We start from the raw sequence: 111,028 nt of genomic DNA on the forward strand, positions 1-111,028 counted from the left end.
CCTGCGCGACGAACAGTGTGATCCCAAAGTCGTCGAGAGCATCATGGCCGACGAGAAGAGCTGCTGAGGCAAGACGGCCCTCGGCGGAACCTTACGCTGTTCTGATGAAAAACGACCAAAAATACGCAACCCGAATCCATTCAAACCCTTTTATTCACAAGGGCTTGAATGGAGATCGAGATTAGCAGTTCAGAATTCGAGGTCCAGCCGCAACCCACCACCGTGTTGAAGCTGTCAGCGCCAGAGATTAGCAGTTCAGAATTCGAGGTCCAGCCGCAACTTTCACCATCTTTAAGTTTGTACATATTCAGATTAGCAGTTCAGAATTCGCGCTCGTAGCTGGGGCATCAAAAGGCGCTTTGTTCGCGATATCTGAGGGGTGCCCTGCGGCAGCAATGGTGAAGGGGTTTCGCCGCGACCTGTGCCGAACACCTTCATCTAAGCGGAGCCAGCTATTCAGAATTCGAATACGTGTGAACCGCAGCAGCGAGTGGATCTACCTAAAAAATAAAATTGACATCATTTTCATTTTTATGCCAGCCTAACGTTGGATGATTTTTCATTTTGCGGCGAGTCGAGGAAACTTGGGTGAAAGCGATCCATCCTCCCGGCAGTTTCCGGCGACCCTCTCTTTGAGAAATGATCGCCACGTCCTGTAATCGGCTATGGAACAGTAAGAAAATGAACGGATTTTCGGCTCAAGCTGTGGAACGGCGCCACGGTCAGAGTGAATTTTGCGTCTGGCTTGCGGGGGACCGTGCAAGCCTCCGTAAGGGAGAGCGCACGCGCAAGGATTTGATGGTGACATGCGCTGAGCTTCTTGCTTCAGAGCCATTTGATCGCCTTACCGTTTCGGGGCTTTGCAAGGCGGCAGGCGTCGCTCATGGAACGTTTTACGTTTACTTTGATAATCTGAACACGCTTCTGGCAGAGGTGCTTGGCTATTTTGTCGATTATGTTCAAATCCATATGCGGTCGGCTGCACGGCAAGGGGGCGACCCGGTCCGCGCTACCACGGCGGCCTATTACGCGCTGTTCAAAGCAAATGCCGGCTTGATGAAATGTCTGGTCATCGGCATCGACGCCTTTCCTGAGGCGCGCGCGGCGTTCCAGCGTCTGAATAACGAGTGGGCGAAAACCGTTGTCTACTCTGTGAAACGACAAAACCAAGCGGGACATTCTGCGGAAGACGAAATGATGCGTCGGGCCTATGCGCTTGGTGGGATGGTCGATCAGTATCTTACTGGCCTTTTTGTTGCCGAAGACCCGTGGATTGCCTCGATTTCCCAAGATTCCGAGGCTGTGATTTCCACACTTACCGACATCTGGATGAAAGGCATGAAGGAATGAGCTTGCTTCAGGACGGGCACCTGTTGCCACTGGATGATATCGCGCAGCACCGGCAGCAGGCTTGGGAACGGCAAAGCGCTTACGTCGCTGCAAACTCGGCCTTTTACCAAAGGCTTTGGGATGGGCAGACGCCGCCCGCGCGATTGGAGGATATTGCCGAACTGCCGTTTTCGGACAAGGCGGGGCTGCGGCTGTCCCAGCCCGCGTCGCCCCCCTTCGGCGACTATCTGGCGGCGCCGCTTGAAAAGGTCAGCCGCTTGCACCGGACATCGGGAACCACGGGGCAGGCGATGAATCTGGCCATGAGTATGCGGGATTGCGAGATTACCGAAATTGTCGGTGGTCGGGCGCAATCGCTTGCAGGGCTTAAAGCGGGCACGATGGTGGTTCACTGCCTGAATTACCAGATGTGGATGGGCGGGTTGACCGATCACCTGACGCTGGAGCGCACGGGCGCTACGGTGGTGCCGTTTGGCGTCGGGTCGACCGAACTGCTGATCAATACCATACTGGAAACCGGGATCACGGCGATTTCCTGTACGCCATCTTATCCCGCGGTTCTGGAGCGGGTCATTGCCGAGAAATTCCCGCACCTCTCTCCTCGTGATCTTGGGCTTAAGCTGGGGCTGTTCGGCGGCGAACCCGGTATCGACGATCCGGCTTTTCGTAAACGCTTGAGCGATACCTGGGGGATGCAGCCGCGCAACGCGAACTACGGCGTTTCGGACGTGTTCTGTAATTTTGCGTCTGAATGCGCACACGACACTGCGCTGCATTTCGTGGCGCATGATGTTCTGCATGTGGAACTTATCGACCCAGACAGCGGCACCCCAAAAGCGGTTGCCGCCGGGAACGAGGGTGAACTGGTGCTGACCCATCTGAGCCGCGAATGCCAGCCGTTAGTTCGGTTCCGCACCGGAGACATCATCCGGGTCGAGAACACGGACACTTGCGCCTGCGGTTGCGCCGGGTTCCGCTTCCGGGTGATTGGCCGGTCGGACGACATGGTTGTCGTGCGGGGGCTGAACATGTTCCCCACTATGGTGGCCGCTGTGGTGACAAGCTTTGACGAATTATCGGGTGATTACCGGATCGTTCTGGATACGCCACCGCCCTATGATGTGTTGCCGGTGCAGGCTGAACTGGCTGCGGACGGACAGGATGACGGCACGCTGTCCCGCCGGATGGAAGAGCGTTTCAAGCAAAAGCTGGGGGCGACGATCCGCGTGAAAATCGTCCCTCACGGGACATTCCCGCGCACCGAAGGCAAAACGAAACGAGTGATCAGGAGCTATGAATGACGAGCTTTGAATACGAAACCATCCGCTCGGAAATGACGGCCGAAGGCGTCAGGACGATTTCACTGAACCGCCCCCATGCAATGAATGCGATGAACCGCCGCCTGATTGACGAGATATCGGTCGCATTCGACGACGCCAATCGCGATCCAGGCACGCGAGCCATTATCTTAACCGGAGAGGGGCGTGCATTCTGTGCGGGGGATGACCGCCATGAGCATGTTCACCCCGAAACCGAAGAAGAAGCCCGCGCCGTCGTCGACGCGATCCAGCGCGCGACGGTTGCTATCGTTATGGGGGCAAAGCCTGTTGTCGGCGCGATCAATGGCTGGGCTGTTGGCGGCGGTTTCGAATGGGCGATCAACTGCGATTTTCCGATCTGGGCGGAAAGCGCCAAGGGCTTTTTCCCCGAGGTGTCGCTTAACCTGTTCGTGACGGGGGCCGTGACCTCGATCCTGCCCGGCATCGTAGGTCCGGTGAAAGCGCGCGAAATGCTTTTTCTGGGGCAGCGATATTCGGCGGCTGAGCTGAAAGAGATTGGCGTGGCATGGAAAGTGGTGCCGGACGATGGGTTGATGGCCGAAGCCGAAGCCGTGGCATCGCAACTGGCCGCGCTGCCCACGCTTTCCACCAGAGCAATGAAAAGGGTGTTGAATCAGGCGATGGCGGGCGGGCTGCACCAAGCGCTGCACCTTGAAACCGAAGCGACTGTTGCGGGGTTCCTTGATCCAGAGACGACCCGGCTACTGAAGGATTTCTAAGGGCGAAGCAGAAAGACTCGCCCAGAGCCGGGACCGGGGGCAGGTCCAGTTGGCAAAGAGAGCGGGGCGCAGGCAGACACCTTATTCACAACATCAATTCAGGGAGCGCTTGAACCAGCAAGAGCTGGAAGCGGGGCGAATATGTGACTGGTCCGGTCAGCCCCGTGGACACGCGGGCCGCAATGGTCTATCGGGGGCGCAACGAAATCGGGGATATGCTTATGACCTCTGGCAAGAACGGCCTGACCTATGCAGATGCAGGCGTGGATATTGATGCTGGCAACGAACTGGTGAACCGGATCAAACCGGCGGCCAAGCGCACGGCGCGGTCCGGCGTGATGGCCGGGCTGGGTGGTTTTGGCGCGCTGTTTGACCTGAAGGACGCGGGCTACAAAGACCCGATCCTTGTGGCGGCGACGGATGGCGTTGGCACCAAGCTGCGTATTGCCATTGATACCGGCAATGTGGACACGATCGGCATTGATCTGGTGGCCATGTGCGTCAACGATCTGGTGTGCCAGGGCGCAGAGCCGCTGTTTTTCCTGGATTACTTTGCCACTGGCAAGCTGGAACTGGAACAGGCCACGCGCATCATCGAAGGTATCGCCGAAGGCTGCGCACAATCCGGTTGTGCGCTGATTGGCGGTGAAACGGCTGAAATGCCGGGCATGTATCACGATGGCGATTTCGATCTGGCTGGCTTTGCCGTGGGCGCGATGGAACGCGGCGCGGATCTGCCTGCGGGCGTGAAAGAAGGCGACGTGCTGCTGGGGCTGGGATCGAACGGGGTGCATTCCAACGGCTATTCGCTGGTGCGCAAGCTGGTCGAGGTGTCCGGGCTGGGCTGGGGTGCAGAATGTCCCTTTGCCGATGGCACATTGGGCGCGGCGCTGCTGGCACCGACCCGGCTGTATGTGAAACAGGCATTGGCCGCGGTACGGTCCGGGGGCGTTCATGCGTTGGCCCATATCACCGGCGGCGGTTTGACGGAAAACCTGCCGCGCGTCCTGCCCGAGGGCATGGGCGCCACCATCGACCTGACATCGTGGGACTTGCCGCCCGTGTTCAAATGGCTGGCGGCAACTGGTGGCATGGCGCAGGCTGAACTGCTGAAAACCTTTAACTGCGGCATTGGCATGATTCTGGTGGTAGAGGCGGACCGGGCCGATGCGCTGACCGCGCTGCTGTCTGACGCGGGCGAAACCGTCAGCCGTTTGGGGACTGTCGGCGCAGGCGAAGGCGTGGCCTATACCGGGGCAATTCTGTGACGAAACGGGTTGCGATCCTGGTTTCGGGCGGTGGCTCGAACATGGTGAAGCTGGTCGAAAGCATGGTGGGCGACCACCCGGCGCGCGCTGTTCTGGTGGGATCGAACGATCCTGACGCCGGGGGGCTGAAAAAGGCCGCTGAAATGGGGGTTCCCACCTTCGCCGTGGATCATCGCCCCTTCAAGGGCGACCGCGAAGCGTTTCAGGCTGAATTGCTGACCCATCTGAAGGCGGCTGAACCCGATGTGATCTGTCTGGCCGGTTTCATGCGGGTTCTGACCGAAAGTTTCGTGCGCGAATGGGATGGGCGGATGCTGAATATCCATCCGTCGCTGTTGCCCAAATACAAAGGGCTGCACACCCACGCCCGTGCATTAGAAGCAGGCGATGCCGAGGCAGGATGCACCGTGCATCTGGTGACGCCCGCGCTGGATGATGGCCCCATTCTGGGACAGGCACGGGTGCCGGTTCAGCCGGGCGATACGCCCGACACGCTGGCCGCGCGGGTGCTGCAACAGGAACACAAGTTGTATCCGGCGGTGCTGGAACGGTTTGTCCGGGGCGAAACCGCACCGCTATATCTGGGCTAATCCCCAAATTCCGGCCCTGCCTTTCCATTGGCGGGGCTTTGGCGTATATGCAGGCAATCGCCCTGAACGCCGCAAAGAAACATTCTGGTCAAGAACGAAAACCGCCGTATGAAGACACTGACCTCGACGGAAGAACTGGCAGCATTTTGCGCCGAAGCCCGTACCCATGATTACGTTACGCTGGACACTGAATTCCTGCGCGAACGGACCTACTATTCCAAACTGTGCCTGATCCAGATGGCGATGCCCGGCGATACGGATGACAATGCCGTATTGGTGGACCCGTTGATGGAAGGCATGTCGCTGGAACCGCTATACGAGCTGTTTCGGGACACGTCTGTGGTAAAGGTGTTCCATGCCGCCCGGCAGGATTTGGAAATTTTCTTTATCGACGCTAGGGTTTTCCCGGAACCGTTGTTCGATACGCAGGTGGCCGCGATGGTCTGCGGTTTTGGCGAACAGGTGGGTTATGAAACCTTGGTGCGCAAAATCGCCAAGGCGTCGCTGGATAAAAGCCACCGCTTTACCGATTGGTCGCGCCGCCCGCTGACGGATGCGCAGCGCACCTATGCGCTGGCGGATGTGACGCATCTGCGCAAGATTTACGAATTTCTGGCCGCGCAGTTGAAAAAGAACAAGCGCGAAAAATGGGTGCAAGAGGAACTGCAAGTTCTGACCAATCCCGAAACCTATATCGTGCGCCCCGAAGAGGCATGGCAGCGCGTGAAAACCCGCACCACCAGCGGCAAGTTTCTGGCCGTGGTGCGGGAACTGGCGCGGTTCCGCGAAGATTACGCGCAGTCCCGCAACATTCCGCGCAACCGGGTGTTCAAAGACGATGCGCTGGTCGAACTGGCCTCGACCAAACCGGCGACGCTGAACGATCTGGGGCGGTCGCGGCTGCTGCTGCGCGAAGCCCGTAAGGGTGATATTGCCGATGGTATTCTGGCGGCCGTGTCTGCCGGGATCGAGTGCAAACCCGCCGATTTCCCCAAGATCGACAGCGAACGGGATAAGTTGCAAGTGAACCCGGCGCTGGCCGATCTGTTGCGGGTGCTGCTGAAAGCCAAGACCGAGGACGAAGGCGTTGCATCGAAACTGATCGCGCCCGCGTCTGATCTGGATGCGATTGCGGCAGGGATGCGGGATGTTCCGGCACTCAGCGGCTGGCGGCGCGAAGTGTTCGGTGAAGACGCGCTGCGCCTGTGCAAGGGTGAAATCGCGTTGGCGGCCAAAGGCAAAAATGTGCGGATTGTGGAGCTGTAAAAGCGTACACACCAATCGCAGGGAAGGGGGCGCATATGCGCCCCTTTTTAGTTAGCGGCGGCGTGAACTCATCGTGTTTTGGGCGGCCTGTACCTGAATTGTGCGGACCCCATCCAGCTCATTATCGGTCAGAAAGGTGGCGGCGGTGACGGTGCGGGTCCATTCAGACCCCTGCGCCAGCTTTTTGCCCGGTTGAACAGCCTTTAGGTCAAAGGTCAGCACGCCATTGACGGGCTGCTTGTTGTTGGTGGGGATCAGACGCACCTCGTATGGGCGCTGGAACTGTGCGATGCCGCTGACACGGACCAGCGCCCCGCCGGGGGTGCGTTCGATGTGCAGGGTTTTGACCTGCGACATCAACTGACCGGCATAAGGAAGCTGTTCGCGGCGCAGGATGCTGCCCCGTCGCTGGGGAATCAGCGGGTTGGTGTTTTCTGCTGTCGCAACCGGGGTTGATTTAGCCCGGCCAAACCAGTTCATCGGGTTCAGGCGCGAGTTGCCGCAGCCCGTCAGCACGAGCGTGGAAATCAGAAGGGCCGAAAGAGGTATCCGCATAGCATCCGCCTTTGTCGCTGTCTTTCACGGGTTATCTTATCTGCGCGGGCTTGAAAAGACGCAAGGCGGGGCTGGACCTTTGGGCAGTCGCCGCCTAGGTGGAAAGCAGCAGAAAAGGGAACGGATATGGCCACCGAAGCGTTCGAAGCGATTGTCGAAGATTTTGATTTTCTGGAGGATTGGGAAGATCGGTATCGGTATGTGATCGAACAGGGCAAAGCGATGGAGCCACTGGACGAGGCGCTGAAAGTCCCCGCGACAAAGGTGGATGGCTGCGCCAGTCAGGTGTGGCTGCATCCGAAAATTGACGGCGGCGTGTTTTCCTTTGACGGCGATAGCGATGCGCTGATCGTGCGTGGGCTGATTGCGGTCTTGCGGGCGCTGTATAACGGCTTGCCTGTCGGGGCTGTCACCGGGGTGGATGCCCATGCGGAACTGGAACGGCTGGGGTTGCACGAGCATTTGTCCTCGCAGCGGTCTAACGGCGTGCGGGCGATGATTGAGCGCATCCGGCTGGTGGCTGCTGCGGCTGTATGATCCGGTAAATTGAGTGGCTGCCCCACGCATGGGGTGCTTCGGCCTGCGCCGAAGCGGTGTGGGGGCGCTGCCCCCATCGCCTGCGGCGATCCCCCGGAGTATTTTGAGCAAGATGAAAGGGGCGGTCAGGCCTGTTTGGCCAATGCCGTCGCCAGATCGCCATAGCCCGTGAAACGGCGTTCAAAGCTGAGGCCCAACCGGGCGGCGCACTCCTGCGCTTTGGTGGTCAGGGCGGGGTCGTCGGTTTGGGCCTGATAGACCAGTTTGGTGTAATGGCCGAAATAGGCGGGCAGCAATTCGGGATGCCGGTCCAGCCCCAGCGGTTTCCAGACAAAGGCATCGAATTGCCGGGTCAGGAAATCCGTCAGGTAAAAGGCGGTGATTTCGTCGCCATGTTCGGCGAAAGCGGCATTGCCTTCGTAGAAGGAATAGCAATGTGGCCCGGCAATCATTTCGACGCCGTGGCGGGTGCAAACCTGTTCCAGCATCCCGCCGGTGCCGCAATCGGCATAGACCACGAATAGCCGGTCGTGGGTGGCCTGATGCTCAAGGATGGTTTGTTCGACCGCCGCGGCGATTTTTTCGGGGTGATTGTGCAGGATGGCGGGCAGGCAGGTCAGGTCCATGTGGGACCAGCCATTCAGGCGGATCAGCGCCAGAATTTCCCGCGCCAATGCCCCGCAGGCAATCAACAGCACCCGGCCTGTTTCGTGGGCCGGGGCCAGTCCGTTGCGTGTCAGGCTGTCATCGCTGGGCAGGGTCATTGCGAAAAGTGGCCCGCGCCGTAACGCGGGCCAGATCAGCCTTAGGCTGACATTTGGTTGTGCTTGCGGGCGATGAAGCTTTTCGCGGTCTCCACCGCAACAGCCGCATCCCGGCAATAGGCATCAGCGCCGATGGCTTTGCCGAATTCTTCGTTCAGGGGCGCGCCGCCCACCAGCACGATATATTCGTCGCGCAGGCCGCGTTCTGCCAGCGTGTCGATCACCGTTTTCATATAGGGCATGGTGGTGGTCAGCAGGGCGGACATGCCCAGAATGTCAGGCTGTTCGCTTTCCAGTGCGCCCAGATAGGCATCGACATCGTTGTTGATGCCCAGATCGACCACTTCAAACCCTGCGCCTTCCATCATCATGGCAACCAGATTTTTGCCGATGTCGTGGATGTCGCCTTTGACGGTGCCGATCACCATTTTGCCCATGCGCGGTGCGCCGGTTTCGGCCAGCAGCGGTTTCAGGATGGCCATGCCGCCCTTCATCGCGTTGGCGGCCAGCAGGACTTCGGGGACGAACAGAATGCCATCACGGAAATCTGCGCCAACCACGGTCATGCCGCCAACCAAGGCCTCGGTCAGGATGCGGTAGGGTTCCCAGCCACGCTCCAGAAGGATGTTTACACCTTCTTCGATTTCTTCTTTCAGTCCGTCGTAGAGGTCGTCGAACATCTGTTCGACGAGTTCTTCGTCATTCAGTTCGGACAGGATGATGTCGTCTTGATCTTCCGACATATGCGCGATTCCTTGATGGGGGCGGGGATTCCGCCAAGGGCCAGTATTTTTCCAGATTTCCGTCTTTTCCGGATATTACACTAGGCGGATTGCGACAGGACTGGTTTCGGTTCCGACTTATATGAAGGAATGTTGCAAAGGTGCATTGAAAAATCTTCACCAAGATTGTGACTTTGCTTGCGGATGTTCCTGTTTTGTTCATAATCCGGGGATGGATGACACAGAATACCATCAGATTGATGCCGAGCGGCGCAAGGCGCGCGGGGCGCTGACCAACCGGACCGGGCGGTTCGAGGGGCAGGCGCGGGTGCGGGTGTCTGATGGGTGGGAGATCGAAGAGGATCTGCCGCCCCTGCGCACAGAGGTGCGGGAAGAACGGGCGCGCAGCATGATCACCTATAACAGGTCGCCCGATCTGCCATTCGACCGATCCATCAATCCGTATCGTGGGTGCGAACATGGCTGCATCTATTGTTTTGCACGGCCCAGTCACGCCTATCTGGGGCTGTCGCCGGGGCTGGATTTTGAAACGCGGCTGGTGGCGCGGCCCAATGCGCCAGCGGTGTTGGCGGCGGAATTGCGTAAACCGTCCTATCGGGTGGCACCGCTGGCGATTGGCACGAATACCGATCCCTATCAGCCGTTGGAACGGGATCGGGGGATCATGCGGGCCTGTCTGAAGGTGTTGCACGAATTTCGGCATCCGGTGGCGATTGTGACGAAGGGCACGCTGATCGAGCGTGATCTGGATATTCTGGCGGATATGGCAGCGATGGGGCTGGTGCGGGTTGGGGTGTCGGTGACGACGCTGGATTCCGGCTTGTCGCGGGCGATGGAACCGCGTGTGCCGGTGCCTGCGCGGCGGTTGGCCGTGATCCGGGCGCTGACCGGGGCAGGGGTGCCGGTGCGGATCATGACCTCGCCCATCGTGCCGATGCTGAACGATCACGAGATCGAGGCGTTGCTGGAAGCCGGAAAAGCGGCGGGGGCCGATGCGGCAAGCTGGATCATGCTGCGTTTGCCGCTGGAGGTGTCGCCGCTGTTCCGTGAATGGCTGGAGGAGGCGTTTCCGCTGCGGGCCGCGCGGATTATGGCGCGGGTGCGCGAAATGCACGGCGGGGCGGATTATTCCGCCCGTTGGGGGCATCGGATGCGGGGCGAAGGCGAATATGCCCGGATGATCAGCGCCCGGTTCGCGGCAGCGGCGCGGCGACTGGGACTGGACGCGCCCCAGCCGCCATTGCGCTGTGATCTGTTCCGGGTGCCAGCGCGTCCGGGGGATCAGCTTTCGCTGTTTTAAAGCATTCCGCCAAAACCCTGAACACAGATTTTGGCGAAGCGCAGCGCGATAAATGAGTGTGACGCTTTAATCAGCCGCGACGACGGCGAGAGGTGCGGCGGCCTGCGCCTGCGTCTTCGCCGGTGCCATCAGAGGCCGAGGAGAAGCCACCCAGCTTAGCGGTGATGTCCTCCAGCGAGGGGCGGGGGCCACGCGGGCGTTCTGTCAGCGCCTTGTGCATGGCTTCCAGATGTTCGGGCATGGTGCCGCAGCAGCCGCCGATGATGGTGGCACCGGAATCGCGGGCCAGAACCGCGTATTCGGCCATCAGTTCCGGCGTGCCGTCATAATGGATATGCCCGTCGTGATATTTGGGGATACCGGCGTTGCCCTTGGCGATGATGGGCCGCTCGGTGCCGTGGGCGGCAAAACCCAGCACGGTGCGCAGCAGATCCGACGCCCCGACGCCGCAATTCGCGCCAAAGGCGATGGGCGGGTTTGGCAGCTTTTCGACCATATCCACCATTGCGGCGCTGGTGACGCCCATCATGGTGCGCCCGGCGGTGTCAAAGCTCATGGTGCCGCACCACGGCATATCGGCCAGTGCAAAGGCTTCGGCGGCGGCTTTGTATTCTTCGGGGGCGGAAATGGTTTCCAGCCACAGCACGTCTGCGCCGCCTTCTTTCAGCCCTTCGGCCTGTTCATGGAAAATCTCCACGGCGGCGGCGTGGGTCAGCGGACCCATCGGGGCAAAGATTTCGCCGGTCGGACCAACCGAGCCAGCCACAACCACGGTGCGCCCGGACGCATCCGCCACTTCGCGGCCCAGTTCGGCGCTGATCCGCGACAATTCGCGCGCCCGTTTTTCCGCACCATGCAGCTTCAGCCGGGCCGCGTTGCCACCGAACGAGTTGGTCAGGAAAATATCCGAACCTGCATCCACCGCGAATTTGTACAATTTCTTGATACGGTCGGGGTGTTCTTCGTTCCACATTTCGGGGGCGTCGCCCGAGCTAAGCCCCATGTTGAACAGATTGGTTCCCGTTGCGCCATCGGCCATCAGCCAGTCACGGGTTTCCAAAAGGCGGGAAAGTGCATTGGTCATCGTCGGGTCCTTACAGATCGGCGTTTCGCGCGCTACCTGTCACGTTTGGGAAAAAAGGGCAAATTCATTCTTGTTGGGAAAAATAGATGGAATTTGCCAAATCCCAAAGCAAAACGCGGCCCCGAGGGGCCGCGCTTGCGGTAATGTCTTCATCCCGAAGGATTATTCCGACATCAATTGTTCCTGAGCCACTGCCAGCAGCTCGGCGCGTTTGGCGCGGATGGTGTCGGCGTCTGCCTTGCCTTCCAGATCGGCGGCGACTTTGCGCACCACATCTTCGTGACCGGCTTCTTCGAAATCGGCGATGATGACGGTTTTGGCATATTCGGCAGCTTCATCGCCGGATTTGCCCAGAAGTTCAGCAGCCCACAGGCCCAGCATCTTGTTGCAGCGGGCTTCGGCCTTGAACTTCATTTCCTCGTCATGGGCAAATTTGTTTTCGAATGCGTTTTCGCGGTCGTCAAAGGTGGTCATTCCAGTGTCCTCGGCTGACGTTGGTGTTGGGACTGATATGCCTGTATGAGGCGTTCGGCGCAAGGGGCAAGGGGCGATCCGGTCCAGCCTCTCTTGCGACAACCCCTTCCATAGACTAAGAGGGCGCAAAACCGGGACTCATTCCCGGCCACAGCGACGGAGTAACCATGGCACGGCGCAAGAAAATTTACGAAGGCAAAGCCAAGACCCTGTATGAAGGTCCCGAACCCGGAACCATTGTGCAGTATTTCAAGGATGACGCCACCGCGTTCAACGCCCAGAAAAAAGACGTGATCGAAGGCAAGGGGGTTTTGAACAACCTGCTGTCTGAATATTTCATGCTGGGCCTGAACAATATCGGCGTTCCCACCCATTTCCTGCGTCGTCTGAATATGCGGGAACAACTGGTGCGCTCGTGCGAGATTATCCCGCTAGAGGTGATCGTGCGCAACTTTGCCGCCGGGTCGATGGCCAGCCGTCTGGGAATCGAAGAAGGCACCCAACTGCCGCGCCCGATCGTCGAATATTGCTACAAGGACGACAAGCTGGGTGATCCGCTTGTCACCGAAGAACATATCGCCGCATTTGGCTGGGCCAGTCAGCAGGACATGGATGACATCCTGAGCCTTGCACTGCGCGTCAACGATTTCCTGTCGGGGGTCATGTATGGCGTGGGCATCAAGCTGATTGATTTCAAAATCGAAATCGGCCGCGTGTATGAAGGCGATTATCAGCGGTTGGTGGTGGCCGATGAAATCAGCCCCGATAGCTGCCGCCTGTGGGATCTGGAAACTGGTCAGAAGCTGGACAAGGACGTGTTCCGCCGCGATCTGGGCAGCCTGACCGATGCCTATACCGAAGTGGCCCGCCGTTTGGGTGTTCTGCCCAAAGGCACCGCACCTGCCAAACCGACCCTGATCAACTGATCGACCCAGAGTAAGGAAAGACACGATGAAAGCTCGCGTTCATGTCATGCTGAAGAACGGCGTTCTGGACCCGCAAGGCGAGGCCGTGCGTCACGCGCTGGGGTCGCTGGGGTTTGACGGGGTAAACGGTGTGCGTCAGGGCAAGGTGATCGAACTGGATCTGGCCGATGGCACCACCGAAGATACCGTCAAAGAGATGTGCGAGAAGCTGTTGGCGAATACCGTCATCGAAAGCTACTCGATCGAACTGAACTGATCCCGGACAGGAGCCAGAGCCATGAAAGCCGCCGTTGTCGTATTCCCCGGATCGAATTGTGACCGCGATCTTGCTGTCGCCTTTGAACGCGCCGGTGCCAAAGTCAGCATGATCTGGCACAAGGATACCGATCTGCCGGGCGATGTGGATATCGTTGGCATTCCCGGCGGGTTTTCCTTTGGCGATTATCTGCGCTGCGGGGCGATTGCCGCCAATTCGCCGATCTGCCGGTCTGTGGTGAAACACGCTGAACGCGGTGGTTATGTGCTGGGCGTTTGTAACGGGTTTCAGGTGTTGACGGAAACCGGGCTGCTGCCCGGCGCGCTGATGCGCAACGCCAACCTGAAATTTATTTGCAAACCCGTTGGGTTGGAAGTGGCGACCGCCGACAGCGCCTTTACCGCTGGCTATGAAAAGGGGCAGGTGCTGTCGATTCCGGTGGCGCATCACGATGGCAATTACAATGCCGACTCTGAATTGCTGGCCCGTCTGAACGGCGAAGACCGCGTGGCGTTTCGGTATACGGACAACCCGAACGGGTCGGTCGATTCGATTGCGGGTGTGTTGTCGGACAATCGGCGCGTGCTGGGCATGATGCCGCACCCGGAGCGGGCCGTTGACGAACGGCATGGTGGCACCGATGGGGTGGCAATGTTCCGCGCGTTGATGGACCAACTGGTTACAGCGTGACTTGAGGCGGCCACGTCCCCGGCGTAATCTGGGGCATGGCTGTGAAACCACGATCCCTTGTGAAATCCAACCGCGCCAGCACGATTAGCTGGCGCGTGCGTGTCGCGCTGCTGGTGCTGAGCGTGCTGGCCGTGGTCACGGTGGTTGTGACCAACAACCTGCTGACGGATCGGTTTACCCAAAATACCCGTAACCGGGCTGAATTGCGGTTGGCGCTGTATGGCGGCAACTTGCTGTCTGAACTGCGCCGTAACGCCATCGTGCCGCAATTGCTGGCGCGGGATGCGGCGCTGATCGGGGCGCTGAATTCGGGCGATTATTCGCAATCCACGCAGCGGTTGATTTCCTTTGTCGATGAAATCGGCGCGGCGTCGCTGATGCTGTTGGACAAGGATGGGCGGGCCGTGGCGGCAACGGATCGCAACCGGCTGGGGTCGCAGCATCGGCAAGACCCTTATTTTCTGAATGCGGTGCGGGCCTCGGACACGGTGTTTACCGTGCTGCGGCGCGAAAGCGGCGGATACAGCTTTACCTATTCGCGCCGTGTCGAAAGCCAGGGCGCGGTGATGGGCGTGATTCTGGTTGAGGTTGATTTACAGAAGTTTGAACGCGCTTGGGCCGGGATTTCCGATGCGGTTCTGGTGACGGACAGTTCCGGCACGATCATTCTGGCAACCGAACCACGCTGGCGCGGCCAATCGGAGGCCGAGGCATTGCGATCTGATCCTGCCGACAACGCCATTCAGCGGGCCATTCAGGCCACAAGCGATTGGGCGGCTTTCCCCGCCGATGCCTATGTGCAGGGCGAAGCTGTGATGCGGATGGAAACCCGTATCCCGTTCCGGGGCTGGCGGATCACCAGTTTCACCACCTATGACAGCGTGCGCGAAAAGGTGAATGGGTTTCTGGCGCTGGAAATCATGGGATTCGCGATCCTGTTGGCGCTGGCCTTCTATTTCCTGTCTCGCAAAACGGCGCTGCGGATGGCGTTGTTTCAACGGGAATCGGCGGAACTTCGCGCGTTGAATGCGCGGCTCCAGCGGGAAATCGCCGAACGGGAACGGGTTCAGGAAACGCTGGCGGTGGCTGAACAGACCCTTGCGCAAAGTCAGAAACTGGCCGCTTTGGGGGAAATGTCGGCAGCGGTCAGCCACGAATTGAATCAGCCGTTAGCGGCGATGAAAACCTATCTGGCGGGGGCGAAGCTGCTGCTGAAACGTAACCGCCCTGACGAGGCGCTGTCGTCCTTTCAGCGGATTGACGACCTGATCGGGCGGATGGGCGCGATCACCCGGCAATTGAAAAGCTATGCCCGGAAAGGCGGCGATAGTTTCACCGAAGTGAACATGAATGACGCGCTTGCCTCGGCCCTGTCGATGATGGAACCGCAGTTAAAAAACAGGCATGTGCGCATCAACCGGGCGCTGCCGGTGCAGCCGGTTCGGGTGATGGGGGATCGGGTTCGGGTGGAACAGGTTATGATCAACCTGCTGCGCAATGCGCTGGACGCAACGCAGGGCGTGGACGACCCGGAAATTGACATCATTTTGGCCGCTGGCGAAACCGCAACGCTGACGGTGCGCGATAACGGGCATGGCATCGACAATCTGGATGCGCTGTTCGAACCTTTTTACACAACCAAGCAACCGGGCGAAGGCGTGGGGCTGGGTTTGGCGATTTCCTCGGGGATCGTCAGCGACCTTGGCGGGCGGCTGACGGCCCGCAATGCCGAAGGCGGGGGGGCTGTTTTTGAAATGCAGCTACCTATCTTAACCAATGACACAGAAATAGAAGCGGCGGAGTAAACTCATGTCGAAGGTGATGAAGATCGCCATTGTGGATGACGAGCAGGATATGCGTCAGTCGATCAGTCAATGGCTGGCGCTGTCGGGCTACGACACCGAAACATTTGCCAGCGCCGAAGATGCGCTGAAAATTCTGGGGGCGGATTATCCGGGGATCGTGATTTCCGATATCAAAATGCCGGGCATGGACGGGATGCAATTCCTGAAAAAGCTGATGGGCAGCGATAGCGCGCTTCCGGTGATCATGATCACCGGGCATGGCGATGTGCCGATGGCGGTCGAGGCTATGCGCGTCGGTGCATATGATTTTCTGGAAAAGCCCTTTAACCCGGATCGGATGACCGAACTGGCGAAGAAGGCCACGAATGCCCGGCGGCTGACGCTGGACAACCGGGCGCTGCGCAAGGAATTGTCCGATGGCGGGCAGTTGATGAATAAGCTGATCGGGTCGTCCCCCATGATGGAGCGCCTGAAAGAGGATATTCTGGATCTGGGGCAGGCCGATGGGCATGTGCTGATTGATGGTGAAACCGGCACGGGTAAGACATTGGTCGCTCATGCGCTTCATGCCGTGGGGGCGCGGGCGGGCAAGAAATTTGTCCTGATCCCCTGTTCCGCGTGGGACGAAGATGCGCTGGCAAAGCGCCTGTTTGGTCCGATGATGCCCGAAGACAGCCAATTGCCTGCGGTCGAAGAAGCCCGTGGCGGGACATTGGTGCTAGAGGATGTCGAGGCGCTTTCGGATGCGCTTCAGGCGCGGTTGCTGAGCGTGATCAACGATCAGGGCAATCCGCCGGAAACCCGGATCGTGGCCATTTGCAATATGCAGGAACAGGATCGCACCATCGAAGACGCCCTGCGCCCGGACCTGTTTTACCGGCTGGCAGCGTTGCGGATCACCTTGCCGCCGCTGCGCCAGCGTGGCGAGGATATTCTGACCCTGTTCACCCGCCTGTCTGAACAGTTTTCCGAAGAATACGGCTGTGACGCGCCAAAGGTTTCCGCGCAGGAAGCCGCGCAATTGTTGCAGGCGCCGTGGCCGGGCAACGTGCGCCAGTTGATCAATGTCGCTGAACGTGCGGTTTTGCAATCGCGGCGGGGCAGCGGCACGATTACGTCCCTTCTGATGGCGGATCATGATGACATGCAGCCGGTGATGACCACCGAAGGTAAACCGCTGAAGGAATATGTCGAAGCGTTCGAGCGGATGTTGATCGACAACACGATGCGCCGTCACAAGGGATCCATCGCATCGGTTATGGATGAACTGTGCCTGCCGCGCCGGACGCTGAACGAAAAAATGGCGAAATACGGTCTGCAACGGTCGGATTACCTGTAAGCCGCTGGCATAGGGCGGAAACGGAAAAGGGCGACCCGATTGGGCCGCCCTTTGTTTTGTCGCAAGGCGGGGATCAGTTGGTGCCCTGTGCCATGCACGAAGCGTAATAAGTGGTCGTGGCGGGCCAGTCCGAGAACATACCCACGATGCCAACCTCTTGGGCCAGTACGTCCAGCGCGGTGAAGTAGACGCTGTCATCGGTGGTTGCGTCCTTGACCGACTGGAAGTACCAGCCGCCGCCAGTGGCCAGCGGCCCGGACCGTTCCAGCGTCCACGAAATCAGGTGCAGCCCTGCGTCTTTCGCGGCTTTGGCGTAATCCGATGCGGCGATCTGGCCGTCTTTGACGGTCAGCAGCATGTTGATCGACGGGGACAGATAGTTCACGCCCTGCGCTTTCAGAGCGGCGAAATCTTCATTCCAGGTTTTAGCGTCCTGTTCGTTGAACCCGTCGTGCCATTCCACCAGATAGACGGCCTGTTTGCCGAACTCCGGCTCTGCCTTGATCCAGTACAGCACGTCGTTCAGGTTAAAGCTTTGGGCGAAAACGTTTTTCGGATCGACGCCTGCGGCTTTGTATTCGTTGATCATCTTCTGGGCGTAATCCTCTTGCGAGAACCCGTCGAAAGGCATGTCAACCGAGGGCGATTTCAGTTCGGGGGTGAATTTCACGCCCAGTTCCTTGAACAGCGCAATCGATTCCGCGTGGGTCATGATCTTGCCTTCGGTGGCATACAGGTCGGTGCGCCAGCGCGGCGTGCCGTTCATGTATCCCGCGACAGTCGTGGCCGATTTGTCCGCTGCGTCCATTTTGCCGGTCAGAGATTTGAACTCGGCCAGCGTGATATCCGAGGTGCGGCATTCAGCCGAAGCTTTCTTGTCGCCTGTGGCCGGGGCAAACCCGGTGGTGCAGTTGGCCGCCAGATCGGTCGCCAGAATGTTGGTGGTGGTATGCAGGTCGTTCTGGGCGTGACGGCAGACCAGTTCTTTGTCCTTGGTGAAGGTCACGTCACATTCCAGAATACCGGCCCCCATGCGGGCTGCTGCGCGGTAGCTTTGTTCGGTGTGTTCGGGGAACATCAGCGCGGCACCGCGGTGGCCGATGGAAAAATCGCTGCGAACGGGTTCCATGTCCGCGCAAGAGGCCAGTTTGGTTTTCAGCGCACCTTCGGGCATCCGGTCAATCAGGAAGGCCGGACGCGGACCAAGTTCGATGCGGTCAGCAAAGGCGGGGGCGGCCAGCGCGGCCAGGGTCAGCGCGCCAAGGGTCAGGCGTTTCATCTGTAGTCTCCATTCGGAATAAAGTGGTGTCAGCGGTGTCGGGGAGAGCGGTAACAGCCGCGCGACGCTTCGATGACGGCTGGGTGAAGCCTGAATGAAAGAAAAAATACATGTTTGACGCAGTTTTGATGGGCTTTGTCGGGCAGTAGGGGGCGCAAAAGTATTTTGCGTATTGTCTTTCGGCCCTTGCACACCTTATGTTGATAAAACGGCGACAGGCAGGTTCTGCCCGCCGCGAGAGTTTCGCTGTCTTGACCGGATGACCGAAAGCAACCGGCCCGATCAGGCAGACCGATTGGCCTTGTATAAGGCATGATAATGGCCCGCGATCCCGTTCCGGGAGGCTGGGCAATGAACGGGCGGATCATGGTTCAGCCATGAAACCGTCGGAGAAGAAACGCGATGAGGCGCGCGAGACACCCAAGTGCAAGAGCAGAGGCCCAAACCGGCCAGCCCTGCCGCGCGTCCGCACTCGCCCCTAACAGACACCTGCCGCAACGCCCCCGCCCACCGGGTCAGGGGGCTTTGCCGCAGTGCAAACGGACACAATGGCAAAGAAAATGCTCATCGACGCCACCCACGCGGAGGAAACCCGCGTCGTGGTGGTTGACGGAAACAAGGTTGAGGAATTCGACTTTGAATCTGAAAACAAACGCCAGCTTGCTGGCAACATTTATCTGGCAAAAGTAACACGGGTCGAACCGTCACTTCAGGCTGCATTCGTGGACTATGGCGGAAATCGTCATGGGTTCTTGGCCTTTTCGGAAATTCATCCCGATTATTACCAGATCCCCGTCGCCGACCGCGAAGCGCTGATGGAGGAAGAACACGCCTATGCCGAGGCCCAAAAGGCCGAGGAAGACGATGAAGGCTCTTCTAAAAAACGGTCGCGCCGGTCCCGGTCCAAGGCCGCGTCCAGCAAAAGCAGCGATGCAGTCGCAACCCGCGAAGTGGGCAGCGAAATCGCTGGCATGGAAACCATCGACCTGAACGAGGAAGAAGCCCCCGAGGGAAGTTCCCCGATGGAACGGGTTGCCGAAACCCCGGTCGAGGAACCGCAGGAAGAGGGCGATCAGCCTGTTTCGGAGGAGAATGCCGCCGAAAGCCCGGTCGAAGACGCTGCCGCCGCAGATCAGGCTGAAAGCGATCAACCGACCGAGGATACCCCGGCAGAGAGCGGGGAAGCCGATACCGCAGAGGTTTCAGACGAAGCCGAAGAAAACCACAGCGACGACGATACCGACGAAAACGGTGACGACGACGAGGATGACAATCCGGTGGAAACCGTCGAGAAAGACGATTCCATCGAGGATGTCTCGCAGGATGATGACCCCGAAGACGTGCGCCCGGTCCGCAAACCGCGCCCGCGCCGCTATAAGATTCAGGAAGTCATCAAGGTGCGCCAGATTCTTCTGGTACAGGTCGTCAAAGAAGAACGCGGCAACAAAGGTGCGGCGCTGACCACCTATCTGTCGCTGGCCGGGCGCTATTGCGTTCTGATGCCGAACACCGCGCGAGGCGGCGGGATTAGCCGCAAGATCACCAACGCGGTTGACCGCAAGAAATTGAAAGACATTGCAACCGAAATCGACGTGCCAAAGGGCGCTGGGCTGATCATTCGGACCGCAGGCGCAAAACGCACGAAATCCGAAATCAAGCGCGATTACGAATATCTGCAACGGCTTTGGGAACAGATCCGAGAACTGACGCTGAAATCCATTGCGCCAGCCAAGATCTACGAAGAAGGCGACCTGATCAAGCGGTCCATCCGCGACCTGTATAACCGCGACATTGACGAGGTGCTGGTCGAAGGCGAACGCGGCTATCGCATCGCCAAGGACTTCATGAAAATGATCATGCCGTCCCACGCCAAGAACGTGAAGCATTACGCGGAATCGATGCCGCTTTATGCGCGCTATCAGGTGGAAAGCTACCTGAACAGCATGTTCAACCCGGTGGTACAGTTGAAATCGGGCGGCTACATCGTGATCGGTGTGACCGAGGCGCTGGTGGCGATTGACGTCAACTCGGGCCGGGCGACCAAGGAAGGCTCGATCGAAGAAACCGCGCTGAAAACCAACCTTGAGGCCGCCGAGGAAGTGGCGCGTCAGTTGCGCTTGCGTGACTTGGCTGGTTTGATCGTGATTGACTTCATCGACATGGACGAGCGCAAGAATAATGCCGCCGTCGAAAAACGGATGAAGGACAAGCTGAAAACTGATCGCGCCCGCATTCAGGTGGGCCGGATCAGCGGGTTTGGCCTGATGGAAATGAGCCGTCAGCGTTTGCGCCCCGGTATGATCGAAGCGACGACACAGCCCTGTCCGCATTGTCACGGCACGGGGCTGATCCGGTCGGATGACAACCTTGCGCTGTCGATCCTGCGCCAGATCGAAGAAGAAGGCACCCGCCGCCGCACCCGTGAAGTGCTGGTGAAATGTCCGGTCGGCATTGCCAACTTCATCATGAACCAGAAACGGGAACATGTGGCGCAGATCGAAGCGCGCTATGGTCTGTCGGTGCGGATCGAAGGCGACCCGATGCTGATCAGCCCGGATTTCTCGATCGAGAAGTTCAAGACAGCGACGCGGGCCGTCCCTGAACAGGTTGCGCCCGTTGTGTCTGTCGATAGCTCTTTGATGGACGAGGTGGATGAAGCGGTCGAGATCGAGGAGGAGGAAACCCCCGAGGTCGAGGCAGAGGAGGACACCAAGCCGAAGAAACGCCGCCGCCGCCGCCGCCGGTCCCGTTCGCGAAGCGGGGATGGTGAAAACGGGGGCGAGGCATCGGATGGTGATGCGGATGACGGTGCCGAGGATGCGGAAGCTGACACTGACGCAGAGGCGGCAACCGATGATGAGGCCGCGCCTGACGAGGTGAAATCGGACGACGAAGCGACCGAGGAAGCCCCGAAAAAACGCAGCCGCCGCCGTCGGTCGCGCTCGAAGTCGAAAGAGGGCGAGGAGCAGACCGAGGTTCCGGCAGAGGATGCGGAAGCTGCCCCCGTTGCAGCCGAGGATACGCCGTCTGACGACGCGACGGATGCGCCAGAGCCGGTGGCCGATGCGGTTGTGGCGGAAGCCGTAACCGAAGAAGCCCCCGCCGAAGTGGCAGAGGCCGCGCCGGTCGCCAGCGAAGCGCCGGTGGAGGAGCCGGTGACTGAGGCCGCGCCTGACGTGGCTGAAGCCGAGGAAACGCCTGTTGCGATCCCAACGGAAGAGGCCGCGGCGCCAGAAGCACCTGTGGAGGAGGGGACTGTAGAAGACCCCCCAGTGGCAGAGGTTGCACCAGCCGAAGACGCCCAAACGCCGGATGCCCCGGTCGCAGAGCATGAACCGGCAGAGGTGGCGGCTGAAACCGTACATTCCGAACCGGAGCCTGTAAGCGCCGAGGCCGCGCCGGAACCGGACCGCCCCAAACGGCGCGGTTGGTGGAACGCCGGTCGCTAAAATTGGAAACGCCGCCCGGAACATCGGGCGGCGTTTTTCGTTGTACCAACGCAGATGTGAATTCCGTCGCAGTGACGGCCCCGGATTTATCGCCTATCAGGGCTGTATGTTCGGAATCGAAATCATTGACGCGGGCCTGTTGCCCGCCGTGCTGGTGGCGCTGATGGCGGGGATTGTTTCCTTCCTCAGCCCCTGTGTCCTGCCTATCGTTCCGCCTTATCTGGCGTATATGAGCGGCGTATCGCTATCGGATCTGAACGCCAGCGGGCGCAGAAAAAGCGCCTTGGCTCCGGCCTTTTTCTTTGTGCTGGGCCTGTCTACGGTGTTTCTGTTTCTGGGGTTTACGGCTTCGGCAATCGGGGCGGTGTTTCTGGCCTATCAGTCATGGTTCAACACGATTGCCGGTATCTTGGTGATGGTGTTCGGGGCGCATTTCGTGGGCGTTTATCGGATAGGATTTCTGGACCGCGAGGCGCGTATTGATGCCGGGGATCGCGGCGGGTCCGCCTTTGGGGCATATGTGCTGGGGTTGGCGTTTGCCTTTGGCTGGACGCCCTGTATCGGCCCGCAACTGGGCGCGATCCTGTCCTTGGCCGCGTCCGAGGCGTCAATTGCCCGTGGTACGATCCTGTTGGCCGTTTACGCTGCGGGGCTGGGGATTCCGTTTCTTCTGGTCGCGGCATTCCTGCCACGCCTGACCGGGGTTATGGGGTGGATGAAACGGCATATGGAACAGATCGAGCGCGTGATGGGCCTGTTGCTGTGGACCATTGGTTTGTTGATGCTGACGGGTGGTTTTTCGTCCTTTTCCTATTGGCTGTTGGAACGGTTCCCGGCTTTGGCGACCTTGGGCTGATCCAGCGGAATGCGCTGCGCGCATGCAGGTCATGCCCTTCGGGCAGGTCAGGGGCGCTGCCCTTGCGATTGAAAATCCTTGATTTTCAATCCGTACCCCGGAGTATTTCGCGCAAGATGAAAGCCCTGATCTGCCTTACTTCGGCCTGAAACCTACGGTATCGTGGCGGGCAAGAGGGCGTTATGAGTGCAGTCGAGCAAATACAACAGGTCCGTAAGCGCCGGGTGTTTTACATTCCCGGTTATGACCCCATTCACCCGCGCCGATACCGCGAATTATACCGCAAGGAAGGCGCCGCACAGGCCGCAATTTCCGGCTATCGGATCGGGTTGAAACCCAAGACCACCAAGGGGCCGTATGGCTGGCATGTCAGTTCGGTGATCAGCGACGCCGAGGTCGAAACCGATATCGAGGTGCTGGTCTGGTCCGACATCGTGCGCGACAGCATGGATCAGGGGATCATCGGCACCTATGGGCAACTGGTGCGGACGGCATGGGTCTATATCGGATCGGGGGCCTTGTGGCGGTTGATGCGACTGCGGCAGGGGCCGGTCATTGCCGCGCTGTATCCGGTGGTATTTCTGTTGGTTCAGTTGATGCTGGCGCTGGCTGCGGCGGTGGCCGTGGGCTGGGGGCTGTCGTGGCTGCATCCTTGGGCCGCAGTGGCGGGGTTGGCGGTTGTCCCGCCGATCCTGAAATGGTTTCGTAAAAAAGACGGCAAGTTTTTTGCCTATTACCTGATGCACGACTATGCGTATTCGGCGCGTTCACGGGGGGCAAACCCGCCCGAGCTGGAGGCGCGAATGGCCGAATTTACCGCTGCCATCCGCGCCGCGCTGGATACGGATGTGGACGAGGTTTTGGTGGTGGGGCACAGTTCCGGGGCGCATTTGGCGGTGTCGATCCTGTCCGATCTGATCCGGGGTGGATTGCCTGCTGCGGGGCCAGAGCTGAACCTGCTGACCTTGGGGCAGGTGGTGCCGATGGTGTCTTTCCTGCCGCGGGCATGGCGGTTGCGGGCCGATCTGGCCTATTTATCGGAGCGCGATGAAATCGCATGGGTGGATGTGACCGCGCCGGGGGATGGCTGTGCCTTTGCCTTGTGCGATCCGGTCAGCGTGTCGGGGGTAGCCGGGCCGGGAAAACGCTGGCCTTTGGTATTTTCGGCGGCGTTTACCCAAAGCTTGCAGCCGGAAACATGGGCCAAACTGAAACGGCGCTATTTCCGCCTGCATTTCCAGTATCTTTGCGCCTTTGACCGGCCCCGCGACTATGACTATTTCCAGATCACCGCCGGGTCGCTGACATTGCGCCGCCGCTATGCGGGGCGGGGCGCGTCCAAATCCCGCATTGATCGGGCAGTATCGAAATATGTATCGGTAAGGCCATGACATGCCCGATCCCGATGCCGCCCAAACCGCCTGCGCGGCCTGACAAGGTTTCGCTGTGGCGTTACATGCAGTTGTTTCGCCGTGATATCCTGTCGGCGCAGCCCGCGCGGCTGTACAGGGCATGGATGGCGGAATTTCGCACGCCGTTTTTCCGGTCTTTCATGTGCAATCAGCCGGAATTGGTGGATTTGGTGCTGCGCGAGCGGCCTGATGAATTCCCCAAATCCGGCCGGGTCCGCGAGGGGCTGACGCCATTGTTGGGCAATTCGGTGTTCATCACCAATGGCGAGGTGTGGAAACGCCAGCGGCGGATTATCGACCCGGCATTTGAAGGTGGCAGATTGCGCGAGGTGTTCCCCGCCATGTGGGAAGCCGGTCGCGCTGCCGTGGCCCGTTTGGAACCGCTGGCGGATGGTCATCCGGTCGAGGTAGAGGCCCAAGCCAGCCACGCGGCGGCGGATGTGATTTTCCGCACCCTGTTTTCCATCCCGATTGAACATCAGGTCGCGGGCCGGGTGTTTCAAGAATTTCGCGAACACCAACGGGCGCAGCCCGTGGTGAATCTGGGTGCGATCCTGCCTCTGCCGCGTTGGTTTCCCCGGTTTCACAGTCGCAAGACCAAACAAACCGCGCGGATTATTCGCGGCTTGATCACGCAGTTAACAGCCGAACGGATGACGCGGATTCAGGATGGAACCGCGCCTGACGATCTGGCGACCAAGATCATGACCACACCAGACCTGCTGACCGGGGAACGGTTTGACACCGATGAAATGGTGGATCAGGTGGCAATCTTTTTCCTGGCGGGGCATGAAACCAGCGCGTCTGCCTTGGCGTGGGCGCTGTATTTGCTGGCGCTATACCCCGATTGGCAGGATCGCGTCGCAGCCGAGGCGCAGGCGCAGATTGACCCGGAAAAGATATATTTTTCGACCGTGTCGAAACTGTCGGTGTCGCGGGATGTGTTTCGTGAAACCCTGCGGTTATATCCGCCCGTGCCAATGATGGTACGCGAGGCCACACAGCGCGAAACCTTTCGCAATCGTCCTGTTCCAAAGGGGAGCCCGATCGTGCTTAGCCCGTGGCATCTGCATCGGCATGAACGGCTGTGGGACAATCCCGATGGGTTCGATCCTGCGCGGTTTAAGACCGAGAATGGTAAAACCGGCCTGCGCAATGCCTTTGTCCCGTTTTCCGCCGGGCAACGGGTTTGCCCAGGGGCGGGGTTCGCCATGATCGAGGGGCCGTTGCTGTTGTCGATGCTGGTGCGGGCCTATCGGTTTGATCTGGTCGCAGAACGCCCGGCGATGCCTGTGGCGCATCTGACGGTGCGCGGGCGTGACGGGATTTGGCTGGCGATCACGAAGCGTTAGCGATCCCGGTAATACCGCAGCACGAACAGGCGTATCGCGGTGGCTAGCCCGGCGTCTAGGTCGCGGGTGGCGTCAATTTCGGCGGCCAATACGTTGATCGGTTTGTCCTGTATTCGGGCAATATCGCGGAAGGCCTGCCAAAATTCATCTTCCAATGACACGCTGGTGCGGTGGCCCCGCAGGGTCAGGGATCGTTTGACGGGGCGGGCGCTCATTCGCGTTTCTTTCCGTCCAGATCGCGGGCAGCTTTGTCTGCGGTGGCGCGGTCCCGTTGTTTTTCGGCTTTGGTGCGTCCGAATTTTACGGCGTTTTCGTCGGCGCGGGCTTTTTTATCAGCCCGCGCCTTTTCTTTGCGAAACCGGTTCAGGTTAACCGGCTGTGACATCAGCCCTTGGGACCGATCATATCTTCGGGGCGCACAACCGCATCAAAGGTGGCTTCGTCCACAAAGCCCAGTGCGATGGCTTCTTCCTTCAGGGTGGTGCCGTTTTTATGCGCGGTTTTGGCAACCTTGGTGGCGTTGTCATAGCCGATGGTGGGGGCCAGTGCCGTGACCAGCATCAGCGATTCCTGCATCAGTTTTTGAATGCGCGGCTTGTTGGCTTCGATTCCCAGCAGCATCCGTTCGGTAAAGCTGTCAGCCACATCGCCCAACAACTGCATGGATTGCAGCAGGTTATAGGCCATCATCGGGTTATAAACGTTTAGTTCAAAATGCCCCTGCGATCCGGCAAAGGTCATTGCGGCATTGTTGCCCATCACATGCGCGGCAACCTGCGTCATGGCCTCGGCCTGGGTGGGGTTCACCTTGCCGGGCATGATCGACGATCCGGGTTCGTTTTCCGGCAGGATCAGTTCGCCCAGACCCGAGCGCGGACCCGACCCAAGGAAACGGATGTCGTTGGCGATTTTGTACATGCTGCCCGCAACCGTCGCCAATGCGCCCGACATGAACACCATCGCGTCATGGGCGGCCAGCGCCTCGAATTTATTCGGGGCGGTGACAAAGGGCAGGCCGGTGATGCCTGCCATATTGGCAGCCACGGTTTCGCCCCAGCCGTTTTGGGTGTTCAGCCCGGTGCCAACGGCAGTGCCGCCTTGGGCCAGTTCGTAAATTCCCGGCAGGGCCATTTCCACGCGGGCGATGCCCTGACGGATCTGGTGCGCATAACCGCTGAATTCCTGCCCCAGCGTCAGCGGGGTGGCATCCTGCGTATGGGTGCGGCCGATCTTGATGATGTCTTTGAATTCTTCGGATTTTTGCTCCAGCCCGGCCAGCAGCTTGCGCAGGCCCGGCAGCAATACGTCGCGGGTGGTCATGGCGGCGGCGATGTGCATGGCGGTGGGGAAGGTATCGTTGGACGATTGCCCCATGTTGCAGTGGTCATTGGGGTGAACCGGATCTTTGGACCCGATCACGCCGCCCAGAATTTCAATCGCGCGGTTGGCGATCACTTCGTTGGCGTTCATGTTCGACTGTGTACCCGAACCCGTCTGCCACACGACCAGCGGGAAGTTGTCGTCGAACTTGCCTTCGATCACTTCGCCCGCAGCCTGAATCACCGCATCGGCGATTTTGGCGTCCAGTTTGCCCGATGCTTTGTTGGCTTGTGCGCAGGCTTTTTTGATCACACCCAGCGCGCGCACGATGGCAACGGGCTGTTTTTCCCAGCCAATCGGGAAATTCATGATCGAACGCTGCGTCTGTGCGCCCCAATACTTGTTGGACGGGACTTCGAGCGGGCCAAAGCTGTCGGTTTCGGTGCGGGTATTGGTCATAGGTCAACCTCCAAAAGGGAATTGCCGCTTACATACCCGAACCAGAGGGAAATTCAATGTTGTATACTGCGGAATACAAAGACGCGGGCGGGCGGTAAATTGGCCCATACCGTGCCGCGTTTTTCCACCGAAACGCCCAGTTCCGCCTGCATGTCCGCCGATATGGGAGCGCCGGGGCTATAGGTGATTTGCACGAATTGCCCGCCGGGGGCCATGACACGCAGGGCGCGGCCCACCACGTCGCGCTGGATTTGCGGGCGGGCCAGAACCGGAACACCGGAAATCACCGCGCCAATGCCGCGCAACCCGATATGTTCGATGTGCTGTGCCGGGCGGTTCAGAACGGTCACGCCGGGAAATTTCTGGCGCAGGGTTTCACAGAAAACCGGGTTCATTTCCATCAGTGTCAGCCGTTCTGGCGCAATACCACGGGCCAGAATCGCCTTGGTGAAACTGCCCGTGCCGGGGCCAATTTCCACAATCGGGCCTTGGACCTGTTCCAGCCCTTCGGTCATACGGCGGGCCACCGCCGCCGAGGAGGGGGCAATCGCCACGACTTGCGTGGGGCGGCGCATCATCTGGCCCAGAAAGACGGAAAAATCACTTGGCATGGCAGGGTCTCTTGCTGAATTGACAGCAAAGCCGTGCCACGCCGATGTTTCACCCCTGTGACGGGGGCGTATGGAAAATGTAACAGCGCCGGGGCTGTTTATTTGCGGAACTTATCCAGACTGACCACCTCGGCATCGTGGTGGGGGTGGTCTGGGGTTGGATCGTCCTCGGGCGGGGTGGGGTCTTCGTCATCCTCGTCTTCGGCATCGGCGGATTCGAAGCGCAGGCCAAATTCCACGGACGGATCGACAAAGGTCTTGATCGCGTCATAGGGAATATACAGCGGTTCGGGCTGATCGCCGAAATTCAGCGTGACGGAAAAACCATCGTCGGTCACGTCAAGGTTTTCATACCAATGCTGCATCACCACGGTCATTTCCGACGGATAACGCTGCTTCAGCCAATCGGCCAATTGCGCCAGTGGGTGCGTTGTGTCGAAGGTGATAAAGAAATGATGGGCGCCGGGCAGGCCGTTTTGTTCCACATCTTCCAGCACTTGCTGGATCAGGCCACGCATGGCCTGATGCATCAGTTTTCCATAATCAATGGAGTGCGACATCGGGGGTTCCTTGAAATTCCGGTTCCAAAGCATAGGGGATTCGGAACAAAACAAAAGAGGACCCGAATAAATTTTCCGATGCTGCGAATTGACGGCATGGGCTTAGCCAATCCTTTGGCCGGACATGCACAGGGCGATGGTATTTTCCGGCAGCAGGTCTAATTGTTCAAAAAAACCAACGAAGTCAAAACTGTTATAGGCTTCGACAATGCGGCCATCCCGACATCGGCAAAACACCATTGCCCCCACCTCGATCGGGGTGCGGGCATCCAGTGTTTCGGCCTGTAGTGTCATGAACCCGGCCACCCAATCGCCTTGTTCCACCAGTTTGTCGATCCGGACCTTCGGGGGGGTGATCATTTCCTGGATCGTGGCGACCAGAAATTTCAGTTCATCAACGCCCAGTTCCATGTCCGGGACGATACCTTTGGCCAGCGTATCGGGGACGAATAATTCGTCGATGGCGGAAATATCGCCCTGTTCCCAAACACGGGAATACCATTCACGCAAAATATCTGTGTTTGCCATAGTGACGGCCCTTTTCACAACGGAATGCAGGGCTGACGTTATGGAAAAAACCTAAACGATTTCTGAACAAATAAGGGAAAGTGCAGGTTTCTGTTGCCAGGTACCTGCGAACCCCGCCTTACGCTGCTAGGCGCAAGGGCTTAAGTTTCGGTTACTCCGACTGCTTACGCAGCCATTGCGACCGGAGCACGATTGTCGTTTGCAATTGTACTTTTCGGACCGATAACGGTGGTACCTCACCGGGACAAAGCTACATCTTTACGCGTTCGTCGATCCTGTTTCGGCCCCATGATCCTCAAACGAAGGATTTTGGTGGAGCCGCCGGGTACCGCCCCCGGGTCCGATCCGTTTATTACATGCGCGTTTATGCCCATAGTCCCGAAGGACACCCGACATATAGTCTGCCTGATTTCGGATTTAAAGGGGCTGTTTACTTGCATCGCACCGGATAGGTCAGTGTGGTGTTGGGGGGCGAAAATCGTTGTTGCGGGGAAAAACAGGTGACGCGACCGGGGCCATTCGCCCAAAACAGGTGGGGGTCGCGGGGGATGGCGTGGGAGCCGTGCATTTCGTGCAGTTCAAAATGCAAATGCACGATCCCAGCCGCTAAAATCCCTGTGTTTCCCATCCCGCCGATCTGTTGCCCGCGTTTGACGACATCGCCTTTTTGTACAGTGCGGTTGTTCAGGTGTTTGTAGACGGTTTGAATCGGAATCCCCTGTGGCCCGGCGGAATGCGTAATGACCACACGATTACCATAGGACGGTTCCCGGTAAGCGGCGATAACGGTGCCGGGGGCGGCGGCCAGAATGGGGGTGTTGCGGGCCTCGTATATATCAATGCCGGGATGTTCGCCGCTGGTTTTACGCCCGTGTTCCGGGGGGAAGGGGCGGAACTGCTGAATGACCGACGGGGCATTGGCGGGAACTGTTACCCGGATCGGCGTTTCAACGCTGTAGTGATAGGGCGCCGATTGCCCATAAGACCCCAACTGACACCCCGCTAAACCCAGCACCAAACCAACCGCCAAGGCCGATCCGACCCCGGTTTGCCTGCCCTGTTGCACGGGCGTTCCTCCCTTTTTTACCTAGGGTAAGCCGGGGCGGGCAGGTTCGTCTATTTATCAAAAGGATATCAGCCAGCGGTGGGGCGGCGTTTGGCGGCGATACCGTGGGCGATGTCCAGCGTATAGGTTTCCAGCTCGGATAGCAGGGATTCAACCTTGGGGGCGTTGCGCTGTTCTAACGCGTCCGCAATTCCGGTATGCAGGGCGACAATCCGTTCGCGGGATCGTTCGCTAAAAGTAATCATGTTCATCAGCGGTTGCATCGCTTCGACCGCACCGGCCAATTGGTACGACAGCACAGGGTTGCCCGCGCCATCCACAAGCGCCCGGTGAAAGGCCACATCGGAATCGCAAAAGCTTTGGTCAGACAGGCCGGGCTGGGTTTGGCGGTGGATTTCCGCCCGCATTGTGGCCAGATGGTCCGCCGTGCGGCGCTGCGCCGATAGCGATGCGCAGGCCCGTTCCATAGCAAAGCGGGCTTCGCAGGCGACATCAAAGCTGACATCGTTCATAGATAACAGCAGGGTCGAGGTAGTGATTTGCTGCCCGTATGCCTCTTGGAATGACAGGCGATTTACAAACGCCCCGCCCGATGCGCCGCGCTGGGTGCGGATCAGCGATTGGGCAGCCAGCCGTTTCAGGGCTTCGCGGACGGTGGGGCGGGATACGGCGAATTGTTCGGACAGTTCGGCCTCGGATGGCAGGCGGGCATCGACAATCAATTCGCCGCTGATAATGGCGTCCCGGATCGCGGTGGCAATCTGGGCGGACAGATCCGCAGGGCTGTTGGGGTCGATTTTCATATGTCAGACATTTCTGCTTGGCGGCGCTGCATTATTTTGTCAGACATTTAGGGGTGGGGACGCAAAGAAAACAAGACCCGAGTCGCCACAAGCCGGGAACGGACCAAAGCGAAACCTGTGCTAAGCTGCGCGTGATAGGGAAAGGAAAGGGATAGTTTCCATGATCTCACCTGACTATTGCGTGATGATGGCCCGGTATAACGCGTGGCAAAACAAACAGATGCAAGCGGCGCTGCAAATATTACCCCCCGACGCGCTGACGCAAGAACGCGGCGCTTTTTTCGGGTCGATCCTGAAAACGGTGAACCACCTGCTTTGGGGGGATCGGATGTGGATGGCCCGCTTTGACAGGGGCGCGAAGCCAAATGGCGGTGTTTCCGACAGCGTGATATGCACGCCCACATTGGCTGTTTGGGGCAGCGAGCGGTTCCGCACCGATGGGCGTATTCTGCGCTGGGCCGAGCAGGTGCGGTCGGTCGATCTGGTGGGGGACTTGCGCTGGTATTCAGGGATCAAACAGGCGGATGTGACGATGCCGATGGGGTTGTGCGTGGCGCATATGTTTAACCACCAGACCCATCATCGCGGACAGGTTCATGCCATGCTGACGGCGGCAGGGGGACAGGGCTGGGTGACGGACCTGTTTTTGATGCCGCAGGACGGGCCGCGGCCGTAAGGAATTGTAATCAGTGCGCTTTTGCGCATGGGAGAGAGGAGAAACACAATGTTCAACGCATTGATCGTAGACAAAGACGACGAGGGTAAAACCCACGCTGCAATCAAGCAGATTGCCGACAGCGACCTGCCGGAAGAGGAAGTAACGGTGGCGGTGGAATATTCCACGGTGAATTACAAGGACGGGCTGTGCCTTGGGTCCGGGGGCGGTTTGGTGCGTAACTATCCGCATGTGCCGGGGATTGATTTTGCCGGAACGGTCGAAAGCTCCTCGGACGCGCGGTACAAGCCGGGCGACAAGGTGGTGCTGACCGGCTGGCGCGTGGGCGAGGCCCATTGGGGCGGCTATGCTCAAAAGGCGCGGGTCAAGGCCGACTGGCTGGTGCCGCTGCCCGATGGGCTGACAACACGGCAGGCGATGGCGGTGGGAACCGCCGGGTTTACCGCAATGCTGTGCGTCATGGCGCTGGAAGATCACGGCCTGGCCGACAAACACGGCCCGGTTCTGGTGACTGGCGCGGCTGGTGGGGTGGGGTCCGTAGCCACCGCCATTCTGGCCCATTTGGGCTACGAGGTGGCGGCAGTGACCGGACGTCCGGAAACGGCAGACTACCTGCGTTCGCTGGGGGCGTCCCAGATCGTGCCGCGCGAAGACCTGACCGAAGTGACACGCAAGCCCTTGGAATCCGAGGTCTGGGCCGGGTGTGTCGATGCAGTTGGCGGGGCGATGCTGGGCCGGGTGCTGAAGCAGATGAAATACGGCTGTTCGGTTGCTGCGGTCGGGTTGGCCGGTGGTGCGGCGATTGAAGGGGCGCTGATCACGCCGTTCATCCTGCGCAGCGTGAACCTGCTGGGGATCGATTCCGTGATGCGCCCCTATGCGGATCGCGTGCGCGCATGGGAACGGATCGCCAAGGATTTGCCGATGGAGAAGCTGGAAGCAATGGTGCAACCGGCCACGCTGTCTGACCTGCCGGGGCTGGGGCGTGACATCCTGAAAGGTCAGGTGAAAGGCCGCGTTGTGGTGGATGTGAACGCCTGATCTGTATGGTATAAACGAACAAAGGGCGCGGTCCTGTCATCGCGCCCTTTGCTATGCGCGGGCTGTGTTTTCAAGGCTCTGGAACTTCGGGGCGGGACAGGCATAGTATGGCGCAACAGTCGCAATTTACCGACGATTCAAACGGAGAACCGGGCGCATGTCCTATGATAACGACAATATTTTTGCCAAAATCCTGCGCGGCGAAATCCCCAGCGAAAAGCTGTATGAAGATGATGAAACCTATGTTTTCATGGATATCATGCCGCGTGCCGATGGGCATTGTCTGGTCATTCCGAAAACCCCGTGCCGCAACATGCTGGATGCCAGCGATGCGCAATTGGCGGCTTGCCTGAAAACCGTGCGCCGGATGGGCCATGCGGTGATGGCGGCCTTTGACGCGGGTGGCGTGACCATTCAACAGTTCAATGAAGCCGTGGGCGGGCAAGAGGTGTTCCACCTGCATTACCATGTTCTGCCGCGCCACGAGGGCGTGAAAATGCGCCCGCCGGGCAAGATGGAAGACATGGCCGTTCTGAAAGAAAACGCCGCGAAAATTCGCGCGGCACTGGCCGGGATGGCATAATCCTGCGCGGAGGCTTGCCTGTCAGCGCGGTATTAAACCTGTGGTTGGGTCCGGGATTTCCCGTGATCTGACCGCAAGTGGCAGCGTTGGAATGTGAGTATTTTTGGCAAGATGAAAGGCGGGCGGTGCGTGTCCCCGTCTGGTCTTGCTGGGGCGGAAACGGAAAAAGCGACATCCGATAGTCGCTTTTTGATATGAATCTGCCGCGAAAGTTTGTGTTTTCCTGACTTTTCACGTTAGCCTGATCACACTCAGGCAACAAAAACGATTGCCTGTGACGCCCAAATGAAGCGCTGGCAATGGAACCCATTCCCCCTGCCAGTGCAATATTCGCAGGAGGGACAAACGTGTTCACTACAATCGTCGTACCCGTCGATCTGGCGCACGAGGACAAGCTGGGCAAAGCCCTGACCGTCAGCGCCGATCTGGCAAAACAATATGGTGCGAAAATCATTTATCTTGGCGTCACCAGCGCCATGCCCGGCAAGCTGGGGCATAATCCGGCGGAATACGCGGAAAAATTACAGGCATTCGCGGCGGCGCAGGCTGCAAAATTCGGGGTCACGGCCGATGCCAAGGCCGAGGTCAGCCATGACCCGACCATTGATCTGGACAAGACGCTGATGAAAGCCGCCGATGCGGTGGGGGCCGATCTGATTGTGATGGCCAGCCATGTGCCGGGACTGGCCGACTATATCTGGCCATCGAACGGCGGCACGGTGGCGTCCCATTCCAAGGCCAGTGTGATGGTGGTGCGTGGCTGATCCTTGGGGCTGCGCGACATGGTTTATAATTTCTAACAGGGAGGCTGTCGTATGAGCGACGAATCTACAAATCAGGGGATACCCGAACCCGAGGGGCATTCCGAAATCATTGATACTGAATATGAAATCGGGCAGGACAATATTGAAACCCAGATCGGCCCGTTTGGGCTGGACATCCACAACCCGGTCTTCCTGATCTCGGGGCTGTCGATCATTGCCTTTGTGTTCTACACGCTGGCCCTGCCGGAACAGGCGGGTAATCTGTTCAGTTGGCTTTTTTCCTTTGTCACCAAAGGGTTTGATTGGTTTTTCATCGGCGCAGGGAATATTTTTGTGCTGTTTTGCCTGCTGCTGATCGTAACCCCGCTGGGTAAGGTCCGGTTGGGCGGGGCGGATGCGACGCCCGATTACAGCTATGTCGGTTGGTTCGCGATGCTGTTTGCAGCCGGGATGGGCATTGGGCTGATGTTCTATGGCGTGTCCGAACCGATGAGCCATTTCAGTTCGTCGATGGGTGGCACTGTCGTGGGCGAAGATGGCGTGCGCACGGATTGGGCGCCTTTGGGCGCCGCCGCGGGCGATCAGCACGAAGCGATCCGGCTGGGCATGGCGGCGACGATCTATCACTGGGGGCTTCACCCGTGGGCGATGTATGCGGTGGTGGCGCTGGCGCTGGCTTTGTTCAGCTATAACAAGGGGCTGCCGCTGACGATCCGATCCGCATTTTACCCGATTTTCGGGGACCGCGTGTGGGGCTGGATCGGGCATGTGATCGACGTTCTGGCCGTTTTCGCAACGCTGTTCGGGCTGGCAACCTCGCTGGGTTTTGGCGCGACGCAGGCCAATGCGGGGCTGAACGAATTGTTCGGCATTCCCGTGGGCGAAACGACCGAAGTGATTTTGATCACCGTCATCACATCCATCGCGCTGATTTCTGTTGTGCGCGGGTTGGATGGCGGCGTCAAGGTCCTGTCCGAGATCAACATGGGGCTGGCGCTTTTGCTGCTGGTTTTCGTGCTGATTGCAGGGCCGACATTGGCAATTCTGACGGGGTTCGCGGATTATCTGCTGGCGTATGTGGAATATCTGCCCGCGCTGTCCGTTCCGTTCGGGCGTGAAGATGTGAATTACAGCCAGGGCTGGACCAGCTTTTACTGGGCGTGGTGGATTTCATGGTCGCCCTTCGTGGGCATGTTCATTGCCCGTGTCAGCCGGGGGCGCTCGGTGCGGGAATTCGTGGTTTGCGTGTTGTTGATCCCCTCGCTGGTTTGTGTGCTGTGGATGAGCGTATTCGGGGGCGTGGCGATTCAGCAGGTTGTGCAGGACGGCTATACCGCCGCGCAGGACGCCCCGCTGGAGCTGAAGCTGTTCAAGATGCTGGACATGCTGCCGATGACCGGGATCACCAGCTTTATCGGGATCGTGCTGGTGATCGTGTTTTTCGTCACCTCCTCGGATTCGGGATCGTTGGTGATTGATACGATCACGGCAGGCGGCAAGGTGGATGCGCCGGTGCCGCAGCGGGTGTTCTGGTGCGTGTTTGAGGGCGCGGTTGCGATTGTGCTGCTGCTGTCGGCAGGGGGGCTGTCATCGCTGCAAAGCATGGTGATTTCGACCGGGCTGCCCTTTACCGTGGTGTTGTTGCTGATGTGCTGGGCGATCTGGCGCGGGCTGATGGCGGAACGGCGATAATGTGGAAAAAGGCCCCGGTTTACGGGGCCTTTTTTGTAGCAGGGGAAAGCGCTTGATTGGCGGGCGCTTTCGGGGTTGAGTGCGGATATGACACTTGATCTTGATTTCGTCCGTTCGCGGTTCCCCGCCTTTGCCGAGCCTTCGCTACAGGGGCAGGCGTTTTTTGAAAATGCAGGCGGGTCGTATACCTGCCAGCCCGTGATTGACCGGCTGACGCGGTTTTATCACAGCCGCAAGGTGCAACCCTATGCGCCTTATGAGGCCAGTCAGGCCGCCGGGGCGGAAATGGACGAGGCGCGCGCCCGTCTGGCCGCGATACTGGGGGTCGAGGGTGACGAGGTCAGCTTTGGCCCATCGACCACGCAGAACACCTATGTTCTGGCGCAGGCGTTCCGGCAATGGATGCAACCCGGCGAGGCGATCATTGTCACCAATCAGGATCACGAGGCAAATACAGGCCCGTGGCGGCGGCTGGCCGAATCCGGGATCGAGGTGCGCGAATGGCAGATCGACCCGGAAACCGGGCATCTGGACCCCGCCGATTTGGCCAATTTGCTGGATGCAAAGGTGCGGCTGGTCTGTTTCCCGCATTGTTCCAATGTGGTGGGCGCGGTGAACCCGGTTGTGGAAATCACCGCAATGGCCCATGCCGCCGGGGCGTTCGTTTGTGTGGATGGCGTCAGCTATGCGCCGCACGGGCTGCCGGATGTGGGGATGCTGGGACCGGATATTTACCTGTTTTCGGCCTATAAAACCTATGGCCCGCATCAGGGAGTTATGGTGATCCGCAGGGCGTTGGGGATGCAACTGCCCAATCAGGGGCACTATTTCAACGCCGATGTTTTGTACAAACGGTTCACGCCTGCGGGGCCGGATCATGCACAGGTGGCCGCCTGTGCCGGGATGGCCGATTATCTGGATGAATTGGCGGATCATCACGGGCTGACCGGCACTGCCGCACAGCGAGCCAGCGGCGTGCATGATCTGATGCGTGCGCATGAGGTGGTGCTGTTGCAGCCCTTGCTGGATTATCTGGGGGCGAAAAATTCGGTGCGTTTGCTGGGGCCAACGCGGGCTGAAATGCGTGCGCCGACGGTGGCGGTGGCACTGGACCGCGCGGTCGAACCCGTGGCGGCGGCGCTGGCCGGGCATGGGATCATGGCGGGGGGCGGTAACTTCTATGCCGTGCGCGCACTCGTGGCGCAGGGGATTGACCCGGTGCAGGGCGTGCTGCGGTTAAGTTTCGTGCATTACACCAGCCCCGAGGAGGTGCAGCGCCTGATGACAGCCTTGGACATGGTTTTGTAGGGCGTTTCCCTGTTGCGAACGGTTGAGAGTGACAATGCCTGAACACGCCCCTGTTTTGCTGTGGCTGCGGCGCGATTTGCGTCTGGCCGATCACCCGGCGCTGCTGGCTGCGGTTGCGCGGGGCGGGCCGGTGATTCCGGTGTTCATTCGGGATGAACAGGTGACAGGGCTGGGCTGTGCGCCGCAATGGCGGCTGGGACTGGCGTTGGACGTGTTCGCGCAGACCTTGGCAGCGTTGGGCAGCCGGTTGATCCTGCGATCTGGCCCGGCAAAGCAAGTGCTGGCGGATCTGATCCGCGACACCGGGGCCAGTGCTGTCTATTGGACCCGCGCCTATGACCCACAGGCGATTGCGCGGGATACGGATGTGAAAACCGTGCTGAAGGCGCAGGGGATCGACGCCCAAAGCCATGCAGGGCATTTGCTGTTTGAACCTTGGGCGGTGAAAACCGGGGCAGGTGGGTTTTACAAGGTTTTTACCCCCTACTGGAAAGCGGCCCGACAATTGGGCGTGTCCCCGGCACAGGCGGCCCCAACGCAATTGCCCGCGCCGGATCAATGGCCCGTATCGGAAACGTTGCAAGACTGGAACCTTGGGGCCGGGATGCGGCGGGGCGGTGTGGTGCTGCGCGGCTATGTGACGCCCGGTGCTGCGGCAGCGCAGGCGCGGCTGGATCGGTTTATCGCGGATGGGATTGATCGCTATCAGGATCGGCGGGATATGCCGGGGGTGGATGGCACCTCGGGGATGTCGGCATATCTGGCCCTGGGGGAAATTTCACCGCGCCAATGCTGGCAGGCCGGACAGCGGGCCATGTTTGGTGGCGCACAGGGGGCTGAAACCTTTCTAAAGGAACTGGTCTGGCGCGAATTTGCCTATCATCTGATGTTCCACACGCCGCATATCGTGGACCGAAACTGGAAACCGGAGTGGGATACGTTCCCGTGGAACACGGATGCCACCCACCCCGATGTGGTGGCGTGGCAGCAGGGGCGCACGGGGGTGCCGTTTGTCGATGCGGCGATGCGGGAAATGTATGTCACCGGGCGGATGCACAACCGGGGGCGGATGATCGTGGCGTCCTATCTGACCAAGCACCTGATGACCCATTGGCGGATCGGGCAACAGTGGTTCGCCGATTGCCTGACGGATTGGGACCCGGCCAGCAATGCGATGGGCTGGCAATGGGCGGCGGGATCGGGGCCGGATGCCGCCCCATATTTCCGGGTGTTCAACCCGGTGACGCAACTGGCGAAATTCGACCCCAAAGGGCTGTACGCGCGGGCCTGGATCGCCGAAGGGCAGGCTAATCCGCCGCAAACGGCGCTGGATTATTTCACCGCTATCCCGAAACGCTGGGGGCTGTCGCCACAAGATCGTTATCCCGCCCCGGTGGTGGAGCTGGCAGCCGGGCGGCAACGTGCGCTAGAGGCGTATCAGGGGCGAAATAGCTGATCTGGGGCGGCTTTTCAGCCGATTGCGGGCGATGGCGCGCGGATTTTTACGAAAAACTTGCCTGACAGACCGATTCTTGTCAGCCTGAACAGGACAACCGCAAAGGGAGATGCGGGATGATCCTGACCGATGTGAAAAATCAAACAGACTTGCCGCGCTATTTTGCCGTGGTGTTCCAACTGGCCAAGGGGATCAAGCGCGGGCGACTGGATTTCGTTCTGCCCGATGGGCGGGTCTTTCGTGCCGAAGGGCCGGACCCCGGCCCGGTGGCGGTGTTGACTATCTTTCACCCCGATACGTTCACCCGCCTGATCCGAGAGGGCGATCTGGGGTTTTGCGATGCCTATCTGGATGGCTGGTGGAGCAGCCCGGATTTGCAGGCTTTTCTGGATTTCCTGCATTCGGACAACCAAGACCTGTACGATGGGTTTCCGGGCATGTTTCTGGTGCGCGCCTATGAACGGTTGCGGCATTGGATGAATTCCAATTCAAAGCGTCAGGCGAAGAAGAATATTTCCTACCATTATGATTTGGGGAACGATTTTTACGCGCTGTGGCTGGACGATACGATGACCTATTCCAGCGCCTTGTTCGACGGCGGGCAGGACAGTCTGGAGGCGGCACAAACCCGCAAATATCAAAGTCTGGTCGATCAGATGGGGGTGCAGCCCGGCGATCATGTGCTGGAAATCGGCTGTGGCTGGGGCGGGTTCGCGGAATATGCCGCCAAAGAACGCGGATTGCGGGTGACAGGGCTAACCATCAGCAAAGAACAGCTAAGCTATGCGCGGGAACGCATTGAAAAGGCGGGGCTTTCCGAACTGGTTGATCTGAAATTACAGGACTACCGGGATGAAACCGGGCAGTATGACGGGATCGCCAGCATCGAAATGTTTGAAGCCGTGGGCGAGAAATACTGGCCGGTCTATTTCAACAAGGTGCGCGATTGCCTGAAACCGGGAAAACAGGCGACGCTACAGATCATCACGATTCAAGAAAAGCGTTTTGAAATATACCGTAAGGGCGTGGACTTCATTCAAAAGTACATCTTTCCCGGTGGGATGCTGCCCTCGCGTTCGGCCCTGCTGGCCGAGATTGAACAGGCCGGATTGCAGTTTGAAACCTCGCTTGAATTTGGCGACAGCTACAGCCAGACCTTGCGGCGCTGGTATGACAGGTTCAACGACCGCTGGGACGAGGTAGAGGCGCTGGGGTTCGATGACAGGTTCCGGCGGATGTGGAATTTCTATCTGACCTCTTGTGCCGGGGCGTTTCACGGGGGAAACTGTGACGTGACGCAAATCACCGTGAAAAGGCCCGCCTGACCCATGATGCCCACCGCTGCCCGGCTGATTGCCGCACTGGTTCTTGCTGCGACGGCGTGGTTCGTGTCGCAGACCATTAAACCGCATTTGCCCGAAGGTACGATGTTCGGCTGGTTCGATTATGTGAACGTGGTGCTGGGCGTTCTGTGTGGCTGGATCGTGATCGGCGGGCGCAGTGGGCGCGGGATGTCTGCCGCAGTGGGCAACGGGCTGACCGGGGTGTTCATGTTGGTGCTGTGGGCCATTTTTGTACAGGCGTGCAATGAAATGCTGGGGCTGGCCCTGCGGCGGCATTATCGCGGCCCGCTAGAGGCGCTGCTGGATATTTTCAATATCGGCGTGGATTATGCGGCGCTGTTACTGAACGCCGATGTGGCGATTCCGTTGTTGATTGGCGGGATCGTGGCCGGTGTCCTGTCTGAAATTGGCGGGCGCATGTGGCGCTAAGCCAAAGCAAAAGTGAAATCATGAGAAATTTGTTTTTTTACGGCACGTTGCGGCACGAAGCTTTGTTGGAAACCGTGCTGGGGGATGCCGGGGTTGCCGCGTTGCGGCCTGCCCAGTTGCCGGGGTATCGGGCCTATTGGGCCGATGGGCATGGCTTTCCGTTTCTGACGCAAGAACCGGGGGGCCAAGCGATTGGTCTGCTGGCCGAAGGGCTAAGCGACGACGCCATCGCGCGGCTGGATTTTTACGAAGGGGGCTTTGGCTACGGGCTGCATCCGGTCACGGTGCAGACGGATCATGGCCCGGTCGCGGCGCAGGTCTGGCTGGTGCCGGACGGCACCTATGACCGGGGTGCGCCGTTCGATCTGGATGATTGGGCGCGGTGCCGGGCGGCGCTGAATGTCCGTGCCGCGGCCGAGGTGATGGGCCTCTATGGAACGCGCAGCGCGGCCGAGGTGGCGCGGATGTACCCGATGATCGAAATGCGGGCGCAGTCTTGGGTCATGGGACGCGCCGAACAGGTGCCGGATGCGCCGGGCGGGATGACCCGCGCCGATGTGGACCTGATCGACAGCCAGACCCCCTATATCGACTATTTCGCGGTGGAATCGCAGCGGTTGCGGTTTCGCAAATTCAGTGGGGATATGGGGCCAGAGGTGCATTATGCCTCTTTCGTGGCGACGGATGCGGCGCTGGTGCTGCCCTATGATCCGGTACGGGATCGGGTGATGTTGGTGGAACAGTTCCGCATGGGGCCGCAGGTGCGCGGGGATCGGGTGCCGTGGCAGTTGGAACCGATTGCCGGGCGCATAGATGCGGATGAAACACCGGAACAAACCGCCCGACGCGAAGCGTTGGAGGAAGCCGGGCTGGAATTGCGCGGGCTGGAACTGATTTCCCGCGCCTACCCGTCGCCGGGATGCAGCAACGAATATTTCCACACCTATCTGGGGCTGGCCGATTTGCCCGAAGATGCCGCCGGGGTGGGCGGATTGCTGGCTGAAAGCGAAGATATTCGCAGCCATATCCTGTCGTTCGACGCAGCGATGGGTATGGCAGACCGGGGGGAAATCCGCGTGGTGCCGTTGCTGATGGCGCTATATTGGCTGGCACGGCATCGTGATCGGCTGCGTGCTGGCGCTTGAGTTCCGGGCCTGCGGGCCATAGAGCTATAGGGAACCGGAAAGGAAGACGAAATGCGCATTGCTCATGATTTGGCCGAGGCCATTGGGAATACCCCGCTTATCCGCCTGAAAAAGGCCAGCGACGCCACGGGATGTACCATTCTGGGCAAGGCTGAATTTATGAACCCCGGCCAGTCGGTCAAAGACCGGGCCGCGCTGTATATCATCCGCGACGCGGTGGCGAAGGGGCAACTGAAACCCGGCGGCACGATTGTCGAAGGCACGGCGGGAAATACCGGCATCGGGTTGGCGCTGGTGGGGGCTTCGATGGGGTTCCGCACGGTAATCGTGATCCCCGAAACCCAGAGCCAGGAAAAGAAGGATATGCTGCGTCTGGCAGGCGCGCAATTGATCGAGGTTCCAGCGGCCCCCTATAAAAATCCGAACAACTATGTTCGTTATTCGGGGCGTTTGGCGGCAGAGCTTGCGAAAACCGAACCTAACGGGGCGATCTGGGCCAACCAGTTCGACAACGTGGCAAACCGGCAGGCCCATGTGGAAACCACCGGCCCGGAAATCTGGGAACAGACCGGCGGTAAGGTGGACGGGTTCATTTGCGCGGTTGGGTCGGGCGGTACATTGGCCGGGGTGGCGGATGCGTTGCAGCCCAAAGGCGTGAAAATCGGTCTGGCCGATCCCGAAGGCGCGGGGCTGTTCAAGATTTACACCGGGCAGGACAACCCCGGCGATTCCATCACCGAAGGGATCGGGCAGGGCCGTATCACCGCCAATTTGGAAGGGTTCACCCCCGATTTCACCTATCGCATTCCCGATGCCGAGGCGCTGCCGGTGGTGTTTGACCTGATGTCTGACGAAGGCCTGTGTCTGGGCGGGTCATCCGCCGTCAACGTGGCGGGCGCGATCCGGATGGCGCAGGACATGGGGCCGGGCCACACGATTGTGACGATGCTGTGCGATTACGGCACGCGCTATCAGTCCAAGCTGTATAACCCCGAATTCCTGACCGCCAAGGGGCTGCCGGTGCCGGGCTGGCTGGTGGCGGATGCGCCTTCGGTGCCGACGGTTTTTGAAGATTGATTGACCTGTAACAGACGGATTTGACCGATGCGGTTTTTCCTGAGCCTTTGGCTGGCCCTTGCTTTGGCATTCATCGCCCCGGCGGGGCTGGTCGGGGCGCAGGTTGCGCCCTTGTCTGCGGATTCCGCGACGCAATCCGCGATTGATTACGATAGCTGGCAGGCCACCGCCACACGGGCCGAAGCGGCGTTGGAGGCCGGGAAAGCCTCGAATGGGGCTTTGGAAACGCTGCGCGAAGAAATCGCTGTCTGGCGTGATAAATTCCTGGCGGCGCAGAATACCAACAAAGCCCGGATTGATACGATACAGTCGCAAATCGCCACCTTGGGACCAGTTCCCGAAGGCGGCGAAGCCGAAGATATTGCCAACCGCCGGGCCGAACTGAACGCGCAACTTGCCCGCCTGCAAGCCCCGGTTCTGGCCGCAGAGGAAGCGCATAGCCGCGCCGCGGGCCTGATTGCCGAGATTGACCGGATCATCCGTGACCGTCAGGCCGAAGCTTTGGTGTCTTTGGGGCCATCGCCGCTGAACCCGGCGAATTGGGCCGTGGGGCTGGAGGAACTGCTGAACAGCTTCGATATGCTGTGGTCCGAAACCAGCCGAAACTGGCAAAACGATGTGCGGCAGGCAGAGTTTCGCCAGAATGCGCCTGTGGCGTTTGGAATTGCGCTGTTGGGGCTGCTTCTGATTCTGCGCGGTCGTAAATGGTTTGATCGGCTGGCCACGCGGGTGCGGCGGATGTCGCCGCGCGGGGTCGAGGTGTGGCATTTCCTGATTTCACTGGGCAAGGTGTTGATCCCGTGGGTCGGTATCCTGTTCGTGGCACAGGCGATCATTGAAACCGGATTTATTGGGTTGCGGGGGTCGACCCTGCTGAATTACCTGCCGATCTGGGGGCTAAGCGTGCTGGTGGTGCGTTGGCTGGCGGATCGGCTATTCCCCGAAGGCAACGGCCCGGCGTTGTTACTGGTTGAACCCTCCCACAGGGCCGAAGCGCGGTATTATGCAACCGGGCTGGCGCTGCTGACGATGCTGGCCACGGTGGCAAACGTTTTGTCCGAAGTCGGGAATTTCTCGCCCGAGGCCGAGGCGGTTATCGGGTTTCCGATCGTCTGTGTTGTGTCGCTGTTGCTGTTCCGTATGGGACAGTTCATTTCCCGGCAGATCGCACTGGCCCAAAGCGGTGACGCCGAAGTGGGGTATCGCCACAGGGTCACGCGGCTGGCGTTCCGCGCAGCGCAACTGGTGGCCGTGGTCGGGCCACTGATGTGGGCGGTGGGCTATCGCAACGCGGCCAGTGCGCTGGTTTATCCCACGGTCATGACGCTGATCCTGCTGGGGTTGGTTGTTGTGCTGCAAAAGCTGGTCAGCGATATTTACCGGCTGGTCACACGGGCCGAGGACGAAGCGCAAGAGGCGCTGATTCCGGTGTTGATCGGGTTCTTGCTGACGCTGGCGACGCTGCCATTGCTGGCGCTGATCTGGGGCGTGCGCGCGGCAGAGCTGCTGGAAATCTGGACCCGATTCCGGGCCGGATTTACCATTGGGGATACCACGATTTCGCCCACGGATTTCATCATGTTCGCCGTGGTGTTTTCGCTGGGCTACATGCTGACGCGGGTGATTCAGGGGGCGTTGCGTTCCTCGATCCTGCCGAAAACAAAGATTGATGCGGGTGGGCAAACGGCGATTGTGTCCGGTCTGGGCTATGTCGGGGTGGTGCTTTCGGCCATCGTGGCCATCACCAGCGCCGGGTTGGATCTGAGTTCGATTGCGATTGTCGCCGGTGCGCTGTCGGTTGGGATCGGGTTTGGCCTGCAAAATATCGTGTCCAACTTTGTGTCTGGTATCATCCTACTGATCGAACGCCCCGTGGCCGAAGGCGACTGGATCGAAGTGGGCGGCAAGATGGGCTATGTGCGGGATATTTCCGTGCGCTCGACCCGGATCGAAACCTTTGACCGGACGGACCTGATCGTGCCGAATGCCGATTTGGTCAGCGGGACGGTGACGAACTATACTCGTGGCAACACAATTGGGCGAGTGATCGTGCCGGTGGGGGTGGCCTATGGGTCGGATACCCGCAAAATCGAAACGGTTCTGCGAGAGATAGCCGAAGCGCATCCGATGATTGTTCTGAACCCACCGCCCAGCGTGATTTTTCAGGGGTTTGGCGCGGATTCGCTGAATTTTGAAATCCGGGCGATTTTGCGGGATGTGAACTGGTCCTTGTCGGTGAAATCCGATCTGAACCACGAAATCGCCCGCCGCTTTGGCGAAGAAGGCATCGAAATTCCGTTTGCGCAGCGCGACATCTGGTTGCGCAACCCCGAGGCGCTGACAGGGGCAGGAAAAGCGACAGCCCCGGTCGTGCCAGCGGAGGAGGCGAGCTTGCGCCGCGATGAAACTGTCAGCCCATTCCGTGATTTAGAAGTGGACGATCCGGCATCCCTCGCCGCAGGGGACGCCCCAGAAGGAGATAGCAAATGACCGAAGCCCTGTTCCGCGAAGATGCCTACTTGAAAGAGGCCACGGCCCATGTGGTCGCGCTGACCGAACAGGGCGGCGTGGTGTTGGATCGCACGGTGTTTTACCCCACGGGCGGCGGACAACCCGGTGACAGCGGCGTGTTGCGGTGGGATGGCACAGAGGCCATGATTGCGACTACGGTCAAAGGCGAAGGCGGCCAGATCGTTCTGGTTCCAGCCGAGGGCGCGGATTTGCCCCAGATCGGGGCCGAGGTGGTGCAGGTTTTGGACTGGGACAAGCGGCACCGGCATATGCGGGTGCATACCGCGCTGCATTTGTTATCGGTGGTGATCCCCTTGCCGGTTAGCGGCGGGGCGATTGGCGCAGAAAAGGGGCGGTTGGATTTCGATATGCCCGAAGCGCCCGAGGATAAGCAGGCGCTGGAGGATGCGTTGAACGACCTGATCGCGCGTGATTTGCCTGTGACTGACGACTGGATCACCGACGAGGAATTACAGGCCAATCCGGGGCTGGTGAAAACCATGTCCGTCATGCCGCCGATGGGGCAGGGCCGGGTGCGGCTGGTGCGGATCGGGCAGGGGGCGGACCAAGTGGATTTGCAGCCCTGTGGCGGAACGCATGTGGCCCGGACAGGTGAAATCGGGCGGGTGACGCTGGGCAAGATCGAAAAGAAGGGTCGCCAGAACCGGCGCGTCAGTCTGTTGTTGGTGGACTGACGCGGACGCGCCGCCGGGTGTGGGGGCTGGATTCGAGTATTTGGAATCAGAAAGAAGCAGGGGGGCGGTGGCCCCCTTTTTGTCGGGCGGCTATTCAGCGGGCTGGTCGGGTTCTTCTTTGGGTTCCGGCAGGCCCTGACGGGACAACAGTATGGCAATGGGGCGCAGGGCGGGGACTTGCGAGCATATGATCAGCATCGCGACCATGATCGGCACCGACAGAAACATGCCAGGAACCCCCCAGACCGCGCCCCAGAAGGCCAGGCTGATGATGATCCCAAAGGAAGACAGCCGCAGGGCGCGCCCCATCAGCGTGGGGTCGATGACGCTGCCGTTCAGAAACTGAATCAGCGTCACCACAACAAAGACCGCCAGTGTAGAGCCGGGATCTGCCGTTTGTACGAATGTCACCAGCGCGACCAAAATCGTAGCGACGATAGAACCGACATTGGGGATATAGTTCAGCACGAAGGTCAGGATGCCCAGTGGCCCGGCCAAATCCAGTTTGAAGATCGTGGCGACGCCAAACACCATCAGCCCGGTCACGGCGCTGACCCCGGTTTTTACCAGCAAGTAATAGTTCACCCGATGGATGATGGTTTGCATGATCCGGCCGACTTTTTGTGCCTGTGCCGTATCCCCGCCAAAGAAATTTTCCAGTTTCGTGTCAAACCAGATGCGTTCCGCAAACAGGAACCCCACAAACAGAATCACCAGAACCGTTGCCGACATCAGGTTCCCGGCCTGTCCTGCGGCGGTGCGCAGGTAGCCTGCGACCTCGATCGAGCTGACGGAATTGTAAACGGCGGTTTGCACGTCATCGCCCAACCAAGCGAACATGGCGGCAATGGCCAATGGGGCGCTTTCCGCATAGGCAACGGTGGTGGCCAGCACGGTGTTGACCTGTGACAGGATGATCGAGGTCAGCGTCAGCAGCGCCGCTGAAATCAGCAGCAGCGCCATCAGGGACGCCAGAAAATTCGGGATACGGATCGGCCCGATGCGAATCCGCGCGATGAAGTTGATCGCGTCGCTGGTCAGGCTGAACAGAACGATAGCGGTGGCCAGTGAAATCAGCAAGAATCGCGCCTGCACCAGCAGAAACAGGACGACGGCAAAGGCGATGATCACCAAGGCCCCGGTTTGGATTCGGTCCAATTCGCTTCTGCGCCCGCTGCCGATGAACTGGCGGGGCTGGGGCGGGCGGCGAAGAGATTTGTTCATTTTACCTGTCATGATCGGGTATCTGGCTGCTGTTTTTATTATGGGTGTTTCACGCTGGGGATACAACGGGCCGAAAGAGGTTGTTTCTATTGCGAAAGGGGGCTTGCATTCCGGTCCTGCCTTTGGCTAGAAGGCACGAACGGACAGTTGGCCGAGTGGTCGAAGGCGCACGCCTGGAAAGTGTGTAGGCGGGGAACCGTCTCGAGGGTTCGAATCCCTCACTGTCCGCCACTTACCAAAGAAAAACCGTTCTCCTAGGTAAGATGGCGCCAATTTTTCCCCTATATTCAAAGGCCTTAGCGGGCACCGCATTTACCTCGCGCGTGCTGTGGGACGCCGTATCCTCTCTCTGTCGGCCGATATTCTCCGCAGCGGGTAACACAAGAATCGCGCTACATTCAGTGTAACACATTGAAAATGATTGGTTATTTCTGATCTTCTGCCTTCTTTCGCTGGCAATAGCGCGATGTCAATTTGGGGCTGGTATCGAACTTATTTTGAGCTCCTTCGTGACCTTTGGAGTGATAAGCGTATGAAATTACTTGCATTTTAATTTGATCTGTTCATTCTGAGGATGGGGCGAGTTGCAAGAGGGACGCGCGCGATGAAAGCTGAGGATAAACCATCCACGTCACCCTTCGATCCTGCGGATTTCCTCGAGAACGGTGATGCGATCCTGGGGTACTTGAGCGACGCCTTGGCCAGCCGTGATCCTGCTCTCATCGATGATGCCTTCGACGTGGCGCACCGTGCGGCAAAGCGGCTGGGTACGGTTACAGCGACTAATTTGCGTCCCTTTGATTATGAAACCTTTTTTGCTGCGTTGGGCGCGGATGCTGAATTGGGGGATGAGTTGAAAAGTGCTGTTGCCAGGTTTCGAGCTCGTACAGTTTCGCGCGTGACCAACGACGCAGACCTGTTCAAAGCGCGAATGTGCCCAGTCTGCGGTGCGCAAATGCTTCGCGATGTTCGCGAAATGACCTTGGAGCACCGAGGGCGGTCTGAAATGATCGGGATGGCCGGGTGGTACTGCGATGAGTGTGGCGAAGGCGTGCATTCCGGTGAAGACATGGCCGTGTCGGATGCGGCGCTTGAACGATTAATGGCCGACCTGGGCCAGGCCTTTTCGGCTGATGAGACAACCTTCAAGGCGCTCGATGCCGGGCAGATTATCGATCGAAATAGGAAATAGGTGCATGCGGGAAAATGGATGCCGCGGTGCTGGAACAATCCTTACAACGGTCTGCGCGCCCTACGGGGAATCTATCTCAGCGGCGGAATTGGCGGAGCGGATCTCTGATCCTCGAAGCCTCGAAAAATACGACGCATGTGTGTTTGCGTTTTTCTCAGAGGTCTCTGAGCGCCTTCAGCGCGAGTTCATAAAGGAAATGGGCGTTGATCCACGAGCTGCGGCCAATGTCGCCGCAGGTTTTGCCAAGTTGGCCGGTTTTGACCTGCCTCTGGCAACATCCCTTCCGGAAACGCGGCACATCCCGAAAGATGAAGCCGATGTTTGAATTCGAGATTGTGATCAGTTTTCCGGGTGGAAAGCCCCACAAGGCCGCGGTCTTGGACGCGTTGTTTCAAGCGGGGCTGGATGACACGATTGTAGGGACCGGCCGGCCGGATGTGATCGCGCTCGGTTTCACACGCAATGGCCCCAACTTGGAGCAAGTCCTTACGGCTGCTGTGGCGCAGATCATGGCCGCCTTCCCATCAGCTTCGGTACAGGTTTTGGACATGGCCGTGCTGGGCGACGTAAAGGGCAAGGCCGAAGTCATCCGTCGAGTTCGCGCATCGGCGGCTCGAAAGGCTACGGCTGGCGACAGTGCTGCTTTCAGTCAGGACTTTCTGTACGGACCTGATGGCCTGCCATGATTGGCAGCCTGCATAGCGGCTGTAAAAGTTTCCACCAGTGGGAATTTGTCTTCGACCAGAAGTTTAATTCTCGCCATCCAGCAGGCCCTTCTGCCGAGCCTCTTCACGTGCGGCGTCTAAGATCTCGATTAATGAGTGCTTGCTAACCCCGCTCGCTTCCGCGCGTTCAAGCATTACGCGAAGTTCATTGATGGCAGTCTCACGCCGTTCCTGGTCGCGTCGGACAAGATCGCGAAAGTATTCGCTAACATTCCCATAACGGCCGGCGCTGACTTGTGCTTCAACCCAGTCATTCATCTGGTCTGGCATCGAGATGGTCAGTCGTGCCATGCAGTCGCCTTCTTTGCCTTTTGTCGGAATATTTCATATTAGATCACAACAAATCCGAACACTCAAGGCGCTGAGCAAGGAGAGAGGCTCTGCCGATGCGCGACTGTTGTGGCGCATGCGGAGAATACCAGCGATAATCTCCGCACAGTATGCGGATATTACCTTCGCGCCATACATCCAGGAGCCGCGCCGAACGGCGCCTGACGGTTCACGTCCACGCGGACGCCCGGTTTCATGGCATATCGTGGTAGCCGAACTCCCAGCGTTGTTCGGCCCACATTGGCGTGAAGGGATCGAGCAACTCACGAAGGGTTTTGTTGGGGTTTCGTCCTTTCAGGATCGCCTCGACAATGTCAGGCGCCAGGGTCGTTAGTCGCATGGTGCGGATCATGTAGGAGGCTGGAATTTTCTCGTGCTCAGCCAGGTCTTTGATCGACGCAAAATGCCCTTCATCAACAAGCCGTTTCCAGCGATGCGCCCGCGCGAGCGATTTTATCAGCGCGTTGTCCAGTTTTGGCGGTGGCGTGGCAAAATCTGGCAGGACCATCTCTTTGCGACCTCCACGCTTTTTGAGCTTGAAGGGAATAGTCAGGGTGATGGTTTCGGTTGTGGTGGTTTTGTCCGTCATGCTGCGTCCTTTCTGGGGAGAGTTCGGGATTTCAGGTCCTGGGCGAGGTGGCACAGGCCGTCGACACGCAGGTGCACCTTCATGTCCGTCTCGGAGACGTCGATGTGATCGATCAGGATTGAGGCAATGCGCGCTTGTTCGGCTGGGAAGAGTTCGCTCCACAGCGGGTCAAGGCTTTTGAGCGCCGCGTGGATATCCTGCTCGCTGCAGGCCCGCTTGTCGTCTGCAGCGTTTCGCCAGGACTCGGCCACGATTTCAGGTTGCCGGAAGACCGCGCGCAGCTGCGCGGTTACATTGGCTTCGATTTCACCGGCGGGGATGCGGCCCACAGGACAGCTGCCAGCACCGTGCTTCAAGATGGTCTGGCTGACATAGTAGCGGTAAAGCCGGTTGCGCTTGCGGGTGTGGGTCGGCGAAAACATCGCGCCGTCAGGTCCGCGTATCAGGCCCGCCAGCAATGCAGGGGTCTGTTTGCGGGTGCCAGCGGCGCGGGTATGCGGATTTTCGCTATTGATCTCGTTGGCCTTTTCCCAGGTTTCCATGTCGATGATAGGTTTGTGCAGGCCGGGATAGGTCTCGTCCTTGTGCACGATCTTGCCGATATAGATCGGGTTACGGAGGATACGATAAAGGTATTTGTTATCCATGGGCTTGCCCCTGGGGGTCGTGAGGCCGCGCTTGGCCGCTTCCTTCGCGACTAGTAAGGCCGACCCCAAGTTAACGAACCGCTCAAAGAGCCACCGCACATCCGCGGCTTGGGCGTTGTTGACCTCAAGCCGGCGGTTGATACAAACGTAGCCATACGGTGGGACGCCGCCCATCCACATGCCTTTCTTCTTCGAAGCTGCGACCTTGTCACGGATGCGTTCGGCGGTCACCTCGCGCTCGAATTGGGCAAAGGACAGCAGGATGTTCAGCGTCAATCGTCCCATCGATGACGTGGTGTTGAACGATTGCGTGACGGAAACGAAGGTTACGTTATTTCGCTCGAAGGCCTCGACCAGTTTGGAAAAGTCCATCAGCGAGCGCGATAGGCGGTCGATTTTGTAGACCACGACCACATCGACCAAGCCGTCCTCGATATCGGCCAGCAGCTGTTTTAACCCGGGCCGCTCCAATGTGCCGCCGGAGATGCCGCCGTCATCATAGTGGTCACGAAGGACGACCCAGCCCTCTGAACGCTGACTGGCGATATAGGCCTCGCAGGCTTCGCGTTGGGCGTGAAGCGAGTTAAACTCTTGCTCGAGCCCTTCCTCGCTGGATTTGCGCGTATAGACCGCGCAGCGCATCTTTCTGGGTGCTGGTTTTGTCATTTGCGCTTCCTGTAATTGTTGAGGCCGAAAAACACCGGGCCGTTCCAGCGAGTGCCAGTGATGGCCCGCGCAATGGCGGAGAGGGATTGATACGGGCGGCCTTGCCATTCGTAGCCATCGGCGGTGACGGTCACGACGTATTCCTCACCTTGCCACTCACGGATCAGGCGGGTGCCTGCGATGGGCTTCAGATCATGGCGAATGCGCCTTTTGGCGGAGTTGTCGCCGTCCCATTTCTCGGCCAATTCCTCGAGCCGCTTGCGGGTCTCTGGTTTTAGGCCGCCATAGGCGAGTTCTTGGATGCGATAGCTCAGACGCGTTTCCAGATAGCGACGGGTAAAGGGCGGTGGCTCTGTGCCCATCAGGTCGCGCCAGATTTCGCGCAATTCAGTGGGTGTCTTAATTCTGAGAGCAGCGACGCGGGCGTAGACGGGATCTTCTTTGGTCATGGGACCTCCTTGTGAGTTGGTTCCACATGAACGCTCCGTCTTGCGCGAAAGTGTAGTGAACTTTCTCTCTTATTTTCAGTGTGTTGCCTGACTTTTCGAGCGCGCATCCGCAAATATCCAACTGCAAGGATCTTGCACAATTCGGCACGCCGCTCGCGTGGCGTCATTTTCGTTGGATGCAAAGCATTGGCCGCAGTCAGCGGCGCAAAGATATCGTCGTACATTTTGGGCTCTCTCAGATTTGTACGCTGAGAGAACCGTCCTCTTCTCACTTATTCAAGCAAAAACAATAGCTTGTCGGCTTATGTCGGTTTGTGGCGCCTTATGTCGGCGGCTTGGCTTAGACCCGGCGACCGTACCAGCGAATCCGCCCAACGATGTTGACCTCGTCGAGAAGGCATTCATAGGGCGAGTAGTTGGGATTGTCTGAAGTGACACGAATGCGTGGTGGCTCACTGGAGGGAATGTGCTCGATCCGTTTGGCCATCAGCCCCATGCCGTCATGCAATACGAAAAGCCCAGGCGGATAAGGCGACTTGCGCCCCATATCGACCAGGATCGTATCGCCATCATTTAGAGTGGGCACCATGCTGTCCCCAGTGACGCGCAGGATCCGCAGGTTCTTCGGATTAGCTTCCAGCTCGTCTTCAATCCAAGACAGACGAAAATGATAGAGTTTACTGGCTTGCTCATCCTCTGCATGCACGATTGTGCCGCCACCAGCTGAGGCTTTCGCCTGAACACCGGAGATGCCAACAAACGTCGTGTCAGGGGAATAGATTTTAGGGGCCTCGCCCTCGACCGTGCCATCGCCGTCGATCAGCCAGTCAACGTCGACCTTCAAGACGTCTGCAACCTTCTGCAACTTGGCACGGCTCGGACGCACAGACTTGCCACGGATGATGTCGTAGATGAAGGAACGGTTGAGGCCCGAGGCCTCGGCCACCGCTGCAGGCGTCATGTCGAGCTGAAACGCGCGAGCCTTCAGTCGCTGTGCGATGTTGGTGACGATCATGGTTATCCCCAGCCAATTTGTGGACTAAGTTGGATATCTATTCTGTTGAAAGTGGACAGTCAAACAGATAAGAACAATATGTGAACAAAGGAGGCTGCCGCCAGTGTTGATTCCACGAGACTATTTCACCCTACAGGAGGTTCTGGCGGACTGGGGCATCTCCGAGTCGGAACTGGGCTACGTCGTGGAGATGGGCCAGCTGACGCTGTCAGTCCGCGTCTATGGCTCTTTCGTCGTTGCTGACCGGAAAGATCGACCTGGTCGATGCAATCCTGACTTCGAAGGCGTGGTGGATCTGGAGCGGCGTGATGCGATGCGGGTGCTGCGCAAGCAGGCCTGTTCTGTCCCGTCCTTTGCTCAAAACGGTGGTATCGTGGCAACGTCGGAGGGCGGTACCGATTGGGTGGTCTATCGCGACGCGCTTCTTGTCCGCGCCTCAGAGCGCGAGCATTTTGAGGCAACGATCATGGCCGCGGGTGCGCCCCATGCCAAGGATTATGATCGTTTTTTGTCGTTTGATCTGAATGGGCAGCACTACTTTTTTACAGACATGCAGGCGCGCGCTTTGAACTATTTGTTCATCTGCGCAATCACGGGTGACCCAGAGCAGCGCGGCACTCAGATTTTGGCGGCGGCGGGTTCGGCTTCTTTGAAGCTCAGCTATTTGTTTTCCAGCCGGAAGGGGTGGCGCGACATCGTACATCCAGTCGCAAAGCGCCGAGGATATTACATGCTCGAACCCGCCTTGGTGGTGACGATGCGCGTCGGCCCCTGATATTAAACCTCATGCTGAACAGGCCCGCTTCATGCGGGCTTTTTTGTGTCTGTCGCTCATCGTGATTCGTTTTGGCCGCCAACCGAGCAGCCCCCTTCGGTCGGTGTTCGGTCGGAGCTTGGTTGGTGAATGGTTGGTGTTGGGTTGGAGCTCCAACCGAAAATTTTCCGGCCATTGATTTTCCAACAAAAAATAAATTCTGTCACCGACCATTCATGCCACGACCTCCAACCCAAGGGTTTGGCAAGTTGCCCTCATCAACTCGATGAGGACCGCCATGGAACAAGACCACACCCTATTGAGCACGAAGCTCTTGTCCCGGCGCTGGAACATTGCGCCGCGCACCCTGGAACGTTGGCGCGCCGAAGGCCGTGGGCCGCAATTCGTCCGAATTGGCCGGCATGTGCGCTATCGCCAAACTGATATCCAGGCCTTTGAGGCCAAGCATATCGAGGCTGCCGGAGCAGCGCCGACCCTGACGCTTGTTGAGTGCGCCGCATGATCGCGCGTCTCTCAACCAGCGCGCCCGCTGTTTCGGAAATCACGCTGATGGCGTGGGTTGACGTCGCCGAGCCTGGCGCGCGCCTCGTCTATCACCGCGGCTTTCTGGTTGTCGACACGACGCCCAATGTCTCGACGCTAGGGAAACCCGCGCTCGAGGATCTGCGGGCCACGGCAAACGCAGCGTACCGGCTTTCCGAGCTCGGCCGCATCCACCTTGTCCAGGAACGCCTTGGTCCGGACCGGTTCGCCTATCTCGCCATCGCCCGCCCGCACAAGGGCACCGTTCCCTCCGCATCAGTGAAGCAGCTGGCGGCAGCTGCCTGACCCATCCCCCGAAAAGGAGCCCCCATGACTTATCCCGAAAACACCCCGAGCGTGGACGACATGCTCAACATGCCCACTGGTGAGTTGGCACAGATGCCGGTCGAGTTGCTGGCTGGCCTTCAAGGCGAGCTTGATCACGCCAGCAAACAACTGAAAGCCGCGACTGCCCGGTTCAGCGCTGCCCTTGAGGTGCGCTACGCCACCCGCGCCGCCGAGGCCCGTCGGGCCTGTGGAAAGGACACCGGCACGGTGCGCCTCGCTGATGGCGATTATACCGTGGTCGCCGATCTGCCCAAACGCGTTGACTGGGACCAGGAGGCGTTGGCGCAGATCGCCCGGAACATAGCTGACAGTGGCGAGGACCCGGCCGAGTTCATCGACACCAAGCTGACGGTCTCGGAGCGCAAGTACGGGGCGCTGCCTGAAGCATGGCGCAAAGGCTTCGAGCCTGCGCGAACCGTCGGCTCTGGCAAGGCCAGCTTCAAGCTCGAGCAGGCCAAAGCCCCCTGAATGCGGCGGCGGGGACGCCCTGACCGAAAGGCTGGGCAGGCTCCCCTTCGGCGCCCGGTCACCCCCCGCCGCCGTTGATTTTTCACCCAACCAAAGGAGCGCGCCATGGCATTGCGCATCATCACCGCCGACGAACGATTGTCGGCATCTGAAAACAAGACGTCGCTGGCGGTATTCGGCCCGCCGGGTGTGGGCAAAACCACGCTGATCAAGACGCTGCCCGCAGACAAGGCGGTGTGCTTCGATCTCGAGGCTGGCATGAAATCCGTTCAGGACTGGCGCGGGCCCAGCATCCCGATCCGCAGTTTCCCTGATTTCCGGGATCTGGTGATCCTGATCGGAGGTCCGGATCCAGCGCAGCACCCAGGCAGCTATTATGGCTCCGAGTACCACGCCCATGTGCAGACGAAATATGCCGAAAGCGGGCTGGAAGCCTTTCTGAAAGACCGCTCGATCATTTTTGTCGACAGCATCACCGATTTGACGCGTCAGGCGATGGCCTATGCCAAACAGCAGCCGGAGGCGTTTTCAGACCGTACGGGCAAACCGGATGTTCGGGGTGCTTACGGGCTTCTGGGCCGCGAGGTGATTCAGGCGCTGAAGCACCTGCAGCATGCGCGTGGCAAGACCGTCATATTCGTTGGCGTCCTGGAAAAAGTCACTGATGAGTACGGGGCGTCGTCTTGGGTGCCGCAAATGGAAGGCACCAAAGCGGGCCGGGAATTGCCCGGCATCGTCGATCAGGTCATCTCCATGCAGCTTTTTGGCAAGGATGTGGAAGAGGCCTGGACGCTTGATGTGACATCCACCGACCGTCGCCTTGTGTGCAAATCCGGCAATCCTTGGGGCCTGCCCGCGAAGGATCGATCGGGCCGTCTCGACATGACTGAACCGCCGGACCTCGCAGCGCTGCTGGCCAAGATTGATGGCCGCGCGGCACTGAACCCTACCACCGCATCCTCCGTCTAAACAGGAAAGGACAACTCCCATGAGTTTTGATTTGAACGACGCCGGACCGCAAATGGCCCCGATGGGCGAGCTGATCCCCGATGGCACCTTTGCCAAGGTGATGATGAAACTCCGCCCCGGTGGTGAAAATGGCGCCAGTGAAATGGATGCGGGGCTCTTGAAGGCCTCGCCGCACAGTGATGCGAAGATGCTCGACTGTGAATTCACCGTGACCGAGGGCCCCTATGCTCGGCGCAAGTTCTGGCAGCATTTCACCGTTGCGGGCGGCAAGCTTGACGAAAAAGGTCAATCGAAGGGCTGGAACATCTCGAAAAGCGCCTTCCGGGCGATGATCGACAGTGCCCTTGGTCTCAAACCTGACGATTTGAGCGAGACGGCTCGTTCCAAACGTGTGATCGCCGGTCTGAAACAGCTTGATGGCATCACATTTGCCGCGCGGATCATGGTCGAGGCCCCGGACAACCCGAACTACCGCGACAGCAACAAGATCGCGAATGTGGTGCTGCCCAATGAGCCGACCTACGCCGCGATCATGCGCGGAGAAACCGTCTCGCCCGAGCCGGTCAATGCGCCGCCGCGCAAATCATCGGCGGCGGTGCCGGCAGCTTGGAACGCACAAGCCCCTGCCGAGACGGGCTGGTCCAACGCGCCACAGCAGGCCCCAGCCGCGCAAGCACAGCCTGGCGCGCCCACATCGGCGGCAACACCTGGGGGTGCTCCGGCCTGGTTGAACAGCTGAGCCCATGACCCCGGATGAATGGCAGGCGCATGTCACGCGCGAAGCGGCAAAGGAGATCGGCAAATGGCTCGAGGCCCGCGGAAGATTGGATCGTCCCATCGCAAGCCTGCGGCTCACGGATCTCGACGCCATGGCCTCGGTGGCCATCAGCCGGTTCGTCGTTCTGGCCTCCGTCAAGATACGGGAGGAACCGGCGGCGCATCCGGAGCTCGAAAACCTGCTGATGGGGTGAGCGGCGTCTCGGAAACCCTTCGGGGGAGGGTTTCAGCCGCGAACGGGCGGGGCCCAGGCGTCTGCGCGCTTTGCGGGCGAGAAGCCCGGGGCTTCGGCTTCTGTCTACGCCTCCAGTGGTCGCAGTTCCCGTTCCACAAATTCTGTTCGCGCCGGTGTCAGGACATCGGCGCGGACCTCGCCAAGAGGAGCTACGGAATGATTGATAAAACAGCACGCGAGGCACAGGCCATCCGCGATGCCCGCAAGGATTTTGCAGAGGCATTGACGGCACTTGGTCTGATGGCCCCGTTTTTTGACCGCACAGCGGCCGAGATCGACCAGCTAATTGAAGCAGCGGTCACCGGCTACATCGAGAGCATGCAGACCCAAGGCGCGCAGCCGGAACGCGATGGCCGCCTGCCTGAAGACCCTATTCCATTTTGAGGTGTTCCCATGATTGATCTGAACCATGGGTCTGGCGCGCAATACGCGACCTCGCGCCCCACGCCCGACATCACCACAGCTCTCAGCGATGCGATAGACATCGGCCTTGGCGCCCGACAGCGCAGCGAGCGACCGCGTCGCTATGTCAGCTCTTCTGGTCTTGGCCGCGCCTGCCAGCGGCAGATTCAGTATGATTATCTGGCCGTGCCAAAAGACGAAGGTCAGGACTTCACGCCCAGAACCCTCCGTATTTTTGAGGCGGGCCATCGCGGCGAGGATATGGTCGCCAGCTGGATGCGCCTTGCGGGGTTTGATCTGCGCACCGAGCGCGACGATGGACGGCAGTTCGGCTTCACGGCTTTGGGCGGACGGTTCAAGGGCCATATTGATGGCTGCATCGTCAGTGGCCCGGTCCAGATGTCCTATCCCGCACTTTGGGAAACCAAGGCGCTCGGGGCCTCGAGTTGGAAGGACACGGTCAAACGCGGGGTTATCGTTTCAAAGCCTGTCTACGCGGCGCAGATCGCGCTCTACCAAGCCTATCTGGACCTGCCGAACCCGGCGCTCTTCACGGCGCTCAATCGCGACACGATGGAAATCTATGCGGAACTGGTGCCATTCGATGCAGCGCTGGCCCAGCAGATGAGCGATCGCGCTGTCGCCGTGGTGCGGGCGTCGGATGCACAGGACTTGCTGCCGCGCGAGGCGGCCGAGCCGACCTCGGTTGTCTGCAAGGGTGGCATGGCTGCGGGCCATTGGCATCCACCCTGTGCCTGGGCTCAGCAGTGCTGGAGGGCGAAGTCATGATCCCTCAGGCTTACGAATTTAAGCGCATCGCATCCCGGTTTCGGCAGGTATCGACTTTCGGCTTTCTCTTTGAAGGCATAGAGACTGCGCCGGTCTATTATTTCGACGATCAGGAAAGCTTCGACAGCGACGAAGTCGGTGCACTGCGCGCGCAAATCATTGCTGGACCGCTCCGGCTGCCGCACCCTTGCGTCGTTTTCGAGGTCAAGGACCGGGCACCGGAGCGCGCCTCACTGTTGGTCTACGCACGTCAGTTTGACGATCGCGTCGAAGCAGCCTTCTTCTTTAAGGACCAGCGCAAGCGAAAATGGACGGATTGCCTGATCCACGCCGTCTTCTCCGAACCCGGGTTGGCCGAAGGATACCCGAACCCAAAGCTGGGCGAGGATGAGATCAGCATTTACGGCGAGGTTGCGACTGGCATCGTCTGGCGGGCCCTGAGCATCCTGTCTCAGGTTGCAGAGGTGAAGCCACGCACCATCATGCCAGCGCTGCGCCGCAAATATTCGAAGGCAGGCGTTCGCGGCTGGACCTGGCAACAAATCACGATCGATCCGGAGCGGCTGCGTGCGAAAAGCGCGCCGCAGGGCGGCACCCATGCCAGCCCGCGATGGCATATCCGCCGTGGGCACTGGCGCCAACTTGCAGACGGCCGCCGTGTCTTTGTTCGCCAATGCCAGGTCGGCGACCCCGCACAGGGAGGCGTGGTCAAGGATTACATCGTAAAGGGAACAGCCGCATGACCAGTTTCACGCCCTCCAATAGTCAGGCGGCTGCCATCCGCGCGATCAAGACCTGGTTTGAAACCCGAACCCATGAGCAGCAGGTGTTCCGGCTTTTTGGCTACGCGGGAAGCGGAAAATCCACAGTGCTGAAGTTTGCACTCGATGAATTGGGCCTTTCGCCACACCGGAGCGCCCGGGACGGCACCTGCGTGCCGGGCGTCGTCACCGCTACGTTCACCGGCAAGGCCGCGCTTGTCTTGAGCCGAAAAGGCACGCCCGCGCGCACCATTCACAGCCTGATTTATTCTGTGTCGGAGGCCACAGAAGAGGAAATCGCAGCGGCAGCGCAGAAAGTGCGCGAGGCAGAAACCAGCGTCAGATCGTTGTCCGGGTTCGATCGGACAGCAGCGGAGGCTGGAATTGAGGCCATGCGGCAGGCGTTGTCCGCGATGAAAAAGCCCCGGTTTGCATTGAATGCGCAAAGCGATGCCGCCGACGCCAGGCTGATCGTGCTCGACGAGGTGTCCATGGTGGGCGAGGAGATGGCGCGGGATTTGATGAGCTTCAAGAAGCCCATCCTTGTGCTGGGTGATCCCGGTCAGCTTCCCCCGATCAAGGGAGACGGGGCGTTTACCAACGTCGCTCCTGATGTGATGTTGACTGAGATCCACCGACAGGCATCCGAGAGCGCCATCATCCGTCTGGCCACCATGGCGCGCGAGGGCCAGCCGATTGGCTTCGGCAGCTATGACGACCATGTCGCCAAGATGCACAAGGCCGATATCACACCCGATCAGGCGCTGCGGGGCGGGCAGCTGATTTGCGGTATGAATGCGACGCGGCTGCAGTTGAACAATGCCATGCGTGGGGCGGCCGGTCTAGCCGGTGGCGTCCTGCCCTCAGGAGCTGCCGAGAAAATCATCTGCCTGAAGAACCAGAATGACCTCGGGTTGATCAATGGCATGTTCCTGACGCTCGAAGACATCGTGGACGAGGGCAGCCTCTACTTCTCGGCTGTGGTGACTGACGAGGATGGCCGCGGGGTGGGGACACCTCACCCCAATGGCAAACCTGGCCGTCTGCGCATCTACAAGGGACATTTTGAGGACCATATCGATTTTGATCGCACGCGCCATGATCGGGATTGGAAAGAGAAAAAGCATCTGATCGAGGCGACCTTTGGCTGGGCGATCACCGCGCACAAGGCGCAAGGCTCGCAGTGGGAGAATGTGATCGTCTGGGACGATGGGCTTGGTCGCAGCGAGCTTGACCGCCGCCGATGGCTCTACACCGCAATCACCCGCGCGGAGCGCGGCCTTGTGCTCCTTGCATGAGGTATGGCCCATGATCGACCTCAACGATGTCTTCGTCCCGGCTGCCCGACATAACCTGACAGCCATCAAGGCGCGGCTCGCGGCCACGGCCCGCGATTGGCTGCCCCCGCTCTTCCCGGAGGCACAGCTGACCCATGACAAACGCGCGATGCGGTGCGCCGACCTCTCCGGGCGGCGTTCTCGCGGTGAGGGCTCGTGTGTCATCCATCTCGATGGGCCCTATGCAGGCTGGGGCTTCGATTTTGCGACCGGCGAACGCGCAGGGCCGATCGACATGATCTATCACGCCACGGGCATGAGCGAAGGTCGCCTCTTTGATGAGGCGGCCCGTCTGGCGCGTATAGAACGTGACTTGCCAGTACGACCGGCTGCGCCAGCGCGCCCTGATCACAGCCTTGAAATTCGCCGCATTCTGGACGGGTGCGAGCCCTTGGCAGGAAGCCTTACTGAGACGTATCTGCAGTCGCGGGGGCTGAGAGATCCGGGCTCGCCGGATCTTCTGTTTCACCCTGACCTCACGGATTACGACAGTCGCCGTGGCTGGCCCGGCATGGTCGCGATCCCGCGCTTGGCAAATGGTGATCCAGTCGGCGGCATCCATCGCACCTTCCTGCTGGACGATGGCAGCGGAAAGGCCCCTGCGGGCAAGAAGATGTTGGGCACGATCGCAGAAGCGGCGGTGCGGCTCTTTCCGCTGCCTGAAGATGGTCATCTGGGTGTGGCCGAGGGGATCGAGACGGCGCTCGCGGCTGCCGCGATCTTTGGAAAACCTGTGTGGGCGGCCTTATCGGCCGATGGCATGGCAAGGTTCAAATGGCCTGAGGGCACACGCCGCGTCACGATCTTTGCCGATGCGGGCGAGGTCGGACGTCAGGCGGCCGCAACATTGTCAGACCGGTTGAACATGGCGGATATCCCAAATGAGGTGATGGCTCCGCTCCATGGCGATGATTTCAACGACGATCTTCTGCGGGGGGCCGTAAAGACGGATTACGGCAGTCAAATAACGACCCCCGAGGGCAAGCTCTTGCGCGATGACAGCGGCGTGACGAAGCCTGCCACAGATCTGGAGCCTGCCGCCGACGCGCTGGCCACCGCAACCGAGGGGCTCACCAATCCGCCCGATCTCGCCGAGTTGGGCACCCTTATGGGGCGCATCGTCAAGGCGCGGCTCGAGCCCATGGAAGAACGCCATGTGCTGTCGCTGATCAAGGCGCGCACCGGGATTGCAATGTCGATCCTAGATAAACAGCTTGGCGTCCTACGCCGACGCTTAAACAGTACAGGCGACCTTATGAAGCCCGCTGCCCGCCCGGCTTGGGCGAACCGGCTGCGCCTTGATCTTTCGGGAACGCCCGAGCGCAACGAGGCCAATGTCATCATAGCGCTGAGCTCTGATCCGGCTTTTGCCGGCACCATCGCCTTCGACGAATTCCGACAGGAGGTGGTCGTGTTGCAGCCAGTGCCTTGGGATGAGCAGAACACGGACTATCCGCGGCCGTGGGAGGACAGCGACGACATCCGGCTGGCCGAATGGTTGCAGCATCGGGAAGTGAATGTTGCGCCCCTCGTTGTTGGCCGCTCGGTCGGCGCAGTCGCCCGCGACTACCGCATTCACCCGGTACGCGCCTATCTCGACCACCTGCAATGGGACGGCACGCGTCGTCTCGAGACCTGGCCCAGCCGTTATCTGGGCGCAGCGCCCACGGAATTGACCCATGCCATGGGCAGCCTGTGGCTGATATCTGCCATTGCGCGTGTCTATCGGCCGGGTGTGAAGGCCGACCACATGCTAATCCTCGAGGGCGAGCAGGGCGCGCGCAAATCGACCGCCCTCAAAATACTGGCAGGCGAGGACTGGTTTACGGACGAGTTGCCCGATCTCGGTTCGAAGGACGCCGCAATCCATATGCAGGGAGTCTGGATCGTCGAAATTGCTGAGCTCGACGCTATCGGCCGGGCGGAGGTCTCGCGGATCAAGGCGTTCCTGACCCGCACCACGGACCGGTTCCGGCCACCCTATGGTCGCCACACGGTCGAGATCAAACGCCAATGCGTCTTTGCCGGCACGGTGAACCCGGACACTTATCTACGCGATGAAACCGGTAACCGCCGCTTTTGGCCAATCCGCTGCGGCGACATCGACATCGATGCCCTTGCGCGGGACCGTGACCAGCTCTGGGCCGAGGCCGTGGCTCGGTTCAAGGATGGAGCCATCTGGTGGATCGAGGACAAGGCAATCCTGCAAGCTGCGCGCGAAGAGCAGGACAAGCGGTATCAGTCAGACGCTTGGGATGGGCTGATCGAGCACTGGCTGACGCACGAGCTTCGCGTTGTGGGGGATAGCTATTCATCCTTCGATCCGCCCCGTCGTGAGAGCGTTCTGCGCCACGAGCCGCTGCGAGATGTGTCCGTAGGTGAGATATTGGAAGAGGCCATAGGAGCTGAACCGGCGCGATGGTCGCGGACGGATCAGATGCGGGTCTCTGGGTATCTCAAGAAGAAAGGCTGGGAGCGCTATCAGCGTCGCGAAGGTGGCGAACGCGAATGGCGATATCGCAGGCCGAACGAATAGCGCCGTCAACAAAACACACCACCATTGTGGGGGGCGTCCAGGCCGGGCGCCCCTTTATTTTGTCACCAACCTGCGCATGTCACCAACCCCGCCGAAGGATGGTGACGGAAAAAATGGTTTAGAAACAATGCTGTCACCAACGTCACCAACCTAACGGCGATCTTCTACTCTTATCCATATATGCGTGTATTTTCCCCTCCCCAACCCATCTTCATATACATACAAAGTATTTGGTTGGTGACGTTGATGACGTTGGTGACAGCGTTGTTTTTGTTGAGATATTCGTGTCACCAACCCCCTGAGAGGTTGGTGACAGGTTGGTGACAGGCAGTGCAGACCTGACCACCGCGATTTTTCTTGTTCCCCAGAGTCTGGCGGGGTATTTTCGCGCTGACCAAAGCCGAAGGCACACTCGAATACGTGAGCCTTCACAATGAACACAAATGAACTGATCTCGCCCCCGACGCTGCCTGAGACTTTTGGCGGCGCAAATACCATCCTTGCTCTTGATCTGGGCACGACAACCGGCTGGGCCATCCACGGCTTCGATGGCCTCATCACCAGCGGCACAGTCAGCTTCAAGCCAAGCCGTTACGATGGCGGCGGCATGCGTTACCTGCGCTTCACCAACTGGCTAACCGAGATCGATCGCCTGTCCGGTCCAATCGAGGCGATCTACTTCGAAGAGGTCCGTCGGCACGTAGGCACTGACGCAGCCCATGTTTATGGAGGTCTGCTGGCGGTTTTGACCAGCTGGGGCGAATTGCGTGGTGTGCCCTACCAAGGCATACCAGTTGGCACGATCAAGAAATTTTTGACGGGCCTGGGTAATGCGAACAAGCAGGCCATGATCGATGCCGCCCGCAAGCACGGCTTCAGCCCCACAGATGACAACGAGGCGGATGCTATCGCGATTCTGCTCTGGGCGATCGAGACGCAGGGAGGGTTGGCCTGATGGGCATGCGCTTCACTCCCAAGGGTTACGGCGGCAATCGCCGTGACCCTGAACAAGTCAAACGCGATGGTTGGCATGAGCAGCACATGCTCGCGGTCTCACTCGACGATCATCGACTGACTTGGCCGGAACGGGAACTGGTTCGCCAGCTGGGTGAGAAGCTTTATGGCAAGCTCCCAGCCGTGAGGGAGGAGCGCCATGGCCGATGAATGGACACGGGCAATGGTGGCTGACCGGCTGGACCTCGCGGCAGACGTCATGCGGTCCATGCCGCGTGTTCGACCACAGGGTTATGTCAGCGCTTGGCCGGAATACGTTTCCACCTTCGCCGACCAAGTCGAGCAAGAACCGCGGATGAAAAAGCCTCTGCCATCACCGCGGATGATCACGCAGGCCGATGAGGCGATGCTGTGGTTGCGGTGGGTGGACAAGGACATCGGCCAGATCCTCTGGGCGCGCGCCAACCGCGACGCCTGGAAGAAAGTCAGCTGGCACCATGGCATCAGCCGATCGGCTGCTAACAGACGTCACGAGTATGGGCTGGCCGTGATCGTCTGGAAGCTCAATGGCAAAGCCGTGCCGCGGAAGCGGTCGATGGAGTACGTCATTGAGCAGACGGTGTGACGCTGGGCGCAGTGCTGGCCTGGCGCAGCGCCTCGAATGGCCCAAACGTCGAAGCGACAGTGGCTGCTTGTTGCAGAGCTTGCGGCATACCTTTACGCGGTATATATTTGCGGTATGATATCGGAGTGCGCCACTATGACAGCTGTTGCCAAAAGAAAGACGTCCCTCACGCTTGATGCAGCTGCGCTGGACAGCGCGAAGGAGCTGGAAATCAACGTATCAGCTGTTGCCGAGGCAGCCCTTGTAAAGGCAATCGCAGAAGCTCGGCAGCAGCGTTGGCTCGAAGAGAATGCCGATTCATTCGCAGCGCAAGCGAGCTGGCACGAGCAGAATGGGCATCCGCTCGCAGAAATAATTGCTGCGCCTGGAGGCTCATCTTGGACCAGCTAACTCGTTACGATGTTGCGGAGTACAACGGTGTTCCCATGGTTGTGGTCGAAAGTGACTTGTTGCCGCCAGACCCTTCTGTCGTCGTGATTCCTCTTTTGTCTGATTATCCGGCTGTTCGGCTACTCAATCCCGAGATCGTTTACTCCGGCCGTAGGTTCGTTCTGGCAACGCGACTAATTGCGGCTGTGCGCCGCGCGAGTTTGCGTAAGACGGGAAACGTTGCCGACCAAGGGGATCAGGTCACCCGGGCGATTGATGTGCTCATGGCGGGCGTCTAGCCTATGTTGCGTCACAGTGAACTTGCTTGACACAACATGGATCCAGTCATGCTCAAAACCTGCATCCTCAAAGTAGGCAGCTCAGCCGTGGTTACGCTGTCAGCGGAAATGCGTGAGGCGCTAGTCGCGTGCGAAGGGGGCGCAGTCTACGTGGTGGGTGGTGATGACGGATGCTGGAAGATCATGCCGCAGAACCCCGAATTGGATGTCGCTCTCGCAGCAGCGTATCTTGTCATGGATGAAAACTATAACATGCTACAGGCGCTTGCGTGAGATGGTTGGTTTGGCAGCTTTGCTGGGCGGGCGCCGCGCTTCAACTCTTGGCTTCATTCTGACGATCGAGGGCGATCCCCTCCAGCGGAGCTGAGCTCAGGAGTTCTTTCAAAGTCTTTGCCTGGACAACTGTTGCCTCTGGCTGCTCTGATGCCGCATCCTGATTGTGGTGGCGCTGATCGTGGGAGCGTCGCGCTTGGCTGGTCGTAAGGGGCTTATCGTTCATCTCGGTTCCTGTCACATGGCTGGTGAACAGTCGCACATACTGCCCTTGATTTGTAGGTCTTCTTGCCGGCTTGGGGTCGCACATCATGGGCGGCGATGTTGACACTGCTTGGCGCAGTGCGTTATAACATCTGTTATAATTTTGATGGGAGCCTACCATGCAGCCTCTGAAACTGACTACTATTGGCAATTCCATCGGTGTCGTGCTGTCAAAAGAGTTGTTGGCGAAGCTCCGTTCTGGCAAAGGCGACATGCTCTACGTCACGGAAACCCCCAATGGGATTGAGCTGAGCCCTTACGACCCCGAGTTTGCGCAACAGATGGAGCTTGCTGAAGAGATCATGCGTGAAGACCGTGATGTCCTGAAAAAGCTTGCCAAATGAATGAACCAATTTGGCTACGGGCAGATGTCTTGATCGCTGCGCATCGGCGACAACTTGCGGAACACGGTGGTCTTGATGGTATGCGTGACGAAGGCGCGTTTTTGTCTGCGCTCGATAAGCCGCGCAATCTATTTGCGTATGGCCAGCCTGAGCCAGACTTATATGCGTTGGCCGCTGCTTATGGGTTCGGTCTCGCGCGCAATCACCCTTTCGCAGACGGAAATAAGCGGACAGCATTGATCGCGATGCGACTTTTTTTGAAGGTCAATGGGGCTGAGTTCAGTGCATCTTCTGAAGAGAAATACCGCATGATTGTCGCGTTAGCTGCGGGTGACCTTTTGGAGAGCGAAGTTGCAGACTGGCTTCGAAACTCGTCCTGATGGGGCTGGTGGGTTTTCGAAGTTGATAATCCCTGTCGCCGATTGAACCCCAGCATACCTGTCAACCCCTTTCGGTCCAGCGGGACATTTTTCAGCGGGACATCGGAAGGCGAGACATCCATCGAGCGAGAGGCTAAATAACGGATATACTCGGTGTCGTGCGCGTGGGAGGCAGGGGCTGTGAATGTCATCATCCGCGACCTCGATCAGACCCGCATCCACTTCGAAGCCGCTGTCGCCCGACTGGGTGAACAGGCAGCGACACGGGCCTTTAATCGCGCGCTGAACAGCGAGGGTAACAAGGTCCGCACCCAGGTGCGCCGTGCCCTTCGCCAACAAACGGGCGCGAAAGCTGCGCTCATCAACCGCGAGACACGCTCGATCCGATCGACGTTCTCAAACCTGACCTACACGATCGAGGCCCGCGGCGACTATCTGGGCCTGTCGCATTTCAACCCACGGCAGTTTGCCTATGGCGTGCGCGCCAAGCCCTGGGGGCGCTGGCAGCAGTTCGACAGTGCCTTCCTCGTGGGCTCGCTTGCCAACAACGCCTTCGTCCGCGAGGGGAGTGCCCGCCTTCCGATACGGAAAATGTTTGGGCCAGCCATCCCAAAGGAGATGGTGCAGGACGCAACACGTGACGCGTTCGAGGCCGCGCAACCCGGTGTGCTGGCCGAGGCGACGCGCCAAATTGAGCAGCTTTTGAACGTGTGACGGCCGAGCGGGACAAAAAGGTGAGTCTTTCCAATGGCAACAAGAAAAGAAAACAGCGGGACATTTATTTGTTGGACCGCGAGTCTTGGCCGCGATAAAACACATGCACGGGCCAAATCAGCGTGCTGACAGGCCACGGCAGAGACAGGCAGGGGACCCCTTGGGTCCCTTCCTAGAGAAAGTTCGATGCGGGGCCGCCGCCTCGCGATATTTGAGCGTTTTTTCTCGTTTCAAAAATCCATTTCGCTTCGTTTCAAAGAGGGTCCGCCTCAATGAAATCAGGGCTTTAGGTCCCGAATTAGCGAAATGCACCCCCTGAAATCCACTTCGTTTCGCGCAGGTTTTGACAGTCGAAACTTCGCCAAACCCCAATAAAACATGGGCGTTTCGCTTGCCGCGAAACGAAATGACCCCCTGCGGTTCGTTTCGTTTCAGCGGGGCGGTGACCCATGTCCGACAGGATCCCGATGACCGCACAATCCAAAATTACCCCGCAGGCTTGGCCCGCGGCGCAGGTCGAGATGTGGCAGGTGGCCGACTTGGTCCCCTACGCCAAAAACGCGCGCCAGCATCCGCCCGAGCAGATCGATCAGATCGCGGCCTCGATGGAGCGCTTCGGCTTCACCATCCCGATGCTGGTGGCCGAGGATGGCACGATCATCGCGGGCCATGGTCGGCTGATGGCCGCCGCCCAGTTGGGACTGGCTGAGGTGCCAGTGATGGTCGCGCGCGGCTGGTCCGAGGAAGATCGGCGGCTCTACACGCTGGCTGACAATCGCCTGGCGGAAATCGCCGAGTGGGACCCGGAGATGCTGCGCATCGAGATCGGGGAGCTGCGCGAGGATTTCGGGATCGAGGACATGTCGCTGATTGGCTTCAGCGCCGAGGACCTAGCGGAAATCCTACCCGACGCGCTGATAGACACGACGGGCGGACTGACCGATCCCGACGATGTGCCGGAAGTGCCCGATGCCCCGGTGACGCGGCCCGGCGATGTCTGGGTTATGGGCAAGCACCGGTTGCTCTGCGGCGACAGCACGGTGGCGACGGATGTGGCCAAGGTCCTCGGCGATGTGAAGGCTGATCTGTGCTTTTGCGATCCACCCTACAACGTAGATTATGCCGGCGGCGTCGGCGCGGAGAAGGCTGGCAAGGGGCGGCGGATCAAGAACGACGCATTGGGCGATGCCTTTGGTCAGTTCCTGTACGACGCCTGCGTGCTGATCAACGCGCATACCGACGGCGCGGTCTACATCTGCATGTCATCCAGCGAATTGCAGACGCTGCAATCGGCGTTCAAATCCGCAGGCGGCCATTGGTCGACCTTCATCATTTGGGCGAAGGACCGGTTCACCCTGGGCCGCGCTGATTACCAGCGGCAATACGAGCCGATCCTCTATGGCTGGCCCGAGGGTGTTAAGCGCCACTGGTGTGGCGATCGGGACCAGGGCGATGTCTGGAACATCGAGCGACCCCACAAGAACGATCTGCATCCGACGATGAAACCGGTGTCCCTGGTCGAACGCGCGATCCGGAACTCCAGCCGCAAGGGCGATTTGGTGTTTGACCCGTTCGGCGGCAGCGGCACGACGCTGATCGCTGCCGAAAAGGCCGGGCGCCATGCGTCCCTGATCGAGCTCGACCCGAAATATGTGGATGTGATCGTGCGCCGCTGGCAGGAGTTCACGGGCGAGACCGCAGTGCTGGAAAGCAGCGGGCGGAGTTTTGACGATCTGCACTCCGGCGAGCCAGTGCCGGTTGACGTTAAAATCGTCGACTGAGGAGTCCACCACGCCCAGCTGAAAACTGGCCACTTGAATTCGTACAATATGTCGTACATATATGAAGCGTTTTCGGGAGAGCCACTATGAACGTCATGACCTATTCGGATGCGCGTGCACAGCTGAAGTCTGTGATGGATCGCGCGATCAACGACAAAGAAGAAGTCATCGTCACGCGGAAGAAGGGCGAGGCGGTTGTTGTCGTGTCTCTGGAAGCCTGGAGCGCGATCAACGAAACGCTTCATTTGTTGTCAAATCCGCGCAATGCATCCCGCTTGCGTTCCGCCATCACCCAGCTTGATGGTGAGGGTGGGCAAGCGCGTGAGTTGCTGGAGTGAAACTGGTTTTTTCTGACGAAGCTTGGGAAGATTATCTGTATTGGGCTGACAATAATCCCAAGGTTCGTGATCGGATCAATGAACTGATCAAACAATGCCAACGCACGCCCTTCAAGGGCGTAGGTAAGCCTGAACCGTTGCGGGGTGACCTCTCTGGTTGGTGGTCTCGTAGGATTTCGCATGAAGATCGGATGGTCTACCGCGTCAGTGGCTCGGGCGATCACCAAAGCTTGGAAATCGCACAGCTGCGCTTTCATTATTGAGCGGTGGATTGCGGAAAGGCAGTGGGCTGGTGCTCACGTTAACCGATAGACCCGCCCGCGCGGGTCTTCCTTCTCGGAGGTGATGGTCAGCCCCAGCTTTTTCTTCAGTGCGCCGGACATGGCGCCTCGCACGGTGTGACCCAACCACTGGGTCGCTTCGGCTAATTCCTCGATGGTGGCGCCTTCGGGCCGCGACAGCATGTCGATCATGATCTGCTGTTTGGTGACACGCGGGCCTTTGGGGGTCGGGGCGTCTTCCTTCGCAAGCGTCTCGGGGTTCGTGGTCTTTGCGGCCTTGGCCATGATCTTCTCCGGCAGTTCGGCGTGGCAGCATGCGACGCCTTCTACTGCCGAAAGCCCGCCACGCAGGCGGGCTGGTTGATCGGTGCCTGCGCTGGTTCAGTGCTGTTCTTCCATGCTGGCGGTGACCGCGAAATGCTGAACCCAGCCCGCGAGGTAAGGCAGCCCGGCGGGAATTCCGTCGCTGCGCTCTGTCGCGCGGCTGATGCGCCAGTCCTGCCATTTGGCAATCGCGGCAGCGATGGCGGCTTGGCAATCCGGCGCACCGCACTGGAGCGCGCCAACCACCTCGTCCGCGAAATGCCTCCCCGAGCGGCTATCGAGAAAGTCGCGAATGCCGATCATCTCTTCCTCGGAGGTGGCGTTGACGGCTTGGGCGATCAGGAGGCTTGCGAGGATCCAGACCTCGCTCGTCCGCCTGTCGCGCTCCGGGCAGGTGGTCAGGGTTCCGAAGAACCCGTAATCGGTGTTGCGGCTGGGAATGACGGTGGCGTTGGTCATTGTTTTGTCCTCGGTTCAGGCCGCTGTCGCCGCTGCCAGCGTGGCGATGTGCTGCCGAAGTATTGTGGCTTCTTCGCGTGCAGCATCGGCCCAGAAGGCGGTGCGGGCATTGCAGGCGGTGGCGAGCCGTTCAGCGTCCTCGCGGGTGAAGCGGTTGACCTTGTGTGCGCTGCCATGGCCGGTGCAGATCGCTCGGTGTTTCTTGCCCTCGGACGTCAAGGTGAAGGTCAGCGGCCCGAAATCGTCGATGACGATCCAGTTGTGCGAGGCGATCGTGGCGCAGCCAGTTGGGGCCAGCAGGCGGTCAATCTCATCTGCGCGGGTGCGAAAGTCGGCGATCAGGGCGGCGGCGGGGTTGGTCATTTTGGGCTCCGTGGGCTGATTTGTGTCTCGTTTTGTGAGGTCAGAGTCGCTCCACTACGCCAGAAAGTGTGGCAAAATCAGTGTTCTATTATTGCTAATCGGTCATTCGGCCGGAGCAGTTGCATCGACCCAGCCACCATCCTGCCATATATAGAGATGTGAGAGCTCGCAGGTCGGTCGTGGCAGGATGCGTGGTGCACGGGGCGGATCGAAACAGTCCAGCGTGTCTGCCCGAACCTGTCGGATTTCCCGCGCGGCGAGGATGTCCTCGGGCGTCCACGCGCTCAGCGCGGGCAACATGTGGGCCGGGTATCCGTCGTAATGAATGTACACGTGAGCCCATTCCTCGGGTCCGATCTGGATCGCGATCTGTGCGCGGGTGCTCATGTTAGGGCCCCTCAGTTCTGCTGGTCGATCATGGCAAGGATGGCGACGGCCATGCCGCCCAGGTATTCGCTGCGGCGAAAGACAATCTCGTCGATGTGGTTGGCATCCGAGATGGCAGGATCGACTGCCAAGTCGGCGGCCATATGCGGCAGGAGTTTGGCGGCGGCGGCGTTGTAGCGTTCGGCGATGGTCATGGGCGAGGTCCTTGGATGCGTCGTTTGCGTGAAGGAATCTTCGCTCTGACGGCTGAGTATATCCACTATAATCGTAGCAATTACATAGCTTTAGAGGGGATCATGGCGCAATCAAAACGCGGCTCGCTGATCGAGGCCGTGACCAACTCGGTGGTGGGCTATGTCCTGGCGGTTGCCACGCAATTCGCCGTGTTTCCGACCCTTGGCCTGCGCGTCGGCGTGGTCGAGAACCTCGGTCTTGGGCTGGTCTTTACAGCCGTATCATTGATCCGTGGTTATGCTCTGCGTCGGCTGTTCAACCGCTGTAGGCTATGACAAGGCGCCAACGGCAGATCGCGCCTTGTCATGTTGCAAAAATGTAACGGGGGGGGTAGAAGCACCTCGTTGCTTTGCGGTGTTGGCGATATTGGGCCGATTGGCCTATTTGGCTCCATATCATCCTGAGACTCATCTCAAATCTTTGATTGGGGCCGCCCTTGGTTCACAACGCCATGTTGCATTTCGAATGGCACGAGTTTGTTTTGGCCGCGCTTGCGTTTGTGATTTGTGCTGCGGTTGTCTTGTTGCGCTCTCGGTTCCCGCGGCTCAGCGGGCGTACGGCGGACTTGCGGGCGGTTCAGTCCATGCACACGCGGCTCACCCCACGTGTTGGGGGCGTTGCGATCTTTGGTGCACTGGGTCTGAGCGTGATCTTTGCACCTGTTTCAATCTCTGGGCCCTATGCCAATTTCGTTCTTGCCACGTCGCTCCTCTTTGTCGTGGGGCTGGCCGAGGACCTTGGGTTTCACATGTCGCCACGTAGGCGCATGCTGGCTGCCATGGGCGCGAGTTTGCTGGCGATCTGGCTCTTGGGCGTTTGGCTTCCACGCGCCGGCATCCCCGGGCTAGACCTGCTGGTAGCGCACTGGGTGGTCGGCGTTCCGCTGACCCTTCTGGTGACGGCAGGGATCGCAAACGGCTTCAACCTGATCGACGGGGTGAATGGCCTCGCGTCTATGACGGCTATTGCTGCAGCCATGGCACTGAGCCAAATCGCGGAGCTGGCAGGATACGCCACGATGGTCCACCTGGCGATGATGGTTGCCGCAGGGATATTCGGGTTCTTTCTCGTGAACTATCCCTTTGGTCTGATCTTCCTCGGCGATGCCGGGGCATACACCATAGGTTTTGTGCTGAGTTGGTTTGGGATTTCCGTTCTGCTCAATTCGCCTGATGTCTCGCCCTGGGCCATTTTGTTAACGATCTATTGGCCCGTGGCTGATACGCTGCTGGCAATCTATCGGAGGTCTCGCAGAAACAAGGACGTTTCGGCCCCGGATCGGTTGCATGTGCATCAAATGGTGATGCGCGCACTGGAAATATGCATACTCGGCCGAAACCGCCGTCAGATTGCAAACCCGCTCACGACACTGGTCTTGTTGCCCTTCGTTGTCGCTCCGCCAATCGCGGGGGTGTTGCTGTGGAACCAAAATCAGAACGCGTTTTTGGCTGTCGTGATCTTCGGGGTGCTGTTCTTTGCGAGTTATGCGGCAGCGCCCGGTCTGATCCGCCGGTTCCGCCGATAATAACGGGAAGATCAACTGTCCTCCCGTATTCAACAGGAGGCAGCTTGATGTCTGAACCTCGTACGCGCGGCCAAACCATCACGGTATCCCAGGCCGCGGCTCTGCTCGGGCGCTCGGACCGCTGGGTCCAGGGGCTGGTCAAATCCGGCTACATGGATCGGGCGCAGCGCGGGGAATACACGCTGGTTGGCGTCATTCGCGGGGCGTTGGCCTATTACGAGGACCAGCTGTCGAAGAACAACAAGGCCGCGGTGGCCAGCCGGGCCACGGAAGCGCGCACGCGCGAGATTGAACTCAGGATCCAGGAACGCAGCCGGGAACTGATCCCGTTGGAGGATGCAAAGGCCGTGGTGGGCGAGATGGCGGCGCTGGTGCGGGCAGAGCTTGCCGGTCTCGCGGCGCGCTACACGCGCGATATGGAGGCGCGGCGCGCACTCGAAGAGGTGATCGATGGCGCGCTTGAACGTATTGCAGGGGCAGCCGACAAAGCAGGCGCAGCTCTGGTCGCTGGCAGCGGCGATCTGGAGGCCGAGCGAGAAACGTGACCCGGCCCCTTGGGCGGCTGCGCACAGAATATACCCGGAAACCGCCGGCATTCCCGGCCCCCGTGATCCGGGGCTGACGCCCTATATGATCCCATGGTCCGCAGCCGTGCATCGCGGTGGCTACCGCCGGGTTGTGGCGGTGACCTCGGCACAGTCGGGCAAAACCGACAGCATGCTGGATATCATCGGCGCGCGGCTCGACCAGCGCCCGGCGCCAATCCTCTATGTGGGCCCGACGAAGGAGTTTCTGACCGACCAATTCGAGCCGCGGCTAATGGCACTGTTGGACGAGGCGGAAACCCTCGCAAACAAGGTGGTCCGCGGCCGCCGGATGAAAAAGACGCTGAAACATGTGGCTGGCGTCCGACTACGATTGGCGCATGCGGGCTCCTCGACTGCCCTGAAATCCGACCCAGCTGCGTTGGCGCTGATCGACGAATACGATGAGATGATGGCCAATGTGAAAGGCCAAGGCGATGTTCTGGGCCTCGTCGAGGCCCGGGGCGAGACCTATGCCGATTTTGTGACGGCGATCACCAGCACACCGGCGCGAGGCCTCGTGGAAATCGAACCGGATGACACGAGTGGCCTTGAGTTCTGGGCGCGCTCGGCGCCCGACGATCTCGAAAGCCCGATCTGGAAACTCTGGCAGGAGGGCACGCGGCATCATTGGGCTTGGCCCTGCAAACATTGCTCGGAATTCTTCATTCCGCGCTTCAAGCAGCTGCGTTGGCCGGACCGCGCGACGCCTGCGCAGGCAAAACAAGCGGCTACGCTCGAATGCCCTCGCTGCGGCGGCCAGCACAGCGAGGCCGACAAGGTTTGGATGAACGCGCGCGGCACGATGGTGGCGCCGGGGCAAACGGTCACGCTGAAGGATGGCGCCCCCCATGTCACGGGCGCGCCCGCCGAAAGCTCGACCCTGTCGATGTGGACATCGGGGCTGTGCTCGCCCTTTGTGACTTGGGGGCAGCGCGCGGAAACCTATCTGACGGCGCTGCAATCGGGCGATCATGACCGCATTCAGACCGCGATGAATGCGGGCTTCGGCGAATGCTACGCCATGACAGCCTCGGGCGATGTGCCGGACTGGCAGGAGATCATGGAACGCCGCCAGCCGTATCGGCCGGGTGACGTTCCCGCCGGGGGCTTGCGCCTCGTGATGGGCGTCGACGTCCAGAAGTTCAGCCTGGTTTATGTGATCCGGGCCTTTGGCGCGCGAGGCACATCCTGGCTGATTGATAACGGGCAGCTTTACGGCCCCACGGAGGATGACGATGTCTGGTCGGCGCTGGCGGATCTGATGCTGACGCCGGTGGGCGGCATGCAGATCGAGAAGGTCTTCGTGGATTCAGGCTTTCGGCCGGACAAGCCGGAGCTTGGCAACGAGCACAAGGTCTATGAGTTCTGCCGCCGCTACAGCTGGCTCTGCGCCCCGACCAAGGGCAAGGACGTCCAGAGCCCGCCATACCGCGTGTCAAAAATCGAGGTGAAGCCCGATGGCAAAAAGGCGCTCTATTCGATCGATCTCGTGACGCTCTCGACCGATTTCTTCAAATCGCTGGTGATGTCGCGCATTCGCACACCGGCCGATCAGCCGGGGGCGTTTCATGTCCATGAGGCTGTGTCGGAGGACTACTGCAAGCAGCTGACCTCGGAGGCGCGGGTGGTGGTCGAGGGCAAGCCCGTCTGGGTGAAACGGTCGCGCAACAACCACTTTCTTGACTGCGAGGCGCTCTGCGCGGCCATTGGCTACACGCTAAACGTCCAGCGGATCCCGGAAGGGATCGAACGCAAGACTTCGATCGAGGCGGCCGTGCCCGACGGGCATGACCCAACCCAGGTGACAGCACCTGAGCCTGAGACATCAAAGGCGCCGCCGCCAGCATCGCGCTCCTCCCTAGGTCGCGGCGGCAGCGGCGCTCTGCGCGGGCGGTTCGCCCGCCATGGCAGCAGGCTGAATGGATAACGCACATGTCCGTGATCGCAAAGTTGAAAGATCTGCTGGCCGAGGCACTGCCTCCGGCGGTGGGACCGGAGGGGATGAGCCTCCCCAGACCCTCCGGCAAATACATGCGCGGCGGACGGGGCGTGACTTTCGCCGGTTGGAAACCGGCCCTGCGGGAAGCCCAAGATGATATCGGCGAGGCCTGGGATGACGCAGCCGCCAGGGTCAACGATCTGCTGCACAACAGCGGCTGGCTGGCTGGTGCGCTGGAGCAATGTATGGCCAATACCGTGGGTACAGGGCTGCAACTGAAAGCGCTGCCGGAGAACGAGACCTTTGGGATGACGCCGGTTGAGGCCTCGGACTGGGCCAAAACGGTAGAGCGCCGCTTCGAGCTTTGGGCGCGTAATGCGCAGGAATGCGATATCCAAGGTTTGCGAACCTTTGGGCAGATGCAGGCGGCGGCCTTTCGGTCTTGGCTTGTGACCGGCGAAATCTTGGCCGAGTTGCCCTGGCGCAAGCGCCCGTGGAACCGTTATGGCACGAAGGTTCGTCTGCTGCCTCCACAGCGACTGTCGCGGAAGACCGAAAGCATGCGGCGGCTGATCAACGGGGTCTACACGGACGCCGATGGCATGCCGGTGGGCTACCGGGCGATCCGCAAGGACCTTTTTAAACACGATGTGGAATATGACGTCCGCGCCCGCGATGCCGCGGGACGACCGCGGGTGATCCACATCTTCGAGGGCGCACCGGGGACACATCGGGGCATCTCTCCGCTGGTGCCCGCGCTACAGGTGGCGCGTCAGTTCGACCAGCTGGCGGATGCCACGCTGATGGCGGCGATCGTGCAGACGCTGTTTGCAGTGACTATCACCTCGGACGAGCCAACGGAACAGGTGTTGCAGGGCCTGCTGACGCCCCAGGAGCAGGCGCAGATGCTGGCGCAAGGTATCTCGCCGATGGAGGCCTATATCGAAATGGTCGCGGGTTACTATGACGGCAGCACGTTGGATGTGGGGATCAACGGGCGGCTCGCGCATCTCTTTCCCGGCCAGGAGCTGACGTTCCACACCTCGAACCACCCGTCTTCGGACTATGCCGCCTTCTCGATGCATCTGCTGCGCGAACTCGCGAGATGCCTCGGGCTGACCTATGAAAGCGCCACCGGCGACAATGTGGGGGCGACCTATTCTTCGCTGCAGGCGGCGACGACAGAGATCTTCGCCATCACCAAGGCGCGGCGGTGCAACATCATGGCACCGTTTTGCCAACCGATCTACGAGGCCTGGCTCGAGGAAGAGATCGAGGCAGGCAGCCTGCCGTTTCCTGGCGGCATTGCCGGGTTCCTGGCCAATCGCACGGCGGCGTGCCGCGCGGATTGGCGCGGCGATCCACGGCCTCAGGCCGATGACCTGAAAAAAGCCAAAGCCCATGAGGTCTGGAAGCGGCTCGGCGTGATGTCGGATGCGATGATCTGCACCGATCTCGGGGCGGATGTGGACGATGTGTATCAGCAACTGGCGCAGGAACAGGCACTGCGGGCCGAATACGGGCTGCCTGAGCCACAGATGATGGGGGCGCAGGGCGGTGGCCCGACGGAGGTCATAGATGAACAGGACAACACGGGCGATGAGGTTGAGGCATGACGATCAGCATCGATGAAGCGGATCCTTGTGCCGCCGCGGCCTACCTTCGCCAAGTCTATGTGCGTCTGGTGGCGGGCGAAGGCGCCATGGAGGTGCGGTTCCGGGCGGGATCAAACGGGGTGGAACGGTCGGTGACCTATCACCGGGCGCATCCCGACCGGCTTTTGGCTGTCATTCGCGGCTTTGAGGAACAATGCGCCCAACTGCAGGGCCGCGGTCCGCGGCGCTTTGCACTTGGTACAGGAGGGGTGAGGTGACGGAACCGCCCGATATAAAACGAGCCGCGGCAGGTCCGTCTCTCGCACAGATCGCAGGACGCGTTCTTAACCGGCCGCTGCTTCTGCACCCAGACAAGGCCGATCTCATCCTGCATGTGCTGCAGGGCCGGATCGGGATCGAGCCATTGTCGGCGCTGGACCCACAGGCGAACCGCTTCGTGGGCAGCTACCGCCGCGACAATGGCAGTATCGGGTCGATGCGCGTGGAAAACGGCGTCGCCATCCTGCCGATCGTCGGCAGTCTGGTGAATCGCGGTGCCTGGATCGGGGCCAGTTCGGGTCTTGTGTCCTATGAGGGCATTGCCGCGCAGCTGTGTGAGGCGGAAGCCGACCCGGATGTGCAAGCGGTGCTCTTGGATATCGACAGCCCGGGCGGCGAGGCCACGGGCATGTTTGCCACGGCCAAGCTGGTTGCAGCCGTGAATAAGACCAAGCCGGTCGTGGCCTTCGTCAATGATGTGGCGGCCTCGGCTGCCTATGGCATTGCCAGTGCTGCAAGCGAAATCATCGTCTCACCTACCTCGATGGTCGGCTCGATCGGTGTGGTGCTGACCCATCTCGATCGCTCGGGCGAGCTCGAGGATCGTGGCGTGAAGCCAACGCTGATCCATGCCGGGGCGCATAAGGTCGATGGCCACCCGTTTGGGCCGCTGTCAGACGCTGTCCGTGCCGACCTGCAGGCCGAGGTGATGAAAATCTACGACCAGTTCGTTGGTCTCGTGGCCGTAGGGCGCGGAGGGCGCATGAGCGCAGAGGCTATCCGTGCCACGGAAGCCCGGACCTATCTCGGCGCCGATGCCATCGCACAAGGCTTCGCTGACCGCATGGCGAGCCTCGAGGAGGTGATCGCAGCGCTCTCGCAACCGCCCTCCGGGGCAAGCCCCCAGAGAAAGGGAGGACCCATGACCAAAACGACCCAAGCCGAGGCGCCTGCGACTGACGTCTCTGCCATCAGCTCCACTGATCTGCAGGCAGCTGTTGATGCGGCGCGCACGGAGGCCCATGCCGCTGGCGTCACCGCCGGTAAGGCAGAGGCCTCGGCGCGGATAAAATCCATTCTGACCGCGCCCGAAACGGAAGGCCGCGAGGCGCAAGCCTTGGTGCTGGCGCTTGAGACCGAGATGACGGCAGCCGACGCGGCTAAGGTGCTCGCCGCTTCGCCGAAAGCCAATACGTCAGCCTCTATAGCTGACCGAGCCGCGCAAGAGGTCGAACTCGGGGCCGAAACGCCGGCAGATCATCGCAATCGATCTGAACGCAATGCGGCGGGGTGGGCGAAAGCCATCACCCAGGCCAATGCGCGCTTCAGCTGAATAGGAGAGACCGTCCATGACCGTTCTCATTGAAGGCCGGCATCCCGGCGAATTCCTGATGACCGAGGCCAATGGCCAGCGGTCTCGGGAAAACATTACCATCGCTAGCGGTGCGGGCATTATCGCTCCGGGCACCGTGCTGGGCAAAATCACCGCCAGCGGTAAATACCTGGCCAGTGCCGTCGGTGCCAACGATGGCAGCCAGACAGCGGTCGCCATCGCACTCTATGGCTGCGATGCCAGCACAAGTGATGTTGCCATTGCCGGCATCACTCGGGATGCCGAGGTCAACGGCAAGATCTTGACCTACCATCCCGACCGCGATCAGGCCGCCGAAAAGTCCGCGGCCCAAGCCGATCTCGCGGCGGTCGGCATTATCGTGCGGTAATCCGCACCATCCAGCCCCCAACCCAACCTCCAAATCTGGACCCTCGCGCCCTCAGGCGGCGGGGCGATCCCGCGTGGCCAGTTACTGGCGCGCCGACGCAAAAAAGGACCCCTCATGTCGATCCTCAATATCTTCAGCCAGGACGCCTTCAGCGTCATGCGCCTCACGGACGCGCTTCGTGAGATCAAATACACCCCGTCCCGCATCGGCCAGATGGGGCTCTTTCAGACCACCAGCATCGATACGCTTGATATTGCGATCGAGAAGGACAAAGAGCAAAACCGCATGCTGGTCTCGGCGAGCCCGCGCGGTGGCCCGGGTCAGACCTTCGACAAATCAAAGCGCGCCGTACGCATGCTGAAGGTGCCGCATTTCCAGGTGGATGATGCCATCTATGCTGACGAGGTGCAGCAGGTCCGTGCCTTCGGTCAGGAGGTGGCCGTCGAGCGACTGCAGCAGAAGATCGCGGATCGCGCGGCCGAAGCCAGCCAGTTCTTCGCGCTCACGGAGGAATACCACCGGCTGAACATCCTCAAGACGGGCCAGCTGCTTGATGCCGATGGCTCCGTGCTCTTCGATTACTTCACTGAATTCGGCGAAAGCCAGCAGGCGGTGGTCGATTTTGATCTCGACAATGCCAGTGCCACAGAGGGGGCCCTGCGCAAGAAATGCGCAGGTGTCATCCGTCAGATGGCCGGCATTCTCGATGGGCTGCCCTATACAGGCATCATGGCGCTTTGTGGGGACGCGTTCTTTGATGACCTGATCGCCCACAAGGAGGTTCGCGAGACCTACAAGGGCTACGCAGACGCTGCCTCGCTGCGCAACGCCTATATCAACTCAGGCAATTCCGGCATCTACGGCGCCTTCGAGTTTGGCGGCATCACCTGGATGAACTACCGCGGAGGTCAGAGCGTGGGCATCGACACTGATAAGTGCCACCTCGTGCCCTCGGGCGTTCCCGGCCTCTTCCGCACGGTCTATGCGCCAGCCGATTACATCGAGACGGTGAACACACCGGGCCAACGCCTTTACGGCAAGCAGTGGGAGATGCAGAACGGCAAGGGGGTGAACCTCGAGTTCCAGATGAACGCGCTGCACTACTGCACCCGCCCACGGGTCCTGATCCCCGGCAAGCGGACATAAGCGTGGAAATGCAGAGGGTAGACATGCGCCAGTACACATACCCCCCCACAGTTATGCCGTAAGGACATGGCGTTATTGAAGTTATTCACTGTTGACTCTGGTGAAGGGGCGTTTGCTGCCTCTTTTGGCTTACATGTGAGGCGTCACAAAAGAATGGCATGATTTCAATGCGTTATGGAATGCTCAAAAATCAGGCAAGCCGATTTTTCTGTAGTGCCTCCGGTCGGTTACGAGAAACAAGGGTTTCTGCTCCACAGGGGGGGCCACAGATTCTGTGGGCCGATTGTCCCTTGTGTTCAGCTGGAATTTGGCGGCGCGGGTCGACTCGCCTTTTCACGGGCACATTGTGAAGGGATGCATCCCATGGATCAGATTGCATCGGCGGCGGTGATGGCCGTGTTTGCGGAACCTGCGGTCATCCTCCCGCGTGTTTCTGCGCAATACGCTGAGCGCGTGGTGGACCCCGAGAGACTGGGGGCACTGGTTGAGGGCGTGTTCTCAGCCGGGCCAGCGGAAGATCGGCTCAAAGGCGCAGGGCGAGGGGCTGAGTTTTCCGGCACGTCCCGGGTTGTGTCGATGTCCGCGGAGTTCTGGTTGCCAAAGGCGCAGGTCGATGCCCTGGCAGCCCTCCCGACCAAGGGTGACAAGCTCTCGTTGAGCAACCGAGCAGGTGCGCCGGTCTATGCGATCAGCGCCGTTCAGCACACGGATATGGGGGATATCACCCTCATCCTGGTCCGGGAGGATGCCGTTCCATGAGCCTGACGCGTTTGGCTATGCGTTTGGCGGCTTCTCGTGCCGTGCGGAACAAAACCTTGGCTGCCGATCGTGTCTTTGACAGCGCGGTCGATCCAATCGACCAGACCATCGCCGAAACCCGCCAGCCGCTGATTGTAGTCACCACGGATGAGCATGCGCTCGACATCACTGGCCGCGATCTGGGTTCGGGCGACCACGCATGCGATCTTGTCTTCGAGGTCGCCATCGCCTCGCGGGTTGAGGTGCCGGCTCCTGATGGACAGGGTGGGCAGATCACAATCGCCATTCCCCACACAGATGAGGGCATGGAACTGACGCTGGATATCATGGAGCACCAGATCATTGCGGCTCTGACGCAGGATGACGGCGCGTGGTCAGCCACCTGGATGAAACTCGTCCCCCGTGTGACGCGACGGCTGTCCCGTCGCGGGGCGTCTGCGGAAAACGGCGTGCGCTTTGCGGCCCGTCAGATGGTTCTGACCTGCGATCTGGTGGATACGCCCGTCACCGGTGAGGCGCTCGGGTCAAACACCGCATGGGGCAACGTCCTTATGCAGATGGAGGCTGACCCTGATTTGGCCACTATCGCTAGCCTGATCCGCACCGAGATCGAGGGCGCTCTGCTTGCCGACTGGCGCCGCGCTGCTGCAGAATTGGGCATCCCGCTCGAGGTTGCTGATCAAATTGGCATCGGGCCGGTGCTTGATTTTGGGGACGACCCAAAACCGCTGGAGCAGGTTACCATCGATGGCGATGGCGATGGCGATGGATTTGATTTGACCATAACGGCAGGGGACAGCTGACATGGCGGTTCGCGAACTTGTCGAGCTGGTGGCCCGGGTCACGGACCTTGAGCGCCGGGTCTCTGGCCTGCTGCGCCATGGTCGTGTGGCGGAAGTTGACATGGACCTATTCCGGGTCCGTCTGGACTTGGGGCCTGCCCATGGCGCGGGTGGGCGGTTCCTGTCGCCGTGGGTGCCCTATGCGCAGCATGCGGGCGCGCTTCGGGTGCACACGCCACCAGAGCTTGGCCAGCAGTTCACGCTGATCTCGCCGACGGGTGATTTCCAACAGGCCGTCGCGCTGCCGCTGCATTGGTCGTCCTCGGTGCCATCGCCCTCGGACCGCAAAGACGAAAACGTCATTCAATACGGCGATATCCGCATCGAGCTGCGCGCGGGTGAACTGGTGATCCGGGCGGGCGACAGTGCGGCTGTGGCCGTCAACTCCGAGGGTGTACGCATTCAGAATGGTCGTTTGGAGGTCGATGGCGGCATTCTCGATCACGGGGGTGTGCTGTCCACCGCATCCGTCTGGCCACTCGGGCCCGTCAGTGTCGATGGCGTCCCAAGGCCTGGCAATACGGGGGTAGAAAAGGTTCCCGCTCGGGTCCCTGGGACAGAGTGACAACCGGGTTTCTGCGCAGGGCAATGTAAACGGGTTTCAAGGTTGGAAGCGCCAACCTTGAAATCTGCTCATCACACCAAAAAAAATCGCATACACAGGACGAGATCATGAACAGATACGCGATCACGGAGAAAGCTGGCCGTTTTGTCGCTGGTCAGACGAATACGGGCGTGGGCACCGTGCTGACGCTTACGGAAAAACAGGCCGCGCATGAGTTACGCCTCGGCACTTTGCGCGCCCTAGACGCGCCGAAGACACCCACTCCAACTCCCGAACAAAAACCCGCGGCAATGCCCGAGGGCAAGGTCAAGAAAGCCACCAAAGCCGAAGACTGACGCCTGGAACCTGAGCGATGGCCACGAATGACTTGACCCCATCGGTCGGCCTGAATGCGGCCACAGGTGGGCTGCTGCAAGGCTGGCCGCATGTTATCCAGAGCCTGCAGGATATCTTCACCACGCGGTTTGGCGCGCGGATCATGCGGGAGTGGTATGGCTCCTTTGTGCCAAACCTGCTGGGTCGGATCATCACGCCCAACGAGGTGACGCCGTGGTTTGCGGCCGTGACCTCTGCGATCGAGCAATGGGAACCGCGCTACCGTGTCACCCGCATCCAGATCGTGGAGGTGACGCGGGACGGCCAACTGCACTTCTTCCTTGAGGGCGAATATCGCCCCCGTGCCACCTATGGCGATTTCACGGTTGAGGGCGCCCGGCGCATCAACGCCTATGCCAACCCCGACGGGGTGCTGATCGAGGAGCGGGCAGACCCCGCCCCGTGACTAGATTGGACGCCCTCGCGCCGAACACCCTATTTCTCACCGAGTTGTGCTCATGAGCCGCTTCACCGCCATCAACCTGTCCGGCCTGACGCCCCCAGATGTGATCGAAACGCTCGACTATGAGAGGATCGTCACAGAGATGCGCGACGACCTTGTCGCCCGGTTCCCGGCCATCGCCGGTGTTATCGACCTCGAAAGCGAGCCCGCGCGCAAACTGATCGAGGCCTTTGCCTATCGCGAGATGCTGCTGCGGGCACGGATCAATGACGCCGCGCGGGCTGTCCTGCTTGCATCGAGTTACGGCTCCAACCTCGACCAACTCGCGGCCCTGTTCGCGACCGAGAGAATGCAGGTAGAGGACGAGACAGGCTCTCTGGTCCAAGAGGACGACGATCGCTTGCGCCGCCGGGTCCAGCTCGCGCCAGAGGCTTTTTCTGTCGCCGGGCCAGAAGGCGCGTATGTCTATCATGCGCTCAGCGCCGCCCCTTGGGCGCGGGATGCCACCGCCATCATGACCAGCCCCGGCCGGGTGCGCGTGACCCTCCTGCGCGAAGGAGTTGACCCGATCCCGCCCCTCGCAGAGCGTGAGACCGTGCGCCTGTCGCTGATCGACAAAGACGTGCGGCCGCTGACAGATATGGTCGAGGTGCTCGGGCCCCAGGTGGTGCGCACCGAGATCACCGCCACGCTGACGCTCTATCCCGGCCCAGACGGCTCGGTCGTGCGCGATCGGGCTTTCTCAGCCCTGTCTGACTGGGTCGAGTCGAACCGCATGCTCGGCATGAACCTGCGCCGCTCGGCGCTCTTCTCAAAGCTGCACCAAGAAGGCATCCATTCGGTCGCCCTCACATCCCCCGCTGAAGACATCGTATTGGGCCCGACCGAGGTCTACGCCATCGACGCGATCACGGTGAAGGTTGCGGCCTTGCGTGACGAATAGGACAGCTGCGATGGCACAAGAAACGCTGCTTCCGGACAACCGGACCGCCTTTGAGGAGGCCGCTGATCTCACCGGCTCCCGCGCGTCCGAGCTTCGCGACGGGCTGCGTGATCTGGTCAAGCCCTACGCGATACCGGCCACACATTTGCCGTGGCTGGCCTGGGGCCTGTCGGTGGACCTGTGGAAACAAAACTGGCCCGAGGATCAGAAACGGGCCCAAACGGCCCGGTCCCTGCCGTTCCACGCGATCAAGGGCACGCAAACGGCCATCGCTCAGGCGCTGGCGGTGATGGGGGCCGAGGCGCGGCGCTTTGTCGTGCCGCCGGCCACCACCTATATGACCCGGGCGCTGACAGAGGAAGACCGCACAGCCTATCTCGATCGCTTCGCTCAGCTCAGGGTCTATCCCTTTGTGGCCCGTGGGATCACCGGGCGCTTTGGCCTGTTCCTGTCCTGCAAGCGCGGCCTGGGCACCACGGGGCTCGGCCCGGTCAATCCGGTCTCGCTGAAAGGCACCCGCTATATCCGGACGGCCACGCTCTATGACCGAGGGGTTGAGACATCGCTCACCTTCCGATCCGTCACGCCAGAACGCGTTGGCAGCGCCAACGCGATGGCCTTTGACGAAGTGATCCTCGGCCCCAAGCCCACGGCCGCCATCCATCTGGATGCCACCCCCAAAGCCCGCGCATTCCTGATCGACGATCAGAGCGTGCGCCGCCGGGTCCTCCGCATCCCCCGCGATGCCAGCTACAGCTACAGGCTCGGGCGGGAGCAATACACCACAGTGCTGCCCGAGGGGGAGCTGATCGACGTCCGGCCGCAAAGCATCGCTGAGGCGCACCCCGCGCAAGCAACATCCGTGTTCCCAAGCGCCACAGGGCAGCGTGTGCTGGGTGGGCATCTGCCCGAGACCATCGCCTGGCGGTATCTCTATTCCCGCTGGCACATCCATGACCCCGACAGGGTGCCAGACACGCAGTGGCGCTCGACCCATCTCGGCCATACCCGGCTGGGCATGCCGGCCTATCACGCCGAAGTGCTGACACGGATCAAAGGCCGGCGCCATCCCCGTACCGCCGGCGCCTTCGTCAATGGCTACATGGTGGCGGCCATCAGGGAGCCGATCGCCGACGCACGCGAGGCCGTGATGGTCTCCAAGTCGCTGCGGGACAAGGTCCTGATCAATTCCAAAACCTACCGGCTGCCCCGCGCCGGCGATCGCCGCGCCCTGGGCGCCCTCAAGATCGGCACATTCATAGAGGTGTAAGATATGGAAAGCACAGTCATCTACCGTGACCGGCAGGAACTGCAATCAGCCGATCTCAACAGTGCGCAGGAGTTTACCCGCGCCGCGCTGGATCACATCGTCAAAGACGCGATCGAGGCCGGCAAAGCCTATTGCGGCTTTTCCGCCAGCAAGACCGCCGCCACCGAAGTCACCCTGTCCTCAGGCCGGCTCTATGCCGGGGGCGCGGTCTATGCCCGCAATGAGGATATCGTGGTCGATCTCTTCAACGTCCTGCCGCTGGTGACCCGCAAGCGGGTGGCCATCGTTACGTTTGGACAAGAGGTGGAGACCGACATCCAGCCGCGGGACTTTCTGATCGATGCGCAGACCGGGACAACCGAGCCGCAATCGGTGGCCATGGAACACCTGCGCCGCGCCGAGGTCTCGACTGTGGCCGGGACCGAAGGCCCCGATCCCAGCTATCCGCCCACCGATGCCAATGTCACGGTGATCGCCTATGTGCTGCTGGACACCACCGGGATCGTCTCGATCGAACAATGGCAGCCCACGCAGCTGCCCAACCTGCGCAACCTTGCCGGACGGACCACCGCGCTGGAACAGTGGCGGGGCCAGATCAGCGGTCAGGTGGACACGCTGCGCACGGATTTGTCTGCACTGGCCGACCGTCTGGCAGGCTATGCCACAAAGGCGGAGATCGTGGCGCTGACCGAACAGCTCGACGAGCTGCGTGATGAGGTCTATGCCCCGGGGGCCTATATCTACTATGGCACCCATCACTTCCTGACCGCCGAGGGCTCGAACACGGCGCATCCGGAGTTCGACGCGGTGGTCGAGGAAGGCATCCGCTTTCCAAGCGCGGGCGCGCAGACATCCGCGCTGGCGCTGCTCAATCCCAACAATGTCTATATTCGGGCCGAGACCGGCTTTGTCCTGCCCAGCTATGCGCATGCGCTCCGGCTGGACCTGACGGGCTACGCCTCCGAGACGCGGATGGCGCAATACACCTTTGAGACCACCGAGCTTCGACAGCTCACCCGGGCGCGGACCCGTCTGCGCTATGGCGAAAGCCAGCAGGTCTGCACCAACAGCCGCTGGTGGCGGCAGGGCACCTATGATCAGGCGGAAAACGTGTTCCGCATTGACGGGGAGACCTGGGAGGTCACCAACGGGGTGCCGGACCGGATGCCCAACGGGGCGCGGGTTCCCAATGGCAATGTGCATTGGATCCGGGTGCGCCGGTTCTGGATCGACACCTATGAGGAGCCATACTGGGACCGGGTCACAACCACGGCGACGCTGAACGGCCAGCAGGTGGCGCAGACCTTCCTGAACAGCCAGGATGGCTGGCTGAGCCAGGTGGGGCTCTACTTCTCGCGCAAGGCGGGTACGGGGGATGTGACGGTGCTGGTCACCGAGACCGCTTTCGGCATGCCGGACCTGACCCGTGTCCTGTCCCGCACGAGCCTGCCGGTTGAGGACATTCAGGTAGGTGCGCTGTCGACGGAAGCAGGACTGCCCTCTTTGGTGGAAACCCGGCTGCCGATCACACCGACCTTCCTGACCGCGGGACGGCGCTACGCGCTGGTGCTGATCACCACGGGGGATCACTACGTGGCCATGTCGAATACCGACAATGGCGTTGTGCAGGGGACCTTCTTCGTCTCCACAGACGGGGCATTCTTTGCCGGCAATCTTGTCGATGACCTGAAGATGCGGCTTTACTTTGCCAAGTTCGAGCGCCCCCGTCTTTCGGTCGAGCTGACAGCGCTGCAATTGGCGGGAGGTATCCTTGACATTGATGTGCTGCATCCTGGGGTGACACCCCCGGCCTGCCGCCTGGATGTGGAGGTGCAGGTGAACGGGGCCTGGGTGGCGCTGGATGGGGAGGCGAATGGCCCGGACCTGTCGGGGCTTCCGGCGATCCTGCCGGTGCGTATGACGCTGACGGGGACCACGGACCTGATGCCGGGCTTTGGGCTGACGGGCTCGCAATCGGTCGTGTCGCGTCCCAAGACGGCGTTCACATGGGTGTCTGAGGCGCGCTCTCTGGGCTCGCCGAGTACCAGCGTCAAGATTGTCACGGACCTGCAGCACTTCGATGAGACCAATCACGATTGCACGGTCACGCTGCTGACCGGGGAGGCGCTGGAGGGGAGCGAGGCGGCGGATGTGGTGGAGGATGTGATCCTTGCCGATGGCACGACCCGCCGGACCTCGATCTTCAACGTGCCCTCGGTCAGCGATTACGCCGTCAAGATTGTCGGCTCCACGGTAAGTGCGGCCCTGCCGTTTCTCGTGGGTGAGCTGATCGAATACGCCCAGAGCTAACATCTGAAAGGAGAGCCTGATGGCTTCCAAACCCACCCATTACCGGGTGACGGTGAACCGTCCCCTTGAGCATGCCGGGGCACGGTTCCGTCCGGGCCCGCGCTACACGCTCAAGGCCAAAGTCTTTGACGACCTCAAGGCCGAGTGCCCGGAGGCAATCGCATCGTCTGAGCCGATGAATAAGGAGTGACGCTATGCTGCGGTTTGAAGACCTGCGGGTCCGGGACAATCAGGAGCTCGACCGGGATTTTTTCAACCGGCGCTACCGGCTGATTGCGGAAAGCCTGTCTGACCTGGACAGCCAACTGGCCCGTGTCAACGAGGCGACCGACCGGTTGGTGGAGCTTGGTCTTTCCCGGGTGAACGAGGTTTTGGGCCCGGCGCTGGCGACCGCCTCTGCCGCGGCGGAGAACGGGTTTCTGGTGGCGACATCGGCGACAGAGCTCACGCTGACGCCGGGGCTGCAAACCACGTTCGAGATCACCGACACGCCGGCCCGGGCGCTGTTTGCCCCCACGCCCTATGTGGTGGTGACCCGCGCAGGCGGCGCTGTTGCGGATTGGGCAGTGATGCGGGTGGCGGGCTATGCCCGTGTGAGCGGTGGGTTGGCCGGTGAGGTGGTGGCGGTGAATGGCGCCATCGGTGCGGCGGCCCATGCCGATTGGGTGATCTCGGCCAGCGCGGGTCTGGCCACCTCGCTGATCGCGGCGGCGGTGGATGTCACCGCGGCCCTGAGCCTGGCGCAGCAGGCGGCGGAAGATGCGGCGACCGCAGCTCTGGCGGCGCAAAGCATTCTCAACGCAGGCCCGGTCTCCTCGGTCAATGGTCAGACCGGCGCTGTGGCTCTTGGTGTTGGGGATATTCCCAGCCTGACGGAACTGCTGGCGGGCAAAGCCGCCAGCACCCATGGCCATGGCATTGCGCAGGTCTCGAACCTGCAAGCCGCGCTCGATGGCAAGGCCGCAACCTCCCATGGCCATGCCATCGCCGATATCGCCAACCTGCAGGCCGAGCTGAACGGCAAGGCAGAAGCCGCCCATACCCACGCGATCAGCGCGATCACCAACCTGCAAAATGCCCTGGACGGCAAAGCCGCCACCAGCCACGGCCATGCGATCGGCGACGTGACCGGTCTGCAGACGGCGCTCGACGGCAAAGCGGCCGCCTCGCATACCCATGCGATCAGTCACGTGACGGGACTGCAAACGGCGCTGGATGGCAAGGCCGCCAGCAGCCACAGCCATGCCATCGCAGAGGTCACAGGCCTGCAGGCGGCTTTGGATGCCGCGGGGGCGCCGGAAGCGTCAGACGCGCAGGTCCAGGCGCTGACCGACCAGCTGTTGATGCTGACCACCCGTCGGGTGCGCAGCGCCTCCGGTCTGATCTATCCAAGCGGCGCCACTAACTGGACCCCGGATTGGGCCAGCTTCATCAATGCCTCCTGGGCTTTGCCCGGCAATCGCACGCTGAACAATCCGGTGGACGTGATCCCCGGCACCTGTCGTACCGTGCTGGTCAGCGGGACCACCAGCACAAACCGGACGGTTTCCTTCGGCAGCTATTACAGGGGCAACCTGCCAGATGAGGCGGTGGACAGCGCCAGCTACATCCTGCTGTCGCTCTTTGCGGTGACACCCACGCAGATCATCGTCAGCCATGTCAGGGAGGGCAATCTGGTATGATTATCCCCGGCCACCCAACGCCCTTTGTGGCGGGGTCAAAAGTCCTCCCGCCAGAGCCTCTTCCCTTCACCACCGCGTGGCGCCTGCCGAGCACGTTTGAAGACATATCTTCGCATTGGGTCAACGAGCCGAATGCGTTTGTTGAGGATGCGTCCTATTCCCACGTATCCAGCACAGCTGCGTATTCAACTGGCAACTGCTATTTTGACGGTTATGGGTTTTCCAGTGTGGACGTCCCCGAAAATGCCACGATCTTGGGGGTAGAGCTGCAAATGCAGTTCATGTCGACCAGTTCGAATGTGACTGAGGTGCTTGCGTGGCTATTCACCGCCACCGATTTTGCGACCGAATACCAGTACAACGTCTCGTCGGGTCAGATTTACACGATCACCTTTGGCGGCCCCTCTGATCTATGGGGGCTAGCGCCCCTGCCTACACCGGCCGACATCTATGGGGACAACCTGAGAGTAATTCTGCAATTCCGAGATCAGGACCCCAGCGTAACCTCTTTGAGTGGCCGGCTTTATTACGCCAAAATCCGCATCCACGGGGAGGGCGTATTCGCATGACCCACGCAGTGATCATCGACGGCAGTCCAAAACCGTTCACGGGCCGCTTTGTCACCGACGCCGACGGCGTCCAGCATCCGCTGAAGCCAATGAGCGCAGAGCAAAAGCGCGCCTTTGGCATCTACGAGGTCACGGTGGAGACTGCCATGCCCACAGGCCATGTCGCGGCTGGCCGCAGATGGGTGCTGGAGGGTGACAGGGTGATCGACCGTCCGGTGCTGGAGCGGGCCAGCGATGCCGATCTCATCCGGGGCATCAAGGCAGAGGCCAACCGGCGCATCCTTGCCATCGTGCCGGAATGGAAACAGCGCAACCTGCTGGCTCAAGCCGCGCAACTTGCGAAGAGGGGCGAGACCCATTGGACCGCAGATGATCACGCGGCATGGGAGGACGGCGAGGCGATCTGGGCGCGGGTTTCCGCGATCCGTGCGGCGTCTGACGATCTTGAGGCGATGGACCCGCTGCCCACCGATTATGACGACGACCGGCATTGGCCGTAGGAGGCGCCATGGCAAAATCGACCATCACCACGGTCTCGCAGAAGATCGCTCTCGATCAGGTGCGCGATGTGCAGGTCAGTGACATCGTCGCGGATGGCGCGGGCGGGTTTGTCCGCTCGATGAAATTCTTTGGCGAACCATCCGCCTCCGCTGGCCCCGCGCTGGTTCTCGAGGTTCTGATCCAATCTGAGGCCAGGGCCGATCTCGATATCACAACCCCAGCGCTGACGTTCTGACACTCTCGGCAGTACGTTACGACACCCTTAATACCCCCGCAGCTTGGCTGACGGGGGTTTCTTTTTTGCAAGGAGACAGTTCCCATGTCTGACCCGACCTTCGGGATTTCGATCACGCGGATCGACACTGAGCCGCGCCCCCCTGTGTGGAGTGATATGTCCATTGTGGGCATTGTTGGCACCGCACCTGACGCCGATGCGGGCGTGTTCCCTGTGGACAGGCCGGTGTTCATGTATTCCGACGACGTCACGAAGCTGACGGCGCTCGGCGCGACCGGCACGCTGCAGGACGCCGTCACCCTGATCAACACCCAGCTGGGCGAGTTCCAAGTCGCAGCGAAGGTGGTCGTGGTCCGGGTCGAAGAAGGCGCGGACGTCGATGCGACGCTCGCGAACGTCGTCGGCGACGGCGTGTCGACCGGTCTGAGCGCGCTGGTCAACGCGGGCCCTGAGCTGGGTGTGATCCCGCGTCTCCTGTGCGCCCCGGGCTTCACCTCGCAGCGCACCGCGCCCGACGCCAACGCAGTCTGCGCAGCCCTGCCGGCGATCTGCGCGAAGCTCCTGGCCCACGCGGTCGTGGACGGCCCGGCAACAACCGAGCAGGATGCAATTGACTGGCGGGAGACCATCAGCTCTGACCGGATCATCCCGGTCGACCCGGCGGTCAAGGTGCTCGACGACGGCGCCACCGTGGTCCAGCCGCTCTCTCCGGCCGTGATCGGCATCGGTGTGCGCCGAGATCACGAAAAGCAGGGCCGCCCCTTCCACAGCTGGGCCAACCAGCCGGTGCAGGGCATCGTGGGACCGTCGCGTCCGATCAATTTCTCGCTCACCGACGGTGCGACCGAAGGCCAGCGCCTGCTGGCGGCCAATATCGGCGTGCTCCTGCGCGGTGAGATGGGGGTGGAAAGCGCCATCGGTCAGGGCGGCTATATCTTCGTGGGCACGGATAACGCAGGCGAGGATGATCTCTGGCGGTTCTATAACGTCACCCGAGGGCGCGACTTCATCCACCTGATGTTGCTGCGCACCCTGCGGTTTTATCTCGGGCGGTTCAACATCACCGGCCAGACCATTCAGGCGATTCTAAACACAATGGAAACCGGCCTGCGCAACCTCAAGGCCGATGGCGACATACTGGGCTTCGAGATCAAGTTCACACGCGATCAGAACAGCCCCGAGGAACTGCGGCAGGGACGCTTCACCGTCACCTTCGCGGCCGAGGAGGCTCCGGTGCTGAGGTATCTCGGCGTCCAATCCGCCCGCTACCGCCCGGCGCTGGATGCGCTGCTTGACGATCTGCTGGCGCAGGTCGGCACGATCACCGGCTGAACCCACCGCATCAAGGACTGGGTGACCTGCCCAAAATCCAGGAGACGCTCTGATGAGCAATATCTACATCATGGAGGCCGCAAACCTGTTTTGCGGTGACGAGGACCCTTCGGCCTCGAAGCACCTGACGCTGACCGAGTTGCAACTGCCGAACCTGCAGGAAATCACCCAGGACCACAATCCCGGCGGCTCGCGCGTGCAGATCGAGGTGGCGCTCGGCATCCAGAAACTCGAAGCCAGCTTCAAACTGGCGGGATGGGACCCGGATGTGCTGGTGCAGTTTGGCTTGGGCGCCACCGCGCGCAAGAAATACACCGCCTATGGCTCGGTGCGCGACAAGCGCAATGGCGTGGCCATCGAGGCCAAGGCGGTGATCGAGGGGCGTCTGGGCACGGCCAACCCGGAGGCCTTCCAGCGCGGCGAGATGCAGGGCTTTGATTACGCCATCAGCGAAATCCTGCATTACGAACTCTACTTCGAGGGCGCCGAGAAATACTACTGGGACTTCTTCACCACCGACTGGCGGGTGAATGGCATCTCCCAGAATGCAGATGAGCGCGCGATCCTGCGCATCCCCAATGGATTCTGAGTGAACCATGACTGAAGCTAAATTTAAAACAGTTCCGCTTGTTTCACCGGTGACGTTCGAGGGCCGGGAGATCACCGAGCTCCGCATCACCAAACCCAAGGTCAAAGACCTGAAACGCATGAACACCGCACTGGACGGTGTGACAGACCCATTGGATCAGGGCATTGTCCTGGCTGCCACTCTGACGGGTTTGCCGGTCGATGCGATAGAAGAGCTCGATGCTGACGACTTCACCACGATCTCCGAGGTGATCGCGGATTTTTTCCCGCAGGCCAAGGGGCGCGGCAGTGGCGTGCCGTCATAGCGGAAACAGCCCATTGGCTGAACACACCCATCACGGCCTTTGACGACATGGACTGGTCAGACGTCGTGCTGTGGCACGCCGAGGCAAGGCGTCTTGGGCGTGATGCGAAAAGAAGATGACGCAACGCTGGGGCACTTGTTCCGCGCGCGCCTGAAGGCATGATCCATGACACAGCTCACATCCCAGCTCGTCATCGAGCTGCTCGACAAGGTGACCAGCCCCGCACGGCGCGCGGCCAATGCGCTGGCCGGCATCTCCAACACTGTGCAGGAAGCCAACGGCCAGCCCATCACCTTTGGCGACCGGCTGAATGCGGCGGTGACCCGTAACAACCGCGCGCTGGAGCACGCCCGGGGTGGTCTGGTCGATGCGGTTGCGGGTTTCTATGCGCTCAAGCAGGCCATCGGTGGCCCGGTTGAGGCTGCGGCGGAGTTGGAAAGCGCGATGGCCGATGTCCGCAAGGTCGTCGACTTCCCGACCCCTGAGGCGTTCCAGCAGTTCCAGCAGGATCTGTTCAATCTCTCGCGGGACATCCCCATCGCGGTGACCGGGCTTGCGGAGATCGCGGCTGCGGCGGGTCAGGCAGGCATCGCAGGCGATGACCTGATCCGCTTTACAGAGGCGGCGTCCAAAATCGGTGTGGCCTTTGACATCAGCGCCGCGCAGGCAGGCGGGTCGATGGCCAACCTGATGACCGCGCTGGGTCTAACCATCGACGAGACGGTGTCGCTGGCGGATGCGATGAACCACCTGTCGAACAGCCAAGCCTCGAGTGCTGCGGATATCCTCGACGTTGTCTCGCGGGTTGGTGCGCAGGCGACGATGTTCGGCTTCACCGCCGAGCAGACCTCGGCCTTTGCCTCGGCGATGCTGGCAGCGGGGGCACAGTCCGATGTGGCGGCGACATCGTTCCGCAATATGGGCGCGGCCCTCACCAAGGGCACGGCAGCGACAAAATCCCAGCGCGGGGCCTTCAAGGAGCTGGGGCTCGACGCGGAAGCGGTGGCCAAGAAGATGCAGGAGGATGCGGTCGGGACCACGATCGACGTCCTACGGCGGATCAGCCAGCTGCCGAAGGAACAGCAGGCGGCCATTTCCAGTCAGCTCTTTGGCAACGAGGCCCGTGCGCTCGGGCCTCTACTGACCAATCTGGACCTTGTGCAGGACACGCTCGGCATGGTGGCCGATGAGGCAAACTATGCTGGGTCTTCCTTTGCGGAGTTCGAGGCGCGGAACAACACGTTCCAGTCCAATATGCAGACGCTGTCGAACCGGCTGTTTGAGCTCAAGGTCAATATTGGCAATGCCCTGATTCCGGCGCTGACGCGGTTGGGCGAGACGATTGCGCCGCTTTTGACAAAGCTGGCTGACCTGGCCGGGGCGTATCCCAATGTCACATTGGCCGTGGTGGCTGCGACCGCAGCTGTGATCGGGTTCAAGGCGACGATGGCCGGTCTGCGCTTCGCCGGGCTTCTGGGACGCGGTGGCGTCTTGTCGCTGATCGCGGCGGGATACAACACCATCGGCCGGGCTGCGATCGGGGCGCGCGCGGCGGCCACCAACATGATCGGGCTACAATCTGCGCTGGCTGCGATGTCCGGACGGCCGTTGGGTACGCTGGGGCGGCTGCGTGCCGGGCTGAGTGGCATTGCGCTGGCTTTCCCGGGTGTTGGCGCGTTGTCCTCCGGGATTGCAGCCATCGGTGCAGCCGTGGCAACGATCTCGGCCCCGGTCTGGGGCGCGTTTGCGGTGACTGCCGCTGCCGTGGCTGCAGCTGGGGTGACCATCTGGAAATATTGGGATCGAATCAAAGCAATCCTGTCTGGTGTGGGCCAGGCCATTGCGGACAGGCTTCGCCCGCAGCTCGATTGGCTTGGCGAAAAGCTGTCTGTCCTGACCCCGCTAACCGATGGGTTTGGTAAAGCGTGGGACTGGGTCTCCGAAAAGCTGTCCGGCGTCCGTGAAATGCTCTCGACGGTGTTCACCAAGGAGACGCTCTCCGAGGAGGACATTGCACAGATCACCGAGCGCGCGCGGGAGGTGACCCAGAACATCATCGACTGGTTTGCGGGCATCCCGGCTGGGCTGGCCAAAGTGGGTGCCGATCTTGTCGCGGCGGGCTGTGACATCATCCAGTCGATCTGGGACGGAGCCACCGAGCGGTTCAACGCTTTTATCGCGTGGGTCGGTGGTATCCCGGGGCGCATCATTGACGCGATCGGCAGCATCGATCTGTCGAGCCTGATAACCTTCGGCGAGCCGCCGCGCTGGCTGAAATGGATGATGGGCGAGGAAGAGGCGGCAGGGCCGGCAGCTGGACCAGCAACAGAACCAGCAACCCTGCCGGCCGCACCGCCGCCTTCGCAAGCTGAGCTCGGGGCCCTTGATGGTGACCAGCGGGCTGCCGCGAAAACGCTGATGGCGGCGCGCGAGGCGGGCGACCTCCCGACGCCGGAACACCTCAACGACCTGTCCGATTACGCGGGTCAGCTCCGCGAGGAAATGGCCAGCGTACAGGCGCAGATCGATCAGATCGATCAGAACGGCCCGATGGGCGATACTCTCGCCGTGCCGCTACAGCGCGACCTACGGCAATTGCAGGAGGAATTGGCTGCCGTCGAGGTTGATCTAGAAACCGGTCGGCAGCGCGCGAACGAGGTCACCGAGGCGCTTCGTGTCCTCGGGGAAACCGAAGCCGAGCCAGAAATCAGCACTGCCTCGATCGACCGGGCGCTGGACCGGGTGAAACAGTTGCGGGCTGAACTCCGCGCTGCGGATCAAGGGGCAAGCACACCGGCTCCTGCCACACCCGATGTGGATGGCGCCCGTGCAAAAGGTGGCCCCATTGACCGGAAGGGCACTTATCTGGTCGGTGAACAAGGTCCAGAACTGATCACCCCGTCGCGCGCGGGCTTTGTGAATACGTTTGAGGCGGTGGCAGGACTGGTGCGCGCCATCAGTCAAATCCCGGCGGTGGCTGCATCCACGCAGGGTGCTGGTCCGCAGCTGATCGTGCCGACGCAAAGGGTTGTCAAACCGGGCGCGGCAGACATGCCGGAGACTCAGGCGGCTGTCCCATTTGCGCCCGACACTCCTGACCTGCAGCCGGCAACACAAACCTCGCCGGATGAGGCAAGCGCCGCACCCAGTGAACAGAAGGATGTCACCATCCAGGTCCATGTCGGCCAAATCACCGTGAGCCCCTCGATCACGACAACCGAGCGGGTCGACCCCGCGGCGCTCTCGCAAGCGATCACTGCGGCAATGCGCGATCAGGTGCGTGAGACCTTCCGGGGCGTGTTCGCGGATACAAGCATGAGGTTTGCGTGATGCTGATGATGCTGGGCCCGGTGCAGTTCGAGGTGATCCCCTTCAACACGAACACCTATGGCCATGACCACACGGCAGGCTTTGCCGAAAAGCCGGTCCTCGGGGTCCGTCCACCTTTGGAGTTCGTGGGGGAGGGCCCGGAAAGCTGGGGCATCAAGGCCAAGCTCTATCCCGAAACGTTCGGCGGGCTTGGCCATTTGCAGACACTCTATCAGGCCCGGGCCTCGGGCCGGCCGCAATACCTGATGCGTGGAGACGGCGCCGTGATGGGCTGGGTGGTCATTCTCGATGTGAAAGAACGCGCCACCTATCTCGACCCGAAAGGCGTCGGCAAGGTGATTGATGTCGATATCACCGTCAAACGCTGCGATGCGCCATCCTCGGGCAGCTTCTTCTCGCTGCTGGCGGACATATTCCTCTGGGCAACCCGATGACCACCATGACCGAAACCGTGACCGTCGAAGGCGACAGCTTGACCGTCTCCCTGATCGTCTGGCGCCGGTTCCACCGGCAGATGCCGAGGCTGGTCGAGGAGATTTACTACATCAACCCCGGCCTGGCTGAGTACGGCCAGACCCTGCCGGTGGGCGTCACCTTTGAGATGCCCATTCCAATCCCACGGGCGCAGCAGGTCCTGGACCCGATCACGCTCTGGTAGGAAAGGATCATCATGGGCAAGCGTGCGGTGTTCAACGTGACGGTGGCCGGCACCAATATCACCACCATCCTGCTGCCGGTGCTGATCGGCCTGCGGGTCTCCGACAAGGTGGGCACCCATACCGACAGCGCCGAGCTTGAAATCGACGACACCGACGCCCGGATCGTGCTGCCTCGGAAAGGCGCGGCCGTAGAGATCGCACTTGGCTGGGAGGACGAGGGGATGCGCGTGGTCTTTCGCGGCACCGTGGATGAGGTCAAATCCTCGGGCAGCCGCGGCGGTGGCCGGCGGATCATGATCTCGGCCAAGGGGATGGACACCACAGGACCCGCTAAGGAGGGCCAACAGCGCCACTGGGACAATGCGCCCATCGAGACCATCCTGCGCGATGCCGCGGCCTTTGCCGGCATCCCGACCGTCGAGGTCGACCCGGACCTGCGCCTGCTGCGCCGCGTTTACTTTGCCGCCAGTGATGAAAGCTTCGTGGCCATCGGCGAGCGTCTGGCCCGAGAGGTCGGTGGCAACTTCAGGATCGTGGGCGACCGCGCCATCCTCTCCAAGCGCAATGGCAATTATCAGGCCTTTGTTCTGGCCCGCTGGGGCGACACCCTGCACAGTTGGGACATTGCCCCGCAGCTGGGACGGCCGCAGTTCAATATCACCCGCGGCCGCTGGTATGACATGATCGCCGCCGACTGGCGGTATCTCGACAAGCCCGTCGGTCTCGACGTCCGGGCGCTCCATGCTGCGCGCTTTGCCAAGCCCTGGTTGCTCGAAACCGATCAGCAGACCGACAGTGACAAGGCCACCAGTGAGCGCGATGCCGGTGAGGGCACGGTCACCATCGAAGGCAATACCCGCGCCATCCCTGACGGGCTCTGTCTTGTCACCGGCACCCGGCCCGGGGTGGATGGCGCCTATCGCATCGAGACGGTGACCCACAGCTATACCCGCGCGGGTGGCTTTGTGACCGCGCTCGAGCTCAAGCAGCCCCAGCAGGGCGCCGGCGCCGATGCGCGGGAAGATGATGTGGCTCCTGTTGCGCCAGATCGGACACCTCCAAATGCTGACCCGGACGCAACCGGGCCATTTTGAACTGACACAGAGGCATCGTCATGCAGCAAGATTGGGTCGCCACCATTCCGTCACTCGTCTACTTCATTATCGGGCTGGGCGGTGTCGCCGGCGCCTTGCTGGCCATCGTCAAGCTGTGGCAGGTGATCCGTCCTGCAAGCCACAGCACCGAGCAGGATATCGAGCGTATCAAGGAGGATGTCCACGACATCCGCGGCCGGGTGGTCGCCCTCGAAATCGAGGTCGCCAAGATTGACCAACCCGCCATCGTCAAACGCTTCGACGGCATCGAGGGCAAGATCGACCGGCTCTACGAATTCCTCCTCGAGCGGTTCTCCGACAGCGCACCTGACCGAAAACGCTGAGGAAGGGCTATGATTTTGATCATTGGGCAGCGGCCTCTTGATGCGGATGAGATCAAGCCCATGTGGACTGCCATGAGCCTGTGGACAGAGGTGCCCCCAATGACGGATATCGCAGACATCCTGGCAGAGGTGATGCACTCACCTGAACCTGTGGGTGCCATTCGCGCCATGGTCTTGGCGCATGGCGGATCATGGGCCGATCCCGAAAACGTCAGTGGACTCTTCGAGGTGCAATTGGCCGGTCTGATCGGCATTGGGCCATCTGCGGCATCTGCTGTGGATGACTGGGTTTACCAAGCCAAAAGGCAGGTGGGCGGTAAAACCGACGTGAAAACGTAAACCCATCCCGCGCAGGCACACTTTACCAAAATCATCACAGATCACATGGCCGCCCTTTGGGGCGGCTTTTTGCATGCGGAAGGACCACCACATGACCCCCTATGAGATTGCACAGACCTATATCGGCACCACAGAAGGCCCGGGCCCGGAGAACAACCCAGTCATCATGGAGATGTACGCCTCTGTGGGCCACGATTGGGTGGAACATGACAGCGTGGCCTGGTGTGCCGCCTTTGTCGGCCACTGCCTGGAACAGGCCGGGATCCGCTCGACGCGCAAACTGACCGCGCGCTCTTATCTGGATTGGGGCGTGCCGGTCGACATCGCTGATTCGCAACCCGGCGACATTGGCATTATCCCGCGTGGATCGTCCAGTTGGCAGGGTCACGTCTTCTTTGTCGATCGGATCGAAGGCGGCTGGGTCTGGGGGCTGGGCGGCAACCAGGGGGATGCGGTCAATGTCAGGCGCTATCCTGTATCGAAGCTGCTTGGAATTCGTCGAGCAGGACACGTATCGCCGGCTACGCGCCTGTCCGTGCGCCAGGTGCAGAAGCGTTTGAAGGACCTCGGTTATCATGAGGTTGGCGTTGCCGACGGCCTGCTCGGACCACGAACGCGGGGCGCGATCCTGGCCTTCCGAGATGATCATGCATTGCCGCTGGTCCCGATCATCGATGTTGCTCTGGAAGAGGCCCTGGTAGCAGCAGAGCCGCGACCTGTCGCGCCGGAGCGTGCAGCCGGCATGCCAAAGCGTAGTCGCATTGTTGCTGCCAGTGACGCCCAGATCGGTGTCGGGCTTTTTGGTGTCGTTGGAACCGTGACAGCCCAGGCCGCACCGATCCTGCCAGACGCCGAAGCAGCGCAGGACGGTGTGGCGCGGTTTATCGATCTGCTCAGTTTGAACGATCGGCTGTCAGGACTGGCGCCATGGATTGGCCTGCTTTGCTTCGTCGTTGTGATCATTTGCGCCGTGCATGCCCGCCATGCCCGGATTGAGGATCACCGTCGCGGAAGGACGATGTGAACATGATGGGGTTGATCACCAGCATGCTGGCGGGGCTGTCGCGACGGGTGGCTCTTTGGTTCAGCCTCGGTCTGGCGTTGATCGCGGCGCTGGCAATCATGTGGCGTCGGGGCAGGGCGGCAGGCAAGGCCGCCTATGCGATCCGTCGCGCCGAGGCCAGCATTCGCGGGCTCACCACTTCGAGGGATATCCGTCATGAAGTTGAAACCTCTGATCCTGATGATCTCGATCGCCGCCTTGACCGCTGGATGCGGGATTGATCGGCGTTTCCTGCATGAGGATTGCGATTGGGCTCAGCCAATTCGCCCTGCGCGCGCCGACGTGTTGTCGGAAAACACCAAAGCCCAGATCCTCGCCCATAATGAGATTGGCGCGCGTCTGTGTGGGTGGCGCCCATGACGTTGACCCGTGGCTTTCAGTTGCGGCCGCAACAGTGCTTGTATTTGCGGCCCGAACCGCAGGAACATGGATCGTTGCGGCCGGGTCGCGGACCTGAACCGCCCCGGGTTTACCGGAGAGTAAAACACTCAAAGGATGAGCCCTATGACAAAGCAGAGATTCACCCCCGCCTATCCGGCCGAGCTTCGCGAACGCGGTGTTCGGATGTTTCGAGAGAACCGTGCCGATTATTCCAGCGATACGGCCGCCTATAAGGCCATCGCGCCGAAGCTTGGCTGTTCGCCGGACAGTCTGCGGGTCTGGTGTCAGCAGGCCGAACGCGATGCCGGGCAGCGGGCCGGTCTGACAAGTGCCGAGAAGGATCGGATCAAGGAACTTGAGCGTGAGGTCCGTGAACTGCGCCAGGCCAATGAGATCCTGAAGAAGGCCAGCGCATATTTCGCAGCGGCGGAGCTCGACCGCCCATTCCGCAAATGATCGCGTTCATTGATGATCGCCGTTGTGTCCATGGTGTCGGGCCGATCTGCCGGGTTCTGGGGATCGCACCATCGACTTATTACGCCTTCAAGGCCGTGGAGCGTGATCCGGATCTGGCATCGGACCGGGCCAGGCAGGATCAGCTGGACATGGCTGCGATCAAGCAGGCCTTCGAGGGCAGCGGGGGACGATATGGCGCGCGCAAGGTCTGGCACCAGCTACGCCGCAGCGGCCATGATATCGCCCGCTGCACGGTGGAGAGGTTGATGCAGGTCATGGGATTACAAGGCGTTGTGCGGGGCAAGAAGGTGATCACCACCAACCCCGATACGGCACAACCTTGCCCGGACGATAAGGTAAACCGAGCCTTCGTGGCGGACATGCCGAACCAGCTTTGGGTCAGCGACTTCACCTATGTTTCCAGCTGGCAAGGAATGGTCTACGTGGCTTTCATCATCGACGTCTTCGCCCGCAAGATCGTTGGCTGGCGCGTCTCGACCTCGATGACGACTGGTTTCGTCTTGGATGCCCTGAACTAGGCCATCTGCCAGAGGGCGCCGTCTGAGGCTGACAAATTGATCCATCACAGTGATCGTGGCAGCCAAGGCGGATTCAAGCGGTCGTCGCAACGGTTGATGCTTATTTCATGTTAGGACTTCTTCCAACGCCTCTGCGGGCGTTTTCCATCCGAGTGTTTTTCGGGGCCGATTATTCAGGGTGTATGCGACAGCATCGAGAGTGCTTTCATCATGGGCGCTGAGATCTGTGCCCTTGGGAAAGTACTGGCGCAATAACCCGTTGGTGTTCTCATTGCTGCCGCGTTGCCAGGGGCTTTGCGGATCGCAGAAAAAGACCTGGATGCCGGTATGTTCCTTCAATTGCTCATGTCGAGCCATCTCAGCACCTTGGTCCCACGTCAGCGATTTGCACAGATGCTTGGGGAGAGATTGAATAGATTTGGTGATGGCGTCTCGAACAGCTTCAGCTCCGTGTCCTGCGAGTGCGGGGCCGTTCTTCTTGCGCGGCCCGGTGCCATGACCTGGCATCGGTGGTAGGTGCAGTAGAAGGGTGAACCGCGTTGAGCGTTCCACCAGAGTGCCGATCGCCGAGCTCTTCAGCCCAAGGATAAGATCATCTTCCCAATGACCCGGGACAGCGCGATCATCTGCTTCGGCGGGACGTTCACTGATCATGATCTGATCGGACACAAATGGTTTACCTTTGCCCTTTCGCCGCGCTCGCGGGACACGCAACGCTCTTCCGGAGCGCAAACAGGCGACCAACTCTCGGCGTAGCGCGCCACGCCCCTGAATGAACAGGGACTGATAGATTGCTTCGTGACTGATGCGCATCATAGGGTCATCCGGAAAGTCCAGTGGCAGGCGGTGTGCGATTTGTTCCGGGCTCCAGGCAGTTGCCCATCTGCGATGTTGTCGGCGCACAGACCGTCTCTTCGTCCACGGCACATCAGGTCCAGCTATGATGTTCCCATTTGGGGCTGACACCTGACCCGAAAGCCGATCTTCAACATATTGCCGCAAGGCGTCGTTTTGCGCCAGTTTTGCCGCTTTGGGCCGACGCGCCGCACGATCCGCATGCCATTGAGCCGTGGTTGCGCGATACTCAAAGCCCCCTGAACGCGTCGCTGCATTCCGACGAAGTTCCCGGGAAATGGTAGAGGCAGAACGCCCGATCTTCCGTGCAATCGCGCAAACACCGAGACCCTGTGCTTTATACAACGCGATATCTTCGCGTTCGGCAAAACAAAGATACCGGCCGGAAAGCCACTGAGATGAATGTGCAAACTTTGATGGTGGCATGCCTCCGGCCTCTCGGAACCAACGACTGCCAACTGGGGCAGTCGCACCAGCTTGCACGCCAGCCTCTTCGCTGGAAACGCCTTGTTTGATCAGCGTCCAGAATATGACCTGCTGAGAACGTAACGCCGCCCGTGGCCGCCCTGGTGAAGATAGCTTAGTTCGTGTGCTGCGCGCCGAGGCGCGTTTGCGGTTTGTCATCACAACCTCCGATTTGGAACCGTTGCGACGACCGCTTGAATCCGCCCAATACCTGTCGATCCGATACACCGAGCGGCTCGCGGAGGCCGGCATCGATACCTCGGTCGGCAGCGTCGGCGATTCCTATGATAATGCCCTCGCCGAAAGCATCATCGGCCTGTTCAAAACCGAAGTCATCAAGTTCCTCGGCCCTTGGAAGTCGGTCGGTCAGGTCGAATGGGAAACCCTGAAATGGGTCGACTGGTATAACAACACCCGCCTTCACAGCGCCATCGGTTACATCACGCCACAAGAAGCAGAGGAGGCATTCTACGCAAGCTTGAACGCTGACGAAAAAGCAGCCTAACTATTGAACCAGAGACTCTCCGGTAAACCCGGGGCGGTTCAACCTGCTTTGAACGGTTGGCCCGGGAGGTTGGCTGGGACCTGCCCGGCGAGTTCGGGGCGAGATTGGTGGAGGATCGTCGCCACGCAGTTCGGGATCAGGTCGGGGGCTTCACGGTCGATCTCATCGATCTCTTCATCCGTGAAATTGCTTTTTCCGATGTAGATGTCCTGCAGTGCCATGATGAAGATCATCGTCGCCTGCGTTTCTTCATCTGCTGCATCCAGCAGGTGTGACCAGGTATCCGGTCTGAGGCCCATCGCGCGGGTAAACCCATCGACCCAGGGTTCCCAGAGGGTCTCATCGCTGTTGGGATCGACCTCATAGATAGGCTCAATCCAGAGCGAATGCGTGATCGCGTCGGCCACGGAGTTGTAATGGGCCATGACGGCACCGATTGTCTCTTCGGCTGTCCTCTGGTCGGGAAACCCGGCTTCGCCTGTTTCCCCCCAAACATGCGGCAACCATTCGGATGGTGGAATCACATCCGGACAGGCCAGAACGCCGGTCACATACCCATCCAGCTCGCTGAGCGTCATGGGCATGTTGTCCGTGGGCAGCGCATGCAGCAACACGCTGAGGCATCGGCCAAAAAATCGCGTTCAACCACCAGTTGCCCGATCTTGGCGTGCAGTTTCTCCACCTCTTTCTCGGAAACCGATTCTTCCGCCTTTGGCTTGGCGTCAAACGACCGCGCCATGTTGGCAATCGCAGTGCGTTTCCAGGCGTTGATCATAGTCGGATGCACTTCATACTTTTTCGACAGCTCTGCCGTCGTCAATTCTTCACGTATCGCTTCCAAGGCAACCTTGGCCTTGAATTCCGCCGTGTAACGCTTCTGTTTCGTCATCTTGAGGGTTCATCCTTCGTCAGTTGCCAGAGCGTAGCAACTGGTCCGAATTTCCGCGACCACCTCTGCGCCCGAAAAGATCGAGCTCTGGGGCGGTGAACCCTTCCTCTACTGGGCCAAGATCAAGCGGTTGGTGCCAGCTTTGGCGGCGCGGTTCCCCACGGCAGCCTTCTCGATCATCACGAATGGATCGCTGCTTGACCGAGAGAAGCTGGACTTCATTGCCGCCCATGACATCGCCATTACGATCTCCCATGACGGGCCCGGTCAGCATCTGCGAGGACCTGATCCCCTCGATGACCCGGATAGGCAGCGTTGGATTGAAGCTCTGCTGACTGAGCGGCCGGGGAGGACTGGCTTTAACGCAGTGCTGACGCGGGAGAACCATGATCTCAAGGCGCTAAAGACCTGGTTCGCCGAAAAGTTCGGACCCGACATCTTCGTCGGGCTCGAGGGCGTGGTGAATGTCTATGACGCGGCGACCGCCATCGGGACAGGGCGGTTCGAGCCCGCGGAGCTGAACAGCCTGACGCGGTCGATCTTCGAGGCACTGATCGACGATCCAAACGCTTTTGGTCTCGGGGAGCGCATCAACGAGTTCTACGCCTCGATCCAGCGTCGGCGGCCGATCGAGGCCCTCGGCCAGAAATGCGGGATGGACAGCCCCGACGCCATCGCCGTCGACCTGCGCGGGAATGTCATGACCTGTCAGAACACCGGTGCGAAGGGCGTACACAAGATCGGTCATGTGGCCGACTTCGACGCCATCGCGCTCGATACCGCGATGCATTTTGCCTTCAGAGAGGAATGCATGTCATGCCCCGTCGTTCAGCTCTGCAAAGGGTCCTGCATGTTTCTGGAAGGCGAGTTCTTCAAGCAGAGCTGCGCCAACGAGTTCGCTTTCAACATGGGGATCATGATGGCGGCGGTCTGGCATTTTACGGGGATGGTGGTGGTTGGGGTGAATGCCATAGATAATGAAAACTGACTTTTGTTCGTGAAATGTTCTCGTTATGGCGCGCTCCAATTGCCATTTCACCCGAGCAAAGCCTTTTTCACGCGATCTACTCCCTCCGCAACGAGCTCAGCGTCGCCCCGTGCCTCGACGTTCAGCCGCACAACCGGTTCGGTGTTTGAACTGCGCAGATTGAAGCGCCAATCACCCATGTCGAAGCCCAAGCCGTCCATTTCGTCGATGGTGATTGCATCAGGTTCAAATGCTGCTCGGACCCTCATGATGGCGACCTTGGGATCTTCCAATGTGAAATTGATCTCCCCTGAGGAGGGGAATGTCGCTTTTCGATCTGCGACTAGATCCGCCAGCGGACCGTGCCTGCTAACCAGTTCAGCAACAAGCAACCATGGGATCATGCCACTGTCGCAGTAGACGAAGTCGCGGAAATAATGATGCGCTGACATCTCACCGCCGTAGACGGCGTTCTCATCGCGCATGGCTTGCTTGATGAAGGCGTGACCTGTGCGGGTTTGGACAGCGCGCCCACCAGCTTTTGACACAAGGTCCTGCGTGTTCCAGATGATCCGCGGATCATGGATGATCGTCGCGCCGGGGTCTTTGGCGAGGAATGCCTCTGCGAGTAGACCGACGACATATTCGCCGTCGATGAAGGCACCCGTGTGATCAAAGAAGAAGCAGCGGTCGAAATCACCGTCCCAAGCAACGCCAAAATCAGCGCTAGTGGCGCAAACTGCGTCTGCTGTCGCTGGTCGGTTTTCTGGTAGGAGCGGGTTGGGAATGCCTTGTGGAAATGTACCGTCAGGTTCGTGGAAGAGGCGCTCGAAGGTCAGAGGCGATCCAAGGTCTGCAAGTCGTTCAACGATTGCATCGAAAGTCGGCCCGGCGGCGCCGTGTCCCGCATTCACCAGGATCTTAAGGGGCTTCAACGCGGCGATGTCTACAAACTCGCAAATGCGTTCAACATATTCCGAGTGTGCCTCTCCGGCGACGTCACGGATTGTGCCGGACGTAGCGCGTTTCTTGAATGCATTTTCTTCAGCGAGCTCTTTGATGCGCGCCAAACCACTGGCTGCATCAAGTGGCACCGAACCCGCCCGCACCATCTTCATGCCATTATAATCCATCGGGTTGTGTGATGCAGTAACGCAAATCCCGCCATCGGCCTCGAATTGCGTGGTCGCAAAATACATCTCCTCAGTGCCAGAGAGCCCCAGGTCAAGCACCTTACACCCCTGGTCAATCAAACCCTGCGCGACGCAATTCGCCAGCGCTTCCGAGGACGATCTGACATCCCGGCCGAGAACGACCGTTTTCGCATCAAGTGCCACCGCAAAGGCAGCGCTGATGCTGTAGGCGATGTTCTCGTCCAGATCGATGCCCATACGACCACGGATGTCGTAGGCCTTGAAGCAAGTGAGTGCCGATTCAATCCGCTCCAAATAAATCGCGGGTGAAAACTTTCGCATCCACGTCGCGCAGCTCGTCGGACCGACGGTTTGCGACAATCACATCGGCTTGGTCTTTGAAGTCGCTAAGGTCAGAGACCACTCTGGATCCGAAAAAAGTTGCCTCATCCAGTGCCGGTTCATACACGACAACCTCGATTCCCTTAGCCTTTATTCGCTTCATGATGCCCTGGATCGATGACTGCCGAAAATTGTCGGACCCTGCCTTCATCACCAGCCGATAAACACCAACCACCTTCGGCTGCCGCGCGACGATTTGTTCGGCGAGAAAATCCTTGCGCGTGCGGTTGGCATCGACCACCGCCCCGATGAGGTTTTGCGGGACTTCGGAATAGTTGGCGAGCAGCTGCTTGGTGTCTTTCGGCAGGCAATAGCCGCCGTAGCCAAACGACGGGTTGTTGTAGTGATCGCCAATGCGAGGGTCGAGCCCAATACCTTCGATTATCTGTCTTGTGTCCATTCCGCGGGCCATGGCGTAGCTGTCGAGTTCGTTAAAATAGGCCACACGGAGCGCGAGGTAGGTGTTGGCGAAGAGCTTGATCGCCTCGGCCTCGTCCGGATCGGTAAACAGCATCGGCACGTCTTCCTCCAGCGAGCCCTGAAGCAGAAGGTCAGCAAAGGTCTTGGCCCGCTCGCTGCGTTCGCCGACGATGATTCGGCTCGGATGCAAGTTGTCGTAGAGCGCCCGGCCCTCACGGAGGAACTCCGGGGAAAAAACGATCTGGTCGTTTCCGACCCTCTCACGCAACTTGCGAATGTGCCCCACTGGGATGGTCGATTTCACGATGATCAGCACGTTAGGGTTGGCCGCAAACACCGCCCGCACAGTGGCATCGACGGAGGAGGTGTCGAAGAAATTGTTATTCGGGTCGTAGTCAGTCGGGGTCGCAATGATGACGTATTCGACGCCTTCGACCGCTTCGACGATATGGGTGGTTGCGGAGAGGTGGAGCGGTTTGTTGGCCAGGAAATTCTCAAGCTCCGTATCGTCAACCGGGCTCTTACGCGCATTCACCATCGCCACCCTTTCCGGGCTGATGTCGACCGCAGTCACCTGGTTATGCTGCGCTAAAAGCACGGCATTCGCCAAGCCAACATATCCAAGGCCAATAACTGCGATTCTCATCATTGTATTCCTCTCTCAAAAATTAAATTGCATAAAGGTGATCCGGGAGATCTGAACGGTTTCGAGCTGTTTCCCAAGTGGAGTACCCGCTCGGTTATGCCACGGTCGGAATCGGCCATGGGGGGTTGAGATTTGCGTGGTCGGGCGTCTGCCCGTCCAGCGACTCATGCTGTCTCCGGCTCCCTGTGCTTTCGCTTGTCGTCGAACACGTCCGCAAAGCTGGAGAGCACTTGTTCCCACCAATGCTTGATGTGGTTCAGATGCAGGCTGAACTAGTTTGCCAGCTGGTTCATCGTTGGGTTACCATTCAACGGCGCTAGTGTTCCGAGTCCAACATTTGCTACCGGTGCCCCCTGACTTGGTCGAACTCATTGGTTCGCCCTGAACAACCCGATCACGCCACCATCGTGACCTGATCGGGTCACGAAGCACCCGGCCGGTGTAACCTTTCAACGTTCTCAGGGCTTTACGCATGCGCTTGAACTGTTTGGCATGGGCGTAACAGCCAACCCGCACCGCCAGACGCGGGGCAAGGCGGGCGCAGATCCACCCCGGCCTAGACGGCCAGAGCCACGAGCTGCGCCCGCGCCGGCTCGTAAAGCCGGGCGTCGGTGGGAGGGGCGATAGTCTTCTCCATGACGGTGGTGTCGACCGCCACCCGCTTCAGGCTGCCCAGATCGAGGGTCCCGGCCTTCTGCCCGGCCAGGATCGTCTGCGTCAGCATCCACTCCACCCCTTCTTCGCCGATGCGCTTGCGACAACGTGTCAGCGACGAGGGATCGATCGGGGGCCGATGCTGCAAGAATGTCTCGCCGGTGAAGTGCTGATAATAGGGATTTTCGACCCAACGCGCGACCACCGCCTCGTCCGAGAGCCGGAAGGAGTGCTGCAAATAAACCAGCCCCGCGACCAACCGGGGCGGCGTGGCCGGACGGCCGGTGCCCGAGGGGAAGAAACCGGACCATCGACACTCGAGCACCTCCCAGTCGATCAGCGCGGCGAGCTTCACCAACTCGTGGCGCGGGTCGATCGGGCGCGGCCGCAACAGATCGTCTTGTTCCGGCGGGCGGGAGCGATGCTTCATGCGGCGAGCCGAAATTGCAGGTTTTCGACTGGAATCATAGGAACCGCTGTAGAGGATGGCGAGAAAAACCGCCTGTTCTGGGCTCGAAATCAATGGCTTCGCGGTTGTTTAGGGCGAACTCTTGGGGGGCGGGCCCGGCTGCGTCCGATCGAGCGCCTAGACCTGGGACTTTCCATCGACACAGAGCACAAAAGCGCTATCCGGCGGGTCGAGGTAGAGCCCGACGATCTCTCGGTACTATCTCGTTATCTTTGCTTCTTGTTCCCGACAACGCTGCCGGATAATGGACGAAACTCCCACCCAACTCAACCGTTTAAAAATTCCCAAACCAGCTTTGTCAGCTGAAGAGAATACTCTGGAATGTTTTGTCCAATCGTTCGAATTTTCTTTCCCAAACCAAATAGTCGTTTGCGTAGGCAGTCAGCTGTCTTTGGGCGTCCGGTTCAGTCTGCATTTTCATTGCGAAGTCTAGTATAGATTTCAAAAACTCATTGGGTTTCACGCTTTGGTCGTTCAACCCCAGATAATAGCGCGACACGCCCCCTTTCGGGGGGAAATCGGCATCCATTTCGCGAAAGACAAAAGGAATGCCCAATGCACAATACAGGCGAAGTTTGAGGTTCGAACCTTCGTTCAACCTTCTTGCGCCGTTATTGAAAGATCCGATGGCGACGTCATTCTCAAGTATCGAGTCCTTCAGAGCATCCCCAGACTGATGACCGAGATACTTGACGTGCTTCTCGAAGCTCGCCGTTTCCTGTTTGAGTTGGTCCGCGAACACACCGTCGCCGATTACAGTTAGGATCACATTGCGGCCGCGATGCGAAAAACTCTTTTTCTTTAGTTCACAAATGATCCAATCGATGCCACACCATGGGGTGATATTTCCAACGAAAACTACTCGAATCGTATCATCTTTGGTTGGCTTCCTCTCTCGGAATTCGGCGAGTAAATCCCGCGAAATTCCATTTCCGGATGTGATGCAAACGGCTTTCGGATAATAGCCTTCAACGTAACGCCCGATCTCCATTGTGACACAGACATTTACATCTGTCTTCTTTTGAACGGGGACTCTGAATGCCGCTTCAAGAAGGTACTTGGTCAGATTGGATGCCGTTCGGCGCGTCAAAAGCTCCGGCAATTCTTTCGTCTGTCGTTCCAAAATGACCCTGGCGTTCGGAAACATAGTTCGAAACCGCGAAAGGAACCGAAAAACTGACAAATCCGACAAGGGATACCTAAAATATAGAATGTCGACATCTTCTTGCCTTAGCCTTTTCAAAACTTCATTCAGAAAGATGCGTTTTCTATTGATTTTGGCAGATATGCCCCCGAGAGGAATTGCGGCGACATATTCCGGGAATTCCACCCCGGTGTTGTCGCCCCACGTTCCAACGTATCCGCTGACCTCGTAGCCGATATTTCTTAACGCGACTGCCTGTGCAATCACCTTTTCTGCAACCCCGCGAGTCGCTCCGTTATTCAAATCGCCAATCATGGCAATGAGCACAGCACGTTTCATTCAACGGTTCTCCCGCGCTGGACCTTGACACTCTTCAAAGTCTTAGGAAGTTTCAAAAAGTTCGTTCGAGCGTTGTAATCGCGTTCGACCTTTTCTCTTGGCATCACTCCAAGAGTCCCGGCGGCCATCTTAGCCTGAAACGATTTAATGGTGGCCGCCAGTTCTGACGGCGTGACATCGGCCGAAACAAGCCAACCACCATCTTCGCCCACAAGCTCGCGCGTTCCCCCAACGTCGGTTGCAATACAAGGAATCCCGTAGCTCATAGCTTCCATGGCCGCAACAGGGACACCTTCCGAACGACTGGTGTTCAGAAATATGTCGTAGTCTCCTGTTTTTAGGCGCTCATGAATTTCGTGATTGTCGATTTGGCCGAGAAATTCGGTCTCGATACTGGTAGGGAGCGCCGCCGCCGCGGCGGTAATCTTCTCAAACAGAGGGCCGCCGCCGATATGTGTCCACCGGATCGGCGTCCCCTCCAAATGCGCAAGGGCATCAACGATGAGTTGAAGGCGTTTATTCTCATCAACAGCAGAACAACTTAATAGTCTCAAAACACCGTGTGATACGGGCAATGGTTGGCCCACGGGTTCCTCCGAAACTTGAACGCCAAGTCGAGCGACGGCTACTTTGTCTGGAGAACCTGCTTTGTGAACGATGTAGTCCCGCCCATGCTCGGAGACGCTGAATACCCTGTCCAAGTTTTCTACACAAAACTGGGTGAAGGAATTGTATCCCGTCTTGATGTTCTCATCGTAGATGTCGGATCCATGTGCCCGGGCTACGCGACTGTTGCGCGCGAGGCCCAGGGACGCCAACGCGACCGCGCCCGAGTTCATCCAATAGGAATAGAATACGGTTTCGCCATCGTCTTCGTACCGGTCAATCAGCATTTTACGTAAACGTGTCGCAGTTGCAAAACGATACAAGTGCTTTTTGAAGGATACGACAGAGCCGGTGGCGCGTCGAAGATCTGTGAAAAATGGTTTCAAGAGCGAGATAGGCGGCATCGCCACCTGAGGCGCAAGCGTTGAAATGTCGCCAAGGTATTGAACATTTCCAAACGCCCTCAATCGGAGCATGTCTTCACTCGGTTCGGTTGGTGCTTGGCGGTTGGCGGTCGACACGATTTCGACCTCTTTAAACTCGGCGGCGAGGTATGGAATTTCGTAACGGAGAAAGTTCTCTCCTTTCGTAGGAAAAGTCGATGTCAAAAGCACGCATTTAGAAACGCTCATCAATGCCCCCGTTCCTTATGGGCCTCAAAGATCTTTTCGACGGCTACCTCGACCCAGCGTTGCCGGCTGTAGTCGCCGCGGATCTGTTTTGCCGCATGTTGCATCGCTTCGAAGTCCGGGCCCCTGCGCGACACATTCGTCAAGAAGGCGACGGCGTCCTCAAGCTGGTCGCTTTCGAATTGCTTGATTGCACCGGATTGTGCCAACGCACCGAGGTCAGGCATGACCGGAAAAACGAGGGACGGAATGCCCATGCCAAGATACTCCAAGACCTTGACTGGTATCGCGTTACGCCCAACGCTGTCCGAGCTACGCACCGAAAGGCCAAGATCCGCCTCGGCCAAAAGCGCCGGAATCTGTTCATGTGAAACGGCGCCCCCGATTTCAACATTCGGACCGGGTGTGACTTGGTCGAAATTGGCCCCAAATCCCACGAAACGATAGAGCACTGGCAGGTGCGCAGTTTCCTTCACGAGGCGGTTCAATAGGTCGACGTTCTGAAAACGTCCGAAATTTCCGTGACTCATTATCGTGAACGGTCGCGCGACTGTAGTCGAGTCCTCCGGGTTTGAATTCCGCTGAAAACTCTCGCCGTATCCGTTCAGCACCAGATGCACATTTGTAGATGGCGCGCGCTGCCTAATTTTCTCGGCCAAAGAA

At 59.9% G+C, this 111,028-nt stretch carries 124 protein-coding genes, 1 tRNA gene, 1 other RNA gene, 5 pseudogenes and 1 other annotated feature (1 of these 132 cut by a window edge); of the genes and pseudogenes, 94 read left to right on the top strand and 37 right to left on the bottom strand.

All coding sequences use genetic code 11. From position 1 onward, the window contains the following. Positions 1–681 precede the first annotated feature (681 nt). From FN828_RS08250 to rnd, 6 genes are all read left to right on the top strand, one after another. A complete protein-coding gene (locus FN828_RS08250) occupies positions 682–1,350 on the top strand; it encodes a TetR/AcrR family transcriptional regulator (protein ID WP_185958973.1) in 669 nt (222 codons plus the stop codon). Beyond that, a complete protein-coding gene (locus FN828_RS08255) occupies positions 1,347–2,651 on the top strand; it encodes a phenylacetate--CoA ligase family protein (RefSeq protein ID WP_142492933.1) in 1,305 nt (434 codons plus the stop codon). The genes FN828_RS08250 and FN828_RS08255 overlap by 4 nt, the downstream gene beginning before the upstream one ends. Then, positions 2,648–3,409, top strand: a complete 762-nt coding sequence (locus tag FN828_RS08260; protein ID WP_142492934.1) for an enoyl-CoA hydratase/isomerase family protein — start codon at positions 2,648–2,650, stop codon at positions 3,407–3,409. The genes FN828_RS08255 and FN828_RS08260 overlap by 4 nt, the downstream gene beginning before the upstream one ends. A gap of 221 nt (positions 3,410–3,630) precedes the next feature. Beyond that, positions 3,631–4,677: a phosphoribosylformylglycinamidine cyclo-ligase gene (purM, locus tag FN828_RS08265; RefSeq protein WP_142493056.1), complete on the top strand. Its 1,047-nt coding sequence runs from the start codon at positions 3,631–3,633 to the stop codon at positions 4,675–4,677. After that, entirely contained in the window at positions 4,674–5,267 is a 594-nt protein-coding gene (gene purN / locus FN828_RS08270; RefSeq protein WP_142492935.1) for a phosphoribosylglycinamide formyltransferase, read from the top strand. Before purM ends, purN begins: the two co-directional genes overlap by 4 nt. 108 nt (positions 5,268–5,375) lie before the next feature. Further along, positions 5,376–6,533, top strand: a complete 1,158-nt coding sequence (gene rnd, locus FN828_RS08275) for a ribonuclease D (protein WP_142492936.1) — start codon at positions 5,376–5,378, stop codon at positions 6,531–6,533. A 51-nt stretch (positions 6,534–6,584) separates the two neighbouring features. Here rnd and FN828_RS08280 read toward each other — a convergent pair whose 3' ends face one another. Next, positions 6,585–7,088 carry a hypothetical protein gene (locus tag FN828_RS08280; RefSeq protein WP_142492937.1) on the bottom strand — a complete coding sequence of 168 codons (504 nt, stop codon included), beginning with the start codon at positions 7,086–7,088 and terminating at the stop codon, positions 6,585–6,587. Positions 7,089–7,214: 126 nt separating this feature from the next. On the opposite strand from FN828_RS08280, the gene FN828_RS08285 reads away from it, so the two are divergent. After that, positions 7,215–7,625 (top strand): SufE family protein, encoded by a 411-nt coding sequence (locus FN828_RS08285; RefSeq protein ID WP_142492938.1) that lies wholly within the window; start codon positions 7,215–7,217, stop codon positions 7,623–7,625. 125 nt (positions 7,626–7,750) lie between these two features. Here FN828_RS08285 and FN828_RS08290 read toward each other — a convergent pair whose 3' ends face one another. Then, positions 7,751–8,389 carry a DUF1638 domain-containing protein gene (locus FN828_RS08290; protein ID WP_142492939.1) on the bottom strand — a complete coding sequence of 213 codons (639 nt, stop codon included), beginning with the start codon at positions 8,387–8,389 and terminating at the stop codon, positions 7,751–7,753. A gap of 41 nt (positions 8,390–8,430) precedes the next feature. Continuing rightward, positions 8,431–9,132, bottom strand: a complete 702-nt coding sequence (locus FN828_RS08295; RefSeq protein WP_142492940.1) for a corrinoid protein — start codon at positions 9,130–9,132, stop codon at positions 8,431–8,433. Positions 9,133–9,343: 211 nt separating this feature from the next. On the opposite strand from FN828_RS08295, the gene FN828_RS08300 reads away from it, so the two are divergent. Next, positions 9,344–10,432, top strand: a complete 1,089-nt coding sequence (locus FN828_RS08300) for a PA0069 family radical SAM protein (RefSeq protein WP_142492941.1) — start codon at positions 9,344–9,346, stop codon at positions 10,430–10,432. 70 nt (positions 10,433–10,502) lie between these two features. Here FN828_RS08300 and bmt read toward each other — a convergent pair whose 3' ends face one another. Both bmt and FN828_RS08310 read right to left on the bottom strand, forming a co-directional pair. Next, positions 10,503–11,516 carry a betaine--homocysteine S-methyltransferase gene (bmt, locus tag FN828_RS08305; protein ID WP_142492942.1) on the bottom strand — a complete coding sequence of 338 codons (1,014 nt, stop codon included), beginning with the start codon at positions 11,514–11,516 and terminating at the stop codon, positions 10,503–10,505. A 162-nt stretch (positions 11,517–11,678) separates the two neighbouring features. Then, a complete protein-coding gene (locus tag FN828_RS08310) occupies positions 11,679–11,990 on the bottom strand; it encodes a DUF1476 domain-containing protein (protein ID WP_142492943.1) in 312 nt (103 codons plus the stop codon). 167 nt (positions 11,991–12,157) lie between these two features. Between FN828_RS08310 and purC the strand changes: the two genes are divergently transcribed. From purC to FN828_RS08335, 5 genes are read left to right on the top strand one after another with little or no spacing between them, the layout of a single operon-like run. Continuing rightward, positions 12,158–12,916 carry a phosphoribosylaminoimidazolesuccinocarboxamide synthase gene (purC, locus tag FN828_RS08315; protein WP_142492944.1) on the top strand — a complete coding sequence of 253 codons (759 nt, stop codon included), beginning with the start codon at positions 12,158–12,160 and terminating at the stop codon, positions 12,914–12,916. A 25-nt stretch (positions 12,917–12,941) separates the two neighbouring features. Continuing rightward, positions 12,942–13,172 (top strand): phosphoribosylformylglycinamidine synthase subunit PurS, encoded by a 231-nt coding sequence (gene purS / locus FN828_RS08320; RefSeq protein ID WP_142492945.1) that lies wholly within the window; start codon positions 12,942–12,944, stop codon positions 13,170–13,172. A gap of 21 nt (positions 13,173–13,193) precedes the next feature. Next, complete coding sequence (gene purQ / locus FN828_RS08325) at positions 13,194–13,862, top strand: phosphoribosylformylglycinamidine synthase subunit PurQ (RefSeq protein WP_142492946.1); 669 nt, start codon at positions 13,194–13,196, stop codon at positions 13,860–13,862. Between the two features lie 35 nt (positions 13,863–13,897). Further along, positions 13,898–15,667, top strand: a complete 1,770-nt coding sequence (locus FN828_RS08330; RefSeq protein ID WP_142492947.1) for a sensor histidine kinase — start codon at positions 13,898–13,900, stop codon at positions 15,665–15,667. A 4-nt stretch (positions 15,668–15,671) separates the two neighbouring features. Continuing rightward, positions 15,672–17,006 carry a sigma-54-dependent transcriptional regulator gene (locus FN828_RS08335; protein ID WP_142492948.1) on the top strand — a complete coding sequence of 445 codons (1,335 nt, stop codon included), beginning with the start codon at positions 15,672–15,674 and terminating at the stop codon, positions 17,004–17,006. A 73-nt stretch (positions 17,007–17,079) separates the two neighbouring features. On the opposite strand, the gene FN828_RS08340 is transcribed toward FN828_RS08335, so the two are convergent. Further along, entirely contained in the window at positions 17,080–18,285 is a 1,206-nt protein-coding gene (locus FN828_RS08340) for a glycerophosphodiester phosphodiesterase family protein (protein WP_142492949.1), read from the bottom strand. Positions 18,286–18,833: 548 nt separating this feature from the next. On the opposite strand from FN828_RS08340, the gene FN828_RS08345 reads away from it, so the two are divergent. From FN828_RS08345 to FN828_RS08360, 4 genes are all read left to right on the top strand, one after another. After that, positions 18,834–21,734, top strand: a complete 2,901-nt coding sequence (locus FN828_RS08345; protein WP_142492950.1) for an Rne/Rng family ribonuclease — start codon at positions 18,834–18,836, stop codon at positions 21,732–21,734. 106 nt (positions 21,735–21,840) lie between these two features. Next, positions 21,841–22,590, top strand: coding sequence for a cytochrome c biogenesis CcdA family protein (locus FN828_RS08350; protein WP_142492951.1), 750 nt, complete (start codon positions 21,841–21,843; stop codon positions 22,588–22,590). A gap of 182 nt (positions 22,591–22,772) precedes the next feature. Then, on the top strand, positions 22,773–23,981 hold the full coding sequence (locus FN828_RS08355; protein ID WP_142492952.1) for an alpha/beta hydrolase: 1,209 nt from the start codon (positions 22,773–22,775) through the stop codon (positions 23,979–23,981). Continuing rightward, on the top strand, positions 23,978–25,354 hold the full coding sequence (locus FN828_RS08360) for a cytochrome P450 (RefSeq protein ID WP_142492953.1): 1,377 nt from the start codon (positions 23,978–23,980) through the stop codon (positions 25,352–25,354). The genes FN828_RS08355 and FN828_RS08360 overlap by 4 nt, the downstream gene beginning before the upstream one ends. Here the strand turns inward: FN828_RS08360 and FN828_RS08365 are convergent. The 9 genes from FN828_RS08365 to FN828_RS08405 all read right to left on the bottom strand — a co-directional run bounded on the left by FN828_RS08365 (position 25,351) and on the right by FN828_RS08405 (position 30,701). After that, positions 25,351–25,569, bottom strand: coding sequence for a ribbon-helix-helix domain-containing protein (locus FN828_RS08365; RefSeq protein ID WP_142492954.1), 219 nt, complete (start codon positions 25,567–25,569; stop codon positions 25,351–25,353). The genes FN828_RS08360 and FN828_RS08365 overlap by 4 nt on opposite strands. Further along, positions 25,566–25,739: a DUF4169 family protein gene (locus tag FN828_RS08370; RefSeq protein ID WP_142492955.1), complete on the bottom strand. Its 174-nt coding sequence runs from the start codon at positions 25,737–25,739 to the stop codon at positions 25,566–25,568. The genes FN828_RS08365 and FN828_RS08370 overlap by 4 nt, the downstream gene beginning before the upstream one ends. Then, the gene (fumC, locus tag FN828_RS08375) at positions 25,739–27,133 is read right to left on the bottom strand and encodes a class II fumarate hydratase (RefSeq protein WP_142492956.1); all 1,395 of its coding nucleotides are present in this window, start codon (positions 27,131–27,133) and stop codon (positions 25,739–25,741) included. The genes FN828_RS08370 and fumC overlap by 1 nt, the downstream gene beginning before the upstream one ends. Before the next feature lie 53 nt (positions 27,134–27,186). Beyond that, positions 27,187–27,744, bottom strand: coding sequence for a class I SAM-dependent methyltransferase (locus FN828_RS08380; RefSeq protein WP_142492957.1), 558 nt, complete (start codon positions 27,742–27,744; stop codon positions 27,187–27,189). Between the two features lie 98 nt (positions 27,745–27,842). Next, a complete protein-coding gene (locus FN828_RS08385) occupies positions 27,843–28,304 on the bottom strand; it encodes an SspB family protein (protein WP_142492958.1) in 462 nt (153 codons plus the stop codon). Positions 28,305–28,406: 102 nt separating this feature from the next. Next, positions 28,407–28,832 carry an ester cyclase gene (locus FN828_RS08390; protein ID WP_142492959.1) on the bottom strand — a complete coding sequence of 142 codons (426 nt, stop codon included), beginning with the start codon at positions 28,830–28,832 and terminating at the stop codon, positions 28,407–28,409. A 79-nt stretch (positions 28,833–28,911) separates the two neighbouring features. Further along, positions 28,912–29,258: a transfer-messenger RNA gene (gene ssrA / locus FN828_RS08395) on the bottom strand. A gap of 4 nt (positions 29,259–29,262) precedes the next feature. After that, entirely contained in the window at positions 29,263–29,898 is a 636-nt protein-coding gene (locus FN828_RS08400) for a M23 family metallopeptidase (RefSeq protein WP_142492960.1), read from the bottom strand. A gap of 68 nt (positions 29,899–29,966) precedes the next feature. After that, complete coding sequence (locus FN828_RS08405; protein ID WP_142492961.1) at positions 29,967–30,701, bottom strand: FadR/GntR family transcriptional regulator; 735 nt, start codon at positions 30,699–30,701, stop codon at positions 29,967–29,969. Between the two features lie 160 nt (positions 30,702–30,861). Here FN828_RS08405 and FN828_RS08410 point away from each other — a divergent pair, with 160 nt between their 5' ends. The 13 genes from FN828_RS08410 (at position 30,862) to FN828_RS08470 (ending at position 45,421) form a co-directional block, all read left to right on the top strand. After that, entirely contained in the window at positions 30,862–31,377 is a 516-nt protein-coding gene (locus FN828_RS08410; protein ID WP_142492962.1) for a DinB family protein, read from the top strand. 48 nt (positions 31,378–31,425) lie between these two features. Beyond that, positions 31,426–32,418, top strand: coding sequence for an acryloyl-CoA reductase (acuI, locus tag FN828_RS08415; RefSeq protein WP_142492963.1), 993 nt, complete (start codon positions 31,426–31,428; stop codon positions 32,416–32,418). A 157-nt stretch (positions 32,419–32,575) separates the two neighbouring features. Further along, a complete protein-coding gene (locus FN828_RS08420) occupies positions 32,576–33,001 on the top strand; it encodes an HIT family protein (protein WP_142492964.1) in 426 nt (141 codons plus the stop codon). 347 nt (positions 33,002–33,348) lie between these two features. Then, positions 33,349–33,765, top strand: coding sequence for a universal stress protein (locus FN828_RS08425; protein WP_142492965.1), 417 nt, complete (start codon positions 33,349–33,351; stop codon positions 33,763–33,765). 51 nt (positions 33,766–33,816) lie between these two features. Then, on the top strand, positions 33,817–35,457 hold the full coding sequence (locus FN828_RS08430; RefSeq protein WP_142492966.1) for a BCCT family transporter: 1,641 nt from the start codon (positions 33,817–33,819) through the stop codon (positions 35,455–35,457). Between the two features lie 87 nt (positions 35,458–35,544). Next, a complete protein-coding gene (locus tag FN828_RS08435; RefSeq protein WP_142492967.1) occupies positions 35,545–36,765 on the top strand; it encodes an aminotransferase class V-fold PLP-dependent enzyme in 1,221 nt (406 codons plus the stop codon). A 34-nt stretch (positions 36,766–36,799) separates the two neighbouring features. Then, positions 36,800–38,221: a cryptochrome/photolyase family protein gene (locus FN828_RS08440; RefSeq protein WP_142492968.1), complete on the top strand. Its 1,422-nt coding sequence runs from the start codon at positions 36,800–36,802 to the stop codon at positions 38,219–38,221. Between the two features lie 116 nt (positions 38,222–38,337). Further along, positions 38,338–39,546 (top strand): SAM-dependent methyltransferase, encoded by a 1,209-nt coding sequence (locus FN828_RS08445; protein WP_142492969.1) that lies wholly within the window; start codon positions 38,338–38,340, stop codon positions 39,544–39,546. Positions 39,547–39,549: 3 nt separating this feature from the next. Continuing rightward, entirely contained in the window at positions 39,550–39,993 is a 444-nt protein-coding gene (locus tag FN828_RS08450; RefSeq protein ID WP_235891436.1) for a TrgA family protein, read from the top strand. 20 nt (positions 39,994–40,013) lie between these two features. Next, positions 40,014–41,138 (top strand): gamma-glutamylcyclotransferase, encoded by a 1,125-nt coding sequence (locus FN828_RS08455; RefSeq protein WP_142492970.1) that lies wholly within the window; start codon positions 40,014–40,016, stop codon positions 41,136–41,138. A gap of 51 nt (positions 41,139–41,189) precedes the next feature. Continuing rightward, positions 41,190–42,215: a cysteine synthase A gene (locus tag FN828_RS08460; protein ID WP_142492971.1), complete on the top strand. Its 1,026-nt coding sequence runs from the start codon at positions 41,190–41,192 to the stop codon at positions 42,213–42,215. Between the two features lie 27 nt (positions 42,216–42,242). Further along, entirely contained in the window at positions 42,243–44,705 is a 2,463-nt protein-coding gene (locus FN828_RS08465; protein ID WP_142492972.1) for a DUF3772 domain-containing protein, read from the top strand. Further along, positions 44,702–45,421 (top strand): alanyl-tRNA editing protein, encoded by a 720-nt coding sequence (locus FN828_RS08470; RefSeq protein ID WP_142492973.1) that lies wholly within the window; start codon positions 44,702–44,704, stop codon positions 45,419–45,421. The genes FN828_RS08465 and FN828_RS08470 overlap by 4 nt, the downstream gene beginning before the upstream one ends. A 90-nt stretch (positions 45,422–45,511) precedes the next feature. Here the strand turns inward: FN828_RS08470 and FN828_RS08475 are convergent, their stop codons facing one another. Next, entirely contained in the window at positions 45,512–46,645 is a 1,134-nt protein-coding gene (locus FN828_RS08475) for an AI-2E family transporter (RefSeq protein ID WP_142492974.1), read from the bottom strand. Between the two features lie 141 nt (positions 46,646–46,786). On the opposite strand from FN828_RS08475, the gene FN828_RS08480 reads away from it, so the two are divergent. From FN828_RS08480 to FN828_RS08495, 4 genes are all read left to right on the top strand, one after another. Continuing rightward, positions 46,787–46,876, top strand: a tRNA-Ser gene (locus FN828_RS08480). Between the two features lie 373 nt (positions 46,877–47,249). Then, positions 47,250–47,837 (top strand): YgiT-type zinc finger protein, encoded by a 588-nt coding sequence (locus FN828_RS08485; RefSeq protein ID WP_185958974.1) that lies wholly within the window; start codon positions 47,250–47,252, stop codon positions 47,835–47,837. A 4-nt stretch (positions 47,838–47,841) separates the two neighbouring features. Further along, entirely contained in the window at positions 47,842–48,162 is a 321-nt protein-coding gene (locus FN828_RS08490) for a hypothetical protein (RefSeq protein WP_142492976.1), read from the top strand. Further along, the gene (locus FN828_RS08495) at positions 48,155–48,523 is read left to right on the top strand and encodes a hypothetical protein (RefSeq protein ID WP_142492977.1); all 369 of its coding nucleotides are present in this window, start codon (positions 48,155–48,157) and stop codon (positions 48,521–48,523) included. The genes FN828_RS08490 and FN828_RS08495 overlap by 8 nt, the downstream gene beginning before the upstream one ends. 63 nt (positions 48,524–48,586) lie before the next feature. Here the strand turns inward: FN828_RS08495 and FN828_RS08500 are convergent, their stop codons facing one another. From FN828_RS08500 to FN828_RS08520, 5 genes are all read right to left on the bottom strand, one after another. After that, entirely contained in the window at positions 48,587–48,853 is a 267-nt protein-coding gene (locus FN828_RS08500) for a type II toxin-antitoxin system ParD family antitoxin (protein WP_142492978.1), read from the bottom strand. Between the two features lie 232 nt (positions 48,854–49,085). Next, entirely contained in the window at positions 49,086–49,481 is a 396-nt protein-coding gene (locus FN828_RS08505) for a hypothetical protein (protein WP_142492979.1), read from the bottom strand. Next, entirely contained in the window at positions 49,478–50,794 is a 1,317-nt protein-coding gene (locus FN828_RS08510; protein WP_142492980.1) for a recombinase family protein, read from the bottom strand. Before FN828_RS08510 ends, FN828_RS08505 begins: the two co-directional genes overlap by 4 nt. Then, positions 50,791–51,243: a DUF2924 domain-containing protein gene (locus FN828_RS08515; RefSeq protein ID WP_107325167.1), complete on the bottom strand. Its 453-nt coding sequence runs from the start codon at positions 51,241–51,243 to the stop codon at positions 50,791–50,793. The genes FN828_RS08510 and FN828_RS08515 overlap by 4 nt, the downstream gene beginning before the upstream one ends. 340 nt (positions 51,244–51,583) lie before the next feature. Beyond that, entirely contained in the window at positions 51,584–52,258 is a 675-nt protein-coding gene (locus FN828_RS08520) for an XRE family transcriptional regulator (protein WP_142492981.1), read from the bottom strand. Between the two features lie 103 nt (positions 52,259–52,361). On the opposite strand from FN828_RS08520, the gene FN828_RS08525 reads away from it, so the two are divergent. The 18 genes from FN828_RS08525 (at position 52,362) to FN828_RS08610 (ending at position 64,697) form a co-directional block, all read left to right on the top strand. Then, positions 52,362–53,033: a hypothetical protein gene (locus FN828_RS08525; protein ID WP_142492982.1), complete on the top strand. Its 672-nt coding sequence runs from the start codon at positions 52,362–52,364 to the stop codon at positions 53,031–53,033. 277 nt (positions 53,034–53,310) lie between these two features. After that, positions 53,311–53,535, top strand: coding sequence for a helix-turn-helix transcriptional regulator (locus FN828_RS08530; protein WP_185958975.1), 225 nt, complete (start codon positions 53,311–53,313; stop codon positions 53,533–53,535). Beyond that, a complete protein-coding gene (locus FN828_RS08535) occupies positions 53,532–53,861 on the top strand; it encodes a hypothetical protein (protein ID WP_142492983.1) in 330 nt (109 codons plus the stop codon). The genes FN828_RS08530 and FN828_RS08535 overlap by 4 nt, the downstream gene beginning before the upstream one ends. 24 nt (positions 53,862–53,885) lie before the next feature. Beyond that, positions 53,886–54,371: a hypothetical protein gene (locus FN828_RS08540; RefSeq protein WP_142492984.1), complete on the top strand. Its 486-nt coding sequence runs from the start codon at positions 53,886–53,888 to the stop codon at positions 54,369–54,371. A gap of 105 nt (positions 54,372–54,476) precedes the next feature. Next, entirely contained in the window at positions 54,477–55,340 is an 864-nt protein-coding gene (locus FN828_RS08545; RefSeq protein WP_142492985.1) for an ATP-binding protein, read from the top strand. A gap of 19 nt (positions 55,341–55,359) precedes the next feature. Continuing rightward, entirely contained in the window at positions 55,360–56,079 is a 720-nt protein-coding gene (locus FN828_RS08550) for a hypothetical protein (protein ID WP_142492986.1), read from the top strand. A 4-nt stretch (positions 56,080–56,083) separates the two neighbouring features. Continuing rightward, positions 56,084–56,311 carry a hypothetical protein gene (locus FN828_RS08555; protein ID WP_142492987.1) on the top strand — a complete coding sequence of 76 codons (228 nt, stop codon included), beginning with the start codon at positions 56,084–56,086 and terminating at the stop codon, positions 56,309–56,311. A gap of 197 nt (positions 56,312–56,508) precedes the next feature. Then, positions 56,509–56,736, top strand: a complete 228-nt coding sequence (locus FN828_RS08560; protein ID WP_142492988.1) for a DUF6511 domain-containing protein — start codon at positions 56,509–56,511, stop codon at positions 56,734–56,736. Positions 56,737–56,745: 9 nt separating this feature from the next. Next, positions 56,746–57,543, top strand: coding sequence for a hypothetical protein (locus tag FN828_RS08565; RefSeq protein ID WP_142492989.1), 798 nt, complete (start codon positions 56,746–56,748; stop codon positions 57,541–57,543). Next, positions 57,540–58,286, top strand: a complete 747-nt coding sequence (locus FN828_RS08570) for a hypothetical protein (protein ID WP_142492990.1) — start codon at positions 57,540–57,542, stop codon at positions 58,284–58,286. The genes FN828_RS08565 and FN828_RS08570 overlap by 4 nt, the downstream gene beginning before the upstream one ends. Beyond that, the gene (locus tag FN828_RS08575; RefSeq protein WP_142492991.1) at positions 58,283–59,602 is read left to right on the top strand and encodes an ATP-dependent DNA helicase; all 1,320 of its coding nucleotides are present in this window, start codon (positions 58,283–58,285) and stop codon (positions 59,600–59,602) included. Before FN828_RS08570 ends, FN828_RS08575 begins: the two co-directional genes overlap by 4 nt. Positions 59,603–59,612: 10 nt before the next feature. Next, a complete protein-coding gene (locus FN828_RS08580; protein ID WP_142492992.1) occupies positions 59,613–62,177 on the top strand; it encodes a VapE domain-containing protein in 2,565 nt (854 codons plus the stop codon). A gap of 433 nt (positions 62,178–62,610) precedes the next feature. After that, entirely contained in the window at positions 62,611–63,132 is a 522-nt protein-coding gene (locus FN828_RS08585) for a crossover junction endodeoxyribonuclease RuvC (protein ID WP_142492993.1), read from the top strand. Then, on the top strand, positions 63,132–63,341 hold the full coding sequence (locus FN828_RS08590; protein WP_456243323.1) for a hypothetical protein: 210 nt from the start codon (positions 63,132–63,134) through the stop codon (positions 63,339–63,341). The genes FN828_RS08585 and FN828_RS08590 overlap by 1 nt, the downstream gene beginning before the upstream one ends. Beyond that, positions 63,331–63,756, top strand: coding sequence for a DUF6362 family protein (locus FN828_RS08595; RefSeq protein ID WP_221930538.1), 426 nt, complete (start codon positions 63,331–63,333; stop codon positions 63,754–63,756). Before FN828_RS08590 ends, FN828_RS08595 begins: the two co-directional genes overlap by 11 nt. A gap of 135 nt (positions 63,757–63,891) precedes the next feature. Further along, on the top strand, positions 63,892–64,146 hold the full coding sequence (locus tag FN828_RS08600; RefSeq protein WP_142492994.1) for a type II toxin-antitoxin system CcdA family antitoxin: 255 nt from the start codon (positions 63,892–63,894) through the stop codon (positions 64,144–64,146). Then, positions 64,134–64,424 carry a CcdB family protein gene (locus FN828_RS08605; protein ID WP_221930539.1) on the top strand — a complete coding sequence of 97 codons (291 nt, stop codon included), beginning with the start codon at positions 64,134–64,136 and terminating at the stop codon, positions 64,422–64,424. Before FN828_RS08600 ends, FN828_RS08605 begins: the two co-directional genes overlap by 13 nt. 36 nt (positions 64,425–64,460) lie before the next feature. Beyond that, complete coding sequence (locus tag FN828_RS08610) at positions 64,461–64,697, top strand: AbrB/MazE/SpoVT family DNA-binding domain-containing protein (RefSeq protein ID WP_235891437.1); 237 nt, start codon at positions 64,461–64,463, stop codon at positions 64,695–64,697. A 40-nt stretch (positions 64,698–64,737) separates the two neighbouring features. Here FN828_RS08610 and FN828_RS08615 read toward each other — a convergent pair whose 3' ends face one another. Further along, complete coding sequence (locus FN828_RS08615; RefSeq protein WP_142492995.1) at positions 64,738–64,923, bottom strand: hypothetical protein; 186 nt, start codon at positions 64,921–64,923, stop codon at positions 64,738–64,740. 157 nt (positions 64,924–65,080) lie between these two features. On the opposite strand from FN828_RS08615, the gene FN828_RS08620 reads away from it, so the two are divergent. The 6 genes from FN828_RS08620 (at position 65,081) to FN828_RS08645 (ending at position 68,781) form a co-directional block, all read left to right on the top strand. Beyond that, positions 65,081–65,305, top strand: a complete 225-nt coding sequence (locus FN828_RS08620; RefSeq protein WP_142492996.1) for an AbrB/MazE/SpoVT family DNA-binding domain-containing protein — start codon at positions 65,081–65,083, stop codon at positions 65,303–65,305. After that, positions 65,302–65,685 (top strand): type II toxin-antitoxin system death-on-curing family toxin, encoded by a 384-nt coding sequence (locus FN828_RS08625; RefSeq protein WP_142492997.1) that lies wholly within the window; start codon positions 65,302–65,304, stop codon positions 65,683–65,685. The genes FN828_RS08620 and FN828_RS08625 overlap by 4 nt, the downstream gene beginning before the upstream one ends. A gap of 180 nt (positions 65,686–65,865) precedes the next feature. Further along, positions 65,866–66,399: a hypothetical protein gene (locus tag FN828_RS08630; RefSeq protein ID WP_142492998.1), complete on the top strand. Its 534-nt coding sequence runs from the start codon at positions 65,866–65,868 to the stop codon at positions 66,397–66,399. A gap of 449 nt (positions 66,400–66,848) precedes the next feature. Continuing rightward, a complete protein-coding gene (locus tag FN828_RS08635) occupies positions 66,849–68,180 on the top strand; it encodes a site-specific DNA-methyltransferase (RefSeq protein ID WP_221930540.1) in 1,332 nt (443 codons plus the stop codon). A gap of 86 nt (positions 68,181–68,266) precedes the next feature. Then, the gene (locus FN828_RS08640) at positions 68,267–68,518 is read left to right on the top strand and encodes a type II toxin-antitoxin system Phd/YefM family antitoxin (RefSeq protein WP_142492999.1); all 252 of its coding nucleotides are present in this window, start codon (positions 68,267–68,269) and stop codon (positions 68,516–68,518) included. Further along, positions 68,515–68,781: a Txe/YoeB family addiction module toxin gene (locus FN828_RS08645; RefSeq protein WP_058122380.1), complete on the top strand. Its 267-nt coding sequence runs from the start codon at positions 68,515–68,517 to the stop codon at positions 68,779–68,781. The genes FN828_RS08640 and FN828_RS08645 overlap by 4 nt, the downstream gene beginning before the upstream one ends. Positions 68,782–68,814: 33 nt before the next feature. On the opposite strand, the gene FN828_RS08650 is transcribed toward FN828_RS08645, so the two are convergent. The 5 genes from FN828_RS08650 to FN828_RS08670 form a co-directional block, all read right to left on the bottom strand. Then, entirely contained in the window at positions 68,815–69,084 is a 270-nt protein-coding gene (locus FN828_RS08650; RefSeq protein WP_142493000.1) for a DUF3489 domain-containing protein, read from the bottom strand. A 96-nt stretch (positions 69,085–69,180) separates the two neighbouring features. Then, positions 69,181–69,582: a hypothetical protein gene (locus tag FN828_RS08655; protein WP_142493001.1), complete on the bottom strand. Its 402-nt coding sequence runs from the start codon at positions 69,580–69,582 to the stop codon at positions 69,181–69,183. Positions 69,583–69,597: 15 nt separating this feature from the next. After that, on the bottom strand, positions 69,598–69,945 hold the full coding sequence (locus tag FN828_RS08660; RefSeq protein WP_142493002.1) for a hypothetical protein: 348 nt from the start codon (positions 69,943–69,945) through the stop codon (positions 69,598–69,600). Positions 69,946–70,047: 102 nt separating this feature from the next. Then, entirely contained in the window at positions 70,048–70,332 is a 285-nt protein-coding gene (locus tag FN828_RS08665; protein ID WP_142493003.1) for a hypothetical protein, read from the bottom strand. 11 nt (positions 70,333–70,343) lie between these two features. Further along, positions 70,344–70,526, bottom strand: coding sequence for a hypothetical protein (locus tag FN828_RS08670; RefSeq protein ID WP_142493004.1), 183 nt, complete (start codon positions 70,524–70,526; stop codon positions 70,344–70,346). A 15-nt stretch (positions 70,527–70,541) separates the two neighbouring features. Between FN828_RS08670 and FN828_RS08675 the strand changes: the two genes are divergently transcribed. From FN828_RS08675 to FN828_RS08835, 33 genes are all read left to right on the top strand, one after another. Continuing rightward, complete coding sequence (locus FN828_RS08675; protein ID WP_328592206.1) at positions 70,542–70,841, top strand: DUF7220 family protein; 300 nt, start codon at positions 70,542–70,544, stop codon at positions 70,839–70,841. Positions 70,842–71,002: 161 nt separating this feature from the next. Next, positions 71,003–72,091: an MraY family glycosyltransferase gene (locus FN828_RS08680; RefSeq protein ID WP_142493005.1), complete on the top strand. Its 1,089-nt coding sequence runs from the start codon at positions 71,003–71,005 to the stop codon at positions 72,089–72,091. A gap of 47 nt (positions 72,092–72,138) precedes the next feature. After that, positions 72,139–72,636 carry a hypothetical protein gene (locus FN828_RS08685; RefSeq protein WP_142493006.1) on the top strand — a complete coding sequence of 166 codons (498 nt, stop codon included), beginning with the start codon at positions 72,139–72,141 and terminating at the stop codon, positions 72,634–72,636. After that, positions 72,542–74,605 (top strand): terminase gpA endonuclease subunit, encoded by a 2,064-nt coding sequence (locus FN828_RS08690; protein ID WP_142493007.1) that lies wholly within the window; start codon positions 72,542–72,544, stop codon positions 74,603–74,605. The genes FN828_RS08685 and FN828_RS08690 overlap by 95 nt, the downstream gene beginning before the upstream one ends. Positions 74,606–74,610: 5 nt before the next feature. After that, on the top strand, positions 74,611–76,233 hold the full coding sequence (locus FN828_RS08695) for a phage portal protein (RefSeq protein ID WP_142493008.1): 1,623 nt from the start codon (positions 74,611–74,613) through the stop codon (positions 76,231–76,233). Further along, positions 76,230–76,490 carry a hypothetical protein gene (locus tag FN828_RS08700; protein ID WP_142493009.1) on the top strand — a complete coding sequence of 87 codons (261 nt, stop codon included), beginning with the start codon at positions 76,230–76,232 and terminating at the stop codon, positions 76,488–76,490. Before FN828_RS08695 ends, FN828_RS08700 begins: the two co-directional genes overlap by 4 nt. Beyond that, entirely contained in the window at positions 76,487–77,824 is a 1,338-nt protein-coding gene (locus FN828_RS08705) for a S49 family peptidase (RefSeq protein WP_185958976.1), read from the top strand. The genes FN828_RS08700 and FN828_RS08705 overlap by 4 nt, the downstream gene beginning before the upstream one ends. A gap of 16 nt (positions 77,825–77,840) precedes the next feature. Next, positions 77,841–78,212 carry a head decoration protein gene (locus FN828_RS08710; protein WP_142493011.1) on the top strand — a complete coding sequence of 124 codons (372 nt, stop codon included), beginning with the start codon at positions 77,841–77,843 and terminating at the stop codon, positions 78,210–78,212. 114 nt (positions 78,213–78,326) lie between these two features. Next, a complete protein-coding gene (locus FN828_RS08715; RefSeq protein WP_235891438.1) occupies positions 78,327–79,358 on the top strand; it encodes a major capsid protein in 1,032 nt (343 codons plus the stop codon). A 363-nt stretch (positions 79,359–79,721) separates the two neighbouring features. Continuing rightward, a complete protein-coding gene (locus FN828_RS08720) occupies positions 79,722–80,117 on the top strand; it encodes a hypothetical protein (protein ID WP_142493012.1) in 396 nt (131 codons plus the stop codon). After that, positions 80,114–80,920, top strand: a complete 807-nt coding sequence (locus FN828_RS08725) for a hypothetical protein (protein WP_142493013.1) — start codon at positions 80,114–80,116, stop codon at positions 80,918–80,920. The genes FN828_RS08720 and FN828_RS08725 overlap by 4 nt, the downstream gene beginning before the upstream one ends. A 1-nt stretch (position 80,921) precedes the next feature. Then, entirely contained in the window at positions 80,922–81,524 is a 603-nt protein-coding gene (locus tag FN828_RS08730) for a phage baseplate assembly protein V (RefSeq protein ID WP_142493014.1), read from the top strand. A gap of 107 nt (positions 81,525–81,631) precedes the next feature. Then, the gene (locus FN828_RS08735) at positions 81,632–81,859 is read left to right on the top strand and encodes a hypothetical protein (protein WP_142493015.1); all 228 of its coding nucleotides are present in this window, start codon (positions 81,632–81,634) and stop codon (positions 81,857–81,859) included. Between the two features lie 17 nt (positions 81,860–81,876). Beyond that, complete coding sequence (locus FN828_RS08740) at positions 81,877–82,305, top strand: GPW/gp25 family protein (RefSeq protein WP_142493016.1); 429 nt, start codon at positions 81,877–81,879, stop codon at positions 82,303–82,305. A gap of 52 nt (positions 82,306–82,357) precedes the next feature. Next, complete coding sequence (locus FN828_RS08745; protein WP_142493017.1) at positions 82,358–83,245, top strand: baseplate assembly protein; 888 nt, start codon at positions 82,358–82,360, stop codon at positions 83,243–83,245. 10 nt (positions 83,246–83,255) lie between these two features. Continuing rightward, positions 83,256–84,515 carry a phage tail protein I gene (locus FN828_RS08750; RefSeq protein ID WP_142493018.1) on the top strand — a complete coding sequence of 420 codons (1,260 nt, stop codon included), beginning with the start codon at positions 83,256–83,258 and terminating at the stop codon, positions 84,513–84,515. 3 nt (positions 84,516–84,518) lie between these two features. Beyond that, complete coding sequence (locus tag FN828_RS08755; RefSeq protein ID WP_142493019.1) at positions 84,519–86,825, top strand: hypothetical protein; 2,307 nt, start codon at positions 84,519–84,521, stop codon at positions 86,823–86,825. 19 nt (positions 86,826–86,844) lie between these two features. Continuing rightward, positions 86,845–87,015 carry a cytochrome c biogenesis protein ResB gene (locus FN828_RS08760; protein WP_142493020.1) on the top strand — a complete coding sequence of 57 codons (171 nt, stop codon included), beginning with the start codon at positions 86,845–86,847 and terminating at the stop codon, positions 87,013–87,015. A gap of 4 nt (positions 87,016–87,019) precedes the next feature. Continuing rightward, complete coding sequence (locus FN828_RS08765; RefSeq protein WP_142493021.1) at positions 87,020–88,507, top strand: phage tail fiber repeat family protein; 1,488 nt, start codon at positions 87,020–87,022, stop codon at positions 88,505–88,507. Further along, positions 88,504–89,076 (top strand): hypothetical protein, encoded by a 573-nt coding sequence (locus tag FN828_RS08770; protein ID WP_142493022.1) that lies wholly within the window; start codon positions 88,504–88,506, stop codon positions 89,074–89,076. Before FN828_RS08765 ends, FN828_RS08770 begins: the two co-directional genes overlap by 4 nt. Continuing rightward, on the top strand, positions 89,073–89,576 hold the full coding sequence (locus FN828_RS08775; protein ID WP_142493023.1) for a hypothetical protein: 504 nt from the start codon (positions 89,073–89,075) through the stop codon (positions 89,574–89,576). Before FN828_RS08770 ends, FN828_RS08775 begins: the two co-directional genes overlap by 4 nt. Positions 89,577–89,584: 8 nt before the next feature. Further along, positions 89,585–89,812 carry a hypothetical protein gene (locus FN828_RS08780; RefSeq protein ID WP_142493024.1) on the top strand — a complete coding sequence of 76 codons (228 nt, stop codon included), beginning with the start codon at positions 89,585–89,587 and terminating at the stop codon, positions 89,810–89,812. 84 nt (positions 89,813–89,896) lie between these two features. Next, complete coding sequence (locus tag FN828_RS08785; protein WP_142493025.1) at positions 89,897–91,144, top strand: phage tail sheath family protein; 1,248 nt, start codon at positions 89,897–89,899, stop codon at positions 91,142–91,144. A 52-nt stretch (positions 91,145–91,196) separates the two neighbouring features. Continuing rightward, complete coding sequence (locus tag FN828_RS08790; RefSeq protein WP_142493026.1) at positions 91,197–91,733, top strand: phage major tail tube protein; 537 nt, start codon at positions 91,197–91,199, stop codon at positions 91,731–91,733. A gap of 7 nt (positions 91,734–91,740) precedes the next feature. Beyond that, positions 91,741–92,037 carry a phage tail assembly protein gene (locus FN828_RS08795; protein ID WP_142493027.1) on the top strand — a complete coding sequence of 99 codons (297 nt, stop codon included), beginning with the start codon at positions 91,741–91,743 and terminating at the stop codon, positions 92,035–92,037. Between the two features lie 165 nt (positions 92,038–92,202). Beyond that, the gene (locus FN828_RS08800) at positions 92,203–95,367 is read left to right on the top strand and encodes a phage tail tape measure protein (RefSeq protein WP_142493028.1); all 3,165 of its coding nucleotides are present in this window, start codon (positions 92,203–92,205) and stop codon (positions 95,365–95,367) included. Then, the gene (locus FN828_RS08805) at positions 95,367–95,801 is read left to right on the top strand and encodes a phage tail protein (RefSeq protein WP_142493029.1); all 435 of its coding nucleotides are present in this window, start codon (positions 95,367–95,369) and stop codon (positions 95,799–95,801) included. Before FN828_RS08800 ends, FN828_RS08805 begins: the two co-directional genes overlap by 1 nt. Continuing rightward, positions 95,798–96,025, top strand: a complete 228-nt coding sequence (locus tag FN828_RS08810; RefSeq protein WP_142493030.1) for a tail protein X — start codon at positions 95,798–95,800, stop codon at positions 96,023–96,025. Before FN828_RS08805 ends, FN828_RS08810 begins: the two co-directional genes overlap by 4 nt. 12 nt (positions 96,026–96,037) lie before the next feature. After that, entirely contained in the window at positions 96,038–97,120 is a 1,083-nt protein-coding gene (locus FN828_RS08815) for a phage late control D family protein (protein WP_142493031.1), read from the top strand. 20 nt (positions 97,121–97,140) lie between these two features. Continuing rightward, on the top strand, positions 97,141–97,464 hold the full coding sequence (locus FN828_RS08820) for a hypothetical protein (RefSeq protein ID WP_142493032.1): 324 nt from the start codon (positions 97,141–97,143) through the stop codon (positions 97,462–97,464). Positions 97,465–97,473: 9 nt separating this feature from the next. Further along, complete coding sequence (locus FN828_RS08825; RefSeq protein WP_142493033.1) at positions 97,474–97,803, top strand: hypothetical protein; 330 nt, start codon at positions 97,474–97,476, stop codon at positions 97,801–97,803. A gap of 91 nt (positions 97,804–97,894) precedes the next feature. Continuing rightward, entirely contained in the window at positions 97,895–98,827 is a 933-nt protein-coding gene (locus FN828_RS08830; protein WP_142493034.1) for a C40 family peptidase, read from the top strand. A gap of 2 nt (positions 98,828–98,829) precedes the next feature. Next, the gene (locus tag FN828_RS08835; protein ID WP_142493035.1) at positions 98,830–99,087 is read left to right on the top strand and encodes a hypothetical protein; all 258 of its coding nucleotides are present in this window, start codon (positions 98,830–98,832) and stop codon (positions 99,085–99,087) included. 155 nt (positions 99,088–99,242) lie between these two features. Here FN828_RS08835 and FN828_RS21090 read toward each other — a convergent pair. Continuing rightward, positions 99,243–99,305 (bottom strand): annotated as a pseudogene (locus FN828_RS21090) (SEC-C metal-binding domain-containing protein); the annotation flags it as partial. 65 nt (positions 99,306–99,370) lie between these two features. Between FN828_RS21090 and FN828_RS21095 the strand changes: the two are divergent. Then, positions 99,371–100,308, top strand: a pseudogene (locus FN828_RS21095) (IS3 family transposase); the annotation flags it as partial. Further along, positions 99,658–99,774 (top strand) — a sequence feature (AL1L pseudoknot). (Overlaps the previous pseudogene by 117 nt.) Before the next feature lie 39 nt (positions 100,309–100,347). Here the strand turns inward: FN828_RS21095 and FN828_RS08860 are convergent. Continuing rightward, a complete protein-coding gene (locus FN828_RS08860; RefSeq protein WP_142493039.1) occupies positions 100,348–101,721 on the bottom strand; it encodes an IS30 family transposase in 1,374 nt (457 codons plus the stop codon). 43 nt (positions 101,722–101,764) lie between these two features. On the opposite strand from FN828_RS08860, the pseudogene FN828_RS08865 reads away from it, so the two are divergent. Next, positions 101,765–102,067: pseudogene (locus FN828_RS08865) on the top strand (integrase core domain-containing protein); the annotation flags it as partial. Positions 102,068–102,105: 38 nt separating this feature from the next. Here the strand turns inward: FN828_RS08865 and FN828_RS08870 are convergent. Both FN828_RS08870 and FN828_RS08875 read right to left on the bottom strand, forming a co-directional pair. Next, complete coding sequence (locus FN828_RS08870; protein ID WP_235891439.1) at positions 102,106–102,645, bottom strand: UPF0149 family protein; 540 nt, start codon at positions 102,643–102,645, stop codon at positions 102,106–102,108. A gap of 47 nt (positions 102,646–102,692) precedes the next feature. Further along, positions 102,693–102,956: pseudogene (locus FN828_RS08875) on the bottom strand (transposase); the annotation flags it as partial. A gap of 142 nt (positions 102,957–103,098) precedes the next feature. On the opposite strand from FN828_RS08875, the gene FN828_RS08880 reads away from it, so the two are divergent. Next, the gene (locus tag FN828_RS08880; RefSeq protein ID WP_142493043.1) at positions 103,099–103,944 is read left to right on the top strand and encodes an SPASM domain-containing protein; all 846 of its coding nucleotides are present in this window, start codon (positions 103,099–103,101) and stop codon (positions 103,942–103,944) included. A gap of 47 nt (positions 103,945–103,991) precedes the next feature. Here FN828_RS08880 and FN828_RS08885 read toward each other — a convergent pair whose 3' ends face one another. The 6 genes and pseudogenes from FN828_RS08885 to FN828_RS08910 all read right to left on the bottom strand — a co-directional run. Further along, positions 103,992–105,398, bottom strand: a complete 1,407-nt coding sequence (locus FN828_RS08885) for a phosphohexomutase domain-containing protein (protein WP_142493044.1) — start codon at positions 105,396–105,398, stop codon at positions 103,992–103,994. Beyond that, a complete protein-coding gene (locus FN828_RS08890) occupies positions 105,358–106,524 on the bottom strand; it encodes a nucleotide sugar dehydrogenase (protein ID WP_142493066.1) in 1,167 nt (388 codons plus the stop codon). The genes FN828_RS08885 and FN828_RS08890 overlap by 41 nt, the downstream gene beginning before the upstream one ends. Positions 106,525–106,944: 420 nt before the next feature. Next, a pseudogene (locus FN828_RS08895) lies at positions 106,945–107,608 on the bottom strand (transposase); the annotation flags it as partial. A 337-nt stretch (positions 107,609–107,945) separates the two neighbouring features. Further along, positions 107,946–109,130 carry a glycosyltransferase family protein gene (locus FN828_RS08900; RefSeq protein WP_142493045.1) on the bottom strand — a complete coding sequence of 395 codons (1,185 nt, stop codon included), beginning with the start codon at positions 109,128–109,130 and terminating at the stop codon, positions 107,946–107,948. Then, complete coding sequence (locus FN828_RS08905) at positions 109,127–110,368, bottom strand: glycosyltransferase (RefSeq protein WP_142493046.1); 1,242 nt, start codon at positions 110,366–110,368, stop codon at positions 109,127–109,129. The genes FN828_RS08900 and FN828_RS08905 overlap by 4 nt, the downstream gene beginning before the upstream one ends. Next, positions 110,368–111,028: the 3' portion of a glycosyltransferase gene (locus tag FN828_RS08910; protein ID WP_142493047.1), read on the bottom strand. 509 nt of this gene lie beyond the right edge of the window; 661 of the gene's 1,170 nt are visible here — the last part of the coding sequence; its start codon lies off the right edge, out of view; the stop codon is at positions 110,368–110,370. Before FN828_RS08910 ends, FN828_RS08905 begins: the two co-directional genes overlap by 1 nt.

It is taken from the genome of Thalassovita litoralis (genome assembly GCF_900182725.1).
Lineage (GTDB): Bacteria > Pseudomonadota > Alphaproteobacteria > Rhodobacterales > Rhodobacteraceae > Thalassobius > Thalassobius litoralis.

Bases quoted from the DNA above. Each gene is read 5' to 3' on its own strand.
- FN828_RS08250 (WP_185958973.1), top strand. From the start codon at position 682: ATGAACGGATTTTCGGCTCAAGCTGTGGAACGGCGCCACGGTCAGAGT.
- FN828_RS08255 (WP_142492933.1), top strand. From the start codon at position 1,347: ATGAGCTTGCTTCAGGACGGGCACCTGTTGCCACTGGATGATATCGCG.
- FN828_RS08260 (WP_142492934.1), top strand. From the start codon at position 2,648: ATGACGAGCTTTGAATACGAAACCATCCGCTCGGAAATGACGGCCGAA.
- purM (WP_142493056.1), top strand. From the start codon at position 3,631: ATGACCTCTGGCAAGAACGGCCTGACCTATGCAGATGCAGGCGTGGAT.
- rnd (WP_142492936.1), top strand. From the start codon at position 5,376: ATGAAGACACTGACCTCGACGGAAGAACTGGCAGCATTTTGCGCCGAA.
- FN828_RS08280 (WP_142492937.1), bottom strand. From the start codon at position 7,088: ATGCGGATACCTCTTTCGGCCCTTCTGATTTCCACGCTCGTGCTGACG.
- FN828_RS08285 (WP_142492938.1), top strand. From the start codon at position 7,215: ATGGCCACCGAAGCGTTCGAAGCGATTGTCGAAGATTTTGATTTTCTG.
- FN828_RS08290 (WP_142492939.1), bottom strand. From the start codon at position 8,389: ATGACCCTGCCCAGCGATGACAGCCTGACACGCAACGGACTGGCCCCG.
- FN828_RS08295 (WP_142492940.1), bottom strand. From the start codon at position 9,132: ATGTCGGAAGATCAAGACGACATCATCCTGTCCGAACTGAATGACGAA.
- FN828_RS08300 (WP_142492941.1), top strand. From the start codon at position 9,344: ATGGATGACACAGAATACCATCAGATTGATGCCGAGCGGCGCAAGGCG.
- bmt (WP_142492942.1), bottom strand. From the start codon at position 11,516: ATGACCAATGCACTTTCCCGCCTTTTGGAAACCCGTGACTGGCTGATG.
- FN828_RS08310 (WP_142492943.1), bottom strand. From the start codon at position 11,990: ATGACCACCTTTGACGACCGCGAAAACGCATTCGAAAACAAATTTGCC.
- purC (WP_142492944.1), top strand. From the start codon at position 12,158: ATGGCACGGCGCAAGAAAATTTACGAAGGCAAAGCCAAGACCCTGTAT.
- purS (WP_142492945.1), top strand. From the start codon at position 12,942: ATGAAAGCTCGCGTTCATGTCATGCTGAAGAACGGCGTTCTGGACCCG.
- purQ (WP_142492946.1), top strand. From the start codon at position 13,194: ATGAAAGCCGCCGTTGTCGTATTCCCCGGATCGAATTGTGACCGCGAT.
- FN828_RS08330 (WP_142492947.1), top strand. From the start codon at position 13,898: ATGGCTGTGAAACCACGATCCCTTGTGAAATCCAACCGCGCCAGCACG.
- FN828_RS08335 (WP_142492948.1), top strand. From the start codon at position 15,672: ATGTCGAAGGTGATGAAGATCGCCATTGTGGATGACGAGCAGGATATG.
- FN828_RS08340 (WP_142492949.1), bottom strand. From the start codon at position 18,285: ATGAAACGCCTGACCCTTGGCGCGCTGACCCTGGCCGCGCTGGCCGCC.
- FN828_RS08345 (WP_142492950.1), top strand. From the start codon at position 18,834: ATGGCAAAGAAAATGCTCATCGACGCCACCCACGCGGAGGAAACCCGC.
- FN828_RS08350 (WP_142492951.1), top strand. From the start codon at position 21,841: ATGTTCGGAATCGAAATCATTGACGCGGGCCTGTTGCCCGCCGTGCTG.
- FN828_RS08355 (WP_142492952.1), top strand. From the start codon at position 22,773: ATGAGTGCAGTCGAGCAAATACAACAGGTCCGTAAGCGCCGGGTGTTT.
- FN828_RS08360 (WP_142492953.1), top strand. From the start codon at position 23,978: ATGACATGCCCGATCCCGATGCCGCCCAAACCGCCTGCGCGGCCTGAC.
- FN828_RS08365 (WP_142492954.1), bottom strand. From the start codon at position 25,569: ATGAGCGCCCGCCCCGTCAAACGATCCCTGACCCTGCGGGGCCACCGC.
- FN828_RS08370 (WP_142492955.1), bottom strand. From the start codon at position 25,739: ATGTCACAGCCGGTTAACCTGAACCGGTTTCGCAAAGAAAAGGCGCGG.
- fumC (WP_142492956.1), bottom strand. From the start codon at position 27,133: ATGACCAATACCCGCACCGAAACCGACAGCTTTGGCCCGCTCGAAGTC.
- FN828_RS08380 (WP_142492957.1), bottom strand. From the start codon at position 27,744: ATGCCAAGTGATTTTTCCGTCTTTCTGGGCCAGATGATGCGCCGCCCC.
- FN828_RS08385 (WP_142492958.1), bottom strand. From the start codon at position 28,304: ATGTCGCACTCCATTGATTATGGAAAACTGATGCATCAGGCCATGCGT.
- FN828_RS08390 (WP_142492959.1), bottom strand. From the start codon at position 28,832: ATGGCAAACACAGATATTTTGCGTGAATGGTATTCCCGTGTTTGGGAA.
- FN828_RS08405 (WP_142492961.1), bottom strand. From the start codon at position 30,701: ATGAAAATCGACCCCAACAGCCCTGCGGATCTGTCCGCCCAGATTGCC.
- FN828_RS08410 (WP_142492962.1), top strand. From the start codon at position 30,862: ATGATCTCACCTGACTATTGCGTGATGATGGCCCGGTATAACGCGTGG.
- acuI (WP_142492963.1), top strand. From the start codon at position 31,426: ATGTTCAACGCATTGATCGTAGACAAAGACGACGAGGGTAAAACCCAC.
- FN828_RS08420 (WP_142492964.1), top strand. From the start codon at position 32,576: ATGTCCTATGATAACGACAATATTTTTGCCAAAATCCTGCGCGGCGAA.
- FN828_RS08430 (WP_142492966.1), top strand. From the start codon at position 33,817: ATGAGCGACGAATCTACAAATCAGGGGATACCCGAACCCGAGGGGCAT.
- FN828_RS08435 (WP_142492967.1), top strand. From the start codon at position 35,545: ATGACACTTGATCTTGATTTCGTCCGTTCGCGGTTCCCCGCCTTTGCC.
- FN828_RS08440 (WP_142492968.1), top strand. From the start codon at position 36,800: ATGCCTGAACACGCCCCTGTTTTGCTGTGGCTGCGGCGCGATTTGCGT.
- FN828_RS08445 (WP_142492969.1), top strand. From the start codon at position 38,338: ATGATCCTGACCGATGTGAAAAATCAAACAGACTTGCCGCGCTATTTT.
- FN828_RS08450 (WP_235891436.1), top strand. From the start codon at position 39,550: ATGATGCCCACCGCTGCCCGGCTGATTGCCGCACTGGTTCTTGCTGCG.
- FN828_RS08455 (WP_142492970.1), top strand. From the start codon at position 40,014: ATGAGAAATTTGTTTTTTTACGGCACGTTGCGGCACGAAGCTTTGTTG.
- FN828_RS08460 (WP_142492971.1), top strand. From the start codon at position 41,190: ATGCGCATTGCTCATGATTTGGCCGAGGCCATTGGGAATACCCCGCTT.
- FN828_RS08465 (WP_142492972.1), top strand. From the start codon at position 42,243: ATGCGGTTTTTCCTGAGCCTTTGGCTGGCCCTTGCTTTGGCATTCATC.
- FN828_RS08470 (WP_142492973.1), top strand. From the start codon at position 44,702: ATGACCGAAGCCCTGTTCCGCGAAGATGCCTACTTGAAAGAGGCCACG.
- FN828_RS08475 (WP_142492974.1), bottom strand. From the start codon at position 46,645: ATGAACAAATCTCTTCGCCGCCCGCCCCAGCCCCGCCAGTTCATCGGC.
- FN828_RS08485 (WP_185958974.1), top strand. From the start codon at position 47,250: ATGAAAGCTGAGGATAAACCATCCACGTCACCCTTCGATCCTGCGGAT.
- FN828_RS08490 (WP_142492976.1), top strand. From the start codon at position 47,842: ATGCGGGAAAATGGATGCCGCGGTGCTGGAACAATCCTTACAACGGTC.
- FN828_RS08495 (WP_142492977.1), top strand. From the start codon at position 48,155: ATGTTTGAATTCGAGATTGTGATCAGTTTTCCGGGTGGAAAGCCCCAC.
- FN828_RS08500 (WP_142492978.1), bottom strand. From the start codon at position 48,853: ATGGCACGACTGACCATCTCGATGCCAGACCAGATGAATGACTGGGTT.
- FN828_RS08505 (WP_142492979.1), bottom strand. From the start codon at position 49,481: ATGACGGACAAAACCACCACAACCGAAACCATCACCCTGACTATTCCC.
- FN828_RS08510 (WP_142492980.1), bottom strand. From the start codon at position 50,794: ATGACAAAACCAGCACCCAGAAAGATGCGCTGCGCGGTCTATACGCGC.
- FN828_RS08515 (WP_107325167.1), bottom strand. From the start codon at position 51,243: ATGACCAAAGAAGATCCCGTCTACGCCCGCGTCGCTGCTCTCAGAATT.
- FN828_RS08520 (WP_142492981.1), bottom strand. From the start codon at position 52,258: ATGATCGTCACCAACATCGCACAGCGACTGAAGGCTCGCGCGTTTCAG.
- FN828_RS08530 (WP_185958975.1), top strand. From the start codon at position 53,311: ATGGAACAAGACCACACCCTATTGAGCACGAAGCTCTTGTCCCGGCGC.
- FN828_RS08535 (WP_142492983.1), top strand. From the start codon at position 53,532: ATGATCGCGCGTCTCTCAACCAGCGCGCCCGCTGTTTCGGAAATCACG.
- FN828_RS08540 (WP_142492984.1), top strand. From the start codon at position 53,886: ATGACTTATCCCGAAAACACCCCGAGCGTGGACGACATGCTCAACATG.
- FN828_RS08545 (WP_142492985.1), top strand. From the start codon at position 54,477: ATGGCATTGCGCATCATCACCGCCGACGAACGATTGTCGGCATCTGAA.
- FN828_RS08550 (WP_142492986.1), top strand. From the start codon at position 55,360: ATGAGTTTTGATTTGAACGACGCCGGACCGCAAATGGCCCCGATGGGC.
- FN828_RS08555 (WP_142492987.1), top strand. From the start codon at position 56,084: ATGACCCCGGATGAATGGCAGGCGCATGTCACGCGCGAAGCGGCAAAG.
- FN828_RS08560 (WP_142492988.1), top strand. From the start codon at position 56,509: ATGATTGATAAAACAGCACGCGAGGCACAGGCCATCCGCGATGCCCGC.
- FN828_RS08565 (WP_142492989.1), top strand. From the start codon at position 56,746: ATGATTGATCTGAACCATGGGTCTGGCGCGCAATACGCGACCTCGCGC.
- FN828_RS08570 (WP_142492990.1), top strand. From the start codon at position 57,540: ATGATCCCTCAGGCTTACGAATTTAAGCGCATCGCATCCCGGTTTCGG.
- FN828_RS08575 (WP_142492991.1), top strand. From the start codon at position 58,283: ATGACCAGTTTCACGCCCTCCAATAGTCAGGCGGCTGCCATCCGCGCG.
- FN828_RS08580 (WP_142492992.1), top strand. From the start codon at position 59,613: ATGATCGACCTCAACGATGTCTTCGTCCCGGCTGCCCGACATAACCTG.
- FN828_RS08585 (WP_142492993.1), top strand. From the start codon at position 62,611: ATGAACACAAATGAACTGATCTCGCCCCCGACGCTGCCTGAGACTTTT.
- FN828_RS08590 (WP_456243323.1), top strand. From the start codon at position 63,132: ATGGGCATGCGCTTCACTCCCAAGGGTTACGGCGGCAATCGCCGTGAC.
- FN828_RS08595 (WP_221930538.1), top strand. From the start codon at position 63,331: ATGGCCGATGAATGGACACGGGCAATGGTGGCTGACCGGCTGGACCTC.
- FN828_RS08600 (WP_142492994.1), top strand. From the start codon at position 63,892: ATGACAGCTGTTGCCAAAAGAAAGACGTCCCTCACGCTTGATGCAGCT.
- FN828_RS08610 (WP_235891437.1), top strand. From the start codon at position 64,461: ATGGATCCAGTCATGCTCAAAACCTGCATCCTCAAAGTAGGCAGCTCA.
- FN828_RS08615 (WP_142492995.1), bottom strand. From the start codon at position 64,923: ATGAACGATAAGCCCCTTACGACCAGCCAAGCGCGACGCTCCCACGAT.
- FN828_RS08620 (WP_142492996.1), top strand. From the start codon at position 65,081: ATGCAGCCTCTGAAACTGACTACTATTGGCAATTCCATCGGTGTCGTG.
- FN828_RS08625 (WP_142492997.1), top strand. From the start codon at position 65,302: ATGAATGAACCAATTTGGCTACGGGCAGATGTCTTGATCGCTGCGCAT.
- FN828_RS08635 (WP_221930540.1), top strand. From the start codon at position 66,849: ATGTCCGACAGGATCCCGATGACCGCACAATCCAAAATTACCCCGCAG.
- FN828_RS08640 (WP_142492999.1), top strand. From the start codon at position 68,267: ATGAACGTCATGACCTATTCGGATGCGCGTGCACAGCTGAAGTCTGTG.
- FN828_RS08650 (WP_142493000.1), bottom strand. From the start codon at position 69,084: ATGGCCAAGGCCGCAAAGACCACGAACCCCGAGACGCTTGCGAAGGAA.
- FN828_RS08655 (WP_142493001.1), bottom strand. From the start codon at position 69,582: ATGACCAACGCCACCGTCATTCCCAGCCGCAACACCGATTACGGGTTC.
- FN828_RS08660 (WP_142493002.1), bottom strand. From the start codon at position 69,945: ATGACCAACCCCGCCGCCGCCCTGATCGCCGACTTTCGCACCCGCGCA.
- FN828_RS08665 (WP_142493003.1), bottom strand. From the start codon at position 70,332: ATGAGCACCCGCGCACAGATCGCGATCCAGATCGGACCCGAGGAATGG.
- FN828_RS08670 (WP_142493004.1), bottom strand. From the start codon at position 70,526: ATGACCATCGCCGAACGCTACAACGCCGCCGCCGCCAAACTCCTGCCG.
- FN828_RS08675 (WP_328592206.1), top strand. From the start codon at position 70,542: ATGCGTCGTTTGCGTGAAGGAATCTTCGCTCTGACGGCTGAGTATATC.
- FN828_RS08685 (WP_142493006.1), top strand. From the start codon at position 72,139: ATGTCTGAACCTCGTACGCGCGGCCAAACCATCACGGTATCCCAGGCC.
- FN828_RS08690 (WP_142493007.1), top strand. From the start codon at position 72,542: ATGGCGCGCTTGAACGTATTGCAGGGGCAGCCGACAAAGCAGGCGCAG.
- FN828_RS08695 (WP_142493008.1), top strand. From the start codon at position 74,611: ATGTCCGTGATCGCAAAGTTGAAAGATCTGCTGGCCGAGGCACTGCCT.
- FN828_RS08700 (WP_142493009.1), top strand. From the start codon at position 76,230: ATGACGATCAGCATCGATGAAGCGGATCCTTGTGCCGCCGCGGCCTAC.
- FN828_RS08710 (WP_142493011.1), top strand. From the start codon at position 77,841: ATGACCGTTCTCATTGAAGGCCGGCATCCCGGCGAATTCCTGATGACC.
- FN828_RS08715 (WP_235891438.1), top strand. From the start codon at position 78,327: ATGTCGATCCTCAATATCTTCAGCCAGGACGCCTTCAGCGTCATGCGC.
- FN828_RS08720 (WP_142493012.1), top strand. From the start codon at position 79,722: ATGGATCAGATTGCATCGGCGGCGGTGATGGCCGTGTTTGCGGAACCT.
- FN828_RS08725 (WP_142493013.1), top strand. From the start codon at position 80,114: ATGAGCCTGACGCGTTTGGCTATGCGTTTGGCGGCTTCTCGTGCCGTG.
- FN828_RS08730 (WP_142493014.1), top strand. From the start codon at position 80,922: ATGGCGGTTCGCGAACTTGTCGAGCTGGTGGCCCGGGTCACGGACCTT.
- FN828_RS08735 (WP_142493015.1), top strand. From the start codon at position 81,632: ATGAACAGATACGCGATCACGGAGAAAGCTGGCCGTTTTGTCGCTGGT.
- FN828_RS08740 (WP_142493016.1), top strand. From the start codon at position 81,877: ATGGCCACGAATGACTTGACCCCATCGGTCGGCCTGAATGCGGCCACA.
- FN828_RS08745 (WP_142493017.1), top strand. From the start codon at position 82,358: ATGAGCCGCTTCACCGCCATCAACCTGTCCGGCCTGACGCCCCCAGAT.
- FN828_RS08750 (WP_142493018.1), top strand. From the start codon at position 83,256: ATGGCACAAGAAACGCTGCTTCCGGACAACCGGACCGCCTTTGAGGAG.
- FN828_RS08755 (WP_142493019.1), top strand. From the start codon at position 84,519: ATGGAAAGCACAGTCATCTACCGTGACCGGCAGGAACTGCAATCAGCC.
- FN828_RS08760 (WP_142493020.1), top strand. From the start codon at position 86,845: ATGGCTTCCAAACCCACCCATTACCGGGTGACGGTGAACCGTCCCCTT.
- FN828_RS08765 (WP_142493021.1), top strand. From the start codon at position 87,020: ATGCTGCGGTTTGAAGACCTGCGGGTCCGGGACAATCAGGAGCTCGAC.
- FN828_RS08770 (WP_142493022.1), top strand. From the start codon at position 88,504: ATGATTATCCCCGGCCACCCAACGCCCTTTGTGGCGGGGTCAAAAGTC.
- FN828_RS08775 (WP_142493023.1), top strand. From the start codon at position 89,073: ATGACCCACGCAGTGATCATCGACGGCAGTCCAAAACCGTTCACGGGC.
- FN828_RS08780 (WP_142493024.1), top strand. From the start codon at position 89,585: ATGGCAAAATCGACCATCACCACGGTCTCGCAGAAGATCGCTCTCGAT.
- FN828_RS08785 (WP_142493025.1), top strand. From the start codon at position 89,897: ATGTCTGACCCGACCTTCGGGATTTCGATCACGCGGATCGACACTGAG.
- FN828_RS08790 (WP_142493026.1), top strand. From the start codon at position 91,197: ATGAGCAATATCTACATCATGGAGGCCGCAAACCTGTTTTGCGGTGAC.
- FN828_RS08795 (WP_142493027.1), top strand. From the start codon at position 91,741: ATGACTGAAGCTAAATTTAAAACAGTTCCGCTTGTTTCACCGGTGACG.
- FN828_RS08800 (WP_142493028.1), top strand. From the start codon at position 92,203: ATGACACAGCTCACATCCCAGCTCGTCATCGAGCTGCTCGACAAGGTG.
- FN828_RS08805 (WP_142493029.1), top strand. From the start codon at position 95,367: ATGCTGATGATGCTGGGCCCGGTGCAGTTCGAGGTGATCCCCTTCAAC.
- FN828_RS08810 (WP_142493030.1), top strand. From the start codon at position 95,798: ATGACCACCATGACCGAAACCGTGACCGTCGAAGGCGACAGCTTGACC.
- FN828_RS08815 (WP_142493031.1), top strand. From the start codon at position 96,038: ATGGGCAAGCGTGCGGTGTTCAACGTGACGGTGGCCGGCACCAATATC.
- FN828_RS08820 (WP_142493032.1), top strand. From the start codon at position 97,141: ATGCAGCAAGATTGGGTCGCCACCATTCCGTCACTCGTCTACTTCATT.
- FN828_RS08825 (WP_142493033.1), top strand. From the start codon at position 97,474: ATGATTTTGATCATTGGGCAGCGGCCTCTTGATGCGGATGAGATCAAG.
- FN828_RS08830 (WP_142493034.1), top strand. From the start codon at position 97,895: ATGACCCCCTATGAGATTGCACAGACCTATATCGGCACCACAGAAGGC.
- FN828_RS08835 (WP_142493035.1), top strand. From the start codon at position 98,830: ATGATGGGGTTGATCACCAGCATGCTGGCGGGGCTGTCGCGACGGGTG.
- FN828_RS08860 (WP_142493039.1), bottom strand. From the start codon at position 101,721: ATGACAAACCGCAAACGCGCCTCGGCGCGCAGCACACGAACTAAGCTA.
- FN828_RS08870 (WP_235891439.1), bottom strand. From the start codon at position 102,645: ATGACGCTCAGCGAGCTGGATGGGTATGTGACCGGCGTTCTGGCCTGT.
- FN828_RS08885 (WP_142493044.1), bottom strand. From the start codon at position 105,398: ATGCGAAAGTTTTCACCCGCGATTTATTTGGAGCGGATTGAATCGGCA.
- FN828_RS08890 (WP_142493066.1), bottom strand. From the start codon at position 106,524: ATGAGAATCGCAGTTATTGGCCTTGGATATGTTGGCTTGGCGAATGCC.
- FN828_RS08900 (WP_142493045.1), bottom strand. From the start codon at position 109,130: ATGAAACGTGCTGTGCTCATTGCCATGATTGGCGATTTGAATAACGGA.
- FN828_RS08905 (WP_142493046.1), bottom strand. From the start codon at position 110,368: ATGAGCGTTTCTAAATGCGTGCTTTTGACATCGACTTTTCCTACGAAA.